We start from the raw sequence: 113,540 nt of genomic DNA on the forward strand, positions 1-113,540 counted from the left end.
GTGGAAGCGAGTGCCTGCCTTGCGCGTCTGACAGCCGAAGGCGAGGCGAACGAGGCAGATGAGTCAGGCAAGTGCGCCGCGCGCGTGTTGCAGCACTGGCTCGACGCGGCGGTTGCCTCATCGGCGTCATCTCATCCTCCGGTTTCTTCTTCTCCCGAAGTCATCCCTTTTCCATGACGACATTCTCATCACCTGTGCTTTCTGCGGCGGTTACGCAGACGTCGGCCGTCGATGTGCCGATGAAACCGTCTGGTGCATTCACTGCCGCCGAGCAGGCCGACGCGGCGCGATTCAATCTCGCGTTGGCGAACGCTGAGCCGTTGCCCGAGCATCACTTGCTGAGCGCGGCGAACAAGTTGGCGGGCGACACCGAATATCTGGCGCAACGCGTGACGTTGGACGAGCGGGCTTTGGACGATCCGGTGCGTCTGCTTGCCACACAGCTCGACGTGACCGAGCGGGTGCTGGCGCTGGAGTTTGTCGCGAAAGCGGCCGGTGCCACGACGCAGGGCGTCAACAAGCTGGTTCACATGCAATGACGCGTTGCGGCCGTGTTGTGGAAGGCGTAGTCCCGATCGTTGCGGGCATCGCATCAGGGCGGATCCTGCTCGTCGGCTTGCTTTTGCTGATGCTCGTCGGCTGCAAAGTCGAGTTGCATCGTGCGCTGAGCGAGACCGAAGCGAATCAGATGCTCGCGCTACTGCTGGTCTCCGGACTTCAGGCCGACAAGCGCGCGGACACCACGGGCATGACTGTCCGGATCGAACGCAGCGACTTCGTGCGTGGCGTCGAAGTGCTTCGTCAGCATGGGTTGCCTCGCCAGAAGCGGGCATCCGTCGAGGACGTGTTTCCGCCGGGGCAACTCGTCAGTTCGCCGGTGCAGGAGCAGGCGAAACTCATCTTTCTCAAGGAGCAACGGCTAGAGCGCATGCTGGCGGCGCTCGATGGCGTGATGGTGGCGGAGGTGTCTATTGCGCAGGTGCCGACGGACTCGGCCGGACGTGTCACCTTGCCGCCGGGCGTGGCCGTCTTCGTGAAGTACAACCCCGAAATCAACATGATGCAACGCATGACCGACATTCGCAGTCTGGTGCATGACAGCGTGCCGGGGGTATCGCCGGAGCGCATCAGCATCGTGCTGCAACCGGCGGACTATCGTTTGCCTCGGGCGGCCATCGAAGCGGCCGCAGCGACGGTGAACGGAGGCGGCGAGATGCCTTGGCGTCCGTGGCTGGGGTTGGGAATGTTAGTGGCGGCAGCGATGGTGCTTGCTACGGCGGGCGGGATGGCGTGGCGTCGACGGGGCGCATGGGTCGTCCGGTTACGGCAACGCGTGGCGAGAGCGACGTGACGGCGTGCGCCCGGCTCGCGCGTCTGATCTGGCAACCGGGATGGCATATGGATGCCGGATGGTGGGACACGTTCGGGATGTCGGGCTGGCATGCCGCATACCGCAGACATGCGGAGTGTCGTCCGCCTGTCGACCGGCTATTGGTCGAACGACGCGGATGGCCGGTGGCCGGGCAAAACGATTGCAAGCTTCCTCGGAGCGAGGCGGCACTGACCATGGCACATCTGATCCCGAATTTGCGCCGCGTCGCGCTGGCCCATGGTTTGCGCGTGCTGGGCTGTCCCGACTATCTGCTGATCGGTACATTTCGTCGCGCTCTTTCGCCGTGGCTGGACGCGTGGCAATGTGACCGTCTGCTGCTGACGCGGCACGACTGGCCGTCGCACCGCGCGTTTGAGGCGGACGAGATTGCGACGGTGGCGATGGCGACGACCGGTGAGCAGCTTGACGCTGTCTGCGCCGCCCGCACATTGCCGGGCACCTCAGGCGCGTCAGACAACCCCGTCGCGATGATCGACGACGTCGCCACCGTCCACATGGCTGCACGGATCCTGCTCCCGCCGCGGGGGATGACAGCAGCGGCGGTGGGCGGCGATCCGGTCATGGACGATATCTGGCCGCGACTGGCGGCGCTGGAGAAAATGCTATGTATGTCATCGACTACGCATTGACCCCCATCGAAACGATTGACGGCCCCGCTCCGGCGGGGCCGGTGATTTCCGCCGAGGCCATCGTTAGGCTGCGTGACGACGCCAGTCAGCGGGCGCGTTGGATGGACGAGGCGCGTGCCGAGCGCGACGCTGCGCAAGTGGAGCGCGAGCGGGCGCGAACCGACGCGGAGGTGCAGCGCCATGCGTGGGAGGAAGCTGCGCAGACGTGTGCCAGGCAGGAGGCGGCGACACAGGCGGAAGCCGCGCGGCAAGCGGCCGTCGCACAGGCCGTGGACTGGCTTGTCGACGAGGCGTCGATGGAGCGCGAGATCGTGCGGTCGCTGGAGCGCCGGGTTGCCGATGCGATGACGGGGGCTCTGTCCAATTTCGTCGGCAAACTCGACGTCGGCGAGCGCTTCGCGCATCGTGTTGGGCAAACGCTGCCCGACCTCGTACGCGAAGGTGTCCTCGTCCTGCGTGTGCCGGCGGCGCACCACGCGGCTGTCGCGGGCGCGTTGCGCGATGCCGATATCGTGCTCGCGTGTACCCCGGATGCATCGCTCTCCGGCCGTCAGGCGCGTATCGAAAGCGAGTGGGTCACCGTGTGTCTGGATCTCGATGCGGATCTGGCGGGGGTCATCAAACGTTTGCGCGCCGTGCCGAATCTGGAGGTCGCTTATGGTTGAGCGTCTACCTACGTCTGCCAATTCGATCGTTCAGACGCGGCAGGAAAACAAGGCGCTCGAGCGCGTATTGACAGACGAATGGCAGGCGCTCGAAGCCGACGGACTGTCGTCACGCAAAACGCTGGCGGACGTGCCGGGTCATGTGGCGCTGATCGAAGCGACCATCGCGCAGAACGAGGAAGCCGCTTTCTCCGAGTCGCAAGAAAATTTGAGCTTTGCACTGGGCGTTCGTTTTCGGCGCACGGGCGAGCGAGATGTCCGCGACGATAAGCAACGCGCGCGCGCGTTGTTCGAACAGCAGATGCAACGATTCGCGCGCGTGAATGGTGCGCAGTTCGAACGGCTGCGAAGCCAATTGCGCGATCTACCGTTTGTTCCCGATCCTCATCAACTGATCCGTCAGGCGCAGATGTCGGGTGGGCACGCTGCACTGGTTGTCGCTGCGTGGTTGGCCGACAACGGGCTTGATGCGCAAACGCGCACGCGACTGCGGCGCGAGCTCGACGCCTTGACGGCCTCCGACACATGGGCCATCGAGGCATTTGCAGCACTCGAGTGCGGCGACGGCAAGTCGCCTGGTCTGGCGCTGATGCAACAGCTCAAATCGCTATTTCGTCAATCGAAAGGAACGCAACGCTCGCTCACACAATGGTTCGACGAGTGCCGTCGCTTCTCACAGCGACGCGAGAGACTTCGCGCACTAATGCAGGCGCTCGGTCTGGAGTTGGGGGCGCAGCAAGCCGACGCCGATACCCAGCGGTTGTCGGCCGTTGTAGACGATCTCCGTCGCGTAGTGCTGTTTCTTACATTGGAGTCGATGTGCGAATGTGTGGCGTGTGCGATGCGCGATGCGGGAAGCGATGCGTTTGCGACCGACACCATGATCGCGGAGACGCTGACGTTACTCGATCAGCCTTGGGCGGGCGCCGAATGGCTGACGCAACGTGCTGCGTATCTTGGCATGACGACGGTCAACGTCCGATACGCCTTTGCGCGTGGGCTTTCCCAACTCATCAAGTCGGCGCATGACGGATGTTTTCGGGACGAGACGCAGCGCGAAGCGCTCGAAGAAGCGCTGACTGTCTGGAGAACGGAGATTGCGCACGAAGCCGATATGATGAGCCACTGAGATCACAGCGCACGTCCGTCACAAAATGTGTCGCGCGGCGCTGCACGATCTCGTTTGAAGCGCGGGGAGTACGTATCGATGCCGTTCGTCACGCGCGCAGATGCTCGCGGCAGAGCTTGATGCGGTCGTAGAAGTCGGTGAGCGCCTGGGCGAACGGCTCGGCTTCTGCGGCGGCGTCGTCTTTGACTTGCGCGTGAAGAATCAGACGGTTGTCGCGTTCGCGCAACTGAACATGCCCGGTGACGGCCCACTCGGCGGGCTCGATCAGAAACTGAAGCAACCGCTCGCTGTTGGCTCGATGGAGCCGGGCGGCTTCGTCCGTCGCCACGACTGCATGAATGCTGCACACCTGATTGTCCAGCCTTTCCACAATGATGCTCGGCGAAGCGTTGAACGTCAGCTCGATGGGTGAATGATTGTCGACGGCGTCGATCTTGCAGGGGTCGCAGCCGATCAGCTTCAGGGCTTCGACGAGAGTTTGCGCTAAATCGTAACTGGGCATGATGGGCGTGAAAGTGAGCGTGGAGGGTGGGACGGCATTGATGACGCGCCCCGTGTCGGCGTCATACATCATTTGGAATGATCGGAAATGCGTGCCACGCGACCGGGGACGATGGCGAAGGTTCCCACGTTAGGTCGACGATAACTTTGGTGACGCGAACCCCGTTGTCGCTTATGAGCACGTTGTCACAGCGACAACGCGCATCGCGACCTGCATCATCGCGTTGACTGCACGTTTTTTTGACTGCGCCGATCGTCATGGTCGTTATCGGCGGCGGCCAATTTTCCGTACGATGTGCTGTAGCGCCGCGCGATGCTTTCGAGAATCGCCTCGGCGGCCCGAACCGCCTGCATCAGCGATTGCACCTGCGCGTACTGTGCGGGGGGGAGCGGCATGCGAAGCGATCCTTCTAGCGTCGCCTGCGCCGCATTGAGTTTCGCTCCGACGTTGCTCGACACCGGGCCGGGGGAATCCGCGAGGGCATCCTCAAGGTGTGTCAGACGGATCGTCATGTTGGGTCTCCGGGGTGGCGGGTGTAAGGGGAAGGTAAAAGAGATGGTCGTAGGCACCGATCGACACGCCGTCGGCATGAATGGCAACGATGCGCGTGCCGCCGGGCAGGCGGACGCCCTGCGCAAGACGGGTGCCGTCGGCAAGCGTGATCTGCGGTGCCCCCGGAGAGCCGCCAATGCTGACGAGCGGCGCGGAGAAGCCCGTCTCGGCCAACGTCGGAATGGGCGGCGGCAGGGGATCGATGCGTAGCGGCATGGCGTCGGTCGAACGATTCCACGTGTTGACGAGGCCCTTGAGCGATGCTTGCCGTCCGACAGTCAACGCACCGGTGATCCGCCACCCGTTGCGGTCGCGCGAGATGTCGACACCGCGCAGTTGACCTGCTTCGCGCAGTGTTTTCACCAACTGGTCAAAACTATGGGCGGTGCTGTTCGCTACGTGCCATCCATGGGGCAACGCGAGTGTGTCCAGCGCATCCGACGCAGCGCGCCACCGGGCATCGGCAACGAGCGGGCCGCCGATGACCAGTGCACCGTCTGCGGCCACGTTGACATGTGCGTTGCCGAAACCATGCAGCCGCAGCAGCGTGCTCACCGTCTGTACACCATTCGCGGGGCACCAGGTATCGTCGCTCAACGCCTTGCCGAGCCAGCGCGCTTCGGCACGTAAGCGTGCGCGCGTGTCGTCGTCGATACACCCCCCCGACAGCCGCACGGCGTTGCCCGCAGTATTGAGCGAAATATTGGGCGCGATGCGGGTGGCCAGCGCCCGGAGCGCGTCGGGTTGCGGGGGGCGAGAGATGACGTTGGCGGTGCCAGTGCGCCACATGGCAACACCCGCCCCAGCAATCAGCAGCGACAAACCCGAGATTGCCATCCAGGCGGCAGGCGAACGGCGATGTCTACGCGCGTCCATTGACGCTGCAACTTCCGGAATGTCTGCGACATCCGCCGGCGTGGATGGAGAGAGACGGCGCGAGGGACGCTTCGGTAATGGCGTGGGCAACGGCTGGGTGTCGTCGCTGAGCCACACGCCGAGGCCCGCAAGATCGATCACGGTGTGCAAGGGAAGTGGGTGGGCGTCGGGCGCGTCACCGGTCGCCGTGACCGGCATGCCGTCGACCCAGACGGGTGTGCGCGAGATCAACCGGACACGGTCTTCCTCGACGTGCAGGATGACGTTCGCCTCGTCGTCGAGCGTCATTGCAATGTCGGCCTCGCCACTTCCGATGGTGAGCGGTCCGGCCGGAAGTGGCATGGGACGCCCGGCGAGCGGGCCGTCGAGGAGCGTAAGCGTTGGCATCGTCAGGCGTTCGGCAATACGGCCGCAGGTTCGGCCTTGATGAGAAACAAACGCATGACACTGTCGTTACGATTGCTCGTGGAACTGAACAGGCGCCCGATGAGTGGCAGGTCGCCGAGCAACGGGATCTTGCGTTCATGTTCGTGTTGCGCGTCTTGTACGAATCCGCCGAGTAGTAACGACTGTCCGGCCTGAAGCGTCGCGTGTGTGGATATCGACGAGTTGCGTATTGTCGGCACCTCGTTCCGTAAATTGCGGTCGCTGCGAACTTCGCCGCCGTCTTCGATGTTCAGGGTGAGCATGACCTGCTCACCGCTGATGCTCCCATGTCCGGGACTTCCGTCGACCGCGCTGCCCGTCGGTTCGTTCGGCACGAGGCGTGGCGTGACGCGCAGAAGCGACCCCGACGTCACACTCTCCAGCTTTGCCACTTTTTCGCCGGAGACCTTCGTGTAGAAGGTCACGCTGCGATCCAGCACCGCCTGCATGTTGTCGAGCGTGACGATCGACGGCCGCGATAGCACGCGCGCTTTGGAGTTTCGCTCAAGGGCGCTCAGATTGAGCATGAACTTATTGGTATCGCCGACGAGCGTGGTGAAGGTGCCGGCGTCGCCTTCGCTGGACGGCCCATTGAGCGAGACGGTGCCGAAACCGCCGAGCCGTGCGCTGCCGGAGATGTCGACGCCAAGCTCGGCGATATCGCTGGCATTCACATCGATAATGGCGACCGAGATGTCGATGAGCCGGGGACGCACGTCGAGTTGCGCGATGAGATCGCCGTAGATGGGAATGTTGCGGCGGCGCTCTCGCACGATGACGGCATTGCGACGTGGGTCGGCGGAAAAACGCGGTGTCCCGGTCTGCGACGCGGCGGCGAAGCCGACGTCCGTCGACGTTCGGGAACGGGCGATCGCACCGGTCGCGTCCGTAGTCGAGGACGTGGCGACCAGCGGCCCTGCCCCGTGAATCAGATCCTTCAGTACGCTGACTACGCCCGGAACGACCACTTCCTGCCCGCGATAAAAGTACCTTGTGTCGTCCGCCGTCGCGAATTTCAGGGGAAATATCTTGATGGTCTCCTCGCTCTCCTGTTGATCGCGTGCGTCTCGTTCGACGTAGTCGGCCAGCATGGAAACCGTTTCGACGCATGCCGGAACGCCCGCGATTTCGAGTGCGTGTGTCGCCGGAATCGCCCGTGCCACGCAGTGTCGCGGGTGGAGGACACCGGCGTCGCGCAGATGCGCGAGGAGGTCGCGAGGCGACGCGTAACGCAGCGGCAACACACGGCGCGTGGCCTCGCTGGCCTTATAGATGTTGAGCGTCTGGCCGTTGAAGTACCACGAAAGCCGATAACGTTCAGCCAGTGTGTCGAGTGTCGTCTGAGCGGCACCTGGCGGGAGCGTGCCGATGAAGCGGTCGTCGACCTGCGCGCTGACGACAGTCGGTATGCCGTGATGCGCGCCGAAGTCGCGTAGCAACTCCGCAAGCGGCGTTCCGGCGCTTTGAAAAGCGAAGGGGCCGCCGCGCCAGACGGGCGACGTCCCGTCGCTCGACTTGTCACCCATTGTGGCGGATGCGCTCAATAGCGCAGCACTCGCCGGGGCCATCGTCAGCCCGGCGACAAGCAAGGTCAGGCGAAGGAGATGTCGCAACGAGCGACACAGGAGACGGCAACGCATGATCACCCGTGGCGTACGACTTGCAATCGCCGCGCGACGCCAGCGGCCGTGCTGGCCAGACGCACGCCGTTCGTCGCGCGCGGTGGCGTTGGGGCGGCAGGCGTGGTCTGCATCGGGGCGAATTGAGACGAGAGCATTTCGCCAGCGAGCAGTTGGCGACGGAGCTGCGCTTCCACTTGCGCCGGCGAGGCGTGCGCGTCGAATCGATGTACCCACCAGACGACGTCGTTCGCGACACACAGACTGTCGTCGCGCAACGCCGGCTGCCCAGCCAGAACGAGCGAACTGCGCGCGAGCCAGCGCGAGAATGCCGAGTCGTCGACGTCGTCTGGGCGTCCGTTTGCGTGCAACGATTGGCGTGCTGGGGGATCCACTGCGGTTGCCACACAGTAGCCTCCGGCTGCCGGGCAAGTCCAGCCCCGGCGGCCGTTGAGATCAAGCACGATGCGCGTGCCTTGAACGTCGCATGGAGAAATCCAGTCGAGCGCGGAGAGCGCAAATGGCAAACGCATAGATATCTTTTGGGGTGGATGCCCGGCACTTCGAACAGGGACCGTCATTATCGAACGCTGTGTCGTGCAAGCCATCCGGCGCAGACCTGAAGTCACAGCTGAATCTGGAGATTTCCGGCGTTTTCCTATGCGGGCGATCAGGCGAAGGCACAAGATTCGTGCCCGCTGGCCCGAAGTCGAAAGAGATTGAACAAAAATCCGTATGAATGCGAATGATTAACTGTCGAGGAGCTGCGAATGACGGGTTGCACCGGTGTCATCGTTGTGGAAGACCATGAGTTGCTGGCCGACGGGCTTTGCCGCCTGATCGAGGACGAGCTCGGATGGTGCGTGCTGGCGAGGGTCGTCAATGGGCTGGACGTTTACCGCGCCTGCGTGGTGCACCGTCCTGCGTTGATCGTGCTGGATCTGGGGCTGCCCGGTATGGACGGTGTCGATGTCATCCGTCAATGCGTTCAGCGTTGGCCAGAGCTGCGGATCGTCGTTCATTCGGCGAGCGACGACGGCGAACGCGCGCGGCAATCGCTGGAAGCCGGCGCGGGCGCATTTGTGCTCAAAAGTAGTTCGCGGACGACGTTGATCAACGCAGTGAGCGTTGTCATGCGGGGCGATCGCTTCGTCGATCCGGCGGTGTTCGGTATCGTTCACGACCCGAAAGGCATGCCGCTGACGTCGAAGCCCGGCACTGTAGCGTTGCCAGAACGGCTGTTGACGCTGCGCGAACGGCAGGTGCTCAAACTCGCAGCGGAAGGGCAACGCAATCGCGACATTGCCCAACTTCTGTCGATCAGTGTGAAGACGGTGGAGACGCACCGTCTGAACATGATGCGCAAGCTCGATGCGCACAACGTTGCGGATATCGTGAGGTGGGCACATCGCTTGCGAATGCTGCTTTGAGCCGCGACGTCGGCATGAAGTGTTGGCGTCACGGCATGAATGATTTGGATGAAGTACGTAATGAGAGTTTGGTGCGGGCTGAGTGGAGCGGAGAATTTCAGGTCCGCGCCGGATAGCCGCCGCCGCCGTGATTGCGCGACCATCGTCGCTGCTCATTTTCGAATGCTCTCTGTGCGTTCCGTATTGCGTACTACCTACCGCAAGCGTTTTCCTTCACGCACACGCCTCTCGATGTTCCCGATGCTCCCGATGCTCTCGATGGATACTCAGACTCAGCGCAAGCTCGAACACCTCTTCGAACTACTCGCGTTGCCGCCGCAACGCATTGAACCGCGCATGCGCGTCGCGCTTGCGCCGTGCATGCTCATGACGGAGGTTGAAACGCAGGGAGTGACGCTAGCGCTGACGTTACGCCATCGTGTCATACGCTCAGAGCGTTGGCTGTCGCGGTTACTGCAAGCCTGTGCGCCTGAGTGGAGTCTCGGCATTCCGGTGCGCGCTTGCGTCGCGCAAGGCCGCCCCATGCTGATTGCGACGCCCCCGTCCAGCGCCAACTTACAGGCCATCGACTGGTTTGCCTGTCTTGTGCGCATGCGCCGCCTGCTCGAACGGATCGACGCCGGGCAGCAACGGGAGAGCCTTCCATGACGCGCGTGCTGATCTGGCTGCGGGCGGCGGCGGGGCGTCAGGACATCGTCCTGGCGGCGTTGCTGCTTGTGACCGTGCTGATGATCATCATCCCGATGCCGCCATCGGTAATGGATCTGCTCATCGCACTCAATCTGGGCGTTTCGCTGTTGCTGCTGATGGTGGCGCTGTACATCAACGAGCCTCTGGACTTCTCGGCGTTTCCTTCGGTGCTATTGATGACGACGCTGTTCCGGCTCGGACTGACCATCAGTACCAGCCGGCTGATTCTGTTGCACGCCGACGCGGGCGACATCGTCTACACGTTCGGTGACTTTGCTGCAGGCGGAAACATCGTCGTCGGCATGATCGTGTTTCTCATCATTACCATCGTCAACTTCATTGTGATCACGAAAGGCTCGGAGCGGGTCGCCGAGGTCAGTGCGCGGTTTTCGCTCGACGGCATGCCTGGCAAGCAGATGAGCATCGACGGGGATCTCCGTGCCGGCACGATCGATGCGGCCGAAGCCAGGCGACTTCGCCGGACCGTGCAGAAGGAAAGCCAGTTTTACGGTGCGATGGATGGGGCGATGAAGTTCGTGAAGGGCGACGCCATCGCCGGACTGGTCATCATCGTGGTCAACCTGCTGGGTGGCATCGGCGTTGGCGTGTTCATGCGGGGGATGAGCGCGGGCGACGCGGCAGCGATTTACGCCATTCTCTCCATCGGCGACGGGCTCGTGTCGCAAATTCCCGCACTGCTGATCTCGGTCACGGCGGGCATTATCGTGACGCGCGTCCCCGGTGAGCAACGACGCAATCTGGCGCGCGAGCTCACCGACCAGCTCGCCGCACAACCGCGCTCGCTGACGCTGGCTGCCGTCGTCCTGGTGCTGTTCGGTCTGATTCCCGGCTTTCCCATGCACTACTTCCTGCTGCTCGCTGCGTTGGCGGGCGGCGCAGCGTGGTGGATAAATCGGGGGGCAAAGGACGGGGTGCCCGCCACGGAGGCCGGCGCGATGGCCGGTGCGGGCGGTGCAGCAGCGAAACCCGAACGCCCCGGCGCGCAGCCGTTGCTCGCGAGGGTCGGCGTGACGTTGGCCGAGTCGAGCGGGGGGATCGCGACCTTGTTCGGACGAATCGATGCCCTGCGGCATAAGAAGTTCGAGCAATTCGGCGTGCCGATGCCGGAAGTGCAGGTGACGACCGATGCCACGTTGCCGGGCGACAGACTAGACATTCAGCTCTATCACGAGAGCGTCATGACGATCGACGTAGTGCCGGAGGCTGCGCTGGCGAACTACGACGCCACGCATCCTATCCCCGCGTTGCGTGCGCTCGAAGGCGGTGCGCCGCGTGAGACGTCGCTGCCGTTCGGCGGACAGGTGCTCTTCTGGCTTGACGATGCGCAGCGCACGGCGTGGCTCGCGAGCGGAGGCGTCGTGATCGATGGTGCGGATCGCGTGGCACATTGCATCTCGCTGGTCATCGACGCGCATGCTGCCGATTTCCTGGGCGTTCAGGAAGCGCGCTTCCTGATGGATGCGATGGAGGAACGCTACGGCGAACTCGTCAAGGAGTTGCAGCGGCAATTACCGATCAGCCGGACGGCCGAGGTGCTGCAACGATTGGTCGCCGAAGGGGTGTCGATCCGCGACTTGCGCCGTGTATTCGAAGCTCTGATCGAGTGGGCCCCTAAGGAGCGAGACCAGATCATGCTCACGGAGTACGTGCGGCTGAGTCTGCGCCGCCACATCACCCGGCGCTTTCGTCGGGGTACCGAACACATCACAGGTTGGAACGTCGGGCGCGGTATCGAAGATGTCGTGCGGGCTGCGGTGCGGCAAACGGCCACCGGTTCGTACGCCGACCTGAATCCCGCTCAGACGGACGCGATTCTCGGCGCGATCGATGGGGCGGTGGATGCGCACGACGGAACCCCCGCTGTGTTGTTTACGGCCATGGATGTGCGACGCTTTGTGCGCAAGCTGATCGAGCGGGAGCGTGCCGACTTACCGGTGCTGTCGTTCCAGGAAGTTGCCGACGAGCCGAATGTTCGCGTGCTTGGGACGATCGATGTGCGGGGAGCGTTCTGACATGCGTCGCCCCGATGCGGCACGAATCGCCAATGGACTGCGTCGCACGCTGGACGCGCAGCGCAAGGCATGTGAGGACCTGCGCAAGGGCGCGCCACGCGAGGTGCGCTACGGGCGCATCGACAAGATCACGCCGAACGCCATGCGGGCCCGGCTGCCTGGTGCCGCGCTCGGAGAGCAGTGTCGGGTAATGTCGCCGGCGCTCGATGCGGAGGTCATTGCGGTGGAGGGGCGGCACGTCTGGCTCGCGCCCTATGCGGAGCCGACGGGGGTGGCCAATGGCGCGCTGGTGCAGGCGTTGGGATTGTCGTCGCGCGTGGCGGTGGGCGAGCACCTGGTCGGTGAAGTGCTCGATGGCCTGGGACGGTCGCTGGCCACTGAGTCCGGTGTGGACAACGCTGATGTCGAGTGGCGTGCGCTCGACGCCGAACCGCCGCCAGCCCTGCGACGCGCGCTCGTCTCCACGCATCTACCCATTGGCATTCGGGCCATCGACGGCATGCTGACGTGCGGCCGTGGCCAGCGCCTGGGCATTTTCGCGGCGGCGGGAGGGGGGAAGAGTACGTTGCTCGCGATGATGTGTCAGGGCGCAGCGGCGGATGTCATTGTGCTGGCGCTGATCGGCGAGCGTGGTCGGGAGGTGCGTGAGTTCATTGAGCAGGGGCTCACGCCTGAAGCCCGCGCACGAACGGTGTGCGTGGTGGCCACGTCCGACCGTCCCGCGTTGGAACGGATGAAGGCCGCGTACACGGCGACGGCGATCGCCGAAGCGTTCCGGGACGAAGGAAAGGATGTGCTGCTGCTCATGGATTCGCTGACTCGGTTCGGCCGTGCCGTGCGCGACATCGGCATGGCGGCAGGTGAGCCGCTCGGGGCGACAAGCGGCTTGCCGCCGAGTTTCTATGCGCGGTTGCCGCGTCTGCTGGAGCGCGCCGGGACGGGCGAGCGTGGCAGCATCACAGCGTTCTATACGGTGCTGGTCGAGGGAGACAATCTGGACGAACCGCTCGCCGACGAAGTTCGCTCGATTGTCGACGGTCACATCGTGTTGTCGCGGCGTCTGGCTCAGGAAAATCACTATCCCGCCATCGACGTTCCGAAGAGTTTGTCCCGTGTGATGACGCAAGTCGCAGGCGCGCAGCATGTGGAAAGCGCCGCACGGGTGCGCCGCGCGATGGCGCTCGCGGCCGACGTCGAACTGCTGGTTCGCGTCGGTGAGTATCAGGCAGGCAACGATCCCGATACGGATGAAGCGCTGGCGCGCGCGCCGGACATCCGTGCCTTCCTTTGTCAGGCCCAGCACGAAGTGGCGCCGTTCGACGACACCCTCGCATGGCTCGAACAACTCGCGAACTGAAAGACCGTGACGGCATCGCCGCGTTGGCGATGCTGGCGCATCGTCGGGAAGCCGTCTTGCGTGCTGCGTTGGCACGTCTCATGTCGGCGGCAAGGGAGGCCGCCGATAACGTCGTTACGTGTGAGCGCGCTTGCGATGTTCAACGCGACGTTTGGCAGAGCGCGTTGTCGCGCGGCGGCGTGTACGGGCCGCGCGAGGCGGCAGGCGCGATGCGTCTCGTGGAGGCGGAGCGCACTTCGCTGGCCGACGCCGTAGCGCGGCACAGCAGCGCAATCGACATCGCGCAGCAAGCGCAGGCCAATGTGCGCGAGCAACGCGAACGCCTTCTAAGCAACACCCAGAAGCAAGAGAAATTGCGTGAGTTGCTGAAGTTCTACCGGACTTGAGTTGATTTCCGCCCCCATCTATTCCCGTTTGCTTCCATTCCAACCGCCATTTCGAGGACTTCACGATGAATACCATTCGCCGCAGTGGCCTCTCCGCCGATGCGTTCTGCAGTCTGTCGGAGCGATCGCCTTCGCACCGGCACGACACGGCAGCGGTTTCACAGGGACGAAACAACGGCCGGGCCGACCGCGACGAACGGGACGAGCAGGCATTCGCGTTGCGGGGCGAACCTGCAGCTTGCGTGACCGGTCCCGCCGATGTCCTGCGCTGGTTGCGTGTCTGGCATACCCGTCAGGACGCTAACTGGGACAGCGCAAGCGTGCTGCGCGTCGTCGTGCATGGCGGTGCGCTGGACACACTGGTTGTCGAAGCGCGTCGGGGACGGCAGGGCATTACCGTGAGTCTGCTGTGCGCGCGTCTGACGATGTATCGCCGACTGCTGGCGCATCGCGGGAAACTCTCGCGGACGTTGACGTCACGCTTCGCGCTGCCCGTCACGGTCGAAGTCGAGGCGCGTTATGTCCCGTGAGATAGGCGGGGTGTCGAATCATCCGTCGACGCGTGATGTCGGCGCTGCATTGGAGGGGGTACTTGCGGGCACTGGTTGCGTGGGCTTCATCGAAGGCGAGACGGAGGTGCGCGTCGGATGGCTCCGCGCTGGGGGCGACGGGCTCGTTGTGACTGCACGGGTCGATGAGGGTGTCGTGGGTCAGACGCATTTCTGGTGCGACGCCGGGCAATGGGCGGCGTGGCTCGGCGACCGGCTTCCTGTCCCGTCGTGGGACGCTTTGCCGCCGGACTGGCAGGCGAGCGCCGCGTCACTGACCCTCGCAACGGAGGGCGCAGCCATCGGGGGTGAGGAAGGCCCGGTGCGCGAGGCGATGGCGGGGAGTGCGTCTGACACGGAGCGGTCCACTGCCGCGATGCGTCGGGAATGCCCGGACACATTCGCCGCGCCGACCTCTTGGCCGCAGGTGACGGTGATCACGCGTGAGTCCGTCGAGACAACGTGGCGCATCGGCATCGTGTTACAGCGCGGGGCGCGTCGGTTGGCGTTAATGCATCTCGATGGTGTGACGTCGTGGCTCACGGACCGTTGCCAGCGCGCGGTGCCGTGCGACGCGCCACTGGACCCGTCCGGTCTGCCGACGCGTCGATGCCTCCTCGCGGCGGGTTGGGGCGAGTTCCCGGCGTCGCTTTGCGACCGTCTGCGTGAGGGCGGCGCGATTTTGCTCGACGTGGTGGCCGACGTTGCGTCCGGCGAGTACTGGCTGCTCGACGGTGCGCGAAGCATTGCCATGCGTGACGGACAACCGTCGGGGCGACACGTCGCGATGCCCGATTTCCCGACACCGGGCGCCGTTGACTGCGGCGCGGCGTCATGTACCCGTCTGGTCGCGGTCATTGCCGAAAGGGCATTGCCCGTTCCGAGTCTGGCGGCGTGGCATCTCGGGCGCGCCACGTCACATGAGCGCGCGCCGCAAAACTTTTTGAGCGCCGCACATATCTCGCTCTGGCGCGATGCCAGACCATGGGCCAACGGACGTCTTTTGCGCTTCGGCGACGGACGTCTGGCGGTGCAAATCGATCCGGTGCCCTGATTTCGGGTCGTGACCCGATGGGCGTGCATTCGGCCACGTCCTACCATTTGCCGATCGACGACCTCTGCGTCGCGGCCGCGTCGCCGCCATGTCGTTTCGCCTCGTCCCGCTGTCTCTTCCTTCGTTCGCGTCGACCGGCGTGCTTGTCCGGCGGACGAAGGTGTTCACTGGAGTTCGTATGTCCCTGCTCGACCATCCGGTGCAGCTTGTCGTCCTGCTATCGCTGCTCTCGATCATGCCTTTGCTGGTGGTGCTGGGGACTGCTTTCCTGAAACTGGCGGTCGTCTTCGCGCTGCTACGCAATGCGCTGGGTACGCAACAGATCCCGCCCAACATCGCGATCTACGGTCTGTCACTTGTCCTTACGTGTTTCATCATGGCGCCGGTCGCCTTCGACATCGAAGCGAACCTTGACTCCCGGCCGGTCTCGCTCTCATCGAAAAACTTCGTGGCCGACGTCGACGCCAGCGTGCTCTCGCCGTACCGTGCGTTCCTCACTCGTCACACCGACGCCAGACAACGCGACTTCTTCGCCGGGCTGGGGAGTGAGACGTGGCCGGAAGCGCATCGCGACCGACTGGGTGCGGACTCACTACTCGTGCTGATGCCGGCCTTCGCACTCAGTCAGTTGGCCGAGGCCTTCAAGATCGGTCTGCTGCTCTATCTGCCGTTCATCGTGATCGATCTGGTGATCTCGAACATCCTGCTCGCGATGGGGATGATGATGGTCTCGCCCATGACCATCGCCCTGCCGTTCAAGCTGCTCATTTTCGTGATGATGAACGGTTGGGAGCAACTGGTGCGGCAGTTGATGCTCTCGTACGCATGACGCTGCCGGGAACCTGCTCATGAGCGAAGCCATCGTCGTCAATCTCACCAGTGAAATGCTCTGGCTCACGTTGTTAATGTCACTGCCGACAGTCGTCGTTGCGTCCGCTGTCGGCGTGCTGGTGTCGCTGGTGCAGGCCCTCACGCAGGTGCAGGATCAAACCGTCCAGTTCCTCATCAAGCTCATTGCCGTGTCGGTCACGCTGGCCGCGACCTACGCATGGATGGGCCACGTGTTGCTCAACTACGCGGGCAGCGCGTTCGAGCAAATCAGCAGGATGGGGTGAGCGCGATGGTCGATATGGTCGATATGACGAAGATCGCCGCCCTGAGCGCGTCATCCGATACGCTGATCGCGCCACTGTGGGCCGACCTGTTCGGCTGGACGGTGGCGTGGGGCGTGGCGATGTTGCGCCCGCTGGGCGTTGCGATGTTGTTGCCGGTGCTGTCGGTCGGCATGCTGGGCGCAGGCATGTTGCGCAACGCGCTGGTGCTTGCGCTCGCGTTGCCGGTCGTCGCGCTGGTGCATGCGACGACCGATCTGCCAACGCAGTGGAGCGCGTGGGGCATGTTGATCATGCGCGAGCTCTTCATCGGCGGTCTCGTGGGGTTCGTGGCGACGCTGCCGTTCTGGGCCGTCGACATGACGGGGTACGTGATCGACACCATGCGCGGGGCGTCGATGGCCAGCGTGCTCAATCCGCTCATGAGCGCGCAATCGTCGGTCTTCGGCATTGCGTTGACGCAGATGCTCTGCGTGCTCTTCTTCGTTACACCGGCGGCACATGCCGTGCTGACGGCGCTGTACGACTCGTACGTTGCGGTACCTATAGGGCAGTCATGGCGATGGGAGGACGCGTCCGTTGCCTGGCTGCTGTCGCTCTGGCAGGCGATGCAGGTCATGTGCGTGGCGGTGGCGCTGCCTGCGATGGTCGTGATGGTGCTCGTGGATATATCGATGGGCTTCGTGAACCGCGCGGCGCAGCAACTCAACGTGTTCTTTCTCGCCATGCCGGTCAAGAGCGCGATGGCGCTGCTCGTGACGGTCGCAAGTCTGCCGTTCGCCATTGCCGTGCCGCTCGCGCACTGGTATCGCCTGCCCGAGATGCTCCGCACGTGGGCGGCCATGATACTTCCCGCTTCGTGAGGCGCGCGTGAGCGAGAAGAACCTTCCCCCTACACCCAAGAAGATCCAGGACGAGCGCAAGAAGGGGCGTGTCGCCAAGAGCGCCGATCTTGCCGTCTGCATGCAACTCGGCGCGACGCTCGCGTGGCTGATGTTCGAGGGGCCCGCCCTCTACGATGCGCTGCAAGCGTTGATTGCCCGCATGCTGCTCGTGCTGCGCGATCCGGTGGAGGAAGCCGTGCAGGGCATGCTCGGCCCGTCGCTGTTGATCTTCGTGCGCTTCGCAGGCGGCCTCGCCGTGCTGCTGATCGTGACCACCTGGCTCGCGATGATCTTGCAAGTGGGGGCGTTGGTCGCGCCGGAGGTGATTCGTCCGAAATACGAGCGTATCGATCCCGTCGCCAAAGCCAAGCAACTGTTCTCGATGCAATCGCTTTTCGAGTTCGGCAAGTCGCTCGTCAAGGTTGTCGTGCTGGGGCTGGTCTTCTTCTATCTGATCCGACAGTACACGCCGTCACTGGCCGTGCTTGCGCAGTGCGGTCCGTCGTGCGGGCTGGCGCTCACCGTGCGGTTGATGTTCTGGTTGATGGCGGTGCTGGTGATCGCTTATGTCGTGTTCGGTGGGCTGGACTTCGCGTATCAGAAGTATCAGTTACGCAAGCAACTCAGGATGTCTCACGACGAAATCAAGCGTGAGTCCAAGGAGGTGGAGGGTGACCGCGAGCTCAAGAACAAGCGGCGCGAGATTCACCGGGAGACGATCGAGAGCGGCAGCCTGTCGGACAACGTCAAGCGGTCGACGGCCGTCGTGCGCAACCCGACACGTCTCGCCATTTGCCTGCGCTACGTGCCGGGCGAGACGGCTGTGCCGCTGGTGATCGAAAAAGGCCGCCACGCGCGTGCGCGCACGATTGTGCAGATCGCGGAGCGCGAGGGCGTCCCGGTCGTTGAGCATGTGCCGGTGGCGCGACGGCTGATGGACGACGTCGAAATCGATGCACCGATTCCGCCAGACCTCTTTGACGCGGTGGCCGCGATTCTGCGTCTCGCACTGGATTTGCCTTATGAGGTGCAGACGTCCTCGGCTGAGGCCCAAGCACCGGCACGTCCGGCGATGCGGACTCGCGATGGGGAGGGTGCATGAGCGGGCGGCTGACGAATCGGGGGCGGCGGCGCTGGCGTCACGTGTTGGTGATGTCCGGCGCGCTGTGGCTGGGCGGTCTGCCGTCATTGGCTGCGGATCGGGGATTGCTGCCGCATCATCCAAGAGTTGCGGATGCGCAGATCGCGGTGCCAACGGCGGGGCGCGTCGTCAATAGGACGGGGGCCGCCGCTGGAACCGACATCGGGTCGCGCGAGGCGCGTGAGACGTCAGGTGCGCTTGATGCGACCTCTCCGACCGATGCAGCGAGCACGCTCGATGGCGCGAGACGCCTCGTCTCGTCGTATCGAGAGACACCGGCATCGACGTTACCGTCCATCGCGTCGGCGATACCTGCGCCGCCGCCAGAGGGACCGAACCCGGAGGCCGACCGGAGCGTCGCGTCCGGTGTGGAGAACCGTCCCGATCTCGCTGGTCCTGCAACACTGGCCAGCCGCGCACCCGCCAACCTCGGCGCCGCAGCGACCGCGATGCCTGGGAAGCTCCCCTTCGATGCGCTCGTGCGTCGCGCGGCCCACGCGACCTCAGTCGACGCAGCGCTGTTGCACGCGATCATCGACACCGAGTCGGGATACGACCCGCGGGCGGTGTCGGAGCGCGGTGCCATCGGGCTGATGCAGATCCTGCCGCGCACCGGGCAGCGCTTTGGTGTCCGCCGTCTCGAAGACCCTGCCGAGAACCTGCGTGCAGGCGCGTCGTATCTGCGTTGGCTGCTCTCGCGGTTCGATGGCGATGTCAGTCTGGCACTCGCGGCCTACAACGCCGGGGAGGGCGCTGTATTGCGGTATGGCCGTCAGGTGCCGCCGTTCCCCGAGACGCAGAACTATGTGCGCAAGGTCATGGCGGGTTATTCGCGCCTGCGCGATGCCGGGGGGATGGACGCCGTCGTACCGCCTTTGGCATCGGGGGGCGCTGCCTCGCAGGCATGGGTCCGAACGGATGACATGAGGGGGAACGATATGCGCGACAGGACCGCGAATGTCCGGACGGTTACGAAAGCCGAGCGTGCAGAACGGTCCGGCATGGCCGACAGGTCTGACGTCACAGACGACCAGAACGCCCGTGCGTGGCGCTTGTTACAGGGGCTCGGAGAGCTGATCACGCGTAGCCCGTCGGCTAACGCCGCACGTCGTGCGGGCAAAGCCGATGCCCGAAGGCGGGATCAACCGGCGGTCGTCACGCCGTCGCGCGTGCGGGAGCGCACCGCCGCCGGGGCGGTGCTCCGGCCCGCCGGGCACGGCGACGGGTGAGGCCGGGGAGGAGATCCGGAAGCGCAGAACGGCAGCGCAATGGGACGCGGGACATTTGAGGCGGGGCGGGTGCTGCGAAGCGTCACCCGCCCCGTGTCACATCAAAGCGCTGGCACGACGTCCGTCGGGACCGTGTCCGCGACCGACGGGCGGGTGGACATGCGTTCGAAGTGACGCGCCAGGTTCGGATGGGCGTTGCGCCAATCGATTTCCTGATAACGGAAGTCGAGATAGCCGAGCGCGCAGACGACGGCCACGTCGGCCAGCGTCAGGCGGTTGCCCGCGCACCACTGGCGCTCGTCGAGCCCGCGCGCCATCGCCCGCAGACTTTCCTCGATCTTGCCGACCTGACGCGTGATGAAGACCTGCGAGCGCGAGGCTTCGTCGTGGAACATCTTTTCGACGCGAATCTGGACGGCGGCGTCCGTCACGCCATCGGCGAGGGCTTCCCAGCAACGTACTTCGGCACGTTCGCGACCCGACGGGGGGATGAGCTTACCGACCGGGGACAGGGTGTCGAGGTACTCGCAGATCACCCGGGAATCGAACACGGCTTCGCCGTCTTCCATCACCAGACACGGCACTTTGCCGATCGGGTTCGACTGCTGGATGCGGGTGTCGTCGGCCCAGACGTTCTCCAGCTCGAGCTTGTAGTCGAGCTTTTTCTCAGCCAGCACGATGCGGACTTTACGAACGTAGGGACTGGCGAGGGCACCGATCAACTTCATGTGAATCCTTGATAAATCGCTGTAGCGCGGAGCAGAGTATAACGTGCGGGATGGCCGGGGCCGGGGAATGGTAAAATACTGGCCTTTCCGAGTTGGCACATCGCCGGCTCCCCCGATTTTCTTTTTCGGTGCCCAGTGCCATGTCCGACGAATTCTCCCCATTGACCGCGCTCTCCCCGCTCGACGGTCGTTACGCCAGCAAGACCGACGCCCTGCGTCCCTGGTTGTCCGAGGCGGCATTCATGCGCAACCGCGTGAAGGTCGAAATCCACTGGCTGATCGCCCTGTCCAAGGCCGGTTTCGCCGAGATCGCCCCGTTCTCGGGCGCGGCGGAGACGTTCCTGCTGAATCTGGCGGCCAACTTCTCGAACGCCGATGCCCAGCGCATCAAGGACATCGAGAAGGTCACGAACCACGACGTGAAGGCCGTGGAGTACTGGCTCAAGGAAAAGGTGCAGGGTCAGGCCGAACTGGAAAAGGCGAGCGAGTTCATCCACTTCGCCTGCACGTCGGAAGACATCAACAACACCTCGCACGGCATGATGCTCAAGGGCGCGCGCGACGAAGTCATCGTCCCGGCCCTGGAATCGCTCGTGACCAAGCTCGGCGAATTGGCGCGTGAACACGCGGCCCAGCCGATGCTCTCGCGCACGCACGGTCAGCCGGCCTCGCCGACCACGCTCGGCAAGGAAATCGCCAACGTCGCGGTGCGTCTGGCGCGTGCGCTGGAGCGCGTGCGTCGCGTCGAGCTCCTGGCGAAGATGAACGGTGCGGTGGGTAACTACAACGCACACCTGTCGGCCTACCCGGAATACGACTGGGAGACGTTTTCGAAGACGGTCATCGAACAGCGTCTGGGCCTGACGTTCAACCCGTACACGATCCAGATCGAACCGCACGATTACATGGCCGAGCTGTTCGACGCTGTGGCCCGTGCCAACACGATTCTGCTCGACCTGAATCGCGACATCTGGGGCTACATCTCGGTCGGTTACTTCAAGCAGAAGACGAAGGCTGGCGAAATCGGCTCGTCGACCATGCCGCATAAGGTCAACCCGATCGACTTCGAAAACTCGGAAGGCAACCTCGGTCTGGCCAACGCCGTGCTGCGTCACCTGGCCGACAAGCTGCCGGTCTCGCGCTGGCAGCGTGACCTGACGGACTCGACCGTGCTGCGCAACATCGGCGTGGCCTTCGGTTACAGCCTGCTGGCATACGACTCGTGCCTGCGTGGTCTGGGCAAGCTCGAAGTGAACCCGCAGCGTCTGGACGAGGACCTCGACAACACCTGGGAAGTGCTGGCCGAGCCGGTGCAGACCGTGATGCGTCGCTTCGGTGTGCCGAACCCGTACGAGCAGTTGAAGGAGCTCACGCGTGGCAAGGGCATCACCCGCGAAGCGCTGCAAGCGTTCATCAAGCAACTGGCCATTCCGGAAGATGCCAAGGCGCGTCTGCTGGAAATGACGCCGGCGAACTACGTCGGGATCGCAGAGTCGCTCGCTAAGCGCGTGTAAGCTCGCGACGTTTCATCCGCATCATCGAAACGGGCCGCTTCTGCGGCCCGTTTTGCATGGTTCTTCGGGGTTCGTCTTTTTTCGTCAACCTTATGGCTGGCTTCTGTGCATATGACCATCGTGTCATATGGGTACGCAAGTTGGTGTGTATCATAGCCGCACAAACCATAAGGAGAACCCCACAAATGAAGTTCACTCTCGCAGTGGCTGCGCTCGCCGTCGCCGTGCTCACGCCGACCCTCGCTCAAGCCCAGTTCGCCAAAGTCGACGACGCCGTCGAGTACCGTCAGTCTGCGCTGTTCCTGATGGGCAACCACTTCGGCCGCATCGGTGCAGTGGTCAAGGGTGACGCGCCGTTCAACAAGGACGACGTGGCGAAGAACGCCGAACTCGTCGCCACGCTCTCGAAGCTGCCGTGGCCCGCCTTTGAAGGCGGCCAGACAAACGGCAAGAGCAAAGCCAAGCCGGAAGTCTTCTCCGACAAGGCGAAGTTCCAGCAAGCGGCCGAGAAGATGGAAACCGCTGTGGCCAAGCTCAACACGGTAGCTAAGGGCGGCGACCTCGCGTCGATCAAGACCGCTTTCGGCGACGCCGCGCAGACCTGCAAGAGCTGCCACGACAACTTCCGGGCGAAGTAAGCTCTCGGGCACATCTGGCGTGTTCAGCACGCCAACAAAAAAGCCGGTCGTTTCACGCGACCGGCTTTTTTCATTGGGGCGACGTCGACATCGGTCGCTCTCCGGCGCGTTGTCAATATGACGGCAACGCCGCCACCGCCGGTGTGAGATGCACGATGCGGTACACGAGCGCCGACGCCAGCACGATCAACACCAGCGCGCCCGCGCGCACACGCCAGTCGTCACGTGCCGGATGCACGGGGCTGGGTAGCGTCTTGTCGCCGAGAATCATCGGCCGGACCAGATCCTTCTTGCGCGCGATGCGGTAATACGCAATGGCCAGCACATGCAATGCCACCAGCGCGATCAGTACCCACTGATTGCGCAGATGCCAGCCGGTCAGCATGTCGCTCGTATCTTTGTCGATGAATTTGACGAGCGGGCCGTCGTTGAAGATGTCATCGTTCGAGAACAGGCCCAGCGCGACCTGAAGGCCGAAGAACAACAGCATGGCGACGACCGACAGGCCGCCGAGCGGCGTGTGTCCCGCGAAGCGCGTCTGCATGTCCGACGCTTCCGACGTGTCGCGCAGCGAACGGAAGAACGTGCGCGGTCCGGTCATGAACGCAGAGAAACGTGCATAGCGCGGACCGGTGATGCCCCAGATCACACGGAAGATCAGCAACGCGAGCACGGCATAGCCGCACCAGAAGTGATAGATCATCGCGTTGCCGCCGGTCTTGGCGGTGACGTAGGCGGCGACGGCCAGTACCACGAACGACCAGTGGAACAAACGCGTTGGCAAGTCCCAGATGCGGATCGGCTTCATCGGCGTGAAAATTCGTAAATTGCGAATTCCGCGAGATTACCGCAAGCCCGTGGCGCTTGCACGTTCGACAGAGGGCGCGCATGTTGTGAAACCGCCCGCATCGGGGGCCGGATATTCGCTGTCAGGCTGGCAGCCATCTCCACGCAGGTCTCGTTTGCATCCGCGCAAACGGCCGTCCAGCCATGACTTCCACGTCTGACGACATCCCGGCGCTCGCCTCGCCAGCCGCTCCTCGACTCCCCTGCTTACTACGCCTATGTGCGGTCGTCATGCTCGCGACGTGGCTTGGCAATCTGCTGATCCGTAGCTTCGGCGTCATCGCGCTCACGCCAGACGCGTATCACGCCGGCGTCACCACGAGTGCGCATGAATGGATGCTCTGGCTCTGGTACGGCGCTCGCTACGACGTCCTGCTGAGCAGTTGGGGAGTGTTGGCGTGGCTGCTGCCGCTGGCGATCGGGCGGGCGATATTCGCGTCGACGTCTGCCATGCGAGCGACGTTCGTCGCAGGCGTGGTGCTCTGGTTTGTCACCGTGAATGCAGCGGGACTGGCGGAACACTTCTACCGGCGCTACTTCGGTGTGCCGTTCGGCCCTCAGATCTTCAGCATTTACGATGACGATGTCCGAATCGCCATGAACGCCGCCTACCATCTTCTCCCCGTGGGCACGGCGTTGCTGTGCGCGTTGGGACTCGCGCTCATACAGACGTGGTGCACGCTGCGTTTGACGCTAGTCCCGCAGCGACGGGCAACATGGCGCGACGCAATCGTACAGATCGCGGTAATCACGACGCTTTGGGTGGCCGCCTGTGGCGAGCCTGCGGCGCGGCTGACGGCGCAGGAGGGTGTCAGCGTGGCGCGGCGTCCGCTCCTCGACGACCTGCTCGTCAATACGCCCGTGCGGCTTTACCTCGCGTTCCGGCAAAGCCGGGAAGCCCTCGGGCAGGCAGACAGTCCGAATCGGGCGCTGAAGTCGCACGGCTTCGATAATGTCGCTGCGCTGGCCCGCGCCTTGGGCGTTGAAGGCCCAGGCGACGAAGGTGATGCGAGTAAGGACAGCGACGAGACGCATGAGTACGACCCGACAGCGGCGCTTCAGCACGCGGCGTGGCATCGCACGCCGCGCAACGCCATGTTGGCGGCGCACCCGCCGCATGTCGTCTTCGGACTGATGGAAGGGTGGGGCGGTTACGGTCTGTCGCTCGACGCCGACGGGTTTCCCATCGCAGGTGCGATGCGCAGACATCTGGATGCTGGATGGTGGTTCCGGCATGCCGTCGCGGCGCGCTCCGATACGATCTCCACGCTGGAACATCTGCTGATCAATAGCGGCAGCCCGTCGTTGATGCTGACGGACAGTGCGGCGCCGGTGCCCTTCACGTCCGCCGCGGCCCGCCCGTTTCGGCAAAATGGATATCGAACGGTTTTCGTCTACGGAGGCGCACGCACGTGGCGGAATGTTGACCGTGTCATGCGTCGGCAAGGGTTTGACGACGTGATCACGCAGGCCGATATCGTCGCGCGCTATCCGCAAGCCGACGCAGGCACCTACGGCGTGTACGACGGCTATCTCTGGCGCTATGTGCACGACATGTTGGAGGACGCCGACGCGCGCGGCCAACCGTTGTTCGTCTTCGCGCTGACGATGAGCAACCACTGGCCGTTCAACGTGCCCGACGATGCGGCGACCGGCCCGTTTGACCTGACGAAGGGATGGCGCGCGTCACCCGCCAACGCGGCGGAGCGGGACGAACGTCAGCGCGGCGTGCGCGCCTATCGCTACGCTATGGATGCGCTCGGCGACTTCATCGACCGTCTTAAATACTCACCGATGAGTTCGCGCACGATTCTGGTGGCGACCGGCGATCATCGTGCGCCGCAATGGCGAAATCTCGACAACGCGTCGCTCTCGCCGTTCGAACGCTATCACGTGCCGATCTATTTCCGCGTGCCGCGTGCGTATCAGCCGATGGGGCCACTGCGGCTGGACGATTTCGTCGGCCATCGCGACATCTTCCCCACGCTCTATCATCTCGCCCTTTCGGACACGTCCTACGTGGGGTTCGGCGAGCCGCTGTTCGGTGTGGTGCCCGCAGCACGTCGCTATGCGGTGGCGCAACAGCGCTATCTGTTCTCGACGGCAGGGGCGCAGGATCTGCGCAGCGGTGTGAGCTATACCCACGTGGAAGGCGGTGACGCCGATATGCTCGGGCAGCAAGCCGCGGACGCCAACGCGTCGCTCGCGCTGTCGGAATGGTTTGGGGAGATGCAACGGCTGACGAGGCCTGCTTCCGCCGCTTCAAATGAATAGCGTCTGAACGACGGACGAAAAAAAACCGCCGGACATGCCGGCGGCTTTTTCGTGAGCGACGTGTGAATCAGACACGTGCGCCGAAGTTCGGATCGTTGCGATCCAGCCCTTCTTCGTCGTCCTTGCTGCCATGCTTGATGAGGTCTTCGCGCTTCACGCCGAACCACATCGCAAGTGCTGCGGCCACGAACACTGACGAGTAGATACCGAACAGAATACCCACGGTCAGAGCGAGTGCGAAGTAGTGCAGCGTCTGGCCGCCGAAGAAGAACATCGACAGCACCATCATTTCCGTACTCGCGTGCGTGATGATGGTCCGTGACATCGTCGTCGTAATGGCGTGGTCGATGACTTCCTGCACCGTCGCCTTGCGCATCTTGCGGAACGTCTCGCGAATCCGGTCGAAGATAACGACCGATTCGTTCACGGAGTAGCCCAGCACGGCCAGCACCCCCGCGAGCACCGCTAGCGAGAACTCCCACTGGAAGAACGCGAAGAAGCCGAGAATGATCACCACGTCGTGCAAGTTGGCGATCACGCCCGCGACGGCGAATTTCCATTCGAAGCGGAACGACAGGTAGATGATGATGCCGACGACCACGAAGGTCAGCGCCAGCAGACCGTCCGTGAACAGCTCGTGCCCGATCTGCGGGCCGACGAATTCCACGCGACGCAGCGACACGTCGGGGGCGTCGGCCTTGAGCGCGGTCATCACGGCATCGCTTTGCTGCGCGCTGGTGATCTGCTTGCCGTCCGAGCCGTTCTGAATCGGAAGACGGATCATCACGTCGCGCGAGGTGCCGAAGCTCTGCACCTGCACGTCGCGATAGCCGAGCTTGCCGACTTCCCCACGGATCTTCTCGAGATCGGCCGCCTGCGAGTAGGCCACTTCCATGACCGTACCGCCGGTGAACTCGATCGACATGTGTAGTCCCCGCGTGAGCAGGAAGAACACCGCCGCCACGAACGTGAGCGCCGAGATGATGTTGAAGATCAGGGCGTGCCGCATGAACGGCACGTCTTTCTTGATGCGGAAAAATTCCATGACTGTTTCCTCTCGCGCCTGCGGTTATTGCTCGCCTGCGTCGGGTGCGTTCGTCGCACCTTCCGGGCGCCAGACCTGACCGATCGCCAGCGACTTGAGCTTGCGACGGCCGCCGTACCACAGGTTGACCAGACCGCGCGAGAAGAACACGGCGGAGAACATCGAGGTCAGAATACCCAGGCAGTGCACCACAGCGAACGCGCGCACCGGGCCCGAACCGAAGGCCAGCAGCGCCAGACCGGCGATAAGCGTGGTCACGTTCGAGTCCAGAATCGTCGCCCAGGCGTGTTCGAAGCCCAGCGAAATCGCCTTCTGGGCCGACGCGCCGCCGCGCAACTCTTCACGGATACGTTCGTTGATCAGCACGTTGGCGTCGATGGCCATACCGAGCGTGAGCGCGATAGCGGCGATACCCGGCAGCGTGAGCGTGGCCTGCATCATCGACAGCGCGGCCACCAGCAGCAGCAGGTTGAACATCAGTGCGATGACCGAGAACACGCCGAACAGCATGTAGTACGCCATCATGAACACGGCGATGGCGAGGAAGCCATACATCACCGAGTCGACACCCTTATGGATGTTGTCGGCACCCAGGCTCGGGCCAATCGTGCGTTCTTCGATGATTTCCATCGGTGCGGCGAGCGAGCCGGCCCGCAGCAGCAGCGCCAGATCGTTTGCGCCTTGTGCCGAGCCCATGCCGGTGATCTGGAAGCTCTGACCCAATTCGCTGCGGATGTTCGCCACCGTCAGCACTTCGCCCTTGCCCTTCTCGAACAGCACGATCGCCATCGGCTTGCCGATGTTGTCGCGAGAAACGTCGCGCAGCACACGGCCACCGGCGGCGTCGAGCTTGATGTTCACCGACGGTTGCTGGTGATCGTCGAAACCAGCCGAGGCGCTCGTAATGCGGTCGCCGCTGAAGATCACCTGACGCTTGAGCATGACCGGCGCACCGTTGCCGTGCAGGAACAGTTCGTCCTGCGGCGGCACCGGCGTATCAGCCGACACGATGCGCGGGGCATCCGGATCAGCCAGACGCGCTTCGAGCGTTGCCGTACGTCCGATGATGTCCTTGGCCTTGGCGGTGTCCTGCACGCCGGGCAACTGCACGACGATACGGTCCGGGCCCTCTTGCTGAATCACCGGTTCGGCCACGCCGAGTTCGTTCACCCGGTTATGCAGCGTGACGATGTTCTGCTTGACGGCGTTGTCCTGCACCGCGCGGCGGGCGGCTTCCGTGAACGCGCCCACGACCTTGAACGCGCCGTTCGCAGCGGGCTGCGTGGTGTAGGCGAGGTCGGGCAGGCCGTCGGTCAGGGCGCTGCGGGCGCGCTCGGCGTCTGCCTGCGAGCTGAAGGCGGCTTCGATGCCGGTGTCCGTGCGCGTCACGCCGTTGTGGCGAATGTTCTTGTCACGCAGCAGCGTACGGGCGTCGGCGGCAGACGCATCCAGACGCTTGGTGATGGCGCCGGCCATGTCGACTTGCAGCAGGAAGTGCACGCCACCACGCAGGTCGAGGCCGAGGTACATCGGCAGCGCGTGGATTTTGGAGAGCCATTCCGGCGAGGCCGAGAGCAGGTTGAGTGCGACGACGAAGGTCGGATCGGTCGCGTCGGTGTTCAGCGACGTCTGGAGAAGATCCTTGGCGCGCAGTTGCGTGTCGGTATCGGCAAAGCGGATACGCACGCTCGGGTTGTTGCCCGTGCTGTCGAACACCGCGCCGGTATAGGCGATGTTCTGTGCCTTGAGCGCATCTTCAGCGCGCGAGAGCGTCGAGGGATCGACCTTGACGGTCGCCTTGACGCTGGAAATCTGTACCGCCGGTGTTTCACCGAACAGGTTCGGCAGCGTGTAGAGCACTCCGATGGCAAGAGCCACCAGAATGACGATGTACTTCCAGATAGGATAGCGATTCATAGCAGCGGGCTAGGGTGATGCCTCGTGGCAAACCGTGCTTCAGACCGTCTTGCATGGCGACGCAGGGGGTGTAGACCGGCGCCGCCATGCACTGCGGCCGCCGGTAAGGGCGGCCGCGTGCGGTGGTGCAAACGATCAGAGCGCCTTGATGGTGCCCTTCGGCAGCAACGTGGTGATAGCGCCCTTCTGCACGTTGATCTCGACGTTGTCGGCGATTTCAACGGTCACGAAGGTTTCGCCGACCTTCGAGATACGACCGGCCAGGCCGCCCGAGGTCACGACTTCGTCGCCCTTGGCGAGTGCGGCCAGCATGTTGCGGGTCTCTTTCTGACGCTTCATCTGCGGACGGATCATGATGAAGTACAGCACCACGAACATCAGCACGAGCGGCAAGAAGCTCATCAGGTTGCTGGTCGGGCTGGCGGCGCCTGCCGTCTGAGCGAAGGCTTCGGAAATCAGCACGTTCGGTTCTCCTTATGTAAGACGTGTAAAAGCCGCGTGTGGCCGGTCTCAGGACACGCGCGGCGTGTGTTTCGGTGCGAGGATGCAGCATCCAAGCCCGGCATTTTACCACTGCCCGACCCCGTTCCCGGGGGGATTCGGTGGCCGAGCCAAATGCCTCGGCGCACCGGCCACGTTACTGCACGCCGCGGGCGCGATCGGCCTTGAACTGGGCGACGAACGCGTCGAATCGGTGAGCTTCGATGGCATCCCGGATTTCCTGCATCAGCGTGAGATAGTAATGCAGGTTATGGATGGTGTTGAGCCGCGCGCCCAGAATCTCCCCGGCTCGCTGCAAGTGGTGCAGATAGGCGCGCGAGAAGTTTCGACAGGTGTAACAGCCGCAAGTTTCGTCCAGCGGGCGCGTATCGGTCTTGTGCGACGCATTGCGGATCTTCAGATCGCCGAAACGCGTGAACAGCCAGCCGTTGCGCGCGTTGCGGGTCGGCATCACGCAGTCGAACATGTCGACGCCGGCGGCCACACCGGCCACCAGATCTTCCGGCGTGCCCACGCCCATCAGGTAATGGGGCTTGTTCGCGGGCAGACGCGGCGCCACGTGCTCCAGCACGCGCATCATGTCTTCCTTCGGCTCGCCGACCGACAGCCCGCCGATGGCGTAGCCGTGGAAGTCCAGTTCCGACAGCCCGGCGAGCGATTCGTCGCGCAAATGCTCGTACATGCCGCCCTGAACGATGCCGAACAGCGCATTCGGGTTCTCAAGACGGTTGAATTCGTCGATGGAGCGCTTGGCCCAGCGCAGCGACATGCGCATGGACTGGCCGGCTTCGACTTCCGTGGCCGGACGGCCGTCGATCTCATACGGCGTGCATTCGTCGAACTGCATGACGATGTCCGAATTGAGCACGCGCTGGATCTGCATCGAGATCTCGGGCGAGAGGAAGAGGCGGTCGCCGTTCACGGGCGACGCAAATTTCACGCCTTCTTCGCTGATCTTGCGCAGATCGCCGAGGCTAAACACCTGAAAACCGCCCGAATCCGTGAGAATCGGACGATCCCAGCCCATGAAGCGGTGCAGGCCGCCGTGCGCGGCAATCGTCTCCAGTCCCGGGCGCAGCCAGAGGTGGAAGGTATTGCCGAGGATGATCTGAGCGTTGTTTTCGACGAGTTCGACCGGCGACATTGCCTTGACCGAACCGTAAGTGCCGACCGGCATGAAGATGGGTGTCTCGACCACACCGTGGTTGAGCGTGACGCGCCCCCGGCGGGCTTGCCCGTCGGTGGTAATGAGTTCGAACTTGAGCATGTGTCGTGCGCCCCGGCACCACCGGCAAAACAAGCCGGCGCCCGCTCGGGACGTCAAAAAAAGCGGCCAGCGCCCCATGCGCGGCCAAGTCGGTATTGTACTTGGTCGGACGGCCTTGGACGCCAGGGCCGTCCGGGATTCAGGCGGCAGCCTTCGGGGTGTCCTGAATCTCTACGCGCGAGAGGATCATCGCGTCGCCATAGCTGAAGAAGCGATAACGCTGTTCGATGGCGTGACGATAGGCCGCGCGGATCGTCTCCATGCCCGAGAACGCCGACACGAGCATGAGCAGCGTGGACTTGGGCAGGTGGAAGTTGGTCACGAGCCGGTCGACCAGCTGGAAGCGGTACCCGGGTGTGATGAAGATGTCCGTCTCGGCACTGCCTGGGCGCAGCGTGCCCGGTGCGCCCCCGGCGGCGAGCGTGGCCTGCGCGCCCGATTCCAGTGCGCGCATCGACGTCGTGCCTACGGCGATCACCCGGCCGCCGCGTGCACGGGTAGCGGCGATGGCATCGACCAGCGCGGGCGTGATCTCATACCACTCCGAGTGCATCTTGTGTTCGCCGATGTTGTCTACGCGCACCGGCTGGAACGTGCCTGCACCCACGTGCAGGGTCAGCGTGGCGCGTTGGACGCCGAGGGCGTCAAGGCGGGCGAAGAGGGCCTCGTCGAAGTGCAGACCGGCCGTCGGCGCGGCCACGGCACCCGGATTGCGGGCGTAGACGGTCTGGTACCGGGTCTCGTCGGCGGCGTCGGCATCGTGTTCGATGTACGGCGGCAGCGGCAGACGGCCGTAGGTTTCCAGCAGCGTGTAGCAGTCTTCGGGGAAGTGCAGCGTGTAGAACGGCTCGACGCGCTCGCCAACCGTGACGTCGAAGGCATCTGCCAGACGCAGCACGGTGCCGGGTGCGGGGCTCTTGCTGGCGCGAATCTGTGCCAGCACGGTGCGGTTGTCGATCACGCGCTCGACGAGCACCTCGATCTTGCCGCCGCTGGCTTTCTGGCCGAACAGGCGCGCTTTGATGACGCGCGTGTCGTTGAACACGAGCAGGTCGCCGGGGGCGAGCAGGCTGGGCAGATCGGCGAAGCTGCGGTCGTACAGGTGCGGCGGCGTGACGCTGCCGTCGACCTCGAGCAGGCGGCTGGCGGTTCGCTCGGTGAGCGCGGTCTGCGCGATCAGTTCGGGCGGCAGGTCGAAATCGAAATCGGAAAGGGTATACATCAGCGTTTACAATGCGTAGCAGCCAGCATTTTACTAGTTTCGACTGAACGTTTCCCAAGCCCCCGACTCAGCGACTGCATGACCGAACGCAGAATGCCCGCCACCGCGCCTGACGACGCTACCGCCGACCTCGTGGATCTTGCCGACGCGGCAAACGCGCAGGCCGACGCCCGTCCTGCGGAGAAAGCAACGAAAACGGCGAAGCGCGGCACAAAGGCCGCCGCCAAACTCGCGACCAGCGACGCAAGCGCAGACGCCACCGATCCCAAGGCGGCAAAGCCCACCAAGGGCAGCAAGTCCGCCAAATCCGCGAAAGACGCCAAGCCTGTCGCAAAGAAAGCGGCCGGCAGCGCCGACAAGCTCGCCAAGCTGGGCCTCAAGCGCGACATCGATCTGATCCTGCATCTGCCGATGCGATACGAGGACGAAACCACACTGCGCAAGATCGGCGAAGTGCTGCCGAGCGAGCTGGCGCAGGTCGAAGGCGTGGTCACGGCGAGCGACGTCGCCTATCGCCCGCGACGTCAGTGGGTGGTACGCATCGCGGACGAAGGGCACGAGTTGGTGCTGCGTTTTCTGAATTTCTACGGCAGTCAGCAAAAGCAGCTCGCCATCGGCACGCGGGTGCGCGTGCGTGGCGAAGTGCGTGGTGGCTTCTTCGGTCTGGAGATGGTCCACCCCGCCTACCGCGTGGTACAGGACGCCGCCGCGCCGCTGCCCGAATCGCTGACGCCGGTCTATCCGAGCGCCGCCGGCCTGTCGCAGGCCTATCTGCGCAAAGCGATCCACAACGCCATGGATCGCACACCGCTGCCCGAACTGCTGCCGCCCGGCTTGCTGCAGGACGCCATCGGCCCCGACCATCCCCTGCCCGCATTGGCCGATGCCGTGCACTTGCTGCACGCGCCGCCGCCGAACGTGTCGGAGACGGCGCTCATGGAGCGTTCGCATCCGGCGTGGTTACGCATCAAGTGCGAGGAATTGCTCGCGCAGCAACTCTCGCTCAAACGGGCGCAAGCGGCACGTCGCCGTTTGCGTGCCCCGTCACTTGGTGAGCACATAAAAGGCGGTTTGCTCGAACGTTTCGAAGCGGCATTGCCGTTCAAACTGACGGGCGCGCAGCAGCGCGTCTGGGCTGAAATCCGCGCCGATCTGGCCGAAGCGCATCCGATGCAGCGTCTATTGCAAGGCGACGTCGGCAGCGGCAAGACGATCATCGCCGCACTCGCCGCAGCACTTGCCATCGACGCCGGTTTTCAGGCTGCAATCATGGCCCCGACCGAAATCCTCGCCGAGCAGCATCTGCGCAAGCTCTCGGCGTGGCTCACGCCGCTGGGCGTGGAAGTCGCGTGGCTCGCGGGCAGCATGAAGGCGAAGGAAAAGCGCGAAGCGCTGGCACGCGTGGCCAGCGGTGAAGCGCAGCTCGTCATTGGCACGCACGCCATCATTCAGGACACGGTCACGTTCGCGCGTCTCGGCATGGCAGTCGTCGACGAACAGCACCGCTTCGGCGTGGCCCAGCGCCTGGCGTTGCGCAGCAAGATGCAGACGGCCGGCATGGGCCCGAACGCCATGCCGCATCAGTTGATGATGAGCGCCACGCCGATTCCGCGCACGCTTGCTATGACCTACTACGCCGATCTCGACGTCTCCGTCATCGATGAACTGCCGCCCGGCCGTAGCCCCGTCGTGACGAAGCTCATCAGTGACACGCGCCGCCCGGAAGTGATCGACAGGGTGCGCGCGGCGGCGCTGGCCGGGCGTCAGGTGTACTGGGTTTGTCCGCTAATCGAGGAGAGCGAGGCGCTGCAACTGCAGACCGCTGTCGATACGCACGCGCAACTGGTCGCGGCATTGCCGGAGTTGCGTGTAGGACTGGTGCACGGGCGTCTGTCGCCCGCCGAGAAGGCCGCCGTGATGGAGGACTTCACGCGAGGCAACACACATTTGCTGGTGGCGACGACCGTCATCGAAGTGGGCGTGGATGTGCCCAATGCGTCCTTGATGGTGATCGAACACGCCGAGCGCTTCGGTCTCGCTCAATTGCACCAGTTGCGTGGACGCGTCGGTCGCGGTTCCGCCGAATCGGTCTGTTTGCTGATGTACGCCTCGCCGCTGTCGATGGGTGCAAAAGCCCGTTTGCAGACGATGCGCGAAACCACCGACGGCTTCATCATCGCCCGGCGCGATCTGGAAATCCGCGGCCCCGGCGAGTTTCTCGGCGCACGTCAGTCGGGCGCGGCCATGCTGCGCTTCGTCGATCTCAATGAGGACGCCTGGATGATTCCGGGTGCGCAGGAAGCTGCCGATGCGCTGCTGAAGTCGCATCCGGGCGCGGTCGCCGCGCATCTGGAGCGATGGCTCGGCGCGCGTGAAGACTATCTGAAAGCCTGACAGCCACGGGGCGTGGTAGCCGCAGCGTGAGACGATGATGGGAAGAACGTCGCCCGCGAGCGGTCGAAAACGGGCAATTGCCGCCCGATTGTGCTATAAAAAACAAAATCTATCGATTTCATCGGTTCGATTAATTTACACAGGTTAGGACGACATGACCCTCACGGAACTCAAGTACATCGTGGCGGTGGCACGTGAACGCCATTTCGGTCGCGCGGCGGAAGCCTGTTTCGTCAGCCAGCCGACGCTCTCGGTGGCCATCAAGAAGCTCGAAGACGAGCTGAACGTGCAGATTTTCGAGCGCGGCGCGGCGGAAGTCAGCGTGACGCCGCTCGGCGAGCAGATCGTGGCGCAGGCACAGCGCGTGCTCGAACAAACCATCGCCATCAAGGAAATCGCCAAGCAGGGACGCGACCCGCTCGCTGGTCCGCTGCGTCTTGGGGTGATCTACACGATCGGACCGTATCTGCTGCCGGCACTCGTCAAACAAATGATCGAGACCACGCCGCAAATGCCGCTGATGCTGCAAGAGAACTACACGCTCAAGCTCATCGAGTTGCTCAAGCAAGGCGAAATCGATGCCGCCATCATGGCGCTGCCGTTCCCGGAGAGCGGTCTGATGGTGCGCCCGCTCTATGACGAGCCGTTCGTCGTGGCGCTGCCGCGCTCGCACCCGTGGGCGGGCCGCGAGCGTATCGATGCGGGCGACCTCAAGCAAGAGACGATGCTGCTGCTCGGCAGCGGCCATTGCTTCCGCGATCACGTGCTGGGCGTGTGCCCGGAACTGATGCGCTTCTCGCAGAACGCCGACGGCATTCAGAAAACGTTCGAGGGCTCGTCGCTCGAAACGATTCGCCATATGGTGGCGAGCGGCGTGGGCATCACGGTGCTGCCGAAGACGTCAGTGCCTGAAAAGCAGGCGCCGGACAGTCTGCTGAGCTATGTGCCGTTCTCGGCACCGGTGCCGGACCGTCGCGTCGTGCTCGCGTGGCGCAAGAGCTTCACGCGTCTGCCTGCCATCGAAGCAGTGGCGCAGGCGATCGCCAAGTGCGATTTGCCGGGCATCATCCCGCTCGATCTGCCCGCAACGTCGAACTGATGTCCGACTGATGTCGACCTGACGTCTAACGGCTCGCACCCAGGACCGGACACTTCCGGCCGGTCCTTATCTCCCGCTGTAATGCCCTGCGCCGCTGCCTTGTGCCGCGGCGTATTGCTTTTACCTATTACATATATAAAAACGATTAATTCGACCGTTTTAATATAAATAATTAATCTAGTCCCACGCGCTTGAGACCGGGCCACACAGAGAAGCCCGAGCCGTGAGGCGCGAATCCCTACACGCAGCAAGACGCATTCGAGGTGCCTCGCAATGACCCAACTCAAGGCCTATTTGCACGACATCGAAACCACGCTGGAACACGTACTTGCCGACTTCGCCCTGATGGGTGCCTAAGCCGCTCAAGTTACGCAAGTCGCAAGCCATCGACCGATCAGGAACCAGGAAACAGGAGAGCGTCACATGTCCGACAAGATGAAACTCACGACCGCCGCCGGCGCGCCGGTCACCGACAACCAGAACACGCAAACGGCGGGCCCGCGTGGCCCGGCCTTGTTGCAAGACGTCTGGCTGATCGAAAAGCTCGCACACTTCGACCGTGAAGTGATCCCGGAGCGTCGCGTGCACGCGAAAGGCTCAGGCGCCTTCGGCAAGCTGACCATCACGCACGACATCACGAAGTACACCCGTGCCCGCGTGTTCGAATCCGTCGGCAAGGAAACGCCGGTGTTTCTGCGTTTCTCGACGGTCGCGGGTGAGCGTGGTGCGGCCGATGCCGAACGCGATGTGCGCGGCTTCGCGTTAAAGTTCTATACCGACGAAGGCAACTGGGATCTCGTGGGCAACAACACGCCCGTGTTCTTCATTCGGGACGCGCTCAAGTTCCCCGACTTCATCCACACGCAAAAACGCGATCCGAAGACCAACATGCGCAGCCCTACGGCGGCCTGGGACTTCTGGTCGCGCTCACCCGAATCGCTGCATCAGATCACTATTCTCATGAGCGATCGCGGTATTCCGAAGAACTATCGTCAGCAGCACGGCTTCGGCTCGCACACGTTCAGCTTCATCAACGCGGTGAACGAACGGTTCTGGGTGAAGTTCCACTTCAAGTCGATGCAGGGTGTGGAGAATCTGACGAACACCGAAGCAGCGCAGATCGTGGCAGACGATCGCGAAAGCCATCAGCGCGATCTGTTCGACGCCATCGAAACCGGCAACTTCCCGCGCTGGCGCATGCAGGTGCAGGTGATGCCGGAGGCGGACGCCGCCACGTATCGCTATAACCCGTTCGACATCACGAAGGTGTGGCCGCATGCGGATTACCCGCTGATTGACGTGGGCGTGCTGGAGTTGAACCGGAATCCGGAGAACTACTTTGCGGACGTCGAGCAGGCAGCGTTCAATCCGGGCAACGTGGTGCCGGGCATCGGCTTCTCGCCCGACCGCTTGTTGCAGGGACGTCTGTTCTCCTACGGCGACACGCAGCGCTATCGTCTCGGGGTGAACCACAGTGCGATTCCCGTGAACGCGCCGAAGTGCCCGCTCCATAACAGCTTCCACCGCGATGGTGCGATGCGCGTGGACGGTAATCTCGGCGGCACGCCGAACTACGAGCCGAATCGTTACGGTGCATTTGCCGAGCAGGCCGAGTATCGCGATCCGCAGCAGGCGGTGGGTACCGTGGCCGATCGCTTCGATCATCGCGAAGACGACGATTACTACTCGCAGCCGCGCGCCTTGTTCCGCTTGTTCGACGATGCGCAGAAGGGGCGTCTGTACGGCAACATCGCCGCATCGATGCAAGGGGTGCCTGACGACGTCGCTGAGCGCCAGATCGCACACTTCGACAAGATTGATCCCGCGTACGCGCAAGGGGTGATCGCCGCACGAAAGGCATTGGCGAAGTAAGGCATCACTGTTGACGGTTCCGGCAGCGTGTCTGCCGGAGCTTCAGTCGGCGCAGTCAGGCGGCGGGCCAGAAGGCGCGGATGGCGGCGATGCCGTAAGCGCCTGCGTTGCGGGCAGTATTGAGCGTCTCGGCACGCATGCCGCCGAGCGCGAAGACGGGTAGCGTGGTTTGCGCTGCGAGCGTCGTGAAGGCTGGCCAGCCGAGGGGCGTCGCCTCCGGGTGGGTAGCGGTGTCCAGCACCGGTGACAGCGTCACGAAGTCCAGACCCAGATGCGAAGCCTGCGCAAGTTGCGCGACGTTGTGACAAGCGGCGCTCATCAGTCTCCAGCCTGTCGGACGCTTCTCGCAGGCCATGAGGCGCTCGCTCGTGAGATGCCAGCCGTCCGCTTGCGGCACCGTCCCAGCGTGCATGCCCTGGGGGGCGTCGAGCCAACGGTCGGCCACAGCGTACGGCGGATTCAGGATGAGTTGTGCCCCGGCTGCGTGAGTGAGCGCCAATGCGCTTTCTGCCAGCGCGCGGTAGCCGTCGGCATCGAGCGAACGGTTGCGCAGCTGGACGAGGCGAGTGCCACGCGCGAGCGCCTGCGCCAGTTGCGAGGCGAACGCTGCGATCTGCGAGCGCGACGCGACATCGGGCGTCACCAGAAGCTGGCGGGGCAGAAGCGGCTGGGCGGGAGGCGCGGCGTCTTGAGCGACGGCGTTTGCGTGCGACGTTCCGGTGAGACGTATGGGCATCGACGGGAGGTTGGCAGCAGGCGCGGCTGACTTATTCGGATAGGGCGCAGTGTAACCGGAATGAGGTGACGAACGTCCTGAGGAAAATACGGAGATCGATGTCGGTCGCCGTCGAGCCATTCTAACCGGGCACCTACAAAGAGTTCGCGAAGCTGTCGTCGACCGCTGACCTGCTCACGCAGCGCATGCAACTGCGCGAAGAGAACGCGTGGATGCTGCGCAGCTTACTGGTCTGACGTGCATCGCACGATGCCAACATGGTGTAACTAGTTGATGACGGATGACGCCCACGCGCTTGCGTGGGCTTTTTTACGTCAACCCGACGGAGATCGTGCGGGACATGCGAGGTGTCATAGAGAAAGGGTGCACTCTGTTGTGCAGTCCAGTACACTCGCCGGATGCCCTTCGATTGGCTCGCCCGAAACCTCCTCGTCAGTCTCTTCTTGCCGCCCGCCAATGTGCTGGTGCTAGCAGGGCTCGGCTTCATCTGCTGGCGGCGCTTTCCGAGAGTGGGTAAGACGCTGTCTATCGTGGCGGCGCTTGCACTCTGGTTGCAGGCGACACCGTGGTTCAGCAACCGGTTGGCGCATTCGCTCGACATCGGTCCCGCGCTCGATATCAAGACCGTCGAGGCGCAACAACAGGCACAGGCGTCCACGCCGCCCGCCCCGTCTAATTCCTCGGGCAACGCGTCGGCGCTTCCCCAGGCGGTCGTCATTCTGGGCGGTGGCATCAGCCTCGGCGCGACGGAGTATGGCCGACACGGCGGCGCCGATCTGCCGCAGGGCGCGTTGGCTCGCGTGCGCTACGGTGCATTCCTGGCGCGTCATGCGCAGTTGCCGGTACTCGTCTCCGGCGGTGCACCGTCCGGCTATCCGGTGTCCGAAGGGCAACTGATGGCGAACGTATTGCAGGGCGAATTCGGCGTGCCGGTACGCTGGATCGAAGGACAATCACTGAACACGGCGCAAAACGCCATTTTCAGCGCGCGCATGCTGACCAACGTCGGCGTGACACGCGTCTACCTGGTCACGAACGCCTGGCATATGCGCCGGGCCCGCGACCAGTTCGTGCGTGCTGGCCTCACGGTGGTACCCGCACCGTGCTGCGACGCCAACGCATTGGAGCCCGACGCTGCGTTCGGCTGGTGGCCAACGCTCGACAGCTTGCGCACCACACGCGTGTCGCTGCGCGAGTGGATGGCGCTGAGTCTGGGACATTGAGCGGTCGTCGCTGGCGGAAACAAAAAAAGACGATGATGATTCGGGGCTTCGCCGTCGTGCGAGCTCCATGACTTGCCAACCCTAAACGAGAGAGACGTATGAAGACGAAAGCTGTCCTGACCGTTGAAGACGTGCAGAAGATCAACGCGGCCGCCGTGGCGGAAGCCACTTCAAACGGCTGGAACGTGTGCATTACGATCGTCGACGACGGTGGTCATGCCCTGTCGCTGTATCGTATGGATGGTGCTGCCCCCAGCACGGCCATGATGTCGCTGGGCAAAGCCCAGACCTCAGCTGTTGGCCGTCGTGAAAGCGGTGCCTTCGAAGAGATGATCAACGGCGGCCGCTTCGCGTTCCTGAGCGCACCGAACACGGCCATGCTCGAAGGCGGCGTGCCTATCGTTGTCGACGGTAACGTGATCGGTGCCGTGGGGGTGTCGGGTGTGAAGTCGAACCAGGACGCGCAGATCGCCCGCGCGGGCATCGCCGCCGTCATCGGCGCGTAATTCATCCGCCTGGCATCGCGCGTCACCGTGCGCTGGCGCGGCATTCGATGCAGTGGCAGCGCAGGAAGCAAAAAAAGCATCGCCAATGAACGTTGGCGGTGCTTTTTTTGTACGTGAAACCCTGCGCCGCAAAAAGAAAAACCCGCTCTCGCGAACGGGTTAAAGGCTTGTCAGGCCGTATGACAAACCTGAGGCTTGGCAGGTTTGTCACGAGGAGAACATCAATGAAACCCGAGTGGATGGACAAAAAAAGCGGCTTGGCTGGCGCGCAACGCAGGTAGAGAGGGGCTTGCCGTAACTACATGGGATCGCGTTGCGTTCGCTGGCTACTGCCAAACACCTCTTAGGCGAGGTGGTCCCCACAAAACTCGGTGAAGGTGACGGCAAGGTCGTGGTCTCGCCGCCGCCAAAATTCGTTAAAAAAGCCTGACTGCTTGACGTCTACTGGTTTGAACTCAATCGCTTACTTCGTTAGGATCAACTTGCCGTAACGCGTAGCGCGTAGCTGGTAAGTCTGGCCATTGTGCAGAATGTTCACGCATTGCGTGCCCTGCAGCAGGTGATCGCTCGTCAGCACGCGACCGGTCGTTTGGCTGGTGGCCGGCTTTTCTGCCACCGGGCTGGCCACTTGCGTGCGCGACACCGACAGGGTGCGGCGCGGTGCCGTGGCGGGCGTGGTCTGGCGGGCAGTGGTGTGGCTTGCGGTCATCTCGCTCATCCGTATGGCTGACTGTGAGAAGAATCTTAAATGAGAATCATTCCCATTTATATTTGAATTTGGCTATTGTTCTTATTGATTCGGTAGTTTCTGACTAAGCAATGTTTGCCGGACGATGGAAGGCACCACCCAGCAAACACGGCCGTTAAATTCACGGCAGCCCCGGCCACAAGGCCAGGACGGCCGATCAGTCCAACGCGCCTTGCTCGGCAAGCTCGCGAATGCGGCGGACCGTGTCGATGTCGGCTTCGCGATAAGCCGATTTCACAAACTCGCTGTAGCGCGTGTCGGCGGTCACGGCATCTTCTTGCAGCGTCGTGCTATACGTAAATCGTACGAAAAGATGCGTCGGATTCGGCTCTTCGATACGCATCGTAAGGGAGCCCCCCGCGTGCGCGTCGGTCGCTGCCGTCTCGTAGCGCACCGACTGCATGGACTCGAAGACGACCCGGTCCAGCACAACGGTCTCGCCGAAGCGCAATTCGCGGCTTAACGTGTCTTCGGTGCGTTCAAGCATCGTGCACTCGTCGAGTCCCAGCACGAATGCCTCCGGCTGTTCGGCACGCAGCACGAGGCCGCGCCACAGTTGATCGCGCGAGAGCGCGAAGGTCAGCGGATTCAGGAGGTCGTTGACCTCGATCAGGTGTTCGTACTGCAAGACTATTTCCCCTTCTGTCGATGAGGGCTGGCGCTTAACAACATCGCGCCTGCCTCGTGCCGGATATTACTCAACCAACGAACTGTCGATGGCGATGGTGCCGGACAACACCTTGTGAATTGGGCACGCATTGGCAATTTCCAAGAGGCGTTGGCGCTGTTCCTCCGACAAATCGCCCGCCAGTTCGATCTTGCGCGTGATTTGCGTGGTGCCAGCGGGCGGTTTGCCATCCGGGTTCATCGCAAGTGTCACTTTCACGTCCTTGAGTGGCCACTCCTTGCGGCGTGCATACATGTGCAGCGTGATCGACGTGCAGGCCCCCAGACTCGAGAGCAGCAGCGCCGCGGGGGCCGGGCCGAGGTTGCCGCCGCCCAGCGATTCGGGCTCGTCGGCAAGCCATTCGTGCTTGCCGTCCGACAGTTGGGTGGTGTATCCGGCGGCGCCCAAGTGGGCGGTAACAATCGCTTCTGCGGCCATGGCAGCTCCTGGAGGTCTGGATGGGTCCTGATCACTTCGATGAAAACGGCCCGTCAAGATGATCCGCAGATCCGGGGATCGGCGGCATCAAAAGCATCGGGTCACAAAACACTCAAAGCTTGCGGCGTACTCTGAGTGTCATTGTGACCCAATTTCGCTGGACCGTCGGTGTATGACGATGCATCACCTGCCCACTCACGATGTCAATGCGGCTTCGTAAGCGGGCGGGTGCGATCTGCGCTAGCGGTTTCCTGTCAGGTGCGCGACACGGACGCCGGAATGTGGCCCATACGTCCCGCCTGAAAGTCCAGAATCGCCTGACGAATTTCGCCTTCCGTGTTCATGACGAACGGGCCGTAGCGCGCCACCGGCTCGCCCAGCGGCTTGCCGCCGATCAGCAGGAACGACAGCGGCTTGTCGCCATCGTTACGCACGGTCACGCCTTCGCCGTGCGTGCCGAACACGACCATCTGATGGGCTTTGGCTGGCGTCGACTCCGCACCGAAATGCCCTTCGCCGTCGATGACGTACGCAAACACGTTGAAATCCGACGGCACGGGATGATCGAGCAGCGCCTGCGGTTGCAGCGTGAAGTGCTGGTACAGAATCGGTGTACGCGTTTCGATGGCGGCGCGTGTGCCCAGCGCCTCGCCAGCGATGACGCGCACGGAGACCTTGCCGTCGTCGCTCGTCGCCGTGGGAATTCTGGCGGCGGGCAGCTCCTGATAGCGCGGCGTCATCATTTTGTCGGTGCTCGGCAGATTCACCCACAGCTGGAAGCCATGCATCTCGCCGCCGCGTTGCTGGAACGCGTGCGAGGGCTCTTCCGAGTGAATCACCCCGGCACCGGCCGTCATCCACTGCACGTCGCCCGGCGTAAGCTTGCCTGCGTGACCTTGCGAGTCACGGTGCTCCATCTCGCCAGCGAGCAGGTAGGTGACGGTTTCGAAGCCTCGGTGCGGGTGATCGGGAGCGCCCTTGGCATCGCCGGGGGCCACTTGCATCGGGCCCATTTCGTCGAGCAGCAGGAACGGATCGAAGTCCATCATCATGCGTGTCGGGAACGGGCGGTTGACGTGAAAACCAGCGCCTTCCTGCGTTTGCGCTGCTGTAAACACGCGGGCAACCGGGCGAGTGTAGGGGGTGCTCATGGGGGTGTTCTCCTGTTGGGGATGCGCGAGTCAAGCGTGCCTCACAGCCGCTTCGGGCGTCGCCGACATCCGTTGTCATGTCCAAACTATATGCGGACGTATGGCACCGGGAGTAGCCCGTAACACAGGAAGGATTGTTACCTGATTGGAACAATAAGCGGGAAGCCCGCAAAATCCCGATCGATTTCGAACCGTACAGACGAAAAAAAGCGCGGTGACTGGCACCGCGCTTTTCACTTCTGCGATTCGTGGATTTACCGGCTCACTTCGCGACTTACTTCGCCGGTTCGGTCACGAAACCGAGTTTGGTTACGCCGGCCGTCTGTGCTTCGGAAAGTACCTTGGCGACGCTTTCGTAACGCACGCTCTTGTCTGCGAACAGGTGCAGTTCCGGTTGCGGTTGCGCTTCGGCGGCCTGCGCCAGACGCGCCTTGAGCGTGTCGTCGTCGATCTGCTGCTTGTCCCAGTAGACACTGCCGTCTGCCTGGATCGACAGGTCGATCTTGGCAGGCTTCGTGTCTTCCGGCTGACTACTCGCCTGCGGCAGGTCGAGCTTGACCGCGTGATTGAGCACCGGCAGCGTCACGATGAAGATGATCAGCAGCACCAGCATGACGTCGACGAGCGGCGTCATGTTGATTTCGCTCATCATCGCGTCATCGGCACCGTCGTCGCTGCTGTATGAACCCATAGCCATAGCGAACTCCTTGTCTTGCGCGGCGGCTTAGCTGGCGTTGGCCGACGTCGACTTGCGCACCGGCGTGACGTTGCTGGTGAACTGCGTCGAGTGCACGCTGGCGCCCGTCAGGAAGTAACCGTGCAGGCTGTGCGCAAAGCGGTTGAGCTTCGAGACGATACCCTTGTTGGCGCGCGTCAGGGCGTTGAAGCCGAGCACGGCCGGAATGGCGACGAACAGACCGAAGGCCGTCATGATCAGGGCTTCGCCCACGGGGCCGGCGACCTTGTCGATGGTCGTCTGACCCGATGCGCCGATGGCCAGCAGGGCGTGATAGATGCCCCACACCGTGCCGAACAGACCGACGAACGGCGAGGTCGAGCCGATCGAGGCCAGCATGGCGAGACCGCTTTGCAGACGTGACACCGTATCGTCCACCGAGTTCTTCAGTGCACGGGTGATCCAGTCGCTCACGTCCATCTTGTCGTGCAGATGCGGCTGGCTCTGACGGTGATGTTCGGCGGCGTCCTGCCCGGCGAGGGCCAGCGCGAGGAACGGGTTGTTCTGACCCGATTCGCCCAGCTTTTGCAGACCGGCGGAGAAATTCTCCGAGTGCCAGAAGTCCGGTTCGGCGGTGCGCGTGAGGCGGCTCAGGCGGAAGACTTGCGTGCCCTTGATGATGATGACCGTCCACGACAGCACCGACATCACCAGCAATACGATCGCGATGGCGCGGGTGACGAAATCGCCCTGCGACCAGACGTGGCTCAAACCATACTCTTGCATTTTGCGTTCCTCGGAAGATCCAATTCGTTAATCGTTGTTTAGCGTTCGTTCAGCGATCGTTAATCGTTCAGATTGAAATTAAACGGTTTGGTCGCGGCGGCTTCCACCGCACGGCCGTTTTGCATCGGGGGCGCACAACGCATCGCCAGCGCGGCGGTGCGGGCGGCCTGATCGAGACGGGGGAAGCCGCTCGACTTGACGACATTGGCGCTCGAGACCACCCCACGGGTGTCGATCACGAGACGCAACGTAACGGTGCCTTCTTCGCCGACGCGACGCGACTGTGTCGGGTAGGCCACGCGAGGCTCGTCGCACTTCACGGCGAGACCTTCGATCGGGCCGGATGGTGCGGGCGCAGGGGCTGGTGCGGGCGGTGCTGGCGGCGTGGGCGCTGCGTTCTGCACCGGCTCGACCTGCGCTTGTTGCGGCGGGGCGACCGGTTCGGCCTTTTGCGTGATGGCGTTCTTGGGCTGCTCGCGCGGCTTGGGCGGCGGCGGCGCGACCTTCGGCTTGGGCGGTTCCGGCTGCGGTTTTGGCGGCGCGGGTTGCGGCGGCGTCGGAGCGGGCGTGAGCGGAATGATCGTGGCGGTAAACGTTGTCGGCTCGATCGTCGCCTTTTCCGGATCGTTGCGCAGGTGCGACAAACCGATCAGGGCGGCAATGTGAACGATAACGATCACTGCTGCGATGGCAAGGGTTCGCGGCGACGTCAATGGATCGCGGAACTGCTGGAGCGCAAGGCCGGATGAGGTCACGGCGGGGGGCACGGCGGTCGACATGATAACGGCTAGGGTACGCTAAATTGCGGCGATGAACGGTGAGTGAAGCGCGGTGTGCGAAGCCTCGGGTTCGGGAATGGCCGGACGTACGATCAAAGGAAAACCGCGCCAAGGGGCGCGGTCGGCGAACGCAGTGAGTTGGAAACCGTGCTGCAACTCACCTTCGAAACAGGAAAAACGATAAACACAGCGTCGAAACAAAGCCAATCAGGAGTTCCATCTGACACCTCCAGGGTGACAAGTCGCTGGCTGGCGCATGACGCCTCAAGACGCCTGGCTGGCTCCGTTGCCCCGTGACCTCAGTCGATGCCGGTCACTCAGGCGGATTCCGTCGGTCCGAAGACCCGTGTACGGCGAGCGCAACTGCAACGATTACGCGGCCAGTGCGAGTTCCTGACGCACCATCACGACTTCGACTTCCGTCGTCTCGACATGCGCAGACTGGCAGCAGCCACCGCACGAGCGACCACAACATGGCGTGGCACCGGTCACCATCTCCTGAACATACGGACCGCATTTGCCGCAGCAGAGCGCCACGCCAAGGTCGATCTGAAGATCTTCCATGGTGGTGGCACCGGCATCGAGGCAAGCCTTGATCTGACGGTCGGAAACGGATTTGCAGACGCAGACGATCATGATGAAAACGTCAAAATGTAACACTAATGAGAATAATTATTATTTAAGTTGGCGTCTTTTGCAAGCGTCATTGACCTATCCCATATACCCCCCAGGGATATACGGACAAGATGTCAAGCGGGAATGATGGGAAGGTCTTACGGCAAAGCCAGACCGGCTGCGGGTTGCGGCGCGGTTTCGGCAATCTCGACAGTGGCTACGCGGGGTGCGGTGAGGTGACGAGAAGCGGTGCAGGATGTGGCGGATATGTCCGGCACGCCGGTTACAGCAGTCGAACCGGCTGCGGCAGGCGCTTCAGGCATCAGTCGATCTGCCATCGTTTGCAGTGCCACGGCATTGGCGGTGGTGAACAACTGGATGCTGCCATGGGTATTCGCGCTTGCACCCGAAATTGCGGGGGCGGCCAGATCGGCCTCTTCAAGACGGCGCTGAAGCTGGCGGGCGATGGCTGCACCGGTGTCGATCAACGTCAGCGCAGTGCCGAAATGTCGTTGGATGGCGGGAATCAGGAAGGGGTAATGCGTACAGCCGAGCACGAGCGTATCGGCCCCTTCGGCGATCATGGGCGCGATGTACTTGTCGAGCAGTGCCATCACTGCTGGCGAATCGACATCCCCGGCTTCGATGCGTTCGACCAGCCCATGCCCGGGCTGACACAGGAAGCGCTGTCCTTGCGCGGTATGACGCGCGAGCAAATCCGCGAAGCGGGCGCTGCGCAGCGTGGCGGCCGTGGCCAGCACGCCGAACACGCCGCTGCGCGACGTGGCCGCAGCAGGTTTAATCCCGGGTTCGACACCGACGACCGGCCATGCGTCATCGGCCCGCAGCGCCGCCACGCCATGCGCCGTCGCCGTATTGCAGGCCACGACGAATGCCTTGGCACCGTGCTCGCGTAGCCATCGGCCGATGGCGAGACTGCGTTGCTGGATGAAGGCGTCCGGGCGTTCCCCGTACGGCGCGTAGCGGGAGTCGGCGACGTAGATGAGCGACTCGTGCGGGAGCAGAGCGCGAACGGCCTGAAGGACCGAGAGGCCACCGAGGCCGGAGTCGAAGACGCCAATCGGCGCGTTGGAGGGCATGGCAAATGAAAAAGGGCCGGCAAGTTGCCGGCCCCGAAATTCTAGCGCAAAGCCTGCGACCCGATATCGAAGGATACGGTGCCTACAGTGCGGTGATGCGCATTTATTATCTGGGTCTTGCGGGGTGTCGGGCTTATTCTTCGAACGACGCCATGCCCGACTGCTGGTAATTCTGAATGCCGACCTTGCCGATGAGATCGATCTGCGTTTCCAGCCAGTCGATGTGTTCTTCGGTGTCGTGCAGGATCTCGTTGAAGATTTCGCGCGAGACGAAGTCCTTCACGCTTTCGCAGTGAGCGACGCCTTCCTTGCAGGTCTTCTGCGAGAGGTATTCGAGCTTCAGATCGCACTTCAGAATTTCTTCGGTGTTCTCACCGATGAGCAGCTTGTGCAGATCTTGCAGGTTCGGCAGGCCGTCGAGCATGAAGATGCGTTCGATCAGCTTGTCGGCGTGCTTCATTTCGCCGATGGATTCGTCGTACTCGTGCTTGCCCAGCTTGTTCAGGCCCCAATGGTTGTACATGCGGGCGTGCAGAAAGTACTGGTTGATCGCCGTCAACTCGTTCGTGAGCTGGGCGTTGAGGAGTTCGAGGACTTTCTTGTCGCCTTTCATTTTGGATCCCTGTCTTAAGCAATTTGCGAGCGGTTGAAGAGTAGCCTGAAAAGCGCGGAAAGCCAAGCCCTGCAAGGCTTTTCGTGAACCGAGGTGCGAATGGTAATGCGAGCCATTCTCGCTCGTTTCCGTGATATTTTTCACGTCGCAACCGCAGTCGACCATCAGACGGAAGACGAAAAAAAGCCCGGACGAATCCGGGCTTTCTCAACGCACTGACGTAACGTCAGACTTAGTCTGACTTACTCAGCCGCGACCGGAATCTTGCCGATCTTGGCTTGCCATTCCTTGGGGCCGGTCTGATGCACGGAGACACCGGTCGAATCGACGGCCACCGTCACCGGCATGTCCTTGACGTCGAATTCGTAGATGGCTTCCATGCCAAGGTCTTCGAAGGCCAGCACGCGTGCGCCGCGAATTGCCTTCGACACGAGGTAGGCGGCACCACCGACGGCCATCAGATAGGCGGCCTTTTGCTTCTTGATGGCTTCAATCGCGGCCGGGCCGCGTTCCGACTTGCCGATCATCACGGACAGGCCGAGCTTGCCGAGCATCAGATCGGAGAACTTGTCCATGCGGGTCGACGTGGTCGGGCCCGCCGGGCCGACGACTTCGTCGCGTACCGGATCGACCGGGCCGACGTAATAAATCGCACGGCCCTTGAAATCCACCGGCAGCGGCTCGCCGCGGGCGACCATGTCGGCGATGCGCTTGTGCGCGGCGTCGCGGCCCGTGAGCATCTTGCCCGAGAGCAGCAGCGTCTGACCCGGCTTCCAGCTCGTGATTTCTTCCGGCGTCAGCGTGTCCAGATCGACGCGCTTGCTCGTTTCCGTGTTCGGCGCCCAGTGGACGTTCGGCCAGGCGTCGAGCGACGGTGCAGCGAGGAAAGACGGGCCCGAGCCGTCCAGCGTGAAGTGCGCGTGACGCGTCGCGGCGCAGTTCGGGATCATGGCGACCGGCTTGGACGCGGCGTGCGTCGGGTAGTCGAGGATCTTCACGTCGAGCACAGTGGCCAGGCCGCCCAGGCCCTGCGCGCCGATGCCGAGTGCGTTGACCTTCTCGAACAGTTCGATACGCAGCTCTTCGTTCCAGTTTTGCGGACCGCGCTTGATCACGTCATGGATATCGATCGGGTCCATCAGCGATTCCTTCGCGAGGACCATGGCCTTCTCGGCCGTGCCGCCGATACCGATGCCGAGCATGCCCGGCGGGCACCAGCCTGCACCCATCGTCGGGACCGTCTTCACGACCCAGTCGACGATCGAGTCGGACGGGTTGAGCATCACGAACTTCGACTTGTTCTCCGAGCCGCCGCCCTTCGCTGCGACCGTGATGTCGACCTTGTCGCCTTCTACGATTTCGTAGTGGATGACGGCAGGCGTGTTGTCCTTCGTATTCTTGCGACCGGCTTCCGGCGGCGCGACGATCGAGGCGCGCAGCACATTGTCCGGATGCATGTAAGCCTGACGCACGCCTTCGTTGATCATGTCGGTGAGGCTGCGCTTGGCGTCCCAGCGCACGTTCATGCCGACCTTCACGAACACGGTCACGATGCCGGTGTCCTGGCACAGCGGACGGCGGCCTTCGGCGCACATGCGGCTGTTGGTCAGGATCTGCGCGATGGCGTCCTTGGCGGCCGGGCTTTCTTCGGCCTCGTAGGCGCGACCCAGTGCCTGGATGTAATCGTCCGGATGGTAGTAGCTGATGTACTGCAGGGCACCGGCGACGCTCTGAATGACGTCGTCTTCTTTAATGACGGTAGACATGAAACGGCTCTCGACTTAGTGGGGACTGGTTTTTTGTACTGACTTGCTACGGCTGAATTCTGTTCAATGCTGCGCGGTCGCATACGCGGGTGCATGGCTGTCGTTCGTCATCTTGTTGACGTAGGCCATGACAACGGCGGAAAGCAGGAATGCGCAGTGAATGATCACTTGCCACATGATGGTGTGCGGCGTTTGCTGGGACGCATCGATGAACGTCTTGAGCAGATGAATCGACGAGATGCTGATGAGCGCCATCGACAGCTTCACCTTGAGCACACCGGCGTTCACGTGATCGAGCCACTCGGGCTCGTCGGGGTGGCCTTCCACGCCGAGGCGCGAGACGAACGTCTCATAGCCGCCGATGATCACCATGATGAGCAGGTTCGAGATCATCACCACGTCGATCAGGCCCAGCACGACGAGCATGATCTGGGTTTCGTCGAAGGTCGCGGCGTGCGTGACCAGGTGGAACAACTCGACGAGGAATTTGTAGACGTAGACGCCTTGTGCGGCGATTAGCCCGAGGTACAGCGGCAGTTGCAACCAGCGGCTGAAGAAGATGACGCGCGGCAGGGGACGCATCGGACGAGCGGTGCGCTGCTGCGCATCGGACGGGCGGCCGGGAGTCGACATGGCAATTTTGACGGGGTGTAGGCCAGCGCCTCGTGACGCAGGCTGTAGTTATCGGTTACGCAAATCGCAAGCAAAGTGCACTGGCACGGATAGCGCGGCGCGCTATCCGGCATGGGCGGCATTTTACAACGTCTTGGCGACGGCACCGCGTCCGATTCAGTCGCGGGTTGGCAATAGCGTCTTTCGCGATCCGGCGGACGGTAGCGCCGCGAGTACGATCCCTGCGACCGTCAGCGCCAGCGCACTGCCCTGGGCGACGGACAGTCGCTCGCCCAGAAATATCACGCCATAGGCGGTGGCCGCGACCGGCACCATCGCCGTGAAGACCCCCGCAAGCTGCGCGCTGACGTGGCGAATCCCTCGCATCCACAGGAAGAACGAAAAGACGCTCGCGGCGAGTCCGTACCAGACGATGAGGGCCCAGTGACCGGGGGTGAGGGCCGAATAATCCACCGCCATCAGCCCCACGATGCCCAGCGGTAGCATCAGCACGCCGCCGATCAGATGCGTATAGGCGCAGATGTCGATGGCCGAGAGTTCCGCCGCGAGGCGCTTCGAGACGATCACGTAAATCGCTTCGCAGACCACAGCCCCCAGCACCAGCGCGTTACCCAGCCAGGCGCCGCTGGTCGCATCGGACGTGCCGGACCCAGCCGCACCGTGGGCGTCGCCGCGCGAGGCGTTGAGCAGCGCCACTCCGGCAATCGCCAGCGCGATGCTCACGAGCGTGCGTCGCGAAGGGTGCTCGCGCAGCACAGCCCATGACAGCAGCGCGACGCAGGCAGGCAGCGTCGCGGTGATGACCCCGGCAGCGGTGGCCGTCGTCATGCGCACGCCGTAGAGCATGAGTAATGTGAAGAGAAACGTGCCGAAGAACGTCTGCACGAAGAGGTGACCCCATTGGCTGCGGGTGACGCGTCGCATGCTTGATGGCCGATAGCGCGGCGCAAGCGCAATGATGGCGATGACGAAGCGCCAGAGCGCGAAGGCGGCCACGGGCATGACGGCGACCATCGTCTTGCCGATCCCGACATTGGTGCCGACGAACGTCATCGCCAGGGCCAGCGCGAAACTCGGAAAGCGGGCAAACAGGCGGTCGGTGCCGGTCGGTGCGGCGTTCGCTGCCGCGGGGGTGGGACTGGATGTCTGAGGCGTAGATGTCGAATTCACGGGCGCTCCGGGCGATTCCGGGGTGGCGGGACGAGGGTGATAAGCGTAGGATTGTAGCGATTACGCCACACTTTGCTGCAATGCGACAACGCGTTTTGCGTGAGTCCCGCACGCAAGGCACGGGAGTCGAATGTACCAGTGTAAGGCGTTAGTAAGTCGCTCGTCTTAATGTGACGTTAGCGATGTGTTTTGGCTTGATTGCAATGGTATTTGCATATCCATAAGAGGGGACAACTCATGGCAGCAATTGAATCGGTATTGCAGGAGCAGCGCGTTTTCGCGCCGCCGCAGGCGCTGGTCGCCAAAGCGAACATTTCCGGCATGCCAGCCTATGAGGCGCTGTGCGCCGAGGCCGAGAAAGATTACGAGGGATTCTGGGCGCGTCAGGCGCGCGAGAATCTGGCCTGGCACAAGCCGTTCACCAAAGTCCTCGACGAGACCAACGCCCCGTTCTACACGTGGTTCGAAGACGGTCAGATCAACGCTTCCTACAACTGCCTGGACCGCCAGATCGAAGCGGGTCTGGGCGACAAACCCGCCATCCTTTTCGAAGCCGACGACGGCACGGTGACCCCGGTCACCTATCGCGACCTGCTTGCGCGCGTGAACCGCTTTGCGAACGCGCTCAAGGCGAAGGGTGTGAAAAAGGGTGACCGCGTGGTCATTTACATGCCGATGTCGATTGAAGGCGTGGTCGCGATGCAGGCGTGTGCCCGCATTGGTGCTACGCACTCGGTCGTGTTCGGCGGCTTCTCGGCCAAATCGCTCAACGAGCGCGTGATCGACGCTGGCGCAGTCGCCATCGTTACCGCCGACGAGCAGATGCGCGGCGGCAAGGCGCTGCCCCTGAAGGCCATCGTCGACGAAGCCCTCGCAATGGGCGGCTGCGAACACGTGAAGTCGGTGATCGTTTATCGTCGCACGGGCGGCAACGTCCCGATGCAGGCTGGCCGTGACGAAGTGCTGCAAGACCTCGTCGCCACGCAGTCGGACCAGTGCGAGCCGGAGTGGGTGAGCGCTGAGCATCCGCTGTTCATCCTCTACACGTCGGGCTCGACGGGCAAGCCGAAGGGCGTTCAGCACAGCACCGGCGGCTATCTGCTGTGGGCGTCGCTCACCATGCAGTGGACGTTCGACATCAAGCCGGACGACGTGTTCTGGTGCACGGCCGACATCGGCTGGATCACCGGTCACACGTACATCGCGTACGGCCCGTTGGCAGTCGGCACGACGCAAGTCGTGTTCGAGGGTGTGCCGACGTATCCGAATGCCGGTCGTTTCTGGGAAATGATCGACCGTCACAAGGTGACGGTGTTCTACACGGCGCCGACGGCCATCCGTTCGCTGATCAAGGCAGCGGAGCAGACGCCGGAAGTGCATCCGAAGAAGTACGACCTGTCGTCGTTACGCATTCTCGGGTCGGTCGGCGAGCCGATCAATCCGGAAGCGTGGATGTGGTATTACGAGAACGTCGGTCGCGGTCGTTGCCCCATTGTCGACACGTGGTGGCAGACGGAGACGGGCGGTCATGTGATCACGCCGTTGCCGGGTGCAACGCCGCTGGTGCCGGGCTCATGCACACTGGGTCTGCCGGGGGTTGCGGTGGCCATCGTCGACGAAACCGGTCAGGACGTGCCGAACGGTCAGGGCGGAATGCTGGTGATCAAGCGTCCGTGGCCGTCGATGATTCGTACGATCTGGGGCGACCCGGAGCGTTACAAGTCGAGCTACTTCCCTCAAGAGTTGGGCGGCAAGATCTATCTGGCGGGTGACGGTTCGATTCGCGACGCGAAGACCGGCTACTTCACTATCATGGGCCGTATCGACGACGTGTTGAACGTCTCGGGTCACCGCATGGGCACGATGGAAATCGAGTCGGCGCTGGTGGCGAACCCGATCGTGGCCGAGGCTGCGGTGGTGGGGCGTCCGGACGATACGACGGGTGAGGCGATTGTCGCGTTCGTGGTGCTCAAGCGTTCGCGTCCGACGGGGGACGAAGCGAAGCAACTGGCGTTGGAGCTGCGTAACTGGGTGGGCAAGGAGATCGGTCCGATCGCCAAGCCGAAGGACATCCGGTTCGGCGACAACCTGCCGAAGACGCGCTCGGGCAAGATCATGCGTCGTTTGCTGCGTGTGATTGCGAAGGGAGAAGAGATCACGCAGGACACGTCGACGCTCGAAAACCCGGCCATTCTGGACCAGTTAAAGCAGGCGCAGTAAGCGCGGGTTCGATTCCGTTGCGCCTGCAATGACGAAACGCTCGCGGCCCGGCGCGCACGGCAGCGTTGTTGCGCCGGAGGCCCACGATGCCAACGGCCTGCCCTCTGATGTCACGTCGGAGGGCGGGCCGCGTTCGTTGTTGGGGGATGCCGACATCGACTGGCATGGCGAAGCAGCCGCAATTGCGGCGCGTCATTGGCGTCGCACGTTGTGGCTTGTGGCGGTGCTAATGGCGATTGGTTTCGTTGTGACGTTCGTCCCTCAGTTCTGGGCGCGCGAGTGGGCGTCGGTGCGAATCGCGGGATGGCCGTTGCCGTTCTACATGGGAGCGCAGGGTTCGATCCTGATCGACATCGGTCTTATCGCCTTTTACGCGCTGATGCAGCGGCGTAACGACGCGCGCTATCGCGACGCGTTGATTCGATTGCGTCAGGAGCGCCGCAAGAGCCTCGGGCTTGCGGACGATGCGCTGGACTCTGCGATGGCGCTCGCCACATCACGCAGCGCAGGCAGTGCTTCTTCTCGCGCCGCCTCGGCGCAAACCTACCGATGAGTTTCACGCGCAGGTTGCTGCGCTACTACCTGTATTACACGGCGGGATTCCTCGCGTTCGTGCTGATGATCGGCTTGCTTGAGCGCGTCAACGGCCCGGGTGTGTGGATCGGCTACGCCTTCCTTTTCGTGACGATTGCCGTGTACGCGGTGATCGGTCTTATCTCCCGCACGTCCGACGCAGCCGAGTACTACGTCGCCGGACGTCGCGTGCCGCCGATGTTCAACGGCATGGCGTGCGCAGCCGACTGGATGAGCGCTGCGTCGTTCATGGGCCTGGCGGGCTCGCTTTACGTCTCCGGATACGACGGCCTCGCTTACGTCATGGGATGGACGGGGGGGTACTGTCTGGTGGCGTTCTTGCTTGCGCCGTACTTGCGCAAGATGGGGCGCTACACGGTGCCCGACTTTCTGGGCACGCGATACGACAGCAATCTCGTGCGTGCGTTGGGCGTCTTCTCGACGATTCTGTGTTCGTTCGTGTATCTCGTCGCGCAGATTCAGGGTGTGGGCCTGATCGCGTCGCGCTTTATCGGTGTCGAGTTCACGATCGGAATTTTCTTCGGACTGGCGGGCATTCTCGTCTGCTCGTTCCTGGGCGGCATGCGCGCCGTGACTTGGACGCAGGTTGCGCAGTACATCATCATGATCACTGCGTTTCTGGTGCCGACGGCGATGATCGGCCATCAGACAGGCAATGGCTGGTTCCCGCAGTTCAGCTACGGTGAGGCGCTGGCGAAGGTCGAGGTGCTGGAAAAGGAGTTGCGCAATTCTGTGCCGGAGCGAGAGGTGCGCGACTACTACCGGGAGCAGGCGGAGCAGATGCAGCGTCGGCTGGACGGGTTGCCGGATACGTTCTTCAGCGAGCGGGCGGAGTTGGAGCGGCAGTTGCTGGACACGAAGCGTCGCAACGGGCCGCTGCGGGATGTGAAGGTGCTCGAGGCGAAGCTGGAGGCGTTTCCGCGGGACGTGGGCGAGGCGCAGAACCAGTGGCTGGAGATGCGCAACCAGTACATCGAGCGCAGCGAGCCGCCGCGTGCGATGACGGAGCCGTTTCCGGCGCGTGACGACACGACGCGTAACTCGCAGCGTCTGAATTTCTTGCTGTTGATGGTGTGTCTGATGATCGGAACGGCGAGCTTGCCGCACATTCTGACGCGTTACGGGACGACGGCAACGGTGCAGGGGGCGCGTAGCTCGGTGGGCTGGACGTTGTTCTTTGTCGCGTTGTTGTATGTGAGTGCGCCAGCGTTGGCGGTGATGCTCAAGTACGACGTGCTGCTGCATCTGGTGGGGGCGCGCTACGACAACTTGCCGGGATGGGTGACGCAATGGCGTCACGCGACGCCGGTGCAACTGGATATCTCGGACGTCTACCGCGACGGTGTGGTGCAGTGGGGTGAGATCTGGATGCAGCCGGACATGCTGGTGCTGGCGGGACCGGAGATTGCGGGGCTGCCGTACGTGATATCGGGGTTGGTGGCGGCGGGTGCTTTGGCGGCGGTGTTGTCGACGGCGGATGGTCTGTTGCTGACGATTGCGAACGCGTTGTCGCACGACGTCTACTTCCACATGGTGGATCGGAATGCGTCGAGTCAGAAGCGGGTGACGACGTCGAAGATATTGCTGTTGTGCGTGGCGATGTTTGCGTCGTATGTGACGTCGCTGAAGCTGGGGAACATTTTGTTTTTGGTGGGGGCGGCGTTTTCGTTGGCGGCGTCGTGTCTGTTCCCGGCGCTGGTGCTGGGGGTGTTCTGGAAGCGGACGACGCGTCTGGGCGCGACGGCGGGGATGGTTAGCGGGTTGTTGGTGTGTGTGTACTACATCATGACGACCTACCCGTTCTTCACCCGCCTGACGGGCTTCGCGGGCACCCGATGGTGGGGTGTGGACCCGATCTCGGCGGGGGCGTTCGGCGTGCCGGTGGGGTTCGCGGTGGCGATAGCCTTCAGCTTGATGGGCAGACGCCCCAGCGAGCGCGATCGCCATCTGGTGGACCATCTCCGACGCCCGTAACGACGGGCGTCCAAAGGAATTTGACGCCGTATTTCACGAAAGAGGGTGAGATGTTGCCGTCGACCTGCTATAATGCGCGACCATTCAGGAGAGATGGATGAGCGGTTTAAGTCGCACGCCTGGAAAGCGTGTATAGGTTAATAGCCTATCGGGGGTTCGAATCCCCCTCTCTCCGCCACCAATATCCATGCGGGTTTCCGGGCAGTTTAGGAAACCCGTTTGTGTCACAGATCAGGTGTTGTGTCATTCAACCCGATTTCTTGAGCGGATTCACGCGCTCAGCCTTCCGACGATAGATGCGCTGCGTTGTCCTGCTATCCGCATGTGAAAGCAGGGCACGCGCTTGCTCGAGCGACTCGGCGTCGCTTGCTGCTTTTGCGCGTATGTCATGTTCCCCGAAGGGGATCGTCACCTTCGTTTCTGCCATGACTCGGGCCATGAAGTCCGCCCACAACGACTCCCATCCGCCGGCGCGTCCGTGGTCTTTGACGTAGCACTCCCCCTTACGCGTGCAGAACAGCCAGCGAGACTTTGCTACAGGCCGCGCGGCCTGTGCTTCAGCGACAGCGGCTCGCAGATCATCATTCCAGAGATATAGCGTGCGCTTGCCCGTGCTGTTCTTGGTCTTATGCCGTTGTACGTGAATGCCGTCATCGAGGAAATGCACGTCAGGCTCCAGGCGCAGCAGGTCGCCGCGTGACAGTCCGGTCAGCACCTTCACTCGGATGTATGCCTGGACCGACCGCACGCCGCCCAGCTTGCGCTTCGGCTCGATGGAAAGGCATTCGTCGATTTCCCAGTCTTCGACGTATCTGTCTCGAGGCTGCTTGCTCTTGAGGCGCACCTCATGTGCGAAAGGGTGTCGCTTGATGTAGCCCCACTCGACAGCCTTCGTAAACGCGTGCGAAAGCACCTCGATCTCATGCAGGGCGGCAGTGTATGCCTTCTCACGTTTTATGGTCCCGTCTGGAGCCTTCACCGCTTTCGTGCGCGCATCGGCGTACGTATAAATGTGATGTGGCTCGATGGCACCGAGCGGCCACGATCCAAACGTTGTGCGCAGCTTTTTCAGCGCTTGCAGGTTAAGGGTCTGGGTCGTGTTTGCCTTCGTCGGTATCACTTCGAGCGCGTAGCGGCTGAGCAGCTCGCCAATGTTGCGAGCAGGGTCAAGCGTGCCGATGCGATTCGCCCATTCACGATAGGCTTCCGCCAACGTCTTCCCGAGCCGGAATCGCTTCTTTCCATCCCAGGCACGCTCGAGTCCGGGGGGCACACGGTAGTAGTACGCGCCGTGTGTGAACTGCCAGCGGACTGGCAGCGGCTGGTTTTCCTTGTTTCGCTTGCGAGGCATTTACAGGGTGCTCCTATCGATCTCATAAGCGCGTTGCCGCGTCTGGGTTTTGGTCGTGCCGCCAAGTGCTTGCTCCACGTGCGAACGAAGCACCAGCAAGCTGCCGTCGGGCCTGACTTTGTGTTCAATGCCGAGGGCGGATAAAACGAGCGTCTGTGACTTATGCCGGACGCGTCCGGTCATCTCTCGGATCTCGCTTTGGGTCAGAAAAATTGGGCATACGGGCAAGCTCACGACACCTCCTTCGTGAACAGCCAGCACTTGATTGTTGTCGGTGCCGTGGGATTGCCGTCGCGTGCGTAGATCGCGCTTTTGACGGTCGTGTACTCGATGAAGCGACGGCGTTTGCTCGTGCGCAGCACCTGCTTGAGATCGCGGAGCAGGGGGATCTGCTGGCGCCTGTCGGCTGCGACCTGCACGAAGTGGTTGAGGTTCACCGCGATCAGTTCGGGATCGTGCGAGTGATTCAGGCGGGGATGGTCGGCACCGTCGAGATAGTCGAATGCCTCCCAGAACTCGCGCACCATTGGGTGATCGTCGTTAATTGCCTCCTGCCGCTCGCGCGCCATCGTTTCAATCTGACCGGCTAGTGCGGACTTCTGCTCGTCGGTGAGCGCTACGACGTAGCACAGGGCATCGGCCAACGCCATGAGCTGGCCGTGGTTCTTCGCGATACGCGTGGACTTGATGCCGGGCAGCGTGAGCAGCGCCTTTTCGTGGACGGCCGATTGCTCTTCCACTGTCTTGAGGATCTTTGCCTCAGCCTTCGCCGCATTGAGGATGAAGCCCGAGACGGCTTCGGTCGAGAGGCTTTCCAGAGTGATCGCAGCCTCTCGCGTGCGCGGCGTTTGACCGGACGTGTCGAAGTGCAAATGCACGATGCGCTGCAGGATCGGAGCGGAGGCGTTCACGGTGGCGTTTTGGCTGATGACGACAGCGCCGCGGAACGGAGGCTCGTACGTCTCGTTGCCGCCGGTCGCCATGCCTCGGGCGCGCACGCTGCGGCCGTTGTACGCCGTTTTCAGCTCGTCCCAATCAAACGACTTCACGTGTGTTTTGTCCTCGCCGATGCGCTCTCGGTCGGACTCGATCAGGACGACGGGTAGACCCGACACCTGGGCGAAGTTGCGTGCCCGCGCTGCCAGGGACGACTTGCTTGGGTCGAAGCCCTCGTAGTCGCGTCGGCCGAACAGCTTCCAGAGGAATTCGATCAGCGTGGACTTGCCCGCGCCAGCCTCGCCGACGATCTCAAGAAATGGATACGATTTCTGCGCGGCGCGGATCTGCTCGGCGAAAAGCGAGCCGAGCCAGTAGGCCAGTGCTGCGAGTCCCTTGGCACCGAAACACGTCCACAGCAGCTTCAGCCAGTCGTCCTGATACTCCTTCGCGTCGTCGTTGATGGAGAGCGCCACGGATTGATTTAGGGACTTTACGGCCAGCTTGCCGATCTCGAAAAAGTCTTCGCCGTTGATCTGGTGCACGCGACCATCCTTGATGGCGAGATCACCCAGAACGTAGCAACCGTGCTCGCGGCTGTAACCGATGAAGTCAATCGTCTCCACGCTCTTGATGTTGAAGAGCTGGCGCTCCATCATCCGCTCGAGCATGCCGCTCGTTCCGGAATAGACCGCACCCGGGGCGATTCCGAGCAGTCGCTTCTTAAACTCGCTGGCCGTGGAGATCTGCGAGCTGGAGAACGTGTTCTTCACGGCAGGGCCATCGTGCGGGAATTGCACGCGAAAGTAATACCAGCTCTCGTCGGTGATGCGGTTCTGTTGGAAGTACAAGGGCATCGGAAAGCAGTTAGCGATCGGGCGAATGCTTCCCGCCTGCTGCAACGCCTTTTCGCGCTTCTGTTCGTCGTTCATGTCTGCGGCGTGCGGGCCGTCTTCGATCTCGTCGCGAGCTTTGTTGTATCGATCAAGGTCGAACTTGAACCAGTACAGTCGCTTGCCGAATTCAAAGTCGAACTCTGAGCGGTGGCCGTCGCTGTGCGAGTACATGAGCATGCCCTTCTCGCTAGCACTCTTTGCGATAAGCACCGCGCCGTGATGGCGGTACTCAATCAAACCGTCCGTGGATAGACGGTGACGTTTCGCGTTGTCATGGTGCCTGTCGAGCAGGTGTAAGTCGCTCCAGTCGAGTTTGCGTCCTCCGCTCTGCGGGATCTGGGCGGCCGAACACCTCCAGCCTGACTCACGTGCGCGCTCGACGTGCTTGCGGGTAAAACTGCTGCCCGCAGCATCGCCGTCAAGTGCCCAGACGAGGGTAGGGCGATCATTTCCTGATTCAGACAACACCATTGCGAGGTCGCGAAGCGCATGCTCTGGGTAGTTGTTGCACGACATCAAAGCCACGGCCGCTATACCGTGGTGATGGAGGGCGATTGCATCGAAGATGCCTTCGACGAGCCAAAGCTCGCGGACGCTTTGAAATACAAGGACCGGCGGCTTCCACCATTGCCCTTGATATTGGAGGCCGGGATTGAAGCGCGCTTTCTTCTTGCCGAAGCGACCCGGCTTGTCGATGAGTCGCTCCCAATAGCCACCAGCAAACGGAAAGCGCACAGTCGACGTGCCCGCGTTCGCCTCGCGGTCGAAATACTGCTCCTGGGTGTACCACCCGCCGACAACGGAAACGTCGAAGCCGCGTGCCTCCCGCATGTACGCGTCGGCAGCTGCGTTGGGATTGGTTTCGGTGGGCGTCTGGTAGCGATCTGTCCAGCTCTCGAAGAGGTCGGGGTAGATCTCCTTCACGTGACCTTCCCACGCGCACTTACTCAGGCGACCACAACGAAGAACCCACGGTTGTTCGGCGTGCGTGTAAAGCTCCTTCTGGCCGCATTTTGGGCACACCCCTTGGCGCAAGTAGCCGCCGCGTTCCTTGAATTGGTAGTCGTTCAGAAGACGGGGAAGAAGTTCGTTGTGAAGGCTGTCGTTCATGGTCTTGTTCGTTAATACTTGGCGACTTCGTCGGGGTGCAATGCGCGCCAGCGCATGAACGGTTCGCGGATCTCACTCAAGAAAACTGACGCGGCCCTTTCGTCGGCATCCAGCTCGCGCCGCGAACCGACATTGCATTTGAGACGGATAAGCTCGACGGCATCATCCGGAGTGAATGCATGGCCAGAGATGTCCTCGAGCCACGCGAGAAATACGCGGTCGTTACACCAGATACCCGCGAGTCGAGCGAGGCCCTTCATTGGGTGTTCTCCTTCTCCGGATCAAGCGTGTCCGGCCGGAAATTCCGACAGCTCGACAACGAAGGGAACGACCAGGCTTTCCACGGTGAGGCCGAAGCCGTACGTCCAGCCGCCATCCATTTGCGGCAGCGGGCAAACCGTGGGCCGGTAGCCGAGGGCGTGTCCGGCATCGATGGCTTCCTCAAGCGTGCGTCCGCGATGTTCAAGCATGAAGCTCACGGCAGCGGCGGGTACGAGGAACTCGGGGAACGAGGCGGGTAAGCCGAAGGTGCGAATGTTCATCGCGCACCCCCAAGCCACGCGACGATGCGTGCTATTGCGCGACGAATGCCGCGCTGGCGAACATACGGGCCTTCGATGGTGTAGCCGCCAAGGGCAGAGCGGTGAATCAGGTCACTACGGATATTGCGGTGGCGCATGATTACTCCAGCTGTGGTTATTCGCGGTCGCCGGCGGCGAGACGCTTTACGTCGGGCCTGGTGAACTCGCGGGGTTGTGGCAGCGGCGGGGCCGGCCGGTTTAGGGCGCAGCGGGCGACGATTGCCAAAGTGGTTCGCATGAACGGGGAGAGCGCTTCGACCGGCGTTTCTTCCAGCCCCATCGCTCGTTGTGCGCGACGCAGCTCATCGGGCGAAAAAACATCTGCATTCATCGTTGTCGCCTTCCGTTCAAGAAAATTTGGGCAAAAAAATCCCCTCGCGCCGTAGGGGGCACGATGCGAGGGGCAACTCGGGGTGATTCGGTTTTGCGCGTTACGCGGTGCTGTTCAGCAGATCCAACTGTCGGTCGTCGTCATGCTTTAGCTTTGCCTTGCCCGCCGGGATGAACACGGTCGGGTCAGGTGACTGACTCGGTGCCAGCGTGTGAACTATCGAAAGCAACGCCATACAGGTGAAGGCGCATTCGACGTTCTCGCACTGGTAGTACAACTGGCTTGTCTGACGAGTCACGGTGCGGCTGGTGCGGATCTTCAAACGTTGCGCGCAGTGTGGGCAGCTCAGTTTCATTGCGCGCTTCCTTGCTTCTTGACTTCGTACATCGCGCGACGCCTGCCAGCGACGCGCTCCATCTGTTCACGCATGCGGGCCTTCAAAAGCCACGTTGCGGCCTCTTCGATGCTCGGCAGATTTAGCGTCCCGCGGATTTCTTCGATCAACTCCAGCTCGCTGTCGCTAACGGCAATTTCAAGTTCCGGCATCTGATGAGCGGCTCTTCGTCGACTTCGATTACGCAGCGTCGCGCGATACATTGCTCGCCAGGCCGAACGCTTCGGATGCCTGACGCAGCAGCAGCTGGCGGGCGAGCGTGGCCGGCTGTTCGCCGAGGTACTGCGCCATCGAGGTGATGACGGCCCATTCGGCATCGTTGAGCCGGAGCGTCATACGGTTATCGCGGATACTTTTCGGATCGGGATACACGGCGACCTCCATTCGGAGCGGACTAGGGGCGGGCGTCAGCTTGTGGCTCGTAGGCGGCTAGGCCGAGAAGAATGAGGCGTCGCGCCATGCTCGACGTCGAGCAATTTTCTGCGCGGGAGATTTGAAGGACGTTGGCGCGCTCTTCGGGCGTAAGGCGGGTGTAGATCGGCTTATCCGACATAACGCCCCGCGGAGCGCGGCGTAACGGCTTCTTTTCAGCTGTCATGACGATATACTTGGGAGAATTAACCTTGCACAAACACATTATTTGCAGAAATCTGCAATGTGTCAATATGGATTTGCAGAAATATGCAAATTAACGAACGACTCGCTGCAGAGCGAGAGCGTCTCCGGCTGACTCAAACTGAGATGGCGAAGCGGCTGGGCGTGGCTTTTCGCACCTACTGCGACTACGAAGCCGGTAAGAGCCAACCGAAGGCGGGCACACTTGCAGCTGCGAGGGAGATCGGCGCGGACGTCATGTACATCCTTACCGGTGAGGTGGGTGAATCGGCCCTGTCGCTGGAGGAAGCCAATCTTCTGGCGCGCTATCGAGAGGCGTCTGATGCCGTCAAGGCGGCCGCACTTGGCGCGTTGATCGGGGGCGCAGCGCCTGCCGGTGTCCAGCAGACTTTCCACAGTGGTGTGAATATCGGCCAAAACGTCACCGGTGATGTGACTGGTTCGAGCACGTTTGCCTTCGGCGCTGAAAAGAAAAAGAAGTAGGTTGTGCTTCTTGCCGCGTGGCGGCATGTATGCAGAAATTAGGAGTACTTGCGTTGTAGCGAAAACTTCAACGCGCGGTTTACTTGCCGTGCGTCATCTGAAGTGGACCGCAAATTGTTTACATTTGCAGTATCGTTCCGCCTCGGCTTAACAGCCACCGCAGTTCCGTCAACGGGACTCGACGTTTCAGCAACATTCAATGCAGTAGCGTGGATCGGCTTCGTCCTACGCGTAGCGTGCAATACGCCCATTTCGCAGCACATCGCGAAGCGGCGAGAGAAAAAAGATCAGTTGGGAATCGACCGACGCGTGAATGTCACCGTCGGCGGGGGCATTCGAGGATGAAAGAACAGCACTTCACCGGCGACGTGGGGCAAGTCGCGGCCGGCAATGCAGTAAGCCACACACACGGGCCGTCACAACGCAACGTCATCAACATTCATAACGGCGCGTCCACTGTGCCATCTGCACCCATTACTGAGTTGCAGCGACGGGCTATTGCCGCCAAGGTCTTCGAGGTTTCAAACGCATCGGATCTCGACACCATCGATATCTATCGGATCATCCTTGCCGAATTCGGGGCGGAGAAGATACGTGAACTTCCGAAGTCGGAGTATCGGGCTGCGATGGAGTTGTTGGCGCAGCTTGAGAAGGAGGCGGGTGCTGGACCTTCGACGGAGACTCGGGAAACGCTCACGGTCATCGAGGCTCATCCGCAGCCCGTGATCGCCCCAGTGAACTCAGAGTCCTATCAGGACTGTCCTCATTGCGTAGACGCCACCGCACGTGTTGATCATGCGATTCGGAAGATGAAGACCGCCCGCACTCTCGCCGGGGTGATGACATCTGCATTACTGGTAGTGCTGGTGGGGGGCGCGGTGCTGACATATACCGGCACGCCGAAGGCTAAATCACTGGTGCCTACTCCACCTGTTTGCCAGTTTGGTGGTGCCGCCTATTCCATCGGAAGCGTGGTTGCTGCGCAGGGCAGCAAAGCTCGGGAATGTAAGCCCGACGCCAAAGGAGCTGGTGCGCATTGGGAAGTGTCTGCGCAGCCATCGGTGAAGCGGTAGCTCAACGAGCGTCTTGTATGCGCGGTGCTTTGATGTGACCGGGGGCGAACTTCAGGTCAACGTTTGTGATGAACTTCGGGGGGGGAATGAACACAATCGCTGCTAACGACGACGAGTCGTCCGTTGCCAACGCGGGGTTTAAGTCGGATAAGTTGGATCGCTTAGGCTTAGCGGAGCACCTAACAAGATACATCTGTCGACTAAAAAATGGGGCCGTGATTGGTATCGATGGACCGTGGGGATCGGGGAAGTCCTGGTTCGCTCGGAACTGGCGCGACCGGTTGCGAAGCCAAGGTTTCAAAGTTGCATACATCGACGCATTTCAGGACGACTACACCGACGACCCTTTCACGCTTGTGGCCTCTGAAATCAACCTGCTGATCAAGAGTTCAGGAAATGATGGTGAGAAGCGGGCCAGAGCATTTGTGGAGAAGGCTGCCCGTGTAGCAACAGTGATCGCACCAGCAGCCGGCAAGATCGCAATCAATGCGGTCGGAAAAGTTCTTGGAACGACGGGAAATCTATCGGACGTTGGTCAAGATATCGCGACCGCGATTGCGGATAGCTCCGGTGGGAGTGCGGAGCAATGGATTCGCAAGAAGATCGAGGGTTATGTTGAGGACAAGCGTAGCCTAGCCGAATTTCAGAACGACCTGAGAGAGTTTTCGAAGCTTTCTGACAAACCCGTGATCGTAATGGTGGACGAGTTGGATCGTTGCCGCCCCGACTTCGCCGTCGGTCTGATTGAGCGAATCAAGCACCTATTCGACGTTGAGAATCTGGTGTTCGTGCTGCTCATGAATAGGAGGCAGCTGTCGAGGGCCGTTGAGGGTGTGTACGGGGTTGGTGATGAGGCTCCTGCCTACCTAAGCAAGTTCATCAACATCTACTTTCAATTTCCGGTCGCAACCGTTGCGCATGGATCACAGTCAGCGATTCGGCGATTTACCGATAGCGTACTAGCACAGTATGAGTGGTCTTCGCCCCAAACGCCTTTTGCCGATGCGCTTGTCGAAATTTCTCCTTTCGTAGATTTCACTCTCAGAGACATTGAACGTGCTGTCGCGTTGTATTCGTATGCGCATCCCACACGGCTCTCAGCTCGGGGTCTTACCTATATTGCAGTGCTCAAGGTGAAGCGCCCCGCCGACTTTCAGCGCATTGTTGCTGGCGACGATGGCGTGCACCTGTCGCTTTTCGAGTGGTTGATTGAACTCGAGAAGCGTGCGATTGCTGACGATCATTCCCACGCTCGAAAGCAGATGAGGATGGCAATGGCTATTCACTGGCCGTACTTAACTATTGCGGATCAGGAGAAGTATTCGAGCGAATTCAGCGCAGAGTTCAACGAACGATGGAGGATCGAAAAGCACTTCTGCACGCAGCTAGTACAAGCGATCGATATCCCCATCGAGTGACGGCCCAGGGATATTCATTCGACATTGACATCGTTGGTGTCGCGAGAGTAAAGCGGATTTTTTGGGAAGACCTTTAGGAGACCACACGTGAATCACCGTAGAACACCGAATGACAACGATCATCAGGATCATGACCGCAATAACGATCATTCTGATGACCGGAATGGCCGCTTCATCTATGATGACACGGGGCATCGCAGCGAACGTGTTTCGAACACGTTCCCGCCGCCGCCGCCGCTGGATTCTGGAGATGACAATGGGGATGACCAAGGCTGAACGAGATTGTCACGGATTGCTGTTCGACATTCGTCGGTCGATTCGATATCACAATCGACGTAGGGCGTTTTTTGATCGCCTCGACCAAATGACAAATATGCTTTCCGTAATTTTCGGATCGGCTGCCGTGTACGGAGTCCTTGAGCAGCAGTACAAGGCCGTCGCCTTGATTGCTGCCGGACTGGTGACCGCGCTGTCGGCGATCAATCTCGTTGTTGGATCGTCGCAGCGCGCACGCGCTCACGCAGAGCTTGCTCGCCGGTTTATCGGACTTGAGAAGCATATGGTGAACTCCGTGCATGACGATGCGCTGGCGTTGGCGGCTCAGTCGGAGCGACTGTCGATTGAAGCTGAAGAGCCACCGGTGCTTCACGTCCTCAATGTGTTGTGTCACAACGAGCAAATGCGCTCGATGGGATATCCGCCTGAGCGATTAGCAAAGGTTGGCTTCTTCCAACGCTTGTTTGCCCAGGTTTTCGATTTTCAACAGCACAAACTTCGTCCCGGCTCATAGGCAAAGTCCTCGCAAGTATCAAAACCCCGCCAGTTGAACGGTGGGGTTTTTTATTACCCGTCAGATTTCTCGTCCGGCACTTCTGTAGCCTTAATCTCCAGCTCGATCTGCGTCGTGAATCCGCCGTTTGAGTCGAGTATGTGCCGGGTCTTGGCGAGAAGCCAATCGGTGTTGTCGATCTGGGGCTTGAAGCCTCGCACGGACACCGGCACCTCGGGGAACAGCTTAGCGTTGCCGCGTGCGAGCGTCATCGAGAAGGTCGCGACGCCACGTTGTATCCGTTGCCACTCGGCACGCGCGGCGCGCAGCGCGTTGGTCTTGCTTGCGTAGGTGTGCCGCAGCTCCTTCGTGTTTCCAGTCGGCTCAACGACCGGTGCGAGAGGGGTCTTTTTCTTCGTCTTACGATTCTTCTTCGTGGGCTTCGGTGCACCCGTTGACGTCGAAGTACTCCCTTCGGCAATGGCCGTTACCACGACCTGTCCCTTCTTGGCCGCTCGCGTGTCCTGGAAATACGCGACCACGGAATCGTACGATTCTCGGTCTGCAACGGAGAAGTGATGCTGGTCCCCGAGCTGGCGGGTGATTGTTAGCGGTGAGAGCGGCTTACCCGATGCCGTCAACGACTGGCCCAGCTTCGTGAACAGCAGCTTGTCGGCTTTAACGGTGGCGATGGCGTCGAACATCTTGGCCACTCGGGTGAGGAAGCTCGCGTCAGATTCGCCGGTCTGGTCGATGTGCGACAACAACTGATTTGCCAGCGCCGAGGCGATCATCGCGCCCAGGTTGTGACGCTGGGCAATGATGTTGACCAGGTCGAGCAGCGAGACGTTGTGATACGACGATTCTCGCTTCTTCGTCAGACCGGAGCGCAGATCGGCGCTGCGTGCGCGTATGACGATGCGATCAGGTGGCCCGGTGTGGGTGATTTCATCGACAGTGAACTTACCCTTGTCGATTAGACCCTCGTGTTTCCACCCGAAGGCCACCGCGAGTTTCGCGCCGCGCGACGGCAGCTCGAGCGTGCCGTCGGAGTCGTCCAGTTCGATATCGAGCTGGTCCGCTTCGAACCCTCGGTTCTCCTCCAGAGACAAGCTGACAAGCCTGCCGGTGAATGCGCCCGTTATGTCCTTGCCATCCTTGGAGATGCGATAGACGGGCACGGGCACCATGTCGTCCTGTGCACCGAGCAACTTCCCCGCCATGCCCACGACACTACCAGCCATACCCACGGCACTGTCTGCCGGACCGGCGAGGCTTCCCAATGCTTCAATCACAGTACCTTCCCCACCACTTTGCCGACAGATCCGCTGACGACATCGCGGGCAAGGTCGCTTGCGATATTGCCCGCGAGGCTACCCACAACGCCACCAGCAACGCCACCGACCAGTCCGCCCACAGCATCGCCGACGGCACCGCTAACCAGCCCGCCCACGCCCCCCAAGGCTCCGCTCACGAGGCCACCGACACTTCCGAGAAGATCGCCCGCCATACCACCCAGCAGGCCCGTCGCGAGTCCCAGGAGACGCAGATCGTAGTTGTCCGTGCGTTTGAACGTCGCGGTGAAGTCGATGCGGCGGGCGGCACCATTGTCGAAAAACAGCGTGCTGGTGGTCTCCAGGCCCTCGAGCGCGTAAATGCCGTAAATGTTGCCGGTGCCCTCGAGTAGCGGCCACGCCTTACCCTGGGAGCCGAGCGTCTCGAGCATCTTGAGCGACATCCGGCCGCCCGTCAGCTCAGGCAGCAGCGTGCCGCGTAGCGTAATCGGTTCTTCGTCCGCGCCAAGAAATTGACGGGAAGGACGCAATCCGATGCGGGGATTCGCGGCATAACGCCAGTTGAGCTGGCGCGACAGTTCCTGGTAGGAGACGGTGCTCAGCGTGAATACGAAAAGCCCGTAAGCCATCATCATGATGCGTTCCTCAATCCATATCACCGAAGCGAGAGCGGGCGCGGGCGGCGTCCTTGCGCTGTAGCTCAATGATCTTTCGCTCGACCAACTGCGCGAGCTGCGACTCGTTCATCCCCGGTGCTGCGTGAATGTGGATCTCGTAGTGGTTGCCGGCGGCCGGCGCAGAACTCTTAAGCGGCGAGGAGATCGGCGGGCGCATGTCGAACGCCGTGCTTGCCAGAGCGGGCGAGCTAGCAACGATCGCCAGGCCGGCACCCGCCCCGGCGATCTGGCGTGCGAGCTGTTGAACGGCAGACAGTGGCCCGTCCTGGTTGCCTGTGATTCCCTGCTCGAGCCCCGCCATCGTGAAGCCGCCCAGCTCAGCGAATACGCGGCTCGGAGAGTGGATGCCGAGCTTCTCCTTGAACCAGGACACCGTTCGCTCGCCCAGCCCTACAACGGCGTCTTTGACATATGACGCCGCCGAGGTGATGCCGTTGGCCAGGCCTTGCACGATGTTGGCACCGAACTCGCTGAATTTGCTCGGCAGCTCCACACCGAACCAGCTCATGACGCCGGCGAACGCCCGGTAGAAGATGCCGAGCGGCGACCAGTTGAGAATCAGTGCGGCGACGCCGCCAATGCCCCCGCTGAACGCTGCCTTAATTTCGTTCCAGACGCCGATGAAGAACGCCTTTACCTGGTCCCAATTCCGATAGATGAGATAAGCGGCGACGGCGATGGCGGTCAGAGCGAGGCCAATCGGTGTCGTCAGTAACATGCGCCCCATCCACAGCAGCGAGCTGCCAACGAATCGAATGGCCCCACCGAGCAATCGCATGACGGTCGACAACACGCCGCCCTGAATGCCGGCCGCCTGCATCATGAATCGCATGACAGCGAGGGGGCCGAGCACTGCCGCCAAAGCGAGCATCGCTGGCCCGATGAGCAGCAGCGCACCTGCGATGCCGGCAATCGCCACCATAGCCACTTTGGCGACAACGCTGTGGCGTTCCATGAAACCCGTCAATCCCTTGACGACGCTTGAGAGACCCTCGACTCCACGTGCGTACATCGGCAAGACGCGGTCGCCCATCTCGAGCCACAAGTCGTGAACACGCGCGTGCAGGTCCAGCTCTTTGCCGGTCGGGCTGTCCTTTGCCAGCTTGTCGAGCGTGTCGATATCTGCCGCCCCACGATTGAGTTTGGCATTCTTGTGAATCTGCTCGCGCTGCAAGTACATCTGGCCGAACAGATTGGACGCGGTGCGATTAGAAAAGATGCCCCCGATGGCGTCGAGTACGTCCTGCTTTTTGGTCACGCCGTTGGCCGCAAGTTGGGGCAGCAGCACCTTTTCCATCCATTCGAATTGATTGGTGAGAAACAGCTCACTGCCCTTGATCGCTCCAGGGTTCACATAAGAGACTTGCCCTGCCTTATCGTGTTTCACCTTTGTCTGGTCAGAGATCAGACCCAACTTGTCCAGGTTCTGCGTGACCCGTTTGGTCGTGCGGCCTTGGTATAGGTTCTGATACGCGCTCATGAGCGCCGTGCCCACCCGGTGTCCGCCCATTTCTTGCACCAGTGGTTCGAGCTGGTTGTAAAAGCCATCCGACTCAAGGCCCTTGGCGGCGAGACCACCTGTCTTGATGACATTCAACCATTCCTCAGGGCCTACGCGTCCCCCCGTCGCGGTGAGCACTTTCTGCACCATATTGGCTTGATTCGCGAACTCCGCGTCGCTTGCGAGGCCACCGCGCAGTTCGATGACCTTGAGCATGTCCATGAACTTCTTGTCGTTCTCCTCGCCCTTTTCCGCACCGTAAAGCGCCTTGTTTGCGAATTTCATCTTCGCGAGCAGCGGCGTGACCATTTCAGCGTGATGTGCGTCCGCGAACACTGACAGTGCATCGCGCATGAGTTCGACGTTTTCCGTTCGGCTCGTGCCGTACGTCTTCAGTTGCTTCGCAAGCCCAATGGCCTCTTGAGAGTCCTTTTCGCCGAGACCGAGCGCGCGTACACGTTGCATCTCGGTGAACATGTGCTTAGCTTCTTGAAGCCCGCTTCTGACAGGCATGCCAAGCGCCGCGCCGGCGGCAGTGGCACCGACGCCAGCACCGGCCATTGCCCCGGCCGTCGAGCGCAGTTTGTCGCGCCGCTCGCGCGCTGCGCCCATACGCTCCTCTTGCTTTTGCAGCTGTGCCAGCCGCTCGCGCTGAGTGACCAATACGGAGTTGGTTGAAGCGATATCGCCACGTAAGGCGCGTTCATGTGAACCCAGGCTGCGCGTGCTGACGCCAGCTGCCGACAGGCGATCTCGCAACGCCTGGAGCTTCTGACTTTGCTGCTGGTGCTGATTGTTCAGATCGCGTGCAGCCCGCACGGCCGCATTGAACTCGCGCGTCATGGCGCGCGTGGGCGACTCCGTTTCCTTGATGCCGCGTGCGAGCTGCTGCACGCGCTCTTCGGCGGCGCGCAGGGCTGAGCTGGTGCCACGCAGACCCTTGTGGAGTTCGCGGAACTCGCCGACCGTCTTCTGCGTTTTCTCGAGTTCTTTGAGGCGGTCGCGTGTCTCCTTGAGACCACGCGACATCTCCTTGTTGGTGCCGAGAATTTTCCGCGTGTTAGCGGTCATCTGGTCGACTGTCTTCCACAGCACTTCGAGCTGCAGCTTTCGCCCTGCGTCGCTCATTCGTCGGTTGCTCCGCTACGTACTCGGGCGCGTTCGCGCCACTTGATGAGATCGGTAAGGCTCCAGTCATCCATTGCGGACGGCTGGAAGCCGAATATCACTGCAACGTCGGCGAAGGCGTCGTCGACGTCTGCTGGTATGCGTCGGCCTTCACCGATTTCGGAGCCAAAAAACCGGTCACCGCCATTCCGAGCTGCATCAGGTCTGCGGGGTCCATGCGGATGACTTCCTGCTCCGACAGCGTCGGTGTCGTGATGCGCGGGAGTACCTTGAAGAGTGTCGATACGTCCATATGTGCGAGGTCGACAAGGTTCACGCCGCGCAGCTCGCCGGCACCGGGTTTGCGCACTTCGACCTGGTCGATTTTGTTGTCGCCGCGCTGGATCGGGGTATCGAGGGTAATGACTTCTTTCATGATGAAAACTCCGGGGCTATTGAAGCGTAGAAGGGGCCGGTGATGAGCCGGCCATAGGGATTACAGGCCGATGGCCTTTCGCTGTTCTGCGAGCCGGTCGACGCCGTTCACCATCTCGATGAAGTTGACGAGATCGATCTCGACAGTGACCGTGCCGTTCACGGAGTACTTGAAGTACGTAACCGCCATCGTCGTCTTGAAATCGCTCTTGTCGCCAGCCTTGGACGAACCGGGGTCGATTTCCTTATAGCGACCGCGCAGCACGACCTCGATAGCGTCACCAGAGCCTTCGCTATCGTCGTCCTCGATGTAGCCGGCAAAGCGCAGCATCACGCCGTCGATCTTCGAGATGCCCCACTGGTCGTACACCTGGCGCATCGGACCGGCGTAGGTCTGCGATGACTCCATCTTCTCCATGCCCAGGTCGACCTCGACTTCGCCGTTCATGCCGCCGGTGCGAATGGCCTCGACTTTGCGGGCGAGCTTCGGAACCGAGAATTCCGTGCATTTGCCCATCCAGTTTTCGCCGTTGTGGAAGACGTTGAAGTTCTTGAGAATTTTCGGCAATGCCATGTTCGTTTCTCTCTAGTGACGTCGATTAGGCGGCTTGCGCGACCTTGGCCGCGAAGTCGACCAGGTATCGATCGGTGATGCGCTGACGGAACTGGAGGTTCTCCAGCGGCGGGACCGGCGTGTAGTCGTAGTCGATGAACAACTGGCCGCTCTTGAGCGTCTCCTTCGTGTTGGCCGTCTCGTCATACCAGGCAGCTCCGCCGATCAGATAACCCGCATTGACCATCGAGCGAAGCTTCGCGTTGATGCTCTCGATGATGTCGCGCGCCAGCGATGGGTTCAGCGGGCCGTCGACCGCCCAGAAGTGCGCCTCGGCCATCGTGTCGGCGAGGATCTGCGCGGTGCGGGTGTAGTTCTCGAAGGCGAAGAGCGGATCTGCCGAGCAGGTGCGCGAACCCCAGAAGCGGAAGCCCATGTGATTGATCAACGTGGTGACGTCGTGGCTGTTCAGGAAGCCGGAGTCGGTCGATGGGTCTTGCAAGTCCCAGAAGACGTCTTTCGAGAGTCCGGTGACACCGTTGACCGGCACGTTCGAAAGCGTCTTGTGCCAGCCCGTCTCGTTATCGATCTTGGCGCGCATACCGAGTGCACGCGCAACGGCGTAGGCCGATGCTTCGGCGTTCTTCGTGGTATCCCAGCTCACGAAGTCCGGCCAGATCAACATCGTCTCGCGTGCGCCGAAGTTCTCGCGATAGGTGACGACTTCTTCCTTCGTCGCACACTCCCACGCCGACGCGTATTGGAAAGCGCGAAGCTTCTGCGCCAAGCCGGTCAACTCGGACGATACGGCGAGGCTGTCGAAACCGGGCACGCCGAGAATGCGTGGCTGCACACCGACCTTGTTCTTTGCCGAGAGCAACGCTTTCATGCCCGTGTATTTGCCGTCGGCAGACGTGCCGCCGATGATGGCCGAGGTGGTCTCGGCGTCGGTAGCCCCTTCGGCCACGCGCACGATGACGGTCGCACAGTTGGTCTGGTCGGCAATGGCGTCGAGCGCCGGCGCGAGCGTACCCTTCGTGCCCGCCTTGGCGAGAGCGGCCTGCACGTTGGTCTTCAGAACCGGCGTATTGAGCGGATATTCGGTCGCATCGGCATCTTGAGACGTGACCACCATGCCGATGACGGCGGTTTCGATGGTACGAATGGGACGCGTGCCATCGTTGAGTTCAAGCACGCGTACGCCGTGGTGATAATCGCTTGGCATTCAGATCCTCCGGAGGTGTTGGAAAGCCTGCCGGTAGGATCACTCGCGCTCGCGCGAGAAGCACGTGTTTAATGTTGTCGTGGACTGACACACAACAACTACCGAAATCGGTGACGCTATCATTACGCACCACACGTTTATCGGCACCCAGAAAATGGACAGCTATTACACACTTCCCTGGTTTACACGTCACAGCGTACTGTTGGCTGTATTCCTAATCGCAATACTTTCTTTCCACATTTTCCTGGTCTATGCGCCAGGGTTTCGGCTCAATAAAAGAGGATGGAAGCTCACCGAGTATGTCTATCTATTTGTCGGGGCTCTCGGGCTTTTCTGGGCAGTTACCAACACTCGGGTGTACGTTGCGCACAACATGTTAGAGACGGCAGACCATAGCGCTAGAAGCAGCTATGATTTTGTCAGGTCGGATATTGGCTCCACCTATGTTCGGCAAACTTGCAGGACTTTCGTGAAGTCTGAGTATTCGCCACCAGAACCCGCGTTTTCCCTCTCCCAGCGTCAGTACGACGCCGCGTGCGAATGGTTTAAATCCTTCGCAAAACGGATGCCGGCGCAGCCGCCTGCGTCCGAGTCAGATTTTTCCGCGATCTTAGCCGACTATCATGCTCATCCCTCGTCTTCCGACACCGAAGTCAAGGACATTTACAGCTTGGCGGAAAGTCGTTTGAATTGGGTCTTGGACGCATATCGGCAGCGGGAGGAAGTGAAAGCAGAGGCTGAACCATCCATGAATGAGAGAGTAGCCAGTGTGCTCGCGCCGTTCCTGCTCGCCCTCGCGATTGCGCTCAGAATTACGAAGGTTTCTGGCGAACTTCGGTTGGAGCGAAGGGACGCTGAGGGGCGAGATACGCAGAGAAAGCAATGACTTTATCGGCCATCTGGTTCTCATCTTCATGCAGTTGATCTGTTGGTTCGAAATGCACGCAAGGGAACGGCCACTCACGAAACGAAAATGGCCAGTTCCCCTGCAGTTATATTAGGCTTTGTCAGCGTCTAGAAAGTCGCCTAACCATCCGGCCAAGAAGATGAAGAAGGTTACGAGCAAGCATCCCGTCGCCGACCAGCCATTGCCAGCCGTTGTCTCGGCGAGTGCACCAAGAATCCATCCGAGCTGCGCAGCGTGCCAAACGAAGCGATTTGCGAGTGCATTTTCCATGTGATACTCCGCATACCGGGAGCGCACCATTGCTCTCCCAGAGAGTATAGAAAGATCGCAAACGTCACTCACGCGACCGAACCCAGTAAACGAAGCCGAGTCTCGGCAATGTCCGCATAGGCCGGTTCCAGCTCGCAGCCAATCCAAAAATGCCCTGCGTCGCTTGCTGCTTTCAGGAAAGTGCCACTGCCGGCGAACGGGTCAAGCACCGTGGAGCCGGGAGGAACGAGACGGACGACCTGGCGCGCTAGTTCCTCGGGTTTCTGCGTCATATGCTGTTTCGGACGCGGAAGACGCTCGGAAAACACGCCGGGCAGAAACGTTCCCGATTCTTTCGGCAGGCTCCCACGCGAAGCCCAGACCATGTATTCCGCTTGAGCAGCGAAGCCGCCACGGCGGGGCCGTGCGCAGCCTGGCGTCTTATCCCACACGGCCACGCCATGCCAGATGAATCCGGCCCCCTGCACCGCATCGGTCAGGCTGGGCAATTGACGCCAGTCGACAAAGCAAACGAGGTAGCCGCCGGGGCGCGTGATGCGATACGCCTCGGCCAGCCACGTCATGCACCAGAACGTCCACGAACGCTGGTCCTTGTTGTCGTGAGAGAAGTCTGGGTAGAGGCCGTTCGAGCTGTTGATGTACTTCTCGCCAGGCGGGCGCGCACGCGAACCGCTATGCAGCCCGCCAGACGAGTACGGTGGATCGGTGAACACCAGGTCGATGCTCTGGTCGGGCAAGCGCCGCATGACGCTCAACGCGTCTTCACGGAATACGCGATTTAGAAAATCAGCGAGATGCTGGGGGCCCTTGTTGCTCATGTGAGAGTGTCCTCATATCCGACGCTCTGTGGCGCGCTGGTATGGGGCTCTCGGCCCTCAGAAAATTCAGCGTGCCGCAACGGGCACATTTGATGGAGAGGCGAACGTACTCGCCTTCTCCGAGCTTGCGGTTGCACGAACCGCAGCGGATCTCCTGCATGGAATAGCCTTGCACAATTGTGGTAAGGTTTCGCGGCCTGTCGACAGGTGGCGCGGCCTTGCCAAACTTGCAGGGATGTTCTGCGAGGGCGGGGCGTGCCGGGTGTTAGCGCACCAGGCACGCCGCCGCGTCTTTTCTCTCCGGCCTATCAATACCCTGGCCGAATGAACCAAGCTTGCACGGATTTCGGCAAGGACTCCTCGAAGTACAGCGAATATCTCGGGTCGTCGCTCGGAATTGCTCCCTGATTGGGATAGCTTTCGATTTCCTGTGGGTTGCCGAAAACCCTCACAATCTTCTGTTCGGTGCCGTCTTCGAATTGGACGTGAACGATGGATGCCATTTTGATTGCGCCTTAGAACGTATATCCGCTTGTCGACATGGAAAACGACGCAGCACTGCCGCCGCTCAACGCCGTCTGGTAGTAGATGGTTTGTGGCGTGACAATATCGATGTCAAACGATGACGATTCGACGCCATTGGCGATTGCGATAGTCCCGGACACCTGGCGCTGTCCAACACCGTTGCTCGATGACGAGAATTGCATGTTCATGTACGCGCCGGCGGATGCGTTAGCGACGCCAGCATTGCAGGCAACTGACTTTGCATTTTTGGGGACTGCAATCGCGATGTTGAGCGGCGTAATTGCCGTCCAGGCCGAAGCGGCCAACACTCCAACGGTTGCAGTGAGTACCCGACGACCGATCACAGTGGCGGCTTGGAATCGCCTCGATCCATCAGTCGGAAGAACAGCGACGAGCGCTGACGCCGTGAAACCCTCGGGCATGTAAGCTCCAGTGTAGGTCTCGGTGACGGCCGTCACAGTAGCGTTTTGCCCCAGCGTGCCTCTTGCATCCGTGTCGGGGTTGAAAATCTCGTAGTAGGCAACGAAGCCGCTAAGCGGTGCGGCTCCCGTATCCATTCCATTCACGCCTGTTTTTGACAGATCGAGCGTGCTATTGATTTTCGTAAGGCAGTAGCGCAGTCCGCCGAGTGCGGTTTGAACGGTCAGTTCGTCGGCTGAGAATGTTGCAGACGTTGTTGGTGCATCGATGACGATCTTCGCATTCCGCGAAGCTCCGACGACACCGACAATCTGACCCAACTGGGCAGCATGATCTGTTTGGGTTGCCTGGGCCACCTTAAAGGCGTTTTTGGTTGATCCGCCAATTGCCGCGAACCGAGCATCAGCTTCGTTTTTGGTGTAAGCATCGCCCTTCATCGCGTATTGCGTGTGTGGATCGGCAGCGTCTCCGTGCGTTTTCATCGCGACGGCGAGGGCCTTGTCGGCATATTCACGGGTCGCAAGGATGACACTCGGATCAATCTTAAGCTCGACATTCACGCCGCTGGAGTTGATGAGGACCATCCGCACGGACTGCGTTTTGCCGGAGCCTTCGGGCAGCGTTGGCTTGTATGTCGGTGGGGCATTCGAGACGTAGCACAGGTCTCCGTCTTCATCGAACAGCCCCAGCTCGCGAATCCACTTCCCGCCCTCGGTCTCGGGAATGACTTGTTCAGCGATGAGTTGCGACGGGGCTTTCGGGTCCACGTCGAGGGAGTTCAGCGCCGCACGACGCCACTCTCCGAGCAGCGCTTTCTGGCTCGTCTTCGGGGTGGGTACGGGGGCGTTGTCACCACCGCCGTCGCCAATGGCAAGCGCGACATATTTTCGCGGCAGGCCGAGGGCTTTTGCGTTTGCATCTTTGGCGTTGCCAACGTCGGTGGCAATAGCGAAGTAGGTCGCAGTCATGGGTAGACGGTCAGGGTTTCGATGATGTGAACGGCAGCGCCGACGTAAGTCGGGCCGTCAACAGCGACGGCTTCAGGGGTGTACGGGTAGACCGTAAGCTCTTCGCCGAAATACGCGGCGGCGCCGTTGTACTGATAGCCCCGAATCTCGAGGCTGATATTCATTCCTGTTAGATGGCGGCTGGCGGGCTTTACGTCGTCAATGACACGCACCAGCTCGTTGAACATCTCGTCGGTGATGCCGGTGTCGAGTACTCCAATGCGCAGATGGAACGTGCCGCGCCTGCCGACGGGCTGTTCCTGCCACCACTCGATGACTTCAATGAGGTAGCCCATTGGCTCGACGGCACGACGTAGGGCCGTGATGGTGCCCTTGCGCTTATGCAACCAGAAGCTCTTGCGGATGACCTCGCGTTTGGTCGCCTCCGGCCAGGCTTCGTCCCAGCGGTCGACAGAGACTGTCCATGCCAGGATCGGTAGGAGGGCAACAGGGCACGTGCGCAGGTTCCACAGATCGCGTAGCGGCACCGGTACGCGCTCAATGTCGGATAGCGCGACCGCTACAGCACGCTCTAGCGCGGTAGCGTTGGCAGGGAGTAGCGATTTCTTCATTGCGCCGCCACGAGTTCAGCCGAGACCGAGCCGAGCAGCGTCCCGTCTTCCTGTTTCAACCGTAGCGTGATGCGCGTGCAGATCGCTGCCTCTTCCTTATTGCGGGCGATGTTCTCCGGCGGCGACACGATCTCGACGTTGTCCACGCCTTCGACGCCCAGCGCCGCGTCGATCTTCGCGCGATAGATGCTCTGGCCCAGGCGTCGACGTGCCTTGGCATACGCCTTGGCGTTGGTCATTGCGGCGGGGAGCAGAAGCGCTTTCTCTGGACTGGAGTCTGCGACGATAAGGTCCGCGTCAATCTCGTAGAGGACGACTCTTGCGGCCTGCACCGTGACGCGGTCGCCGACGGGGCGCAGATCCTCTTCACTGAGCTTTTTCCTGACGGCGGCAAGCGCCTCCTCGGGAACAGTGCCGTCGTCGGCCGCGCCTAGGGCGGTGATCAGGATGTCGCATGGCTCCGGACTCACACATGATGCGTCCGCCACGCGTCCGTCCGCCGAGCGTGAGTGAAACTCGTACGCTTTCGTCGGCCCAGCGATCGATAGGCCTTCATAGGCGTTTTGAGCGCGCTCAAGCAGCGCGTCGTCGTCTTCGCCGACGGCTTCGACCGGAGGGTTTGCGTCGGGGTCGGCAGGGACAATCGTCAGCCGTTCAACTTCGAAGAACGCCACGAGGTTCTCAAGGTCATTGCCTTTTGCGTACGGCAGCATGACAGCCTTGGCCGCTTCGTTCACGCGCTGGCGCCACCCCGTTTCGCGATAGCTGTTTTCCTCAAACAGCTTGGTCAGCATCTCGGACTCAAGCTCGAGCGTCGCCGCGACGGTCACTCGCATTTCCTCGGGCACCAGCAAGAGCAGGCTAGCCTTTCGTGCATTCAGGATGGTCTCGAAGTCGAGCGGCTCGACGACATCCGGCGCGGGCAGCTTCGAGAAGTCGACTAGGGCGCTCATGCAGCACCTCGCCCCAAAGCGACGCTTGCGGACACAGGCGACGAGTCGCGCCCGCCGTCGATACGGTCGGCCTCAAAATCCACGGTGGCCTTGCCGATGTCGTCGCCGGTGCCAATGTTGAACGTGAGGCGAGTGAGAGACAGGCGCGGCTCCCAGCGCGTAATCGCCAGGACGCATGCAGCCTGAATCAGCATTCGGGTGTAGTCGTTGCTCGGCTGGTCGATCAGCTCGGGCACGATGGAGCCGTACTCACGTCGCATGACGCGCGAGCCAACGGGCGTTGTCAGAATGTCCGACACGGACTGCTTGATGTGGTCCAGGTCGCTCAGATTCGAGCCGTCGACCTTGTTGATGCCGAGGTAGCTCATTGCGGCCCCCCTGTGTTGTCCCCGCCCTTCTGAACGTCGCGGTGGGTGTGCGTATGCACGACGACATTGTTCGAGGACAGGTTGCCGCCCTGATGTGTAAGGTCGCCCTGGATGACGGTCTTCCCACCTTCGCCACCTTGTCCAGACATCCCTCCGTTGTAGGTCAGCAGTTTTTCGACGGTGAGCGTGCCGCCCACGTGCACGTCTCCCGTGAAGTTGGCCTTCGGGAAATCCACGGTCGCGAGTTCGCTACCCTTAACGGTCGCCGTTTTCATACCGGTGGCATTGAGCGCACTGGTGGCGTCGTTGTAGACGATGCGCGCGCCGTCGGGGAAGTCGATCAGGAACTCGTTGGGATTGTCGGACGGTGAGAGGATGAGATCAGACGGCAAGCCACGCAGCACAATGCCGTTGCCGGTCTCGCCGCTCGGGGAAAAGACCGTGACCTGCTCGTCTTTACTCAGCGGCGACCAGATGCGCACGCGACCAGCGGCCGGCTGAATACATGCGAGCCAGTCGGTCAGGCGCTCGCCAATCCGCACGCGCACGCGCAGCGGCTTATAGGCGACCTCCGCGACGGTGCCCGTGGCGATCAGATTGGCGATGAGTCGGTTGTGTTCGGCATCCATGAGAGCAGGATGCCGCGCGCGCGGGAGAAAGGCACGCGAGTGCTGTTGTCTCGACAATGGCGACAACAGTCCGAGAGTACTGGTCGTAAAATGCTGTCTCAGTCTGCACTTCTACCGTTGGGACAATTGCATGGAACAGTTGATCGAGATCGGATTTCAGCCCGTGGGACGGTGGATGCTATCCGAAGATGGCGCACTAAAGGCCGAAGTCGACATACACGCGAAGTTGCACAAGAACGTGCTGTATGCGTTTGTCGTAGAGGGTCAAGTGATGTATGTGGGCAAGTCGACTACGGGGCTTCGGCAGAGATTTCAGTCATACGCTACGCCCGGCAAAGATTCCAGCACGAATGTTCGATGCCATCAACATATCCGGGAACATGTCGAAAAGAACACCCGTGTCGAAATCCTCTCAATGGCGGACAAAGGTCTGCACAAGTATGGCTCGTTCCATCTCAACCTTGCGGCGGGACTTGAGGACAGCATCATCGCAATGCTTAAGCCGTCATGGAACGGGGAAAGAGAGGTGCGTGAGGCCGTAGAGCGGGAGCAGGTTACCGAAGCGCCAGCCACTCTCGCGGAGCTAGTTACCGACTCTTTCAGTTTTAACTTGGCACCGGCATATCGAGACAACGGATTCTTCAATGTTCCCGTTCGAAGCAGCAGGCTGCTTGGAAATAACGGCGAGACGCTCGAGTTACTTCTCGGTGATGATCCGACTCCTCAGTATTCGATTGTGAACCGAACGTCCAACAAGAATGGCTCTGTACGTCTTTACTGCTCGCAGCCTTTGAAGCGTTGGTTCAAGAACATTTCCCCCAACACTCGAATTGAGGTCGACGTTGTTTCGCCATTGAGCATTCATTTGCTCAATCCCATCTCAGAGGGATAAATGCTTGAGGATTAGGTCAGCAACTGTCTCTCGGTCTCCATCGGTGATACCAAGAAGCTCACGCGCCGCGTATTTGACTGTCGGGCCATTCCGCTCGACTCGATCACGAAGTCCGAAGTGATGCACGCGCGCGATGCGCTGTACTTCACCGGTGAATTTCACGACGGCGCTATCTGATGTGGCCTCTATCTTGAGGTAGCGCGCTGTGCGAATCTTGGTGAACATCTTTCGCCGCACGCGTCCGGCCTTGGCCCGCATCTGGGGCTTGCGCGGCTCATAGGCCGTGCCGTCGGGATTCGTCTGCGCGGAGATGCGCGCTTGCTGCTGACGGCGCAGCTCTACGGCAATTTGACGGGCGAGCGTGCGACGCCCGGTCGGTTCGAGCGCGTTGAGCAACGCCACCGCCCATGCGTCCAGCTCGCGAATGTCGCCCGCCATCAGTTCATCCCAAGGAAGCCGCGCACGGCGTCGGAGAGCATCGGCTCTTCACGGTAGATCGCCTCGGGCTCGCCCTCGACGTATTGCACATCGACCGCCTCGGTCAGTTGGATTTCGATAGAGACGTCGGCGGCTTCGTCGTTGAGAATGTCGGCCTCAAACTTGATGCCGTCGCGTTGCCGCTCGGGATTCGACAGCAGCTCGGGTTGCCAGTCACGGACCCACGCGATTATCGGCATCATCAGCGTGGGCGAGTCGAAGGGATAGTCGGTGACGATGAGGTTCAGCGTGTAGCTGTAGCGAAACGAACCGCCTTTCGATCCGATCTTGCCCGCTTCGCTGCTGGCCTCGAGCCGACCGTGGTCGACAAAGATGTGCAGCTTGCCGGGGTTCTGCCGGAGATAGGGGTTGTTTTCCACCAGGGCGGCTCGTAACGCGTTGGGCTTCTTCACTTGGCGACGCTCTCTTCTTCGATGCTCACGTAGGGGCTACGACGCAGCTTGTCGCGCAGGGCGTCGAAGCGGGCGGCGAGTTCGTGATAGGCGGTGTAGTTGTCGGCAACCGTTGTGGCGACGGCAGAGAGCGCAACGCCTGAGGGTCGCGCATCAGAATCGCTGGGATCGTCAAGCGCGGTGTTGGCTGCGGCTGTGTCGTGCAGGCGCACAAAGCCGACAGGCACAGTGCAAGCAGCATCAGCTTGGGCAGTGACATAGACGGGTACCTTCTGGATGATCGTGTCGCCCTTGACGCGGACTTCCCGCACTCGGTCGACGTACTGCGTGATGACAACAGGGTTTTCGCGCGCATCGTTCAAATCGACCTTCAACTGCTTCACCTCTTTCTCGGCTGCGCCGGCGCGACGCACGGCGGCGTCGAGCCGAAACTGTTGGACGGAGAAGATGAGGGCAGCGCAGGCAAGCGCCAGCAATGCGGCCAACGCCTTCCCCGCCGGCGTCATGCCGCCACCTCCAGCGCCTTGTACTTGTCGTACGCGCGCGGCAGCTTCACGTCGTAGAGGTTCTGCGCGTAGGCAGGGCCGTTGTAGATTTCGGCAACGGTGGTCCACTTCTTCGCCCGCAGGGCTTTGAGAAGCGCCGGGTCTGCCATTAGGAAGCGAACGAAGGCGTCGAGATGCGCCGCCTCGCCCGTGCGCATGAGATCCACGAACGCCTCGACGCTCTTGTAGCCGAGACGTTTCCAGTGGTACGCCATGATCTGAAATGCGCCCCAGCTCGCTGACGACAGCGCGCACGCACGTTCGATGGTGCATGCATCAGCGAGCCGCTTATGCTCGCCAGCACCGCCCACGTAGCCGCCTTGCTTCGGGTTGACCAGGTTCGGGTAACGCTGCGCGAGCGCCGGGGCATCCATCCCGACCGCCCGGACTTCGCGGTACATGATGTGGCGCTCGTACAGAATGATCGGCCGACCATCGGACAGGAACCCACAGCCCCGGCTCTCCACTTCGTTGACAGCACGTACAACGGCCAGCTCGACGCCGAGCTTATCGGCGGCCGCTACCAGGTCGGCGCTGGTCAGGTGCCCCGGTGTGCGTGCGCCAGCGACGAGCGCTTGCTGCGTCTTCGCGCCGGCGATGCCGTCGACCACAAGGCCGAAGTGCTGCTGCACGTCCATGACGGCGCGGGTGGTGGCGGGGCCGAACCAGCCGTCGGCGTCGATGGCCGCACCGAATGCCTTGAGCGAGATTTGAAGGGTGCGCACGGCCGCGCCGTGACTGCCCTCGCGAAGCACGTTATCGAGCGGTGTCATTGACCTTCCTCAGAATTCGAGTGATGGGGTTTTCTTCGCCAGCGCTGCACCGGAACAGATCCACCACGTTGCCGCGTACGGCGAACATGGCCAGGCACAGCACCGCGTCGATTGCCACGGTGGTGACGTCGACCGCAGGGTGCGCACCGAAGATGACGCGGATCGGCACCGAGGCGGTCGCGAGCGTCAGCGCATAGGCGAGCCAGGCGGCGGCTGGTCGGTGACTGCCTGCCGCGCGCCGGAACAGCATCAGGCGCACGGCAATCGCGGCACAGAGCGTCGCGTTGATGATTTCGAGGGTGTTCACGATTTCGGGCCTCCCCTGAACGTGTCGAGCAACTTGTCGGGGTTCTCCGCGCGGCGGATGAGCCAGAGGAGGAGCTTGATGACCACGGCGGCAGCGACAAGCGCACCGACCGCCGGGTTGACGGCAATCCGGTCGGGCAGTCCCCAGCCGAGCAGGTCGGCGCTCAGCCTGGCGGACAGACAACCGGCCACGAAAGAGATGAGGAAGAACGCCAGGCGCTTGAACGGTGCCAGGTCATCGGAGGCCAACACGAAGACGCCAGCGCCGGCAAACGCCCCCATAACCACGGCGGCATCGACACCGGGAAACAGGGAGATCAGGGCGACACCGGCCGTGGCGACCGTGGCGTTGGTGGTAACAGGTTCAGTCATGGTCAGTCCCACAATTGCACGGTCTTTTTCTCAGCCTGTGCGGGTTGGTCGGGTAGATCGATCGGATGGCCGTGAGGCAGGATGGGGCCGAGGTCAGCCAGGCCGGGGTTTGCCGCGAGCGTTGCTTCGACCACGCCTTGCGTGCGGCCGAATACGCGCCAGCAGATCGCATCGACGGTGTCGTTCTGCATCGCTCGCACGCGCATCAGATCAGCTCCACCGTCGAGCGCGTCGCGCCGGTAATGTCGTTGATGGCCCATTGAGCGTCGCGGCGCAGCTCGTCGGCACCTGGCCGAGTCACGTCGTCTTCCTTCCGAGCGGTGGCCGTCGCGTCGAAGTTCCGGTACCGCTCGATCAAACTGGCGTGCGCCCAGCAGAAAACCGCGCGTGTGTACCGAAGCACATGAGCCGTCGAGCCTGCGACTTCTGCTACCGCCTGCCCTCCGACCATCTTCACGTCGGCAAGCGTTGCGCAGCCTTCGGCGATGCGCTGCGCGCGCCAGCTCGACAATGCCCCGTTGACGTACAAGATCGCCTCAATGACCTCGGACTTCAGGCGCGGCTCCGTGACGGTGCCGTCGAGACGTTGCGTGTCGCGCATCGTCGTGAGGTCGATATCCGGGAAGAATCCGTCGTTCTTGACGGTTTCGCCGGCGTCGGTGGTCGGTGCGGGTGCGAGGAAGGACATACGTTGATTCCGTTGGGTAGTGGGCGGTGGAGGGGGCGTCGGCGTGGGCGATCAAGCCTGCGTCAGCCCCCTGCCGCCCGGCGCGGGGTACGCTCGGTGTCAACCGCTGCCGGCATCGCCGGCGTCGGTGGAATTCTTGTTGCGGAGCTTCGTCTCCAGACGCTCAATTTCCTTGATGACGCCCACGTTCTTGTTCAGCTCGAGCGCGCGTTTCAGACGCGCCAACGCTGCCGGCGGGTCCGTCTCGATCTGGGCAAGCCCGATTTCCTTGAAGAGCTTTGCGCGGACCTGGTCCGGCATGTCCTGCGTGTCGGTCATGCGTGCCACGGCGAGCAGGCTGGAAACGTCCACCTCGCCACCACCGCCACGGACCTTGCGCGCCATGTCGGCGTACTCCTCCGTAATGACGCAGGCCGTGGTGCGCGTGTACGGCTCGGGCATCTTCAGGCCATGCTCGATGGCATGCGCGACGATGGGCAGCGCGCCGGCGTAATCGCCCGCATCGATGCGCCACACGAGGACGTTCATAACGACGTCGTCCTGCACACCGCGCCCGCTCGACAGCACGCCGTCTACCCAGGCGGCGTACTTCGGCAGCATCTCGCGCTTGGCTTCTGCCTTCTTCTCCGTGGACTGGATGCCGCTCAGTTGCCGCTTGTCCTGCGCCAGTTGCATCAGCTGGTGCTCGTAAGCGGTGGCGACGATGGGTTCATCGGTATTCGCAGCGGCGGCGGTGGCGCTCGCCGCGGTGACCCGCATGAAGTGTTGTTGAGCGGGCGACGGCATGCTTACTCCGGTGCGAACTCGATGTTTTCGACCACGCAACCAAGACCGTAGTCTTCGACCACGAACGCGTCGTTGCTCGACTCGAAGTTCTCGATACGGTCGCGCTTCGGGTTGTCGATAACGGAGCGGCGACGTCCGCCGTCCTGGAAGTAGATTGACAGGTTGTCGAAGCGCGTAATCATGAAGGCATGAGCGGGGAAGAACGGGACCATTACCGCCGGCCGGCCACCCATCGCCTTCTGGCTCATGATGATTTGGCCCGCGAGCTGCTCGGTGGGCGGTTGCTGACGATTGACCATCGGGAAGTACTTCTCGTGGGCGAGCGCGCGACCGCACAACACGACGAGATCGGTGTCTTCCTGGTGCCACGGGTCCAGCAGGCTCGACATGGCGTCGAACACGGCCGCGTCCAGATTTGCGTAGTCGCCACCGGCACCAATAACCACTTTGCCCGCCGTCTTGCCGTGATCCATAACACGTGCGGCGGCTTGCTCGCGGTACTTTTGCAACCAGCCCTTGTTGACGTCTTGAAGGAGCGGGTTCGCAACGCGGTCCGACGTGGCGGCACGCGACACACCGTTGAAGCCGATCATCATGCGGTCGAGTGCCTGTCGCACCATCAGGGCGTCACGCACACGCGTCTGGAAGTCCGGGAACTTGGCCCAGGCGTCGAGCTTCGAGTACTTCAGGTGCGAATCGAAATTTGTCTGCGTGCAGAAATATCCGTTCGGATCGAGGTCCGTCGGGTCGATAGTCTCGCGATCCTTGACGTCGGTGTTGGTCGTGCTAGCGAGCGGCGAGCCAACGCCGAGGCCGAGCTTCTCGCCCTGCTGCTCGGGCACGCCGACAACGTTGATGCGCTTGAGGAACTCGGTCGATTCCTGCATCTTGGTTTCGAGCGTTTGTTGAACGGACGGTGCTACCGAGTATTTCTCGGTCACGCAATCAACGCCGTTCAGCTTTTCGAGCTGGCGCAGATAGCCATTAAAGGCGACGCGGGTTTCCTTACGCATGGGTGCTTCTCCGGTATGGTGGGTTTCGTGTGTTGGTGGTGATGGCCGTGATCAGCAGTCGGTCATTTCGACGGACTGGGAGCCACCCGTAGCGGCAACGCGCTGGGCGCTGTTATCCGTATCGGAGAGCTTCTGAACCAGGGCGTCATGGTCGATGCGCAGCTTGTCCAGCGCGTCAGCGACGGGCTTCATAGCAGCCGTGAGGTTTCCGCTGAATTGCTCCATCGCCTTCGCGACAGCTTCTGCGCCGGCCTTCGCTACCGCTTCGGCCGTGAACGCATGCAGTTGCGTTGCCGCGTCGGAAGTCTTCGCCGCCGCTGTGGTGGGCGTGGGCTTCTGACCGAACAGTGCGGTGGTGAAGCGCTCAATGAGCGACGAGTTGGAACCCTTGACCGTCATGGTCACTTCGCCGGTGTCGCCGGCTTCGTCGTCGCCTTCGAGTTCGAGCGTGAACGGCAACGCGGCCGTAAACAGGTTCTCCGGCGCTTGTTTGCGAGCGGCCAGCGGGCTATTAGTTGCGCTGGAGCTGAACTTCAGCATCTCCGTGCCCAGGCTGGCCGGATTGTCGGTAACGGCGAGCGCATACAGATACGCTTCGCCGGAGTTCGCGAAGTTCGGTGCGATCTCGATGGACGTGTAGACCTTCTGGCGATCCTGATTCGTCATCTTGACCAGGTCGTCGGTCGGATCGATCTGCGCGAGCAACTGCAACTTGCCCTCTGCGTTCTTCTGAGTTTTGAGTGCGACCACGTCGCCGTACGCCCGGAACGGACTGTCGGGGTAAAGCCCCTTGATGTGTTCCATATTCACGCGAGCGCCGTACTTGTTGACCGGGTCATAGTTGCCGGCCATCTGCGTGATTTGAGCGGCATCGATCTTGCGACCGTCGGTCGTGTCGCCCTCGGTGGCTACGACGAAGAACTTCGACTTCTTGGACATGTTGGGTTTTCCTCGGGTGAGCATTCAACATGGCCCATATTCGGCGTCGACCGCGCGCGGAGCAACGCAATGGTGTTGTGTCACCCGCCCTTACAACACGGGCGCGTCGACCGTCCGCGCGCGCGTGGGCAACCTTGTCGGCATGACGCAACAGCTCGCCACCGACACCGCTCCTCACATCGAGGCTCGCAACCTGTATTTCGCAGGGTGGCGCGTTGCGCGTATCGCGGAAAAGATCGGCGTGAAGCCGTCGACGGTGCACAGCTGGAGCCGACGGTACAAGTGGAAGGAGGTCGCGCCAGTCGACCGCGTCGAGCTATCGCTCGAGGCGCGAATGATCCAGCTCGTGCGCAAGGAAGACAAAGAGGGGAAGGACTTTAAAGAAATCGATCTGCTTGGCCGACAGATAGAGCGCATGCAGCGGGTACACAAGTACCAGCAGACGGGCAACGAAGTCGATCTGAACCCGAAGATCGCGAGCCGCAACAGCGGTCCGCGCAAGAAGCCCGAGAAGAACTGCATCAGCGACAAGCAGCTCGGCCAACTGCGTGACGCGTTCATGGATTCGATCTTCGATTACCAGCGCGTCTGGTATGAGTCGGGACAGAAGCACCGCATTCGAAACATACTGAAGAGCCGCCAGATTGGTGCCACCTGGTACTTCGCTCGCGAAGCGCTCATGGACGCGCTCGACACCGGGCGAAATCAGATTTTTCTTTCGGCCAGCAAGGCGCAGGCCCACGTCTTCCAGCAGTACATCGCGCAGTTCGCGAAGGATGCGGCTGACGTCGAGCTGCGCGGTTCGCCAATGCTGCTGCCGACCAGCGGCGCGAATCTGTACTTCCTCGGCACGAACGCCCGCACGGCGCAGAGCTACCACGGCAACCTGTACTTCGATGAGTACTTCTGGACGTCGAGGTTTCGCGAGCTGCGAAAAGTAGCTTCGGGTATGTCGATCCATAAGCACTGGCGACAAACCTATTTCTCCACGCCGTCGACGCTTGCGCACGAGGCGTACGGTTTCTGGAGCGGCGCTCTTTTCAACAAGGGACGCCCGAAAGACCTGCGCATTCAGTTGGATCTGTCGCACAAGGCGTTGGCGCGCGGAGTGTTGGCACCCGACGGGCAGTGGCGTCAGATCGTCACAGTAGAGGATGCGCTCGCGGGCGGCTGCAACCTGTTCGACCTGGAGCAATTGCGGCTCGAGTACGGCCCGGAAGACTTCGCGAACCTGCTGCTCTGCCAGTTCATTGACGACATGCTGGCCGTGTTCAAGTTCGGTCTCCTGCAAGGCTGCATGGTCGACAGCTGGGAGGTGTGGGAAGACTTCATGCCGTTCGCCGCCCGACCATTCGGCTATCGCCCGGTATGGCTCGGCTATGACCCGAACGGGGCGAGCGGCATGGGCGACTCAGCAGCGCTTGTGGTGCTGGCCCCGCCAGCCGTGCCGGGTGGCAAGTTCCGCATTCTTGATCGCATCCCGTTCCGTGGTCTCGATTACGAGGCGCAGGCGGCGGCGATCAAGAAGGCGACCGAGCGTTACACCGTGACGTTCATCGGCATCGACCGCACGGGCATAGGCGACGCCGTCTTCCAGCTCGTACAGAAATTCTTCCCGGGCGTGGTCGGCTTCACCTATTCGCCTCACGTCAAAACGCAGTTGGTACTCAAGGCGCATGACGTGATGAGCAAAGGCCGGCTCGAATACGACGCAGGCCACACCGATATCACGCAGTCGTTTATGACGATTCGCAAGACGATGACCGCCGGCGGCGGGCAAATCACTTTTAAGGCGGACCGGTCAGAAGAAGCCAGTCACGGCGACATTGCCTGGGCAACGATGCACGCAATGTCGAACGAAGGCATCGATGGCAGCACAGGTGCGGGCCAAAGCTTCATGGAGATTTACTAGTGAGCAAGAAACGAAACACACGATTCGGCGCACATGTGGCAGAGATGCCCGAAGCCAAACCGACGCTTGCGCCGGCACCGATGCCTGGCGTCGAGGCATTCACCTTCGGTGATCCTGTCGCCGTTCTCGATAGGCGGGAGATCCTGTCATATCTCGAGTGCATGCGGATGTCGAAGTGGTACGAACCCCCGATATCGTGGGAAGGGCTGGCGCGCTCGTTTCGGGCCGCGCCGCACCACAGCTCAGCCATTTACGTGAAGCGCAATATCCTGGCTTCGACGTTCATTCCGCACAAGCTCCTGTCGCGGGCCGAGTTCAAGGCATTCGCCCTCAATTACCTGGTGTTCGGCAATGCCTACCTCGAGCTGAGAAAGAACCGACTCGGCGGGCCGCTGGCGCTCAAGGCGTTGCTCACGAAGTACACCCGCCGAAGTCTCGACCTTCAATCGTATTGGTGGGTGCCCGAAGTGGGGCAGGAGTCGCAGCTCGAAAAGGGCGACGTCTTTCACCTTATGGGGGCGGATATCGAGCAGGAGGTGTACGGCCTGCCGGAGTACCTTCCCGCCCTTAACGCTGCCTGGCTGAACGAGTCCGCGACGCTGTTTCGTCGGCGCTACTACAAGAACGGCAGTCACGCCGGCTTCATCTTGTACATGACTGACGCCGCGCAGAGCCAGGCCGACGTCGACGCGCTGCGCACGGCGCTGAAGGATTCGAAGGGGCCGGGTAACTTCCGCAACCTGTTCATGTACGCGCCCAATGGAAAAATGGACGGCATGCAGATCATCCCGGTCTCGGAGGTAGCGGCGAAAGACGAATTCTTCAACATCAAGAACGTGACGCGCGACGACTTGCTGGCCGCGCACCGTGTGCCGCCGCAACTCATGAGCGTGATCCCGAATAACACATCGGGCTTTGGCGACGTGGAGAAGGCGGCGAAGGTGTTCGGCGTGAACGAAATCATTCCGCTCCAGGACGACATGAAGGCCGTCAACGATTGGCTCGGCGAAGAGGTGATGCGGTTCCAGCCCTACGCGCTGACGGACGGCGAGCAAGCGACCTAACTCGCCAGGCTATTCCTTCTCAGGACCGGAGGCTGGCGCACCCTGGCGCGCAGTCCCCGGTTCTGGTTGGGCTATCGCATGGCGCTTGTGGTCATACCCAGCTTTCGCCACGCACGGCTCACTCAACAGCCGTGAGCGCATCGCCTCAATACCGAACAGCCAGCCCCCTACCTCCTCGCGCCACGCGGTCCTGACGATCTCCATCTCGCCGCGACATCCCACCAGCACGCCGTGCAACCGGTGAATCTCCCATAGCAACTCTCGAACCTCGGGCGACGGCGCGCGCTTCCATATCGCGCGCAGCTCGAGCGTGGTCAATGCCCTTCGCTTCGGTGGGGGAGTCGGTCGGCGTACCATGATTAAATGCTGTGTTTATGCACAGTATTTTGACTCAAAGACGAGACCGCACCAAAGGCCCTATAACGGGCTGGCGTCGCGCGGTAGGCTGGGGGTTAGACGGTCGACGTCGGCTCGTTGCGCGGGCGGGCAAGGGCGTTGCCTGCGACGTTTCCTCCCACGGCTGGCACCCCCGCCATCAAAGGCCGGCGCGCGCGGTCATGACCCCGCCACGCCTGCCCGCTTGATACAACGTTTTTTATGCACTTTGGCGCTGAACGCCGAGGCCCGTCAGCATTGGCGGGAAGGCGTATTTTCGGGTGCATAGAAAGTGTGCACTTTCATGCGCTAAGCTCATGCACCCTTGGAAGCGCCCCGTTCGCTGCGATGCGCGGCCACGAGATCAGTGAGTTCTGCCGTGAGGCGGTCGAGGCAGGACGATAAATCGGTCGTCTGACGTATTTCGGGAAAGGCGAGCCTGATTATTGACATCACGAATAATCCGACTTCGAAAGCGTACTTGAGTGAGGCCAGAAAAAGATCGCCGTCCGCGTGTACGTACGTGAGGTTCAACAGAGATTTGCCGTTGCCGATAGGTTTGTGACTTAGATTTGAAAAGAGAGCAACGGAATTTGGATGAGCCCCGAAATCAATTGCAGTCTGGTGGAGGTCTTTTGCCCACTTGGCCCCGTCGTTGCTGCATTTTGCGAGTTCTCTGGTGATCGGTGCCACGGAGAATTCTTTCGACCATGCTCTGACGGCATCGCGGTCTGCCGCGCCCGGTTTCGTGGCCCAACGCGCGGCAGCGGTTTGGTCGTACGTCATATACCACGCATACAGCGCCATTTCTGTTGCGGCCCGCCCGGTAGCATATGTCGGGAGACAGTGCCCGGCCTCGGCTGTGCGAGCTGCGGCCAACCAATGGTTTGTTGCGGTGATTGCCAACAAGCGAGCGATTTGATCTGGACGTTTTAGCACGCCGTAGATCAACTCCGCGTTGCACTTGGTGAGCGTTTCGAAGATATCCGAAAGCCCCTTGTGCCAATCTGCCGAGTGAACAAATGTTGCCCATTCATTCCCGATCAATAGCTGGCTGATCGACGATAGTTCGTCGCTTCCCCAATCCGGGGGGCTTTCGATTTTGTTGTTCTTGGAGGGCATCGGCGCGTCCTATTTATCGATTTGTCGCGAGACAGAATAAGCGAAGGCGTCGATCTCGTCGCGAAGCGGATTCTGCGTGCTGTTTACGTGCCATTTGTCCGACAGTCAACGACAACCAGCGACAACGACGCAGAAATGTAAAACGGGCCAGAAGGCCCGTCTTTACTAGGTTTTCGACTGTCTTTCGTTGTCGTTGACGGTCTGAATATTGGTGGAGCCGGCGGGGATCGAACCCGCGTCCGAAGCCGAGCGAACTGAGGCATTTTGCGGTGGGTGTCGGGAAAAAGGTAACCGAGGTAACCGCCCCCAAAAATCGACCGGAAACCCGCATGGATAAAGGGAACTGCCGGTTACCTTTCAAAGGTAACTGAGGGTAACCAAAAGGTAACCGTGTTCCAAGTCTTTGATTTTAAAGAGAGTGGAGTAATTGAGAAGTTACCTTGGTAAAAGGTAACCGGTTACCTTTTGGTTACCCTAAAGTTACCTTTTACCTAAATCTCTGTGAGCTTTTACAGGCAAGGGTTTGACGCCCATTTCAGAGGGCCGGTTACCTCGGTTACCTTTTTCCCGACACCTGCCGCATTTTTGCGGATGCCATACTTCTGACGGGACGCCCAAGTGCGCCCCAGCGGTAACCGTCTGACCTTGGTCAACACTTAACGCATATCCTCACCGAGCACACGATGGGCACCGTTTATTTGGATCAGAACTTCGTCTCCGACGTTGCGGGGAGTACCCGCAGTGCCGACGCTGGTGTCGAGCGCGCACGCGCTGCGGAGATCGTCAGGGCCGGGGATCACCGCTTTGCGGTATCCGTTTGGAATATGTACGAGACGGCGCGGGCAGCAGAAGAAGGCACCAGGGACGGCTGCATCGAATTCATTTCGACCGTGGGGCCGCTTTATTGTGTAAACCCGCGCCTCGTTCAGGTGCAAGAGATCGTTCGGTATGCCGCTGGCAGGCACGCCGATGAGCCGTACCGCCTCGAGGAGGTACGGCCGTTCTGCGATACGCCTGCCCAGATGTGGGCGACTTTCACTAGCGCTGGCCGTCCGGCGACACCCTTCGTGGGCGAAAGCTTCCGCGACGGCGTGGAGATGTTCATTCGCTCGGATCTGCGTCTAGAACTAGACGCTGCGCTTGATGAGGGACCGGCGGCCGCGGCCGATGGTCGCCGCGCTTATGCAGAAGGCGTAGTAGAACGAGACGAGCAGTTGATTGACAGACAGTGGCTGCTGGAATTGCTTCCTGAGCGGCATCAGGTCGACGGGAGCTGGATCGATCTACCGCGACGGGAAGCGCTGGTCGACTTCCTACTCGAACGGATGGACGACGTGTATGAGCATTGCACAACACTACACGCAGAAGAGCAAATCTATCGGCACCGAATAGCCGGCCAGCGCAGGCTGAGACGATCAGATGGCGTGGACATCCAATTCGGCGTTCTGGCCATTGCGCACTGCGATGTGATCGTTACTTCGGACAGGGCTTTGCAAGAAATGCTCACTGCCGTGGCTGAGAGAATTGGCTCTCCGTGTCGAGTACTCTCGCGACTCTCGGACGTGTAGCTACCACCCTTGTGCGAGCTGAGACGGGCGCTCGCTGAAAAACGTGTGTCACTCAGATTGAACGAAGCGAGTCGAATCAAGCACTTACGGAAACGGGTAAGGAAATTCTGTGACACCGGGGAATTGGCGTAACTATATGAGATTACTAAGCAATTGTGCGTTGGCTTTGTAAGTTAATAGCCTATCGGGGGTTCGAATCCCCCTCTCTCCGCCAATTGCTCATAAACGAGGGCACCGTAGGTATGGCAGCCCTTGTGTGTGCTAGAGCGGCCTCCAAAACCCCGAGGTTTGGCCCAGATACGCTGACTTCGTCCGCGTAGACTCGAATCTCCCCCACCACCAAGTGCATAAAGGCTCTCGCGTCTTCGCTGCCAGGGCTCTCCAGTAGAGCTATTGCCGCGGCGCGGAATGTGCGGACGTCGATGTTGTTAGCGATGTTCGCAGGCAGAGCAACGGGGACCTTGAGGCTGTTCAGCTTTACAGTTAACCCCTTCAACTCGTCCTGCCAAGACTGGATGCGCCCGCCCAGACTACCATCGATTCTCACCTTCTCATCCTCGATGAGCCTATAGAGGTTGGTGAGTTTTCGCTCGACTTTCGCTTTCGCGTCGGCAATCTGGCGGTGCTCTGTACCCTGGTCGTTCGCAAGGCGGTCCGCGTGGGTACAGCAGTCATCGAGAATTGTCTTTAGCCTACACTCGGTCAGAACGTGCTCCACAACAGTTCTGAGAATCATCTTCTCAAAGCGGTCATAGGGAACATTCGGGCTGCTACAAATTGAGCCAGAAATCATATGACGCCTACTGCACTTTAGGTAGCGATAGTGGCCGCTCTTTCCCGTAACAATTTGCATCGAAGATTGGCAGTACCCACAATGGCAGAGACCTGTGAGCAATGTTCTGGGTGTCACGTGCAATGGAGGGGTATTTCGTGGAGCTCGAGCTGCTCGCGTTCCTTCCACTCGCTGGAATCGCTCCTTTTCAATGATAACGGGCACCGGAACTGATACAACCGAGTCGTCGTCTTGGTCTAAGGCTATTCCGTCGCTGTCCCGTGGCGTAGTGTCCCGATTGTGAAGCTTCCATCGCGCACCGAATTCGAAAACGCCCGTATAAACCGGGTCGCTTAGTACTTTCTGAATCTTTTGGACCCTCCAAAGCTGGCCGCGGCACAGACACTTCGCGTTCAGGCACTCAGCAATCTTCTTCATGCCCATTGCAGCGGGTCCACGGACACCTTCGTAGAGGTCAAAAATCTCGCGCACTATCGCTGTTTCGTCCTCGTCTAGAACCAGGATTTTCCGATAGCCTGTGCGTCCAATGACTTTGGTCTCCGCAGTTTTGTAGCCGTATGGTGGCCGGCTGCCATTGAAAAATCCCCGCAGCGCATTTTCCCTGAGAGCGCGTTTCACATGTTTCGAGTTCTCGGCCGAATTCATTTCGTCAACCAAACCGTAGAACAGGGTGACAAAACGGCCAATTGGACTATCGTCAACATCTTGAGTGACAGAAATGAGCCTGGTTCCCACCTGACTCAGACTTCGCAAATAAAGTGCTAGGTCAGTTACATTTCTGAATGCCCTCGAGAATGAATGCACGACTATTGCATGAATCTTTTCCTTGCTATTCATTACATTATGAATCATCTCCTGGAATGCCGGGCGATTGTCGTCTGTCGCAGTTCGACCTTCATCAATGTACTCGTCTGAAACAATGAATTCGCGAGCCTCACAATACGCACGCATCCGCTTGAGCTGGTCTGGTATAGAGAGGTCCTTTATCGCTTGTCGCTCGGTGGAAACCCGCGCATACAGGACGACAGGACTTGTAGCGTTAGATGCCTTCCGATTTTGCATGATGGGCTCCCGATTTTTGGCTACACCCAGAGGCAATTCTCTCGATTACCCTCAGCACGAAATCTCGAAATTGAGGGTTTTTCTCCAGAAGCGACCAAGTGTCAGTGTTCAAATATATTTCGCAGCGCAATGTCAGCGAATCCGACAGTAGGAAACGCACCTCAAGCAGTTCCGCGGCGAGCGTGCTCTTGATATGCGCATTGGTCGTGCTCGTATTGTGAGCGAGCTTGTGATTATTGACCGGAGTGATTGTGCTTTCCATCTGGAGGCTTGCCTATGCGTTCGCAAGGTCTTTGCAACCAATCCCGATGGCTTTCATGGAACCTTATGCCGCCATAGCCCCAGAAAATCCATCTAAATAATTTTATAAAAATACAATTGAATTTTATTATTCAAAATCCCAGAGTCAAGATTGTTTTTTGTTTAAAAACAATGATTTATCGATATAGTGATGTGTTGAGAAAAATTGATTTTTCGCTACACGCGGACAAGCCCAATTGTTAACTAAATGGAATTCGCAAAACTAATGCATTGAAAATAACTTGTTGGATATGATTTGGCGCGGATTGCATGACTCTCGCATCACTTATATTTTCCAACCATGCAGGAAGAAATTCCCACTAATGGTATAGCGTAAAAATGCAACATCGGAAGTTGAAATTGTCGGAGGATGGGGCGAGATATTTTGAAGTTTTATTTGTCGTAACACCTGAAACTCGTTCGCCGGGAAGCCGAATGCGAAATTATGGCGAAAGATGAAAAAATTGGCGGAGTCGGATGGACCTAATTCGTCTCGTTACATCCCCCTCGTACAAATTTTGCCCGGAGGATTCCGGCGGCGAGGCTACTTTCGGCCATCACACCGTCTCGGCGTTGGAGGCGTAAATGTGCCTCTTAATGAGAGAAATCTCTTGCAAGGGGTGAATTTGTGCCGCTTACGACGATGCACGGGGTAATCACATAAGGTTGATGCGGTTGAGTTCGTTGCGGACTCGACCTATACCAGTTGGATGTTGGCCAAGGAGCCGATGGTGAACCACCCCGCTACTATCGAGGGCCCTGCGGTACCTCTCAGCACGGACGCCGAAGATGCGCTGCGTAGTGCTGTTGGAGCTGCATCCATGCTCGGACCGGAAAAGGCCAAGGCGTTGCTCGCGCTGTCAGACGCGCAGTTGGGGAGCCTGTTCAAACTTGGCATCTCGCAGGTCATTGACTTTGCCGAACTGGTAACGTTCGGCCGCGAGGCGCCGGCCGACCGCAACGCAAAAAGGGCTGGGCGAGGAAAGCTGATTGCCCCGCAAACAACTGGAAATAGCGCCCCGGTGGAATTCAAGCGCCATGCCTTACCTGCACGGCAGGCTCTGGTCGACTCAAGCCAGCTACTGCCCGCCGCGACAATCTGGAAAGGCCTGGAGGTGACTCGGCAAGCCCTCAACAGGGCTGTCACCACGGGCCGTATCTTCACAGTCGACGTCGGCGCGACTCGGTACTATCCAGCCTTCTATCTGGCGGGCGATGTCGACCGGAAGACGCTCGCGAAGGTGACGCAGCTGCTAGGCAGCTTGCCCGGATGGAGCAAATGGCAGTTCTTCACGACACCCAAGGCGTCGCTGGGCAACATTACTCCCCTCAAAGCGCTGTCGCGCGGGAAGGTTGAGCAGGTCGCAAAGGCCGCCGCGGCTTTTGCGGAACGATAGGAACTGCCCTTGACGTTGCCCTGAGCCCCAGTTTCTCCGACGGACGCCTTTACAGGTCATGCTCGGGTCAAGGTATCGCGAATACTCGTCTCGATGAGGTCAGCTGTCCCGGCAGGTATTCAGGCTGGCTTCTTACGTCGTGGCTTGCTAGCCCGCTGCCGGGGAGACGCAGTTCGAGTCAACGTGAGTGGATTGATTGTCGGGACCGGAGCAATCGTTTCCAGCCACTGCTCGCGCCCAAGGGAGCGCACAACCAGGATAAGTGTACGCAACGATGAGCCGCTGCCACTCTCGAGATTCCGCAGGGTGCGAACGCTGATACCCGCTCTCTCAGAAAGCGTTGCTTGGTCCAGATTTCGGTGTATCCGGAGCGTCTTCAAGCGCTCCCCTAGCTTCGCTTCAATCTCGGCCGGAGTTCGATGCCTTTGGGTATTGTTCGTCGTATTCACATCTTCCTCCATCTTCCACGGCGTCTTGCATCAACCGGCAACATTGCTCCTCTTAACACCAAAAATTGCCGACAAGCGGCAGACTGTTGCCGATTGTTGCGAGGCACATGGTCAATGCAGAACCAGAAAGTCCATCTCCTGGCTGACGCCGTTTCCTAAGGGGGGTGAACGTGGCTTGGCACTGAACGCTACCCTTGTTCGTGATGTTGACCTTGAGCCATTCGAAAAATACAAAATCAGTGAGCCGACGAATTTTCAATTATTCAAGAAGTGAAGTGTGCGTCGTATGCCGAAGTCAAGTTGTCAGGGCACTTCACCTAGATGCCTTGTTTTGAGCGTGCGCAGAACTGTAGCGTTCCGGGCATGTAGGGCAAGATTCGCACCCGATGGAATCTCGGCATGGCGCCAACACTGAATTCCCGTAATCAACGCGGATTGAATCTTCACGTTTGATGGGCACCACCTGGTGTACTACCTGCCGAGAATTTGGCAATTGTTGGCGTTACAATTACGGTACATTTTCGGTGGCTAAATTTATAAGAACGCGAATCCGACTCCCCTAACCTCCGCGCTACGTTGGATATGGGTGAGTTGACCTGACTAGCCGTGCGGAAGGAGCCGAGAGCGACTGCAAATTTCGTTGAGATGCTCTTTCGGTAACACTGCGGAGAACAAGGTATTGCGTTCTGGCTAAGTGGCCACCAAGCAGTCAGGGCACCCGGGGGGGAGATGGACGTCTTTCAATTTCGCGAGCGCATTGTCGCCGAGTACGAACAGTTCACTCGCAGCTTCACGCGTATCCGAGCGGACGATATTCGGGACTATGTCGATGAGCAGTACGCCAGTCAGAAGTACTGGCCAGAGCCGCTCATCCAAATCAACCCGAACTTCAAGTCCGGAGGAACGGTCGAGGAGTTCGTAGCCGCCGGTCAACTTAGCGCCCAGTGCGCCGACATCTTTCGCCTTGGCAAGTCGCCTTCCTCGGCAGGGGTCTCCTTGCCGCTGCACAAGCATCAAGCGGAAGCCATTGGCCTGGCTGCCGCCGGCGAAAGCTATGTGCTGACCACCGGTACAGGTTCCGGCAAGTCTCTCAGCTACTTCATTCCCGTCGTCGACGCATGCCTCAAAGCCAAGGCCACTGACCCGACGCCCAAGACCAGAGCTATCGTCATTTATCCAATGAACGCTCTGGCCAACTCGCAGTTGGAGGAGTTGAAAAAATTCCTTGGGTCGAATGCGGCGGAGCGGACTGTGACGTTCGGGCGCTACACCGGCCAAGAGTCCGACGAAGAGCGGCAAGCCATGGCCGCGAACCCGCCCGACATCCTGCTAACGAACTTCATGATGCTCGAACTGCTAATGACCAGGCAGAACGACATCGACAAGGCAGTGATGCGCAATGCCAAGGGCTTGCGCTTTCTGGTATTGGATGAGCTCCACACCTATCGGGGACGACAGGGTGCGGACGTGGCCTTGCTGGTGCGCCGTGTTCGGGAGGCATTGGCGGAGAACCTTATCTGCATCGGTACGTCCGCTACGATGGCTACCGAAGGCACCCAAATGGCAAGAAACGCCATCGTGGCAGACGTTGCTTCGCGGCTATTCGGCACGAGAATCCCCGACCGCAACATCATCACGGAGACGCTTCGTCGCACCACGCCGGAAGAAGAGACCATCGCGACGGTCTCGACTCGCTTGGGTAACGCCATTCGCGCAGGTATTCCAGAGCAGACTGACTTTGCTTCACTGGCATCGCATCCGGTGTCGGTCTGGGTAGAGCTGACCCTCGGCCTAACCTATGAGGATGACAAGCCAAGGCGCGCACGTCCACGGACATTGGCGGAGGCGGCCCAACTGCTGCATGAGGCATCAAGTGAACCGGTCGGAATCTGCCTAGACTATCTGCAGACGTTCATGTTGCTTGCCTACGCCGTCAAGGACGGCGCAGGCAAGTCGCTCTTTGCGTTCAAGCTTCACCAGTTCATTGCCGGTGGCGGCAAGGTCTATGCGACATTGGAAGCGCCCCGCCACCGCGCCATCACCCTCGAAGGTCAGCAGTTTGTCTCGGGGGACACCAATCGCATCCGTCGCTACTACCACGTCCATTTCTGCCGTGACTGCGGCCAGGAGTACATGCCCGTATGGGACACCGAGAGTCCGGAGGGGCGTACCTTCAACGTGCGCGGTATTGAGGAGCGGCAGCATGATGATGAAGAGGTTAAATTTGGCTTCCTGCTTCCTGGTTTGGAGAGCTGGGACCCATCAGACCCAGAGCGATACCCAGAGGGTTGGGTAGAGGAGCGTGCGGATGGCGAGTGGCGCGTTAAACCCGACAAGCGCAAGTTCATTCCTCAGGCAATCACCGTACGCCCTGATGGCGTTGTTACCGATGGTCTGGGCCTGAGTGCTTGGTTCATCCCTGGCGCTTTCCGCTTCTGTCCGGTCTGTGGCACCACCCACACTACGTCCGGCAAGGATGTTCTGCGGCTAACGTCTCTGTCCGGCGAGGGCCGTAGTTCAGCCACTACGATGTTGACTTTGTCAGCGCTTCGCTACCTCTATGAGCAAGACCAGCAGTTGGACTCGGAGGCGAAGAAGGTCCTAGGTTTTTCCGACAACCGACAAGATGCCGCACTGCAGGCGGGGCACTTTAATGACTTCCTGCAAGTGCTCCTGACGCGTTCCGCGTTGCTCTCTGCGGTCCAGAAGTCGCCTTTGAAGGTTTTGAGCGAGAAAGAGGTTGCCAACGCGGTTTTCGAAGCCTTGGGCTTCCACCGTGATGACCCCGGCGTACGCGCCGAGTACATGCAGCAACCAGAGGTCAAAGGCAATACGCGACGCCAAGTGCAGGAGGCCATGCGCGGCATCCTGGGCTACCGCAGCTACTTCGACCTTCGCCGCGGTTGGCGATTCAACAACCCCAATCTCGAGCAATTGGGGCTGATTCGCATCGACTACCAGGACATCGACGACCTCGCCGCCGACAGCGACGAATGGGCTGATGCCCCACAGGTGTTGCAAGCCGCCCGTCCCGCAGAGCGTGCCGCCGTACTACGTACTCTATTTGAATTCATGCGGCAGGGGCTATGCATCGCCACGCGGTATCTCGACCGCACTGAGCTGGAGCAATTGCGCACGCAGAGCTACGCAAATCTTTGTGAGCCTTGGGGCTTCACGGAGGACGAGCGCCCGCAACCCGCCAAGTGGTTCGTAACGGCACGTCCGCGCGAAGAGACAGACCGCAGAGGCCGACGCCAGAATGTGGATGACTTCCTCATCATCGGCTCCAGCCGCTCTCGTCTTGGAAGAGACCTACGCAAAAGCAGCACCTGGGGAGGCGCCAACCCGTATTACAGCCAAATCAACGACCAGACCTATCCAGGTGTTATCGCTGCTTTATTGAAAGCGGCCGAGGCCTACGGTCTAGTACGCAAAGAAGAGACCGATGTCGGACAAACTGGATGGCAGTTGAATGGAGCGGCTCTCGTTTGGACGGCGGGGTCAGGCCAAAGCGCCCGACAAGCAGACGACAACCCCTTTTTCCGCGGGCTGTATTGGAACATTGCGGCGCTGCTAGACAGCCCGGTTCATCAGATGTTCGACTTTGAGGCCCGCGAACACACCGCGCAGGTTGAACAGGAAGACCGTCTGGAGCGCGAAGCCCGCTTCCGCTTCACGGATAAGGACAAGGCCGAGTGGCAAGCCAAGAACGGTACAGCACTGGAGTGGCTGCCGGTCTTGTTCTGCTCGCCCACCATGGAGCTCGGCGTCGACATTTCCTCGCTGAACACGGTTTACATGCGCAACGTGCCGCCCACGCCGGCCAACTACGCGCAGCGGAGTGGCCGTGCGGGTCGCGCGGGACAACCAGCCCTGGTCATTACCTACTGCGCAGCGCAGAGCCCACACGACCAGTACTACTTCCGCGACCCGGTTCGCATGGTCCATGGCCAGGTCAACGCGCCTACGCTTGACCTCGCCAATCGCGAGCTTATCAAGAGCCACATGCATGCCATCTGGCTTGCAGAAACTGGCAAGAAGCTCGGCAATAGCGTACGTGACCTGCTGGACATGAACCAGCCGGAGACGCTGCCAATTTCTGAGGAAGTGGCTGCTGACCTTGATAAGCCTGAGGCAAAGCTGCGCGCTCACAAGCGCGGCATCAAGGTGCTGGGCATGCTGAAGGACGAACTGGCGCCACAAAAGGCGCCATGGTTCAGTGAGACGTGGGCCGAGACCGTTTTTCAGCGCGCGTACATTGAGTTCCATGAGGCGCTTCAACGCTGGCGCGACCTCTATCGGGCAACAGCCCAGGCCATCGACCTGAACTTCAAGATTGAAAACAATCCGGCGGCAAGCGAACGCGAACGGCGCGAAGCCCAGCAGCGGCACAACGAGGCGCGCAAGCAGCGCGACCTGCTGCTGGCCGGAGATAGTGCTTTCAATAGCGATTTCTATACCTACCGCTACATGGCTAGCCAGGGCTTCCTGCCGGGCTACAACTTCCCCCGCCTGCCTCTGCTGGCCTATTTGCCGGCCCGCCGTGGTCACATCGGGCGCGAGAGCTTCCTGTCTCGCCCACGCTTCCTGGCGCTCGGCGAGTTTGGGCCATACAGTCTCATCTATCACGAGGGCAGTCAGTATCGGGTGACCAAGGCGCTGCTGACCATCACCGGCGAAGACCAGGTCAGCGGCGGCGCACGGCTGCCCACTGACGTGGCCCGACTATGTCCATCTTGCGGCTACGGTCATTTTCGGTCTCAGCGCGATGCCGACCGCTGCATCTCCTGCGGTGCGTCATTGGCCGGCGCCCAGGAAGTGAAGAATCTGTATCGCATCGAAAACGTCTCAACCAAGCGCGCCGAGCGCATCACAGCCAATGAGGAGGAACGCGTTCGCCAAGGCTATGAGATGCAGACCACGCTGCAGTTTGCGGAGGCTGAGGGTAAGCTGCAGATGGTCACCACACTGGTCCAGGACGACCAGGGCCCATTACTGGAGATGCAGTACGGCCCAGCAGCCACCGTTTGGCGCATGAACTTCGGTTGGCGTCGTCGCAAGGAAAAGGCCATCCAGGGTTTCATGATGAACCCCGTCACTGGCCATTGGGTTGGTGGCGTGGATGATGGCAATGGTGAGTCCGAAAGTGAGGCCGATGCGCCGCCGGATAAGACGCCTCCACAACGTATCGTTCCTTACGTGGAGGACCGGCGGAACATCCTCATCGTCCGTCCGCACTACCGCCTGGGAGAGTTGTCGGCAAAAACACTGACCACGCTGCAATACGCGCTTAAACGGGGTATCGAGGCGGTTTATCAGTTGGAAGAAAGCGAGCTGTTGGCCGAGCCCTTGCCTACTCGCGACAATCGGCAGTCCATTCTCTTTTTTGAGGCAGCTGAAGGCGGCGCAGGTGTGCTGACTCGAATCGCAACGGAGCCCACCGCCATGGCGGCGGTGGCCACCAAGGCCCTGGAAGTGATGCACTTCCTTCAACCCGCGCAAGGCGAGCTTTGGCAACGCGCGACACTGGTCGAAGAACTGGACAGCGATGGCAAGCCGATTTGTGAGGCGGGTTGCTATCGTTGCCTGCTCTCGTACTACAACCAGCCGGACCACACGCTCATCGACCGCAAAGACAAGGACGCCGGTGGCCTGCTGCTGGACATCTTGTGTCGCTTGACCCAAGCCGGCACGTCGCAAGGCACGCAGGGCCGTGACCCCGAGCAGCACGACGCCGAGCTCGCACGCACTGCGGGTAGCACCTTGGAGCAATCTTGGTTGGCCTATGTGGCGGAACACGGGTATCGCAAGCCCGACCGTGGGCAGCACACAATTGCAGCGGCTTCATGTTGCGCTGACTTCTTTTACGACGACCTGCAGCTTGCCGTCTTTATTGACGGCCCGCACCACGAGACAGATTCACAGCGTCAACAGGATGCAAATACCAATCAACAGCTCGATGCGCTCGGCTATCTGGTCGTTCGCTTCCCCAAGGAAGCAAAGGTTTGGCCTGACATCTTCAACAAGAACGTCGACCTGTTCGGCCCAGGGAAGGTTTGAATACTTATGAATGCCCCGACACCGGAGTTCCATCCGGGCACCCTGATTTCGGCTCGTGACCGCGAGTGGGTAGTCCTACCTGAGTCCTCGGCAGAAACGTTGCGACTGCGCCCGCTGGGCGGCGGCGAGCATGATGAAACCCTCATCTACCTCCCGCTAGAGCGCCAGCCGGTCCGCCCAGCTACTTTCCCCTGGCCGACAGTGGCACAGGCGCGCAACCATGCAGCGAGCCAGATGCTACTCGATGCCCTCCAGCTCAAACTACGAAGCGGCGCTGGCCCATTCCGCAGCTTCGGTAACATTGCCGTCGAGCCGCGTGCCTATCAGCTCGTGCCGTTGTTGATGGCGCTCAAGCAGCCCACGGTGCGATTGTTGATTGCTGATGATGTTGGCATTGGTAAGACCATTGAAGGCGCGCTCATTGCCCGAGAGCTGCTTGACCGCGGCGAAATCCAGCGCCTTTCTGTGCTTTGCCCCCCGCACCTGTGTGAACAATGGCAGCGCGAGCTGGCCGAACGCTTCCACATCCATGCCGTTGTCGTACGCTCCAACACGGCAGACCGCTTGGAGCGCGACCTTCCGCCCGGCACTTCAGTCTTCCACGCTCACCCATACACGGTTGTGAGCCTGGACTACATCAAGTCAGAACGACGCCGCGAAGCGTTTCAGCGCCACTGCCCGGAATTCATCATTGTTGATGAGGCGCACACCTGCACCCAAGCGGCGCAAGGTCGCCAGCAGCGATACCAGCTTCTCAAAGGTCTTGCGGACCAGACCGAGCGACATCTGGTGCTACTCACCGCCACACCGCACAGCGGTGACGACGATGCATTCTTTAATCTTCTCGGCCTGCTTCGCTCGGATTTCTCACAGCTAAAAGACCTGCCTGCCAATCAGCGAAGCGACCTACGCGAAGCGCTGGCGCGTCATTTCGTTCAGCGCCGCCGGCCGGACATTGCAGAATGGCAGGACACATCCATGTTTCCCGACCGCCGCACGGCCGAGCTCACATACAAGCTCACCGGCGCCTGGGGGCAATTGTTCAATGACGTGCTTTCTTACGCCAGAGAGCTCGTTGAACGCTCGGAGGGCCAAGGCCTGCGCGAGCAGCGCATGAACTGGTGGGCAGCGCTGGCATTGTTGCGCTGTATCTCCTCGTCACCTGCTGCAGCCATCAACGCCTTGCGTACCCGTCTCCTCGGTGCCCAAGGGTACACGGACGCGTCCGACGCCAGCTCTCTGGAGGAGTTCGAAGCCCAAGCCAGCGACCGTGTGCTCGATGGTACCGACGATGCTCTCTCCACAGACGACATCGAACCTGGTGCCCAGACCGAGGACAGCCAACGCCTGCAAGCACTGATGGCCAGCGCCGCCGCACTGGCCGGTCAGCAAAACGACCCCAAGCTGGCCCAGTTGCAAGAACATCTGGCGCTGCTGCTGAGGGACGGTTTCCAACCCGTCGTTTTCTGCCGTTATATCACCACCGCGCACTACTTGGCTGCCGCGCTACAGGACAAATTCAACTCTGCCACGGTGAAAGCGGTCACGGGCGAATTGACACCCGATGAGCGCGAAGCAGCAGTCGAGGAATTAGGCGAAAGCGACACTCGCATTCTGGTCGCTACCGACTGCCTCTCCGAGGGCATCAACTTGCAAAGCCTCTTTACGGCTGTTGTTCACTACGACCTGAGCTGGAACCCCACACGACACGAACAACGCGACGGCCGCGTAGACCGTTTCGGCCAAAAGGCCCGCGAGGTTCGCAGCACCATGCTCTACGGCGAAGACAATCCTGTCGATGGTGCCGTGCTGCAGGTCATCTTGCGCAAGGCTGAAAGCATCCGCAAGGAACTCGGCGTGCTCGTCCCTATGCCAGACAACGAGGGTAAGCTCACCCAGGCATTAATGAATGCGGTGCTGCTACGCAAGGGGACGCCGCTCAACGCCCAGTCGCAGCTCGACCTGTTTGGCGAACCAGCAAGGGACATCGAGCTTGCATGGGAAAGCGCCCGGGAAAAGGCCAAGCAAAACCGCTCCATATTTGCCCAGCGCCGCCTACGGCCAGAAGACGTGCTCCCTGAGTGGCAAAAATCTGCCGCCGCGTTGGGAGGCGAAGCCGCTGTCGAGCGTTTCGTCCGCCGGGCGACAACCCAGCTCGGCGCCCCTCTTCAGCCGGTCAAGGGCCACTTCAAGCTACTCACTGAACATCTACCAGGCGCCGTGCGAGAGCGGCTCGACGCGGAGGGCCTGACTCACAACCTACGCATTGACTTTCACCAACCTTCAGCACAAGGCGCCACCTTTATACACCGCACGCACCCCCTGGTCGCCGTGCTAGCAGACACACTGCTTGAGCAAGCGCTGGACGACATTGCAACACCAACCACGGGTGACACCGCGGTGGCACGCGCCGGCGCTGCCATCGTCAGTCAGGTTTCGCTCAAAACCACGGTGCTGCTGCTGCGGATTCGCCACCAGCTCACGGTGACGCATGGCTTCAGCACCCGGTTGCTAATGTGTGAAGAAGCTGTCGCCGTGACTACCGAAGGCGGCGAGCCACTAACCGAGCTCTCCAGTGAGCAAACTCGAGTCCTGCTAGGCGCTGAAGCCACTCGCAACATGCCTGCAGCTCTTCGTGACCGCCAGCTGCAATCCGCACTCGATGCCTTGCCTAGCTGGCAACCGCAGCTTGAAGCCATTGCCCAGGCTCGTGCCCAGTCGTTGCTTCAGGACCACCGCCGCGTACGGGAAGCGGCTGAAGGCCGGGGCAGCTACCAGGTTACTGCCAGCCTGCCGGTCGACGTGATGGGCCTCTACGTGCTGCTGCCCGATACCGCAGCCACGACTGCAGGAGCCTGACGCCATGACCCGCCGAAACTCTACACGCCAAGCGCATCAGCTCGCCTACCGTGCCATCCGCATCGAAGGCGGTCTTATCCCCGCCGACGAGCTTACACGGTTGACGTTGCTCGCCGACCCTAAGGCGACTGAGCAGATGGAAAGCCACTACCGCATCGCCAAAGGCCTGAAGCTGCGCGACGAAATTGCTCGCGACTTCAAGATTGCGCTCAATCTTTGGCAAGACTTTCAAGTACTGCGCCGACGCCAGGACGTGCAGCCACATGAGGTCACCGTGCGAGAGTGGCTGATGCCGCTGATGCGCGATGTGCTGCATTTCCACGATGCTGCACGTTGTCCCTCCATTGAACAAGCCGGCCACCAGTACAACGTTGGCCATGCCGGCGGCGGTGGTCGTGTGCCGCTAGTGTTCGCCGGCTTTGACCAACTGCTAGATACCGCTGCCGAACGTTTTGGAGAATCCAACCCGGACACCGGCAGGACTCGTCGCCGCAGCCCCTTCATGCTCGCGCAGGAAGCGCTCAACGCCAGTGACACCTCGCTTTGGGCCTTGGTTAGCAATGGACTATCACTGCGCATCCTGCGCGACAACCCCAGCCTCACGCGCCCGGCCTACATCGAGGTAGACCTCGAAGCCATCCTCACCGAGGAACTGCTGGCCGACTTCAGCGCGCTTTGGCTGCTTGCCCACGCCAGCCGCTTCGGCAGTCCCGAAGCGCCGCCCACCGACTGCCCTTGGGAGCGTTGGCGCAGTGCCGGCCAGCTCGCAGGCGTCACCGTGCGTGGCAAGTTGCGCGACCAGGTAGCCAACGCGTTGCGCGCGCTAGGTACCGGTTTCCTATCCCATCCCGCCAATGGAGCGCTACGTGCCGCCCTGCAAAGTGCCGAGAGCGGGTACGACCGCCAGGCATTTTTCGAAGAACTCCTGCGTCTTGTCTACCGCCTCATCTTCCTGGCCACAGTGGAGGACCGGCGCGACCGTAGCACCGGCGAGCGCCTGGTTTTCGTCCCCGACGCCAGTGATGAGGTCAAGGCTCGTTATCTCGCAAGTTACTCGCTCACTTGGCTGCGCGAGCGCGCCGTTCGCCGCAGCCAGCACGACCGCCACGTGGACCTCTGGCAGGCCCTAGTCATCACCTTAGGCGGCCTAGCACGCGGCGAAGCTGCGTTGGGTCTGCCAGCCCTAGGTGGATTGTTCGACGCAGACCAATGCCCGTATCTGGACGCTGCGAAACTCGAAAACCGCTACCTGCTGGCAGCGGTTTTCGAGCTGGGCTGGTTCCGAGTGGACGGAAGCCTTTCCCGCGTCAATTACCGTGACATGGGGCCGGAGGAGCTTGGAAGCGTATACGAGAGCCTGCTCGAACTCGTGCCCGACCTGCAAGGCCTTGCCCACCCCGGCACCGCGCGCCTGGCCTTTGTTGGAGATGACGCGGCCGATGCTTCCACCAAAGGCAACACCCGCAAGCTAACTGGCAGCTACTACACCCCCGACAGTCTGGTGCAGGAGCTCATCAAGAGCGCGCTGGAGCCCGTCATTGCCCAGACGGTAAAGGCCAATCCGCAGCGCCCGGTGAACGCGCTGCTGGAGCTGACCATCTGCGACCCTGCCTGCGGCAGCGGCCACTTCCTGCTTTCTGCCGCGCGCCGGCTGGCCGACGAGGTCGCCATGCACCGCGCCGCGGCGGAACGGGAAGGCGGCGCCCCGACGCCTGCCGACTACCGCCACGCCCTGCGCGACGTGGTCAGCCATTGCATCTATGGTGTGGACAAGAACCCTATGGCCATCCAGCTCGCTAAGACCGCGCTGTGGCTGGAGGCTTATTCGCCCGACCGGCCGTTGAGCTTCGTCGACCACCACCTGCGCGTTGGCGACGCACTGCTTGGCGTGCTGGACCCCAAGGTGCTTGAGCAGGGCATCCCCGACGATGCCTACGCCGCACTCTCGGGCGACGACAAGGCGGTGGCTAGCGCACTGAAAAAGCAGAATAAAGCCGACCTGAAGAGCTGGCGCGCCATCGCCGGAGGCGACTTGCTCACGCAGGCCGGCCTGGCCGTGCAAGCCTTGTCGGTGGAGACACTAGACGACGACACTCCTGAGCACCTGGCCGCCAAGCGCCTTGCTTGGGCGGCTGCGGATGCCGCAGCGCACCGCAGCACATTTGCCCGTCTGGCAGACACATACGTCGCGGCCTTCCTGGCGCCCAAGCTGTCCGACGCGGGTAGCTCTATTCCGCTGTCGGGCTATCTGTGGGGTGTGTTAAGTGGCCAGCCACCTAATGTCAAGGTGGAGGACTCCACCCAGGCGCTATGCCGCCAACACGGCGTTTTCCACTGGTGGCTGGCTTTCCCCAAAGTGGCGGCACAGGGTGGTTTCTCTGTGATGCTGGGCAACCCACCGTGGGAGCGCATCAAGCTGCAGGAGGAGGAATTCTTCGCTACTCGCAGCCCACTAGTTGCCGAGGCACGCAACAAGGCCGAACGTGCGCAGCGTATCGAGTGGCTGCGCGAGGGTGTGCTTCTGCATCGCGTGAATCCCGACCTGGAACGCGCCGAAGGCCTGACCCCACCCAACCAAGCTGAAATTGCACTCTACGACAGCTTCATTTCCGCGCGGCGCGGTGCCGAGGCGGCAAGCCTATACGCGCACGACAGTCGCCGCTACCCGCTCACCGGCGTGGGGGACGTTAACACCTACGCGCTGTTTGCCGAGACCTTCCTGCAAGCCACTGCACCGACCGGTCGAGCAGGTTTCATCGTGCCCACTGGCATTGCGACAGATGACTCGACCAAGGCCTATTTCGAGCGGCTGGCTGTGGGTGGCTTTCTGCGAAGCCTCTTGTGTCTCGAGAACGAGGAGTTCGTATTCCCATCTGTACATCACTCGTTTCGCTTTGCGCTGCTCACCTTGGGCGGGAGCCCATCGCGCGAACCGGCCACTTTGGTGTTTTTTGCTCGTCAGCCCGAGCAGATTCATGACGCGCGCCGCCAGTTTCACCTTACGCCTGAAGAGTTTGAGCTCATCAATCCGAACACCCGCACCTGCCCGGTGTTCCGGAGCGAGCGCGACGCCGAGCTAACCAAGAAGCTCTACGGTGCAGCGCCAGTGCTCATCAAGGATGCGTCCACTGATGAGGCAGGGCAATTGCGGCCAGAGGTGAATCCGTGGGGTATTGCCTTCCAGACGATGTTTCATATGTCAGGCGATAGTGGCCTGTTCCGCGACACGTCTGCCTACGAGAGTCAGGTCCGACGACTGCCGTTGTACGAGGCAAAGATGATTCACCAGTTCGACCCACGCTGGGCGACGTACGTCGACGCCTCGAGTGGCAAGGCAGGCGAGGTGGAGACCGCCGACGTTAGCTCCGCACAGAAGGCTGACCCGGCTTTCACTGTGCGTCCGCGCTACTGGGTGGACGAGCATGAGGTACTGGCCCGCATCGCTCGGGTGCCGACACGCGTGAGCCGTTCCTGGCTCGCTCTGCGCTCAGCACAGGAGGTTGCACAGCAAGAGGTTGTGGATGCTGCGCTGAACGACCTGCTGCGCGCACTGGCTCAATGGGTGGCTGGCGAGCTGTTCCTCCGCATCGCCGGCGAGCCCCCGTTGACCGCAGGTTGGTCGCCCACCCAGGCACAGCATCACATCGGGCCCACCGAGGTACAGCTTAGAGCCCGCTTCGCCCGCCTCAATGAGGTGCTGCGCTGTGAGGGCATTACGACGAGAAAGGCCTTGTCGGAGTTCCCGAAATGGGCCGTGCAGAATGCCGACGCTCGTCTAGCTGACGAGGAGTTGGCATCCTTGGCTGAGGTCACGAGCGTCGCTGAACTGACGAACTCACTGCGTGAATTGCTCGACAGCTGGATGGACAGCCGAAGCCCACGATGGTTGATTGGCTTCCGCAACATCGCCCGAAGCACAGACGAACGTAGCTTCATCGCCTCGGCAATACCGCGAGTTGGCGTTGGTCACTCAATGCCGCTGATTTCGACCGAGAAGACCGCTCCAATATGTGCAATATTACTCGGACTCATTGGCTCGATGACATTCGACTACATCGTGCGTCAGAAGCTTGGCGGAACCAACATGACCTTCGGCTACGTCAAGCAGTTTCCGGTGCCAACGCCGGACACCTTCACTCCCGCCGCGCTGAGCTACATTGTCCCCCGTGTCCTCGAACTAACCTACACTGCGAACGACCTCGGAACATGGGCTGCCGACCTCGTCACTTTCGACTCACGTCCCGTCCTGGAGCGCAGTAAGCCCTTCGCTTGGATTCCCGAACGAAGGGCCCAGCTGCGCGCTGAGCTCGACGCGTACTTTGCTCGTCTCTACGGTCTTACTCGCGACGAGTTGCGCTATATCCTCGACCCTGCGGACGTGATGGGCCCGGACTACCCCAGCGAGACATTTCGCGTGCTCAAGGAAAGCGAACTACGCAGCTTCGGCGAGTACCGCACGCAGCGACTGGTGCTGGAAGCGTGGGACCGGCAGAGTGCAATGCCGTCTCAAAATGCACCGGCCATTCCGGCGGTTCCTGCGCAATATTCCGAGCAGGGTGTGATTCGAAACGCAGAAGAAGCCAAACTCGCGGGACTCGTCGTCGCGCTCGTGGAGCATATGCCGGACGGCTGCTCCGTGACAGAACTCCAATCCCTTATTGCGCGCTCGGCGGCCGCGACGCAGTACCTGGAACCGGCGGATGGGCAACTGCTTGAATCGCAGATGGGTACGCACGGGGCTTCGAATGCAGCGCAACTGCTGGACCGCGTCCTTCCCATCGTTCAGCGCCTCGAGGCCATCTCAGTCCTTGTGCGCCAGACACATGGCTTGAAGTCCTCGTTTAAGCGAGGAGGCGGAATGCTTCCAGGTGATGTAATACAACTTGCGGAGCACACCAACATCGCTCAATTGCTGTTGACCGCCGAGTCGCGACGCCTGGCGGCGGAGGGTGCAGCAACCGATGGCGGCACGGCAACACCTAGGTCGACAGGCACAAGGTAGGAGGCACGATGACACGTTGGCTTGAAGGATATGAACCCGTCCGCAAGCATCCTCGGCTATGGGTCGAAACTATATGGCTTGTCGAATCCCGCGAGCCGCTGGTTTTGACGCGTGTCATCGGGCTGCACCAAGGTCTGAATATCGTGTGGGCCAAGGAATCAGCCTCAAGTGAATCTCCTGGTCTGACCAGCGCTGGCCACGGGGTCGGGAAGACCTCGCTATGCCTGCTGATGCGATATGTGCTGGGTGACGATGCGCCTGCCATTGCAACGTTGCGTGAAAAGGCGGCGGGTGGTTTTCCCAAGGGGGGCGTAGCAGCGAAGGTCCACATTGAAGACGTTACCTGGTTGGTCTTTCGGCCTTATGGAGCCTACAGTCACTCGCTGGCGGCGCAGTGCGACGCGCTGGAAACTCTTCTTCAAGGGGGCGTTTCGAATGATTTCTCGGGATACCTCAACGCGTTGGAGCAGTTCTCGATAGGCCGTCTCGCGGCGCAATCGTTACCCGGCACGAACCAGGCGCTCAAATGGCGCCATCTACTGGCCTGGTGTATCAGGGACCAGAAGACGCGCTTTGACGGGTTTTACCACTGGCGAGACGGCGAAGGCCTTGGCTTCACGCGACCGCGGCGTGACCCTCCATTGTTCGTCGGGTCCGTATTGGGACTCGTCGATACTGGACTGGACCAACTGCTCCGCGAGATTGAATCGACGCAAATGCAGTTCGATCAAGGAAAGGTACGAATTCCCGAATTGGAGCGTGCACCAGCGTTTGCGCTCGCCCATGCCGACCGTCAGCTACGCATCCGGCTTGGCGCCGGAGAGGATGAGCCGCTGCACGAAACGACCGTTGACCCATCAGTCGAGTCCCGCATGCGGGCCGCGTTGGCAACTGCGGAACAGGAGGAAGAACGCTGGGAGCGCGAGGTCGAGCAGGCCGAGGAGCAACTTGCACAGGAACAGATTCGCCTCGCCAATCTGAATAATGTGTTGCGGCTGGCAGAGGTCGAGGTGGGTATCGCGAGGTCGCTCGTTGAAGCGAACCGTGCGGACTTCGAGCGATTGACCGCCCTGCGCGACCGGTTGGAGGGACTTAATGGCGGCCGATGTGACCACGGCGACGTCGACTTCTCGGCGTGCCAGCACATCCAGAACAGGAAGAGTGCTGTCGGCATGACCTGGCATCGGGATGGAAGAGAAGTCCAGGCGAACGCCCCGGAACTTGCGCGGCAGCTCGCCCGCCAGGAATCTGAATTCCAAAGCACTTCAACGGCTGTGTCCGGGCAAGCTCAACGGGTCTCCTCGAAGAAAGCTGAACTGCGACGGTTAAACGTTCGAATCGCAACAAGCGATAGCTCTCGTGCCTTACTGAAAAAATCCTGGGATGAACTTCAGTTATTGCACTCGCAAAGAGCCCATGGCGTCGACTCTACCGATTTGATACAGGCGCGAGAACGTCAGCAGGAGCTCGAATCGAAACTGAATACTCTACGGACTTCGGCAGCAGGCCGTCGGTCACAGCAGTCCTCACGCGCAGATGCAATCAAATCCTTGACCACTTGCGTATCGACGCGGCTGCTCGGGGCTGCAGGTCATGCCAGATTCGTGGCAGACCATGAGCTTCGGCCGTTCGAGGTCGCGCGTGGTGGCGAGGCTTACCAAGTGCTGGAGGTGCTCCTGGGCGACATCGTCTGCTTGTTCGACGCGGCCATATCCGAAGCGAGCAGCCACCCCGGCTTCCTGGTTCATGACTGTCCGCGAGAGGCTGACATGAGCGAGCGTCTGTATCGAGAGTTCTTTCTTGTGGCGTCGGAAGCCGCAGCGCAATTCGGCCGGGACGGTGCCGTTCCGTTCCAGTTCATTGTGACGACGACTTCGCCGCCGCCAGAAGAGCTCCATGGAGAGCCGAATATTGTGCTGGAGTTGGAGCCAGGCTGTGAAGAAAAGCTCTTGTTTAAGCGGGAGCTTGTGCCCGAATTGCCGGGCTTCGAATAGCAAGGGGAATGATGGCTTTCGAAACGCATCTGGGAAACCGTTTTGTCCATGCAGAGGTACTGAATGTCGCTTGACTGGCGCCTTATCAGCGGTGAGGCGTTGAACTCACTGGAATTGGACCGTCTTCTCGAGAGTGTCGAGCTGCGCGAGTGTGTGGCCTATGGCGATGAGCTGTCGCGCTTGCAGCAGGACGAGGCACGATGGAGACCGGAGCAATTGGAGTGTTTGCGCTTCGTCGGCCAGGTTCTGACGATGATGCTGAAGCCCGACCAACCCGCGGAGCCGTATGGGCCGATGTTCGCCTTCGGTGAGCGGCGTAGCGCCATCCCCGCTGACTTCCCGAAAGCTGAGTTGCTTGGCCTGCAGGGATGGGCGATGTCATTGGGTGACTCCGAACTCCGAGCGAGGTTCCTGGATGTACTCTGGCTGCAGGCTCGCTCGTTCCCGGCGGCACAAGGTGCCGTAGAGGCATATATAGCTTCGGCTTTGAGGCTAGAGCACCCCACGGAGTGGACTGCGTGCCAGGCACGCTTGGAGCGCGCGCTGCGGCTCGCCGTGAGTCTGGGTAAGGGAGGGGCTGAGCTCCGCTCGCGCGTGCTGGGCGAAATTAGCGCGATGCTGCAGCGGCATCGTGGTACCGACCCCCTCTATTTGTCGTTACGACTCACCCAGCTGCTGCTCGAGTTCAAGCACGGCGACTCGCGCCAGTTTGCAACGTTCGCCACTGCGGCGGCAAGTGCCGCACAAGGCGGCAACGAGTTCTGGAGAGCCAGAGACTACTACAAGCTTGCGGCGGAGTGCTACCGCGTGGCTGGCGACGCGCACGCCGAAGGCGCTGCCTTACGCGAGGCCGCTGAGTGCCTCGTGATGGAGTCAGAGTTGGCGCACGGGCAGCCAGGTCGAGGTGCTATAGCAGCTGCCTCGATATTGTCTGACGCCGTCGAAGCCATGCGCCAAGCTCCTGGTGGAAAGGACCGCGCGACAGAACTCCACGAGCGATTGCTTTCATTACAGCAGGAAGCAGTAGGTGAGCTTAAGTCCGTTTCGACAAGTATCGACACCACCGAACTGATACATCGTGCACTTGCTGCTGTTCGAGACAAGCCGTTGAATGAGGCAGTTCTGGAACTGTGCAAGATGGCGCGACCACCATCAATAGAGAAGCTTAAGCAGGAAGTCCATGAGCAGGCGCGCATCGCCGTGCTCGGCAGTCTGCTCACCAGCGACGTGGTGAACTCGCGCGGGCGGGTAATCGCACGAGCACCGGGACTGCCGGCGGGCGCTGATGACCCAAAGCAGGAGGGCCTCCGCTGGCGTATGTTTCGCAATGCAAGACTGGGCCGGAACGTCACTGTCCAAGCGATGCTTAACCCGGCCAGGGAGGAAATCTTCCTTACGCACGGGGTAGAACGGCAGGACTTGGCCACTTTGATTCAGTACAGTCCGTGGGTACCTCCGGGTCACGCGGAAAGTGTAATGCGAGCGCTGGTGGCTGGCTTTCAAGGTGACATGCTCATTGCCGGCCACTTGATTCCGCCGCAACTCGAGGCGCTTGTGCGCCATGTGGTGGAGACGCGCGGCGGCTCCACTTCGATGCTGGAACCCGGCGGCGTGCAGCCCGAGCGTCCGCTGGGGGTGCTGCTCGAGACAGCAGAGGCGCTTCAGGCATTTGGTGCGGACGGAGTGTTCGAGTTGCAGGACCTGCTGGTTGACCCACTTGGTACCAATCTTCGCAATGAAGTCGCGCATGGGTTGCTGGATGATTCCGGCTTCTTCGGCACTGAGGTTCTCTA

Annotated in this window: 111 protein-coding genes, 1 tRNA gene and 1 pseudogene (2 of these 113 cut by a window edge); 47 read left to right on the plus strand and 66 right to left on the minus strand. The window is 61.1% G+C overall.

The genetic code is table 11. The features are described from left to right. The 6 genes in view from PAN31117_RS19960 to PAN31117_RS19980 are tightly spaced (each overlapping or abutting the next) and all read left to right on the plus strand, a layout consistent with a single transcriptional unit that may run on beyond the window. Positions 1-177 carry the 3' portion of a DUF1039 domain-containing protein gene (locus tag PAN31117_RS19960; RefSeq protein ID WP_150739729.1) on the plus strand. Its footprint begins 213 nt before the window's first position, so only the last 177 of its 390 coding nucleotides appear in the window; the start codon falls outside the window, past its left edge; its stop codon occupies positions 175-177. Then, the gene (sctI, locus tag PAN31117_RS19965) at positions 174-539 is read left to right on the plus strand and encodes a type III secretion system inner rod subunit SctI (RefSeq protein ID WP_150739730.1); all 366 of its coding nucleotides are present in this window, start codon (positions 174-176) and stop codon (positions 537-539) included. The genes PAN31117_RS19960 and sctI overlap by 4 nt, the downstream gene beginning before the upstream one ends. Continuing rightward, complete coding sequence (gene sctJ, locus PAN31117_RS19970; protein WP_246189180.1) at positions 536-1,351, plus strand: type III secretion system inner membrane ring lipoprotein SctJ; 816 nt, start codon at positions 536-538, stop codon at positions 1,349-1,351. The genes sctI and sctJ overlap by 4 nt, the downstream gene beginning before the upstream one ends. After that, positions 1,309-2,022 carry a type III secretion system domain-containing protein gene (locus PAN31117_RS19975; protein ID WP_150739731.1) on the plus strand — a complete coding sequence of 238 codons (714 nt, stop codon included), beginning with the start codon at positions 1,309-1,311 and terminating at the stop codon, positions 2,020-2,022. Before sctJ ends, PAN31117_RS19975 begins: the two co-directional genes overlap by 43 nt. Then, complete coding sequence (locus PAN31117_RS27205; protein ID WP_174991040.1) at positions 1,998-2,687, plus strand: hypothetical protein; 690 nt, start codon at positions 1,998-2,000, stop codon at positions 2,685-2,687. The genes PAN31117_RS19975 and PAN31117_RS27205 overlap by 25 nt, the downstream gene beginning before the upstream one ends. Further along, entirely contained in the window at positions 2,680-3,816 is a 1,137-nt protein-coding gene (locus PAN31117_RS19980; RefSeq protein ID WP_174991041.1) for a TyeA family type III secretion system gatekeeper subunit, read from the plus strand. Before PAN31117_RS27205 ends, PAN31117_RS19980 begins: the two co-directional genes overlap by 8 nt. Before the next feature lie 88 nt (positions 3,817-3,904). Here the strand turns inward: PAN31117_RS19980 and PAN31117_RS19985 are convergent, their stop codons facing one another. The 5 genes from PAN31117_RS19985 to PAN31117_RS20005 all read right to left on the minus strand — a co-directional run bounded on the left by PAN31117_RS19985 (position 3,905) and on the right by PAN31117_RS20005 (position 8,324). Then, positions 3,905-4,390 carry an InvB/SpaK family type III secretion system chaperone gene (locus PAN31117_RS19985; protein WP_150739733.1) on the minus strand — a complete coding sequence of 162 codons (486 nt, stop codon included), beginning with the start codon at positions 4,388-4,390 and terminating at the stop codon, positions 3,905-3,907. Between the two features lie 143 nt (positions 4,391-4,533). Further along, complete coding sequence (locus tag PAN31117_RS19990) at positions 4,534-4,830, minus strand: EscE/YscE/SsaE family type III secretion system needle protein co-chaperone (RefSeq protein WP_174991042.1); 297 nt, start codon at positions 4,828-4,830, stop codon at positions 4,534-4,536. Further along, positions 4,805-6,133 (minus strand): type III secretion system inner membrane ring subunit SctD, encoded by a 1,329-nt coding sequence (gene sctD, locus PAN31117_RS19995; protein WP_150739735.1) that lies wholly within the window; start codon positions 6,131-6,133, stop codon positions 4,805-4,807. The genes PAN31117_RS19990 and sctD overlap by 26 nt, the downstream gene beginning before the upstream one ends. Before the next feature lie 2 nt (positions 6,134-6,135). Then, a complete protein-coding gene (locus PAN31117_RS20000) occupies positions 6,136-7,812 on the minus strand; it encodes an EscC/YscC/HrcC family type III secretion system outer membrane ring protein (protein WP_150739736.1) in 1,677 nt (558 codons plus the stop codon). A 2-nt stretch (positions 7,813-7,814) separates the two neighbouring features. Then, complete coding sequence (locus PAN31117_RS20005; protein ID WP_150739737.1) at positions 7,815-8,324, minus strand: hypothetical protein; 510 nt, start codon at positions 8,322-8,324, stop codon at positions 7,815-7,817. 237 nt (positions 8,325-8,561) lie between these two features. Here PAN31117_RS20005 and PAN31117_RS20010 point away from each other — a divergent pair, with 237 nt between their 5' ends. The 12 genes from PAN31117_RS20010 to PAN31117_RS27545 all read left to right on the plus strand — a co-directional run bounded on the left by PAN31117_RS20010 (position 8,562) and on the right by PAN31117_RS27545 (position 19,655). Next, positions 8,562-9,221, plus strand: coding sequence for a two component system response regulator (locus PAN31117_RS20010; RefSeq protein ID WP_150739738.1), 660 nt, complete (start codon positions 8,562-8,564; stop codon positions 9,219-9,221). A gap of 258 nt (positions 9,222-9,479) precedes the next feature. Beyond that, positions 9,480-9,869 (plus strand): hypothetical protein, encoded by a 390-nt coding sequence (locus PAN31117_RS20015; protein ID WP_150739739.1) that lies wholly within the window; start codon positions 9,480-9,482, stop codon positions 9,867-9,869. After that, the gene (sctV, locus tag PAN31117_RS20020; protein ID WP_150739740.1) at positions 9,866-11,944 is read left to right on the plus strand and encodes a type III secretion system export apparatus subunit SctV; all 2,079 of its coding nucleotides are present in this window, start codon (positions 9,866-9,868) and stop codon (positions 11,942-11,944) included. Before PAN31117_RS20015 ends, sctV begins: the two co-directional genes overlap by 4 nt. A 1-nt stretch (position 11,945) precedes the next feature. Next, positions 11,946-13,301 carry a FliI/YscN family ATPase gene (locus tag PAN31117_RS20025; RefSeq protein WP_150739741.1) on the plus strand — a complete coding sequence of 452 codons (1,356 nt, stop codon included), beginning with the start codon at positions 11,946-11,948 and terminating at the stop codon, positions 13,299-13,301. Further along, positions 13,277-13,687: a hypothetical protein gene (locus PAN31117_RS20030; RefSeq protein ID WP_150739742.1), complete on the plus strand. Its 411-nt coding sequence runs from the start codon at positions 13,277-13,279 to the stop codon at positions 13,685-13,687. The genes PAN31117_RS20025 and PAN31117_RS20030 overlap by 25 nt, the downstream gene beginning before the upstream one ends. 65 nt (positions 13,688-13,752) lie before the next feature. After that, positions 13,753-14,217 carry a hypothetical protein gene (locus PAN31117_RS20035; RefSeq protein ID WP_150739743.1) on the plus strand — a complete coding sequence of 155 codons (465 nt, stop codon included), beginning with the start codon at positions 13,753-13,755 and terminating at the stop codon, positions 14,215-14,217. Beyond that, complete coding sequence (locus PAN31117_RS20040) at positions 14,207-15,289, plus strand: type III secretion system protein SepQ (RefSeq protein WP_150739744.1); 1,083 nt, start codon at positions 14,207-14,209, stop codon at positions 15,287-15,289. The genes PAN31117_RS20035 and PAN31117_RS20040 overlap by 11 nt, the downstream gene beginning before the upstream one ends. A gap of 178 nt (positions 15,290-15,467) precedes the next feature. Next, positions 15,468-16,118, plus strand: coding sequence for a type III secretion system export apparatus subunit SctR (sctR, locus tag PAN31117_RS20045; protein WP_150739745.1), 651 nt, complete (start codon positions 15,468-15,470; stop codon positions 16,116-16,118). 19 nt (positions 16,119-16,137) lie between these two features. Beyond that, positions 16,138-16,404, plus strand: coding sequence for a type III secretion system export apparatus subunit SctS (sctS, locus tag PAN31117_RS20050; RefSeq protein WP_039396281.1), 267 nt, complete (start codon positions 16,138-16,140; stop codon positions 16,402-16,404). Positions 16,405-16,427: 23 nt separating this feature from the next. Then, positions 16,428-17,264 (plus strand): type III secretion system export apparatus subunit SctT, encoded by an 837-nt coding sequence (sctT, locus tag PAN31117_RS20055; protein WP_150739746.1) that lies wholly within the window; start codon positions 16,428-16,430, stop codon positions 17,262-17,264. 7 nt (positions 17,265-17,271) lie between these two features. Continuing rightward, positions 17,272-18,387, plus strand: a complete 1,116-nt coding sequence (locus PAN31117_RS20060) for an EscU/YscU/HrcU family type III secretion system export apparatus switch protein (RefSeq protein WP_150739747.1) — start codon at positions 17,272-17,274, stop codon at positions 18,385-18,387. Beyond that, positions 18,384-19,655: a lytic transglycosylase domain-containing protein gene (locus PAN31117_RS27545; RefSeq protein ID WP_246189181.1), complete on the plus strand. Its 1,272-nt coding sequence runs from the start codon at positions 18,384-18,386 to the stop codon at positions 19,653-19,655. Before PAN31117_RS20060 ends, PAN31117_RS27545 begins: the two co-directional genes overlap by 4 nt. Before the next feature lie 101 nt (positions 19,656-19,756). On the opposite strand, the gene PAN31117_RS20070 is transcribed toward PAN31117_RS27545, so the two are convergent. Then, positions 19,757-20,383, minus strand: a complete 627-nt coding sequence (locus PAN31117_RS20070) for a glutathione S-transferase family protein (RefSeq protein ID WP_150739748.1) — start codon at positions 20,381-20,383, stop codon at positions 19,757-19,759. 140 nt (positions 20,384-20,523) lie between these two features. Here PAN31117_RS20070 and purB point away from each other — a divergent pair, with 140 nt between their 5' ends. Next, positions 20,524-21,897: an adenylosuccinate lyase gene (gene purB / locus PAN31117_RS20075; protein ID WP_039396286.1), complete on the plus strand. Its 1,374-nt coding sequence runs from the start codon at positions 20,524-20,526 to the stop codon at positions 21,895-21,897. A gap of 185 nt (positions 21,898-22,082) precedes the next feature. Next, entirely contained in the window at positions 22,083-22,535 is a 453-nt protein-coding gene (locus tag PAN31117_RS20080; RefSeq protein ID WP_150739749.1) for a c-type cytochrome, read from the plus strand. A 112-nt stretch (positions 22,536-22,647) separates the two neighbouring features. On the opposite strand, the gene PAN31117_RS20085 is transcribed toward PAN31117_RS20080, so the two are convergent. Then, complete coding sequence (locus PAN31117_RS20085; protein WP_150739750.1) at positions 22,648-23,343, minus strand: cytochrome b/b6 domain-containing protein; 696 nt, start codon at positions 23,341-23,343, stop codon at positions 22,648-22,650. Positions 23,344-23,525: 182 nt separating this feature from the next. Here PAN31117_RS20085 and PAN31117_RS20090 point away from each other — a divergent pair, with 182 nt between their 5' ends. Then, positions 23,526-25,655, plus strand: coding sequence for an LTA synthase family protein (locus PAN31117_RS20090; protein WP_150739751.1), 2,130 nt, complete (start codon positions 23,526-23,528; stop codon positions 25,653-25,655). A 67-nt stretch (positions 25,656-25,722) separates the two neighbouring features. On the opposite strand, the gene secF is transcribed toward PAN31117_RS20090, so the two are convergent. From secF to queA, 5 genes are all read right to left on the minus strand, one after another. Next, positions 25,723-26,700, minus strand: coding sequence for a protein translocase subunit SecF (gene secF / locus PAN31117_RS20095; RefSeq protein WP_150739752.1), 978 nt, complete (start codon positions 26,698-26,700; stop codon positions 25,723-25,725). Positions 26,701-26,724: 24 nt separating this feature from the next. Continuing rightward, a complete protein-coding gene (gene secD / locus PAN31117_RS20100; RefSeq protein ID WP_150739753.1) occupies positions 26,725-28,617 on the minus strand; it encodes a protein translocase subunit SecD in 1,893 nt (630 codons plus the stop codon). Positions 28,618-28,752: 135 nt separating this feature from the next. Then, complete coding sequence (gene yajC / locus PAN31117_RS20105; protein WP_231965171.1) at positions 28,753-29,019, minus strand: preprotein translocase subunit YajC; 267 nt, start codon at positions 29,017-29,019, stop codon at positions 28,753-28,755. Positions 29,020-29,254: 235 nt separating this feature from the next. Continuing rightward, a complete protein-coding gene (gene tgt / locus PAN31117_RS20110) occupies positions 29,255-30,385 on the minus strand; it encodes a tRNA guanosine(34) transglycosylase Tgt (RefSeq protein ID WP_150739754.1) in 1,131 nt (376 codons plus the stop codon). Between the two features lie 139 nt (positions 30,386-30,524). After that, complete coding sequence (gene queA, locus PAN31117_RS20115; protein WP_150739755.1) at positions 30,525-31,607, minus strand: tRNA preQ1(34) S-adenosylmethionine ribosyltransferase-isomerase QueA; 1,083 nt, start codon at positions 31,605-31,607, stop codon at positions 30,525-30,527. A gap of 78 nt (positions 31,608-31,685) precedes the next feature. On the opposite strand from queA, the gene recG reads away from it, so the two are divergent. The 3 genes from recG to PAN31117_RS20130 all read left to right on the plus strand — a co-directional run bounded on the left by recG (position 31,686) and on the right by PAN31117_RS20130 (position 36,972). Next, positions 31,686-34,001, plus strand: a complete 2,316-nt coding sequence (gene recG, locus PAN31117_RS20120) for an ATP-dependent DNA helicase RecG (RefSeq protein ID WP_150739756.1) — start codon at positions 31,686-31,688, stop codon at positions 33,999-34,001. Between the two features lie 154 nt (positions 34,002-34,155). Further along, positions 34,156-35,100 carry a LysR substrate-binding domain-containing protein gene (locus PAN31117_RS20125; RefSeq protein ID WP_039396318.1) on the plus strand — a complete coding sequence of 315 codons (945 nt, stop codon included), beginning with the start codon at positions 34,156-34,158 and terminating at the stop codon, positions 35,098-35,100. Positions 35,101-35,523: 423 nt separating this feature from the next. After that, positions 35,524-36,972 carry a catalase gene (locus PAN31117_RS20130; protein WP_150739757.1) on the plus strand — a complete coding sequence of 483 codons (1,449 nt, stop codon included), beginning with the start codon at positions 35,524-35,526 and terminating at the stop codon, positions 36,970-36,972. 55 nt (positions 36,973-37,027) lie between these two features. On the opposite strand, the gene PAN31117_RS20135 is transcribed toward PAN31117_RS20130, so the two are convergent. Continuing rightward, positions 37,028-37,615, minus strand: a complete 588-nt coding sequence (locus PAN31117_RS20135) for a thiamine phosphate synthase (protein ID WP_246189182.1) — start codon at positions 37,613-37,615, stop codon at positions 37,028-37,030. Positions 37,616-37,833: 218 nt separating this feature from the next. Between PAN31117_RS20135 and PAN31117_RS27755 the strand changes: the two are divergent. The 3 genes and pseudogenes from PAN31117_RS27755 to PAN31117_RS20150 form a co-directional block, all read left to right on the plus strand. Next, positions 37,834-37,944, plus strand: a pseudogene (locus tag PAN31117_RS27755) (DNA starvation/stationary phase protection protein); the annotation flags it as partial. Positions 37,945-38,106: 162 nt separating this feature from the next. Further along, positions 38,107-38,931: a YdcF family protein gene (locus tag PAN31117_RS20145; RefSeq protein ID WP_150739759.1), complete on the plus strand. Its 825-nt coding sequence runs from the start codon at positions 38,107-38,109 to the stop codon at positions 38,929-38,931. 98 nt (positions 38,932-39,029) lie between these two features. Further along, a complete protein-coding gene (locus PAN31117_RS20150; RefSeq protein WP_150739760.1) occupies positions 39,030-39,437 on the plus strand; it encodes a GlcG/HbpS family heme-binding protein in 408 nt (135 codons plus the stop codon). Between the two features lie 463 nt (positions 39,438-39,900). On the opposite strand, the gene hemP is transcribed toward PAN31117_RS20150, so the two are convergent. From hemP to PAN31117_RS20215, 13 genes are all read right to left on the minus strand, one after another. Beyond that, positions 39,901-40,155: a hemin uptake protein HemP gene (gene hemP, locus PAN31117_RS20155; protein WP_150666726.1), complete on the minus strand. Its 255-nt coding sequence runs from the start codon at positions 40,153-40,155 to the stop codon at positions 39,901-39,903. A gap of 187 nt (positions 40,156-40,342) precedes the next feature. Then, positions 40,343-40,813 carry an SRPBCC family protein gene (locus tag PAN31117_RS20160; RefSeq protein ID WP_150739761.1) on the minus strand — a complete coding sequence of 157 codons (471 nt, stop codon included), beginning with the start codon at positions 40,811-40,813 and terminating at the stop codon, positions 40,343-40,345. A 66-nt stretch (positions 40,814-40,879) separates the two neighbouring features. Further along, a complete protein-coding gene (locus PAN31117_RS20165) occupies positions 40,880-41,290 on the minus strand; it encodes an OsmC family protein (protein WP_046290943.1) in 411 nt (136 codons plus the stop codon). A 254-nt stretch (positions 41,291-41,544) separates the two neighbouring features. Next, a complete protein-coding gene (locus PAN31117_RS20170) occupies positions 41,545-42,441 on the minus strand; it encodes a pirin family protein (RefSeq protein WP_150739762.1) in 897 nt (298 codons plus the stop codon). Between the two features lie 274 nt (positions 42,442-42,715). Beyond that, positions 42,716-43,138, minus strand: coding sequence for an ExbD/TolR family protein (locus PAN31117_RS20175; RefSeq protein WP_150739763.1), 423 nt, complete (start codon positions 43,136-43,138; stop codon positions 42,716-42,718). 27 nt (positions 43,139-43,165) lie between these two features. Then, complete coding sequence (locus tag PAN31117_RS20180; RefSeq protein ID WP_150739764.1) at positions 43,166-43,903, minus strand: MotA/TolQ/ExbB proton channel family protein; 738 nt, start codon at positions 43,901-43,903, stop codon at positions 43,166-43,168. A 59-nt stretch (positions 43,904-43,962) separates the two neighbouring features. Further along, the gene (locus PAN31117_RS20185) at positions 43,963-44,682 is read right to left on the minus strand and encodes an energy transducer TonB (RefSeq protein ID WP_150739765.1); all 720 of its coding nucleotides are present in this window, start codon (positions 44,680-44,682) and stop codon (positions 43,963-43,965) included. A gap of 372 nt (positions 44,683-45,054) precedes the next feature. Beyond that, complete coding sequence (locus PAN31117_RS20190; protein ID WP_039396355.1) at positions 45,055-45,318, minus strand: (2Fe-2S)-binding protein; 264 nt, start codon at positions 45,316-45,318, stop codon at positions 45,055-45,057. Between the two features lie 137 nt (positions 45,319-45,455). Further along, complete coding sequence (gene murI / locus PAN31117_RS20195) at positions 45,456-46,397, minus strand: glutamate racemase (RefSeq protein ID WP_150739766.1); 942 nt, start codon at positions 46,395-46,397, stop codon at positions 45,456-45,458. 133 nt (positions 46,398-46,530) lie between these two features. After that, positions 46,531-47,010 (minus strand): bacterioferritin, encoded by a 480-nt coding sequence (bfr, locus tag PAN31117_RS20200; protein WP_150666720.1) that lies wholly within the window; start codon positions 47,008-47,010, stop codon positions 46,531-46,533. Between the two features lie 242 nt (positions 47,011-47,252). Next, positions 47,253-48,776 (minus strand): fumarate hydratase, encoded by a 1,524-nt coding sequence (locus PAN31117_RS20205; protein WP_150739767.1) that lies wholly within the window; start codon positions 48,774-48,776, stop codon positions 47,253-47,255. 63 nt (positions 48,777-48,839) lie between these two features. Then, positions 48,840-49,409, minus strand: coding sequence for a TIGR00645 family protein (locus tag PAN31117_RS20210; RefSeq protein ID WP_150739768.1), 570 nt, complete (start codon positions 49,407-49,409; stop codon positions 48,840-48,842). 156 nt (positions 49,410-49,565) lie between these two features. Continuing rightward, positions 49,566-50,501 (minus strand): DMT family transporter, encoded by a 936-nt coding sequence (locus tag PAN31117_RS20215; protein WP_281349245.1) that lies wholly within the window; start codon positions 50,499-50,501, stop codon positions 49,566-49,568. Between the two features lie 315 nt (positions 50,502-50,816). Between PAN31117_RS20215 and acs the strand changes: the two genes are divergently transcribed. From acs to PAN31117_RS20235, 4 genes are all read left to right on the plus strand, one after another. After that, complete coding sequence (gene acs, locus PAN31117_RS20220) at positions 50,817-52,799, plus strand: acetate--CoA ligase (protein ID WP_150739769.1); 1,983 nt, start codon at positions 50,817-50,819, stop codon at positions 52,797-52,799. A 28-nt stretch (positions 52,800-52,827) separates the two neighbouring features. Beyond that, a complete protein-coding gene (locus PAN31117_RS20225; protein ID WP_150739770.1) occupies positions 52,828-53,352 on the plus strand; it encodes a DUF4212 domain-containing protein in 525 nt (174 codons plus the stop codon). Continuing rightward, the gene (locus tag PAN31117_RS20230; RefSeq protein ID WP_150739771.1) at positions 53,349-55,367 is read left to right on the plus strand and encodes a sodium:solute symporter family protein; all 2,019 of its coding nucleotides are present in this window, start codon (positions 53,349-53,351) and stop codon (positions 55,365-55,367) included. Before PAN31117_RS20225 ends, PAN31117_RS20230 begins: the two co-directional genes overlap by 4 nt. Before the next feature lie 87 nt (positions 55,368-55,454). Beyond that, positions 55,455-55,545 (plus strand) — tRNA-Ser (locus PAN31117_RS20235). Between the two features lie 69 nt (positions 55,546-55,614). On the opposite strand, the gene PAN31117_RS20240 is transcribed toward PAN31117_RS20235, so the two are convergent. The 10 genes from PAN31117_RS20240 to PAN31117_RS20280 all read right to left on the minus strand — a co-directional run bounded on the left by PAN31117_RS20240 (position 55,615) and on the right by PAN31117_RS20280 (position 61,302). Continuing rightward, positions 55,615-56,580 carry a site-specific integrase gene (locus PAN31117_RS20240; protein WP_246189183.1) on the minus strand — a complete coding sequence of 322 codons (966 nt, stop codon included), beginning with the start codon at positions 56,578-56,580 and terminating at the stop codon, positions 55,615-55,617. A gap of 138 nt (positions 56,581-56,718) precedes the next feature. Further along, the gene (locus tag PAN31117_RS20245; RefSeq protein ID WP_306440201.1) at positions 56,719-56,979 is read right to left on the minus strand and encodes a DUF4224 domain-containing protein; all 261 of its coding nucleotides are present in this window, start codon (positions 56,977-56,979) and stop codon (positions 56,719-56,721) included. Beyond that, positions 56,949-59,660, minus strand: coding sequence for a toprim domain-containing protein (locus tag PAN31117_RS20250; protein WP_150739772.1), 2,712 nt, complete (start codon positions 59,658-59,660; stop codon positions 56,949-56,951). The genes PAN31117_RS20245 and PAN31117_RS20250 overlap by 31 nt, the downstream gene beginning before the upstream one ends. 11 nt (positions 59,661-59,671) lie before the next feature. Then, the gene (locus PAN31117_RS20255; protein ID WP_150739773.1) at positions 59,672-59,920 is read right to left on the minus strand and encodes a hypothetical protein; all 249 of its coding nucleotides are present in this window, start codon (positions 59,918-59,920) and stop codon (positions 59,672-59,674) included. A 21-nt stretch (positions 59,921-59,941) separates the two neighbouring features. Then, a complete protein-coding gene (locus PAN31117_RS20260; protein WP_150739774.1) occupies positions 59,942-60,202 on the minus strand; it encodes a hypothetical protein in 261 nt (86 codons plus the stop codon). Beyond that, positions 60,199-60,339: a hypothetical protein gene (locus tag PAN31117_RS27210; protein WP_174991044.1), complete on the minus strand. Its 141-nt coding sequence runs from the start codon at positions 60,337-60,339 to the stop codon at positions 60,199-60,201. Before PAN31117_RS27210 ends, PAN31117_RS20260 begins: the two co-directional genes overlap by 4 nt. Before the next feature lie 17 nt (positions 60,340-60,356). Beyond that, on the minus strand, positions 60,357-60,572 hold the full coding sequence (locus PAN31117_RS20265) for a hypothetical protein (protein WP_150739775.1): 216 nt from the start codon (positions 60,570-60,572) through the stop codon (positions 60,357-60,359). A 100-nt stretch (positions 60,573-60,672) separates the two neighbouring features. Beyond that, positions 60,673-60,927, minus strand: a complete 255-nt coding sequence (locus PAN31117_RS20270) for an Ogr/Delta-like zinc finger protein (protein ID WP_150739776.1) — start codon at positions 60,925-60,927, stop codon at positions 60,673-60,675. After that, positions 60,924-61,118 (minus strand): hypothetical protein, encoded by a 195-nt coding sequence (locus PAN31117_RS20275; RefSeq protein WP_150739777.1) that lies wholly within the window; start codon positions 61,116-61,118, stop codon positions 60,924-60,926. Before PAN31117_RS20275 ends, PAN31117_RS20270 begins: the two co-directional genes overlap by 4 nt. Before the next feature lie 28 nt (positions 61,119-61,146). Continuing rightward, the gene (locus PAN31117_RS20280; protein WP_246189184.1) at positions 61,147-61,302 is read right to left on the minus strand and encodes a hypothetical protein; all 156 of its coding nucleotides are present in this window, start codon (positions 61,300-61,302) and stop codon (positions 61,147-61,149) included. A 345-nt stretch (positions 61,303-61,647) separates the two neighbouring features. On the opposite strand from PAN31117_RS20280, the gene PAN31117_RS20290 reads away from it, so the two are divergent. The 4 genes from PAN31117_RS20290 (at position 61,648) to PAN31117_RS20305 (ending at position 65,345) form a co-directional block, all read left to right on the plus strand. After that, the gene (locus PAN31117_RS20290; protein WP_150739780.1) at positions 61,648-62,064 is read left to right on the plus strand and encodes a helix-turn-helix domain-containing protein; all 417 of its coding nucleotides are present in this window, start codon (positions 61,648-61,650) and stop codon (positions 62,062-62,064) included. Between the two features lie 341 nt (positions 62,065-62,405). Continuing rightward, the gene (locus PAN31117_RS20295) at positions 62,406-63,137 is read left to right on the plus strand and encodes a hypothetical protein (protein ID WP_150739781.1); all 732 of its coding nucleotides are present in this window, start codon (positions 62,406-62,408) and stop codon (positions 63,135-63,137) included. Between the two features lie 86 nt (positions 63,138-63,223). Further along, positions 63,224-64,555 (plus strand): KAP family P-loop NTPase fold protein, encoded by a 1,332-nt coding sequence (locus PAN31117_RS20300; RefSeq protein WP_174991045.1) that lies wholly within the window; start codon positions 63,224-63,226, stop codon positions 64,553-64,555. Between the two features lie 109 nt (positions 64,556-64,664). Beyond that, positions 64,665-65,345: a hypothetical protein gene (locus tag PAN31117_RS20305; RefSeq protein ID WP_246189185.1), complete on the plus strand. Its 681-nt coding sequence runs from the start codon at positions 64,665-64,667 to the stop codon at positions 65,343-65,345. A 53-nt stretch (positions 65,346-65,398) separates the two neighbouring features. Here PAN31117_RS20305 and PAN31117_RS20310 read toward each other — a convergent pair whose 3' ends face one another. Genes PAN31117_RS20310 through PAN31117_RS20325 form a run of 3 tightly spaced genes read right to left on the minus strand, consistent with a single transcriptional unit; the run spans position 65,399 to position 69,556 of the window. After that, positions 65,399-66,568, minus strand: coding sequence for a phage late control D family protein (locus PAN31117_RS20310; RefSeq protein WP_150739860.1), 1,170 nt, complete (start codon positions 66,566-66,568; stop codon positions 65,399-65,401). Positions 66,569-66,615: 47 nt separating this feature from the next. Then, positions 66,616-67,254 (minus strand): phage tail protein, encoded by a 639-nt coding sequence (locus PAN31117_RS27215; protein WP_174991046.1) that lies wholly within the window; start codon positions 67,252-67,254, stop codon positions 66,616-66,618. 10 nt (positions 67,255-67,264) lie between these two features. Continuing rightward, a complete protein-coding gene (locus tag PAN31117_RS20325) occupies positions 67,265-69,556 on the minus strand; it encodes a phage tail tape measure protein (RefSeq protein ID WP_246189186.1) in 2,292 nt (763 codons plus the stop codon). 18 nt (positions 69,557-69,574) lie between these two features. Between PAN31117_RS20325 and PAN31117_RS27550 the strand changes: the two genes are divergently transcribed. After that, a complete protein-coding gene (locus tag PAN31117_RS27550) occupies positions 69,575-69,718 on the plus strand; it encodes a hypothetical protein (protein WP_246189187.1) in 144 nt (47 codons plus the stop codon). A 203-nt stretch (positions 69,719-69,921) separates the two neighbouring features. Here PAN31117_RS27550 and PAN31117_RS27825 read toward each other — a convergent pair whose 3' ends face one another. From PAN31117_RS27825 to PAN31117_RS20345, 4 genes are read right to left on the minus strand one after another with little or no spacing between them, the layout of a single operon-like run. Then, complete coding sequence (locus PAN31117_RS27825) at positions 69,922-69,999, minus strand: GpE family phage tail protein (RefSeq protein ID WP_072633477.1); 78 nt, start codon at positions 69,997-69,999, stop codon at positions 69,922-69,924. Between the two features lie 23 nt (positions 70,000-70,022). After that, positions 70,023-70,340: a phage tail assembly protein gene (locus PAN31117_RS20335; protein WP_150739784.1), complete on the minus strand. Its 318-nt coding sequence runs from the start codon at positions 70,338-70,340 to the stop codon at positions 70,023-70,025. 60 nt (positions 70,341-70,400) lie between these two features. Further along, positions 70,401-70,913: a phage major tail tube protein gene (locus tag PAN31117_RS20340; protein ID WP_150739785.1), complete on the minus strand. Its 513-nt coding sequence runs from the start codon at positions 70,911-70,913 to the stop codon at positions 70,401-70,403. Between the two features lie 25 nt (positions 70,914-70,938). Further along, a complete protein-coding gene (locus tag PAN31117_RS20345; RefSeq protein WP_150739786.1) occupies positions 70,939-72,117 on the minus strand; it encodes a phage tail sheath protein in 1,179 nt (392 codons plus the stop codon). A 154-nt stretch (positions 72,118-72,271) separates the two neighbouring features. On the opposite strand from PAN31117_RS20345, the gene PAN31117_RS20350 reads away from it, so the two are divergent. Further along, positions 72,272-73,003 carry a hypothetical protein gene (locus PAN31117_RS20350; RefSeq protein ID WP_150739787.1) on the plus strand — a complete coding sequence of 244 codons (732 nt, stop codon included), beginning with the start codon at positions 72,272-72,274 and terminating at the stop codon, positions 73,001-73,003. 111 nt (positions 73,004-73,114) lie between these two features. On the opposite strand, the gene PAN31117_RS20355 is transcribed toward PAN31117_RS20350, so the two are convergent. The 9 genes from PAN31117_RS20355 to PAN31117_RS20395 form a co-directional block, all read right to left on the minus strand. Continuing rightward, entirely contained in the window at positions 73,115-73,294 is a 180-nt protein-coding gene (locus PAN31117_RS20355) for a hypothetical protein (RefSeq protein ID WP_150739788.1), read from the minus strand. A 68-nt stretch (positions 73,295-73,362) separates the two neighbouring features. Then, a complete protein-coding gene (locus PAN31117_RS20360) occupies positions 73,363-74,112 on the minus strand; it encodes a DNA-methyltransferase (protein WP_246189188.1) in 750 nt (249 codons plus the stop codon). Next, positions 74,081-74,272 carry a Com family DNA-binding transcriptional regulator gene (locus tag PAN31117_RS20365; RefSeq protein WP_150739789.1) on the minus strand — a complete coding sequence of 64 codons (192 nt, stop codon included), beginning with the start codon at positions 74,270-74,272 and terminating at the stop codon, positions 74,081-74,083. The genes PAN31117_RS20360 and PAN31117_RS20365 overlap by 32 nt, the downstream gene beginning before the upstream one ends. Before the next feature lie 148 nt (positions 74,273-74,420). Next, on the minus strand, positions 74,421-74,615 hold the full coding sequence (locus PAN31117_RS20370) for a hypothetical protein (protein ID WP_150739790.1): 195 nt from the start codon (positions 74,613-74,615) through the stop codon (positions 74,421-74,423). Between the two features lie 12 nt (positions 74,616-74,627). Beyond that, positions 74,628-76,025, minus strand: coding sequence for a phage tail protein (locus tag PAN31117_RS20375; protein WP_150739791.1), 1,398 nt, complete (start codon positions 76,023-76,025; stop codon positions 74,628-74,630). Further along, positions 76,022-76,636, minus strand: a complete 615-nt coding sequence (locus PAN31117_RS20380; protein WP_150739792.1) for a phage tail protein I — start codon at positions 76,634-76,636, stop codon at positions 76,022-76,024. The genes PAN31117_RS20375 and PAN31117_RS20380 overlap by 4 nt, the downstream gene beginning before the upstream one ends. Beyond that, on the minus strand, positions 76,633-77,589 hold the full coding sequence (locus PAN31117_RS20385) for a baseplate J/gp47 family protein (protein WP_150739793.1): 957 nt from the start codon (positions 77,587-77,589) through the stop codon (positions 76,633-76,635). The genes PAN31117_RS20380 and PAN31117_RS20385 overlap by 4 nt, the downstream gene beginning before the upstream one ends. Continuing rightward, positions 77,586-77,957, minus strand: a complete 372-nt coding sequence (locus tag PAN31117_RS20390) for a GPW/gp25 family protein (protein WP_150739794.1) — start codon at positions 77,955-77,957, stop codon at positions 77,586-77,588. The genes PAN31117_RS20385 and PAN31117_RS20390 overlap by 4 nt, the downstream gene beginning before the upstream one ends. Further along, positions 77,954-78,586, minus strand: coding sequence for a phage baseplate assembly protein V (locus PAN31117_RS20395; RefSeq protein WP_150739795.1), 633 nt, complete (start codon positions 78,584-78,586; stop codon positions 77,954-77,956). The genes PAN31117_RS20390 and PAN31117_RS20395 overlap by 4 nt, the downstream gene beginning before the upstream one ends. A gap of 130 nt (positions 78,587-78,716) precedes the next feature. Here PAN31117_RS20395 and PAN31117_RS20400 point away from each other — a divergent pair, with 130 nt between their 5' ends. After that, the gene (locus tag PAN31117_RS20400) at positions 78,717-79,478 is read left to right on the plus strand and encodes a GIY-YIG nuclease family protein (protein ID WP_150739796.1); all 762 of its coding nucleotides are present in this window, start codon (positions 78,717-78,719) and stop codon (positions 79,476-79,478) included. Here PAN31117_RS20400 and PAN31117_RS20405 read toward each other — a convergent pair. From PAN31117_RS20405 to PAN31117_RS20455, 11 genes are all read right to left on the minus strand, one after another. Beyond that, positions 79,467-79,916: a phage virion morphogenesis protein gene (locus PAN31117_RS20405; protein WP_150739797.1), complete on the minus strand. Its 450-nt coding sequence runs from the start codon at positions 79,914-79,916 to the stop codon at positions 79,467-79,469. The two genes, PAN31117_RS20400 and PAN31117_RS20405, sit on opposite strands and share 12 nt — an antisense overlap. Next, the gene (locus PAN31117_RS20410) at positions 79,916-80,368 is read right to left on the minus strand and encodes a phage tail protein (protein ID WP_150739798.1); all 453 of its coding nucleotides are present in this window, start codon (positions 80,366-80,368) and stop codon (positions 79,916-79,918) included. Before PAN31117_RS20410 ends, PAN31117_RS20405 begins: the two co-directional genes overlap by 1 nt. After that, the gene (locus tag PAN31117_RS20415; protein WP_150739799.1) at positions 80,365-80,874 is read right to left on the minus strand and encodes a hypothetical protein; all 510 of its coding nucleotides are present in this window, start codon (positions 80,872-80,874) and stop codon (positions 80,365-80,367) included. Before PAN31117_RS20415 ends, PAN31117_RS20410 begins: the two co-directional genes overlap by 4 nt. Then, a complete protein-coding gene (locus PAN31117_RS20420) occupies positions 80,871-81,686 on the minus strand; it encodes an N-acetylmuramidase domain-containing protein (RefSeq protein ID WP_150739800.1) in 816 nt (271 codons plus the stop codon). Before PAN31117_RS20420 ends, PAN31117_RS20415 begins: the two co-directional genes overlap by 4 nt. Continuing rightward, the gene (locus PAN31117_RS20425) at positions 81,670-81,993 is read right to left on the minus strand and encodes a phage holin family protein (RefSeq protein WP_150739801.1); all 324 of its coding nucleotides are present in this window, start codon (positions 81,991-81,993) and stop codon (positions 81,670-81,672) included. The genes PAN31117_RS20420 and PAN31117_RS20425 overlap by 17 nt, the downstream gene beginning before the upstream one ends. Beyond that, positions 81,990-82,364 carry a putative holin gene (locus PAN31117_RS20430; protein WP_150739802.1) on the minus strand — a complete coding sequence of 125 codons (375 nt, stop codon included), beginning with the start codon at positions 82,362-82,364 and terminating at the stop codon, positions 81,990-81,992. Before PAN31117_RS20430 ends, PAN31117_RS20425 begins: the two co-directional genes overlap by 4 nt. 2 nt (positions 82,365-82,366) lie before the next feature. Further along, entirely contained in the window at positions 82,367-82,570 is a 204-nt protein-coding gene (locus tag PAN31117_RS20435; RefSeq protein ID WP_150625711.1) for a tail protein X, read from the minus strand. Continuing rightward, positions 82,570-83,052, minus strand: coding sequence for a head completion/stabilization protein (locus PAN31117_RS20440; RefSeq protein ID WP_150739803.1), 483 nt, complete (start codon positions 83,050-83,052; stop codon positions 82,570-82,572). Before PAN31117_RS20440 ends, PAN31117_RS20435 begins: the two co-directional genes overlap by 1 nt. A gap of 99 nt (positions 83,053-83,151) precedes the next feature. After that, positions 83,152-83,838 carry a phage terminase small subunit gene (gpM, locus tag PAN31117_RS20445; protein ID WP_125347795.1) on the minus strand — a complete coding sequence of 229 codons (687 nt, stop codon included), beginning with the start codon at positions 83,836-83,838 and terminating at the stop codon, positions 83,152-83,154. A gap of 2 nt (positions 83,839-83,840) precedes the next feature. Continuing rightward, positions 83,841-84,851, minus strand: coding sequence for a phage major capsid protein, P2 family (locus PAN31117_RS20450; RefSeq protein ID WP_150739804.1), 1,011 nt, complete (start codon positions 84,849-84,851; stop codon positions 83,841-83,843). Between the two features lie 51 nt (positions 84,852-84,902). After that, positions 84,903-85,790, minus strand: coding sequence for a GPO family capsid scaffolding protein (locus PAN31117_RS20455; RefSeq protein ID WP_150739805.1), 888 nt, complete (start codon positions 85,788-85,790; stop codon positions 84,903-84,905). 142 nt (positions 85,791-85,932) lie between these two features. On the opposite strand from PAN31117_RS20455, the gene PAN31117_RS20460 reads away from it, so the two are divergent. Beyond that, entirely contained in the window at positions 85,933-87,702 is a 1,770-nt protein-coding gene (locus tag PAN31117_RS20460; RefSeq protein WP_150739806.1) for a terminase ATPase subunit family protein, read from the plus strand. Further along, entirely contained in the window at positions 87,702-88,766 is a 1,065-nt protein-coding gene (locus PAN31117_RS20465) for a phage portal protein (protein WP_370855779.1), read from the plus strand. The genes PAN31117_RS20460 and PAN31117_RS20465 overlap by 1 nt, the downstream gene beginning before the upstream one ends. Before the next feature lie 690 nt (positions 88,767-89,456). Here the strand turns inward: PAN31117_RS20465 and PAN31117_RS20470 are convergent. After that, the gene (locus PAN31117_RS20470; protein ID WP_150739807.1) at positions 89,457-90,263 is read right to left on the minus strand and encodes a hypothetical protein; all 807 of its coding nucleotides are present in this window, start codon (positions 90,261-90,263) and stop codon (positions 89,457-89,459) included. Between the two features lie 683 nt (positions 90,264-90,946). On the opposite strand from PAN31117_RS20470, the gene PAN31117_RS20475 reads away from it, so the two are divergent. Further along, entirely contained in the window at positions 90,947-91,831 is an 885-nt protein-coding gene (locus PAN31117_RS20475; protein ID WP_150739808.1) for a hypothetical protein, read from the plus strand. 181 nt (positions 91,832-92,012) lie between these two features. Here PAN31117_RS20475 and PAN31117_RS20480 read toward each other — a convergent pair whose 3' ends face one another. Further along, entirely contained in the window at positions 92,013-93,686 is a 1,674-nt protein-coding gene (locus PAN31117_RS20480) for a recombinase family protein (protein WP_150739809.1), read from the minus strand. Between the two features lie 1,121 nt (positions 93,687-94,807). On the opposite strand from PAN31117_RS20480, the gene PAN31117_RS20485 reads away from it, so the two are divergent. Then, a complete protein-coding gene (locus tag PAN31117_RS20485; RefSeq protein ID WP_246189189.1) occupies positions 94,808-95,383 on the plus strand; it encodes a hypothetical protein in 576 nt (191 codons plus the stop codon). Between the two features lie 119 nt (positions 95,384-95,502). Here PAN31117_RS20485 and PAN31117_RS20490 read toward each other — a convergent pair whose 3' ends face one another. After that, positions 95,503-95,844: a helix-turn-helix domain-containing protein gene (locus PAN31117_RS20490; protein ID WP_217429672.1), complete on the minus strand. Its 342-nt coding sequence runs from the start codon at positions 95,842-95,844 to the stop codon at positions 95,503-95,505. A 717-nt stretch (positions 95,845-96,561) separates the two neighbouring features. Here PAN31117_RS20490 and PAN31117_RS20495 point away from each other — a divergent pair. From PAN31117_RS20495 to PAN31117_RS20515, 5 genes are all read left to right on the plus strand, one after another. Then, positions 96,562-101,892 carry a DEAD/DEAH box helicase gene (locus PAN31117_RS20495; protein ID WP_150739811.1) on the plus strand — a complete coding sequence of 1,777 codons (5,331 nt, stop codon included), beginning with the start codon at positions 96,562-96,564 and terminating at the stop codon, positions 101,890-101,892. 6 nt (positions 101,893-101,898) lie between these two features. Next, positions 101,899-104,751: a DUF8741 domain-containing protein gene (locus PAN31117_RS20500; protein WP_150739812.1), complete on the plus strand. Its 2,853-nt coding sequence runs from the start codon at positions 101,899-101,901 to the stop codon at positions 104,749-104,751. Positions 104,752-104,755: 4 nt separating this feature from the next. Continuing rightward, positions 104,756-109,753: an Eco57I restriction-modification methylase domain-containing protein gene (locus PAN31117_RS20505; protein ID WP_150739813.1), complete on the plus strand. Its 4,998-nt coding sequence runs from the start codon at positions 104,756-104,758 to the stop codon at positions 109,751-109,753. Positions 109,754-109,761: 8 nt separating this feature from the next. Further along, positions 109,762-111,747 (plus strand): hypothetical protein, encoded by a 1,986-nt coding sequence (locus tag PAN31117_RS20510; RefSeq protein ID WP_150739814.1) that lies wholly within the window; start codon positions 109,762-109,764, stop codon positions 111,745-111,747. Positions 111,748-111,810: 63 nt separating this feature from the next. Next, on the plus strand, positions 111,811-113,540 hold the 5' portion of the coding sequence (locus PAN31117_RS20515; RefSeq protein ID WP_150739815.1) for a DUF7380 domain-containing protein. The gene runs 103 nt beyond the window's last position; the window shows 1,730 of its 1,833 coding nt (coding positions 1-1,730); its start codon is at positions 111,811-111,813; the stop codon falls past the right edge of the window.

Origin of the sequence: Pandoraea anapnoica (assembly GCF_902459765.1) — a bacterium.
GTDB classification, from domain to species: Bacteria; Pseudomonadota; Gammaproteobacteria; order Burkholderiales; family Burkholderiaceae; genus Pandoraea; species Pandoraea anapnoica.

Coding starts and splice junctions, on each gene's coding strand:
- sctI (WP_150739730.1), top strand. CDS start 174: ATGACGACATTCTCATCACCTGTGCTTTCTGCGGCGGTTACGCAGACG.
- sctJ (WP_246189180.1), top strand. CDS start 536: ATGACGCGTTGCGGCCGTGTTGTGGAAGGCGTAGTCCCGATCGTTGCG.
- PAN31117_RS19975 (WP_150739731.1), top strand. CDS start 1,309: ATGGGTCGTCCGGTTACGGCAACGCGTGGCGAGAGCGACGTGACGGCG.
- PAN31117_RS27205 (WP_174991040.1), top strand. CDS start 1,998: ATGTATGTCATCGACTACGCATTGACCCCCATCGAAACGATTGACGGC.
- PAN31117_RS19980 (WP_174991041.1), top strand. CDS start 2,680: ATGGTTGAGCGTCTACCTACGTCTGCCAATTCGATCGTTCAGACGCGG.
- PAN31117_RS19985 (WP_150739733.1), bottom strand. CDS start 4,390: ATGATGTATGACGCCGACACGGGGCGCGTCATCAATGCCGTCCCACCC.
- PAN31117_RS19990 (WP_174991042.1), bottom strand. CDS start 4,830: ATGACGATCCGTCTGACACACCTTGAGGATGCCCTCGCGGATTCCCCC.
- sctD (WP_150739735.1), bottom strand. CDS start 6,133: ATGCCAACGCTTACGCTCCTCGACGGCCCGCTCGCCGGGCGTCCCATG.
- PAN31117_RS20000 (WP_150739736.1), bottom strand. CDS start 7,812: ATGCGTTGCCGTCTCCTGTGTCGCTCGTTGCGACATCTCCTTCGCCTG.
- PAN31117_RS20005 (WP_150739737.1), bottom strand. CDS start 8,324: ATGCGTTTGCCATTTGCGCTCTCCGCGCTCGACTGGATTTCTCCATGC.
- PAN31117_RS20010 (WP_150739738.1), top strand. CDS start 8,562: ATGACGGGTTGCACCGGTGTCATCGTTGTGGAAGACCATGAGTTGCTG.
- PAN31117_RS20015 (WP_150739739.1), top strand. CDS start 9,480: ATGGATACTCAGACTCAGCGCAAGCTCGAACACCTCTTCGAACTACTC.
- sctV (WP_150739740.1), top strand. CDS start 9,866: ATGACGCGCGTGCTGATCTGGCTGCGGGCGGCGGCGGGGCGTCAGGAC.
- PAN31117_RS20025 (WP_150739741.1), top strand. CDS start 11,946: ATGCGTCGCCCCGATGCGGCACGAATCGCCAATGGACTGCGTCGCACG.
- PAN31117_RS20030 (WP_150739742.1), top strand. CDS start 13,277: ATGGCTCGAACAACTCGCGAACTGAAAGACCGTGACGGCATCGCCGCG.
- PAN31117_RS20035 (WP_150739743.1), top strand. CDS start 13,753: ATGAATACCATTCGCCGCAGTGGCCTCTCCGCCGATGCGTTCTGCAGT.
- PAN31117_RS20040 (WP_150739744.1), top strand. CDS start 14,207: ATGTCCCGTGAGATAGGCGGGGTGTCGAATCATCCGTCGACGCGTGAT.
- sctR (WP_150739745.1), top strand. CDS start 15,468: ATGTCCCTGCTCGACCATCCGGTGCAGCTTGTCGTCCTGCTATCGCTG.
- sctS (WP_039396281.1), top strand. CDS start 16,138: ATGAGCGAAGCCATCGTCGTCAATCTCACCAGTGAAATGCTCTGGCTC.
- sctT (WP_150739746.1), top strand. CDS start 16,428: ATGACGAAGATCGCCGCCCTGAGCGCGTCATCCGATACGCTGATCGCG.
- PAN31117_RS27545 (WP_246189181.1), top strand. CDS start 18,384: ATGAGCGGGCGGCTGACGAATCGGGGGCGGCGGCGCTGGCGTCACGTG.
- PAN31117_RS20070 (WP_150739748.1), bottom strand. CDS start 20,383: ATGAAGTTGATCGGTGCCCTCGCCAGTCCCTACGTTCGTAAAGTCCGC.
- purB (WP_039396286.1), top strand. CDS start 20,524: ATGTCCGACGAATTCTCCCCATTGACCGCGCTCTCCCCGCTCGACGGT.
- PAN31117_RS20080 (WP_150739749.1), top strand. CDS start 22,083: ATGAAGTTCACTCTCGCAGTGGCTGCGCTCGCCGTCGCCGTGCTCACG.
- PAN31117_RS20085 (WP_150739750.1), bottom strand. CDS start 23,343: ATGAAGCCGATCCGCATCTGGGACTTGCCAACGCGTTTGTTCCACTGG.
- PAN31117_RS20090 (WP_150739751.1), top strand. CDS start 23,526: ATGACTTCCACGTCTGACGACATCCCGGCGCTCGCCTCGCCAGCCGCT.
- secF (WP_150739752.1), bottom strand. CDS start 26,700: ATGGAATTTTTCCGCATCAAGAAAGACGTGCCGTTCATGCGGCACGCC.
- secD (WP_150739753.1), bottom strand. CDS start 28,617: ATGAATCGCTATCCTATCTGGAAGTACATCGTCATTCTGGTGGCTCTT.
- yajC (WP_231965171.1), bottom strand. CDS start 29,019: ATGAGCTTCTTGCCGCTCGTGCTGATGTTCGTGGTGCTGTACTTCATC.
- tgt (WP_150739754.1), bottom strand. CDS start 30,385: ATGCTCAAGTTCGAACTCATTACCACCGACGGGCAAGCCCGCCGGGGG.
- queA (WP_150739755.1), bottom strand. CDS start 31,607: ATGTATACCCTTTCCGATTTCGATTTCGACCTGCCGCCCGAACTGATC.
- recG (WP_150739756.1), top strand. CDS start 31,686: ATGACCGAACGCAGAATGCCCGCCACCGCGCCTGACGACGCTACCGCC.
- PAN31117_RS20125 (WP_039396318.1), top strand. CDS start 34,156: ATGACCCTCACGGAACTCAAGTACATCGTGGCGGTGGCACGTGAACGC.
- PAN31117_RS20130 (WP_150739757.1), top strand. CDS start 35,524: ATGTCCGACAAGATGAAACTCACGACCGCCGCCGGCGCGCCGGTCACC.
- PAN31117_RS20145 (WP_150739759.1), top strand. CDS start 38,107: ATGCCCTTCGATTGGCTCGCCCGAAACCTCCTCGTCAGTCTCTTCTTG.
- PAN31117_RS20150 (WP_150739760.1), top strand. CDS start 39,030: ATGAAGACGAAAGCTGTCCTGACCGTTGAAGACGTGCAGAAGATCAAC.
- hemP (WP_150666726.1), bottom strand. CDS start 40,155: ATGAGCGAGATGACCGCAAGCCACACCACTGCCCGCCAGACCACGCCC.
- PAN31117_RS20165 (WP_046290943.1), bottom strand. CDS start 41,290: ATGGCCGCAGAAGCGATTGTTACCGCCCACTTGGGCGCCGCCGGATAC.
- PAN31117_RS20170 (WP_150739762.1), bottom strand. CDS start 42,441: ATGAGCACCCCCTACACTCGCCCGGTTGCCCGCGTGTTTACAGCAGCG.
- PAN31117_RS20175 (WP_150739763.1), bottom strand. CDS start 43,138: ATGGCTATGGGTTCATACAGCAGCGACGACGGTGCCGATGACGCGATG.
- PAN31117_RS20180 (WP_150739764.1), bottom strand. CDS start 43,903: ATGCAAGAGTATGGTTTGAGCCACGTCTGGTCGCAGGGCGATTTCGTC.
- PAN31117_RS20185 (WP_150739765.1), bottom strand. CDS start 44,682: ATGTCGACCGCCGTGCCCCCCGCCGTGACCTCATCCGGCCTTGCGCTC.
- PAN31117_RS20190 (WP_039396355.1), bottom strand. CDS start 45,318: ATGATCGTCTGCGTCTGCAAATCCGTTTCCGACCGTCAGATCAAGGCT.
- murI (WP_150739766.1), bottom strand. CDS start 46,397: ATGCCCTCCAACGCGCCGATTGGCGTCTTCGACTCCGGCCTCGGTGGC.
- bfr (WP_150666720.1), bottom strand. CDS start 47,010: ATGAAAGGCGACAAGAAAGTCCTCGAACTCCTCAACGCCCAGCTCACG.
- PAN31117_RS20205 (WP_150739767.1), bottom strand. CDS start 48,776: ATGTCTACCGTCATTAAAGAAGACGACGTCATTCAGAGCGTCGCCGGT.
- PAN31117_RS20210 (WP_150739768.1), bottom strand. CDS start 49,409: ATGTCGACTCCCGGCCGCCCGTCCGATGCGCAGCAGCGCACCGCTCGT.
- acs (WP_150739769.1), top strand. CDS start 50,817: ATGGCAGCAATTGAATCGGTATTGCAGGAGCAGCGCGTTTTCGCGCCG.
- PAN31117_RS20225 (WP_150739770.1), top strand. CDS start 52,828: ATGACGAAACGCTCGCGGCCCGGCGCGCACGGCAGCGTTGTTGCGCCG.
- PAN31117_RS20230 (WP_150739771.1), top strand. CDS start 53,349: ATGAGTTTCACGCGCAGGTTGCTGCGCTACTACCTGTATTACACGGCG.
- PAN31117_RS20250 (WP_150739772.1), bottom strand. CDS start 59,660: ATGAACGACAGCCTTCACAACGAACTTCTTCCCCGTCTTCTGAACGAC.
- PAN31117_RS20255 (WP_150739773.1), bottom strand. CDS start 59,920: ATGAAGGGCCTCGCTCGACTCGCGGGTATCTGGTGTAACGACCGCGTA.
- PAN31117_RS20260 (WP_150739774.1), bottom strand. CDS start 60,202: ATGAACATTCGCACCTTCGGCTTACCCGCCTCGTTCCCCGAGTTCCTC.
- PAN31117_RS27210 (WP_174991044.1), bottom strand. CDS start 60,339: ATGCGCCACCGCAATATCCGTAGTGACCTGATTCACCGCTCTGCCCTT.
- PAN31117_RS20265 (WP_150739775.1), bottom strand. CDS start 60,572: ATGAATGCAGATGTTTTTTCGCCCGATGAGCTGCGTCGCGCACAACGA.
- PAN31117_RS20270 (WP_150739776.1), bottom strand. CDS start 60,927: ATGAAACTGAGCTGCCCACACTGCGCGCAACGTTTGAAGATCCGCACC.
- PAN31117_RS20275 (WP_150739777.1), bottom strand. CDS start 61,118: ATGCCGGAACTTGAAATTGCCGTTAGCGACAGCGAGCTGGAGTTGATC.
- PAN31117_RS20280 (WP_246189184.1), bottom strand. CDS start 61,302: ATGACGCTCCGGCTCAACGATGCCGAATGGGCCGTCATCACCTCGATG.
- PAN31117_RS20290 (WP_150739780.1), top strand. CDS start 61,648: ATGCAAATTAACGAACGACTCGCTGCAGAGCGAGAGCGTCTCCGGCTG.
- PAN31117_RS20295 (WP_150739781.1), top strand. CDS start 62,406: ATGAAAGAACAGCACTTCACCGGCGACGTGGGGCAAGTCGCGGCCGGC.
- PAN31117_RS20300 (WP_174991045.1), top strand. CDS start 63,224: ATGAACACAATCGCTGCTAACGACGACGAGTCGTCCGTTGCCAACGCG.
- PAN31117_RS20305 (WP_246189185.1), top strand. CDS start 64,665: ATGACAACGATCATCAGGATCATGACCGCAATAACGATCATTCTGATG.
- PAN31117_RS20310 (WP_150739860.1), bottom strand. CDS start 66,568: ATGGCTGGTAGTGTCGTGGGCATGGCGGGGAAGTTGCTCGGTGCACAG.
- PAN31117_RS27215 (WP_174991046.1), bottom strand. CDS start 67,254: ATGATGATGGCTTACGGGCTTTTCGTATTCACGCTGAGCACCGTCTCC.
- PAN31117_RS27825 (WP_072633477.1), bottom strand. CDS start 69,999: ATGGATGACTGGAGCCTTACCGATCTCATCAAGTGGCGCGAACGCGCC.
- PAN31117_RS20335 (WP_150739784.1), bottom strand. CDS start 70,340: ATGAAAGAAGTCATTACCCTCGATACCCCGATCCAGCGCGGCGACAAC.
- PAN31117_RS20340 (WP_150739785.1), bottom strand. CDS start 70,913: ATGGCATTGCCGAAAATTCTCAAGAACTTCAACGTCTTCCACAACGGC.
- PAN31117_RS20345 (WP_150739786.1), bottom strand. CDS start 72,117: ATGCCAAGCGATTATCACCACGGCGTACGCGTGCTTGAACTCAACGAT.
- PAN31117_RS20350 (WP_150739787.1), top strand. CDS start 72,272: ATGGACAGCTATTACACACTTCCCTGGTTTACACGTCACAGCGTACTG.
- PAN31117_RS20355 (WP_150739788.1), bottom strand. CDS start 73,294: ATGGAAAATGCACTCGCAAATCGCTTCGTTTGGCACGCTGCGCAGCTC.
- PAN31117_RS20360 (WP_246189188.1), bottom strand. CDS start 74,112: ATGAGCAACAAGGGCCCCCAGCATCTCGCTGATTTTCTAAATCGCGTA.
- PAN31117_RS20365 (WP_150739789.1), bottom strand. CDS start 74,272: ATGCAGGAGATCCGCTGCGGTTCGTGCAACCGCAAGCTCGGAGAAGGC.
- PAN31117_RS20370 (WP_150739790.1), bottom strand. CDS start 74,615: ATGGCATCCATCGTTCACGTCCAATTCGAAGACGGCACCGAACAGAAG.
- PAN31117_RS20375 (WP_150739791.1), bottom strand. CDS start 76,025: ATGACTGCGACCTACTTCGCTATTGCCACCGACGTTGGCAACGCCAAA.
- PAN31117_RS20380 (WP_150739792.1), bottom strand. CDS start 76,636: ATGAAGAAATCGCTACTCCCTGCCAACGCTACCGCGCTAGAGCGTGCT.
- PAN31117_RS20385 (WP_150739793.1), bottom strand. CDS start 77,589: ATGAGCGCCCTAGTCGACTTCTCGAAGCTGCCCGCGCCGGATGTCGTC.
- PAN31117_RS20390 (WP_150739794.1), bottom strand. CDS start 77,957: ATGAGCTACCTCGGCATCAACAAGGTCGACGGCTCGAATCTGAGCGAC.
- PAN31117_RS20395 (WP_150739795.1), bottom strand. CDS start 78,586: ATGGATGCCGAACACAACCGACTCATCGCCAATCTGATCGCCACGGGC.
- PAN31117_RS20400 (WP_150739796.1), top strand. CDS start 78,717: ATGGAACAGTTGATCGAGATCGGATTTCAGCCCGTGGGACGGTGGATG.
- PAN31117_RS20405 (WP_150739797.1), bottom strand. CDS start 79,916: ATGGCGGGCGACATTCGCGAGCTGGACGCATGGGCGGTGGCGTTGCTC.
- PAN31117_RS20415 (WP_150739799.1), bottom strand. CDS start 80,874: ATGACGCCGGCGGGGAAGGCGTTGGCCGCATTGCTGGCGCTTGCCTGC.
- PAN31117_RS20420 (WP_150739800.1), bottom strand. CDS start 81,686: ATGACACCGCTCGATAACGTGCTTCGCGAGGGCAGTCACGGCGCGGCC.
- PAN31117_RS20430 (WP_150739802.1), bottom strand. CDS start 82,364: ATGACTGAACCTGTTACCACCAACGCCACGGTCGCCACGGCCGGTGTC.
- PAN31117_RS20435 (WP_150625711.1), bottom strand. CDS start 82,570: ATGCGCGTGCGAGCGATGCAGAACGACACCGTCGATGCGATCTGCTGG.
- PAN31117_RS20440 (WP_150739803.1), bottom strand. CDS start 83,052: ATGTCCTTCCTCGCACCCGCACCGACCACCGACGCCGGCGAAACCGTC.
- gpM (WP_125347795.1), bottom strand. CDS start 83,838: ATGCCGTCGCCCGCTCAACAACACTTCATGCGGGTCACCGCGGCGAGC.
- PAN31117_RS20450 (WP_150739804.1), bottom strand. CDS start 84,851: ATGCGTAAGGAAACCCGCGTCGCCTTTAATGGCTATCTGCGCCAGCTC.
- PAN31117_RS20455 (WP_150739805.1), bottom strand. CDS start 85,790: ATGTCCAAGAAGTCGAAGTTCTTCGTCGTAGCCACCGAGGGCGACACG.
- PAN31117_RS20460 (WP_150739806.1), top strand. CDS start 85,933: ATGACGCAACAGCTCGCCACCGACACCGCTCCTCACATCGAGGCTCGC.
- PAN31117_RS20470 (WP_150739807.1), bottom strand. CDS start 90,263: ATGCCCTCCAAGAACAACAAAATCGAAAGCCCCCCGGATTGGGGAAGC.
- PAN31117_RS20475 (WP_150739808.1), top strand. CDS start 90,947: ATGGGCACCGTTTATTTGGATCAGAACTTCGTCTCCGACGTTGCGGGG.
- PAN31117_RS20480 (WP_150739809.1), bottom strand. CDS start 93,686: ATGCAAAATCGGAAGGCATCTAACGCTACAAGTCCTGTCGTCCTGTAT.
- PAN31117_RS20485 (WP_246189189.1), top strand. CDS start 94,808: ATGCTCGGACCGGAAAAGGCCAAGGCGTTGCTCGCGCTGTCAGACGCG.
- PAN31117_RS20490 (WP_217429672.1), bottom strand. CDS start 95,844: ATGGAGGAAGATGTGAATACGACGAACAATACCCAAAGGCATCGAACT.
- PAN31117_RS20495 (WP_150739811.1), top strand. CDS start 96,562: ATGGACGTCTTTCAATTTCGCGAGCGCATTGTCGCCGAGTACGAACAG.
- PAN31117_RS20500 (WP_150739812.1), top strand. CDS start 101,899: ATGAATGCCCCGACACCGGAGTTCCATCCGGGCACCCTGATTTCGGCT.
- PAN31117_RS20505 (WP_150739813.1), top strand. CDS start 104,756: ATGACCCGCCGAAACTCTACACGCCAAGCGCATCAGCTCGCCTACCGT.
- PAN31117_RS20510 (WP_150739814.1), top strand. CDS start 109,762: ATGACACGTTGGCTTGAAGGATATGAACCCGTCCGCAAGCATCCTCGG.